The organism is Vibrio alfacsensis (genome assembly GCF_019670485.1).
Lineage (GTDB): Bacteria > Pseudomonadota > Gammaproteobacteria > Enterobacterales > Vibrionaceae > Vibrio > Vibrio alfacsensis.
The window spans coordinates 749730-865072 of record NZ_AP024165.1 but is presented as its reverse complement, the minus strand read 5'-3'; the positions used below and the strand labels follow the sequence as shown (position 1 = coordinate 865072).

Here is a 115343-nt window from a genome sequence, read left to right as displayed (position 1 = left end):
CTGTACTGATGATGACTTTTTTGCCACTCAGTAGAGCAGGCACAAGGTAAGCAAAAGTTTTGCCTGTCCCCGTTCCGGCTTCAACCACTAGCTGAGTTTGTTCCTTGATCGCTTGACTGACCGCTTCTGCCATATCAATTTGCGGCTGGCGAGCTTGAAAGCCCGGAATTGCTTTGCCCAAAGCGCCTTCAGAAGAAAATGTTTTTGCGACCATGCCTGAGATCTATTGAGAAAAATTGCCGTGAGTATATCAGACGTTTAAGAGTGACATCAGCCTGCAAACGACCCGAAGATGCCTCAACACTGATAATTTGTTGAAACCATAGCAAGAATAGATTATTTATGAAGTCAGATTGCAGTACGATTTATACAACCAAACTGAGTATGTATGTCGTAAGCGAATATATTAATGCAAGGAAGTATCTGACTTATGGAAAAGAAAACACTGTTAACCCACTGCAGCGATGCTCCGGGTTTGATCTCAAAAATTACCAATATTTGTTATAAACATCAGCTAAATATCGTTCACAACAGCGAGTTTGTTGATAATACCAGTGGGCACTTTTTCATGAGAACGGAGTTGGAGGGCTACTTCAACGATCAAACATTTCTTGCTGATTTAGACCAAGCCTTACCCCAAGGTGCTAAACGTCGCCTATTGGGTTCTCGTCGTAAACGTATTGTTATTCTCGTGACAAAAGAAGCACATTGTCTGGGTGACATTCTGATGAAGACCTATGACGGTAGCCTCGATGTGGAAATTGCAGCCGTTGTCGGTAACTACGATAAACTTCAAGGTCTTACTGAGCGCTTTGACATCCCATACCACTACGTAACACACGAAGATCTTTCTCGTGAAGAGCATGAACAGAAAATGATGGAAGTCATCAGTCAATATGAAGCAGACTACTTGGTATTGGCCAAATACATGCGTGTTCTAACCCCAACGTTTGTGGAAAAATATCGTCATAAAATCATCAATATTCACCACAGTTTCTTACCGGCATTCATTGGTGCGAAACCATATCAACAAGCCTATGATCGCGGCGTAAAGATCATCGGTGCAACGGCACATTTTGTCACTAACGACCTCGATGAGGGTCCGATCATTAAACAAGATGTTATTCCCGTTGATCACACATTCAGTGCTCAAGATATGGCGCAAGCAGGCCGAGACGTAGAGAAGAATGTATTGAGTAAAGCATTAAACAAAGTGCTCAATGACCATGTTTTTGTTTACGGAAACAAGACGGTTATTCTCTAAACATCTAACGTTTAAATACAAAAGGGTTGCAGTGCTCAGCAACCCTTTCTTCTATCTAGTCGTTCAAGAACTATCTAGTCGATCAAAAGCTCGCTTATTAAACCTGCTCAGACTCCACAATACGTTTGAGTGAATGCGGGTGTAACTTGATGCAAATACCTTGATACTTAAATGCAACCGTAGGGTTGTTTAAGCGCTCGCCCTCTCCTTTCGGACTCGATAGTTTGATCTTTACGCCCATCTCTTCCAACTGTTCATAGCGCTCACCAAATGCAGGGTAAGTGTGTTTCAGGTCAGCTAAAAAATCGTCTGCTGTTTCAGCATGGGATGGAATCACAAACTCCACATGTTCCCAACTCTCTGCTGGGTATGATTTACCCTCGGCAGGGTATGGAAGCTCTAAACACTCAATCTTCCAACCGCGGCTTTCCAATGCTTGTTCAAATGCAATAACAACAATTGGACGGCCATTGATTTTAGCTTGAGAAATCACTTTTCCATGTTGGCTCCAAGCTTGATGCGCTGCTTTTGCAGTCTCAGCATCATTAATACGAAGTGCAATATGATCCGCTTGAGCAAAACTTAGATCCAACCTCAGCATCGAAGCCAAGTTTTCTATCTTTGCCATAAAAGCATCGAGATCTTGAATCATTAATTCTGGTGTTAAACGTTTTTCAATAAGTTGAGTCGTCATCATGGCTCTCTATTAATAAGGCTGCTGTTTCTTTACTTTGCGCGCCATAGTAAACCTAAAATGGCCGATACCCAAACGACTTAAAACGAGTAGATTTGACGCATTGCCTTGGATTCTAGCGTGAACATTTCCATTCAATCGAAAAAGTCTAAAATTCCCCAATTCCTCTCTGTATGAAAAGCAAGAAAGTTGTTATCATTACCCCCATTTTTGTGAACTCCAACAGAACTCGGCACTTACTTTTCCGGGTTCTTCGTCCTTGAATTGAAGGAAACGCGTGTGAATATCCAAGCACTTATTAATGACAAAGTATCTCAGGCTCTTGAAGCCGCTGGCGCACCTGCAGGCAGCCCTGCAGCCGTTCGTCAATCAGCGAAGCCACAATTTGGTGACTACCAAGCAAACGGCGTAATGGGCGTTGCTAAAAAACTGGGTACTAACCCTCGAGAGTTTGCACAGAAAGTACTGGATGTTCTAGACCTAGATGGCATTGCGAGCAAAACAGAAATCGCAGGCCCTGGTTTCATCAACATTTTCCTAAGCGAAGAGTTCCTAGCAAAGCAAGCTGAAGCAGCACTTGCTGACTCGCGTCTTGGCGTAGCGGCAGAAGAAGCACAAACCATCGTTGCTGACTACTCTGCACCAAACGTTGCTAAAGAAATGCACGTGGGTCACCTACGCTCAACCATTATCGGTGATGCGGTAGTACGTACTCTTGAGTTCCTAGGTCACAAAGTGATCCGTGCGAACCACATCGGTGACTGGGGTACTCAGTTCGGTATGCTTATTGCGAACCTTGAACGTGTGCAACAAGAGTCTGGCGAAGTTTCTATGGAACTGGCTGATCTTGAAGGTTTCTACCGTGAATCGAAAAAGCTCTACGATGAAGACGAAGAGTTTGCAGTAAAAGCTCGCGGCTACGTAGTGAAGCTGCAAAGCGGTGACGAGTTCTGTGCAGAGATGTGGAAGAAGCTGGTAGACGTGACCATGATCCAAAACCAGCGTAACTACGATCGTCTAGACGTGTCTCTTACGCGTGATGACGTAATGGGCGAAAGCATGTACAACGACATGCTACCTAAAATCGTAGCAGATCTTAAAGCACAAGGTCTTGCAGTTGAAGATGACGGCGCACAAGTTGTTTTCCTAGAAGAATTCAAGAACAAAGACGGCGAAGCGATGGGCGTTATCGTTCAAAAACGCGACGGCGGCTTCCTATACACCACAACAGACATTGCTTGTGCGAAATACCGTTATGAAGAACTCGGCGCAGATCGTGTGCTTTACTTCATCGACTCTCGTCAGCACCAGCACCTAATGCAAGCTTGGACTATCGTTCGTAAAGCAGGTTACATCCCAGAATCTGTTTCTCTTGAACACCACGCGTTCGGCATGATGCTAGGTAAAGATGGTAAGCCATTCAAGACTCGTGCGGGCGGTACGGTTCGTCTAGCAGATCTTCTTGATGAAGCAGAAGTTCGTGCAGCGCAGCTGATCGAATCTAAGAACCCAGAACTGGCTGAAGACGAGAAGAAAGCGATCGCAAATACTGTTGCAATGGCAGCGGTTAAATACGCAGACCTTTCTAAGCACCGTACAACTGACTACGTGTTCGATTGGGACAACATGCTAGCGTTCGAGGGTAACACTGCTCCGTACATGCAATACGCTTACACTCGCGTAGCATCTATCTTCGCAAAAGCTGGCGTGTCTATGGATGAGCTACAAGGTGAAATCAAGATCACTGACGAGAAAGAAAAAGCGCTTATCGCAAAACTTATGCAGTTCGAAGAAGCGGTTCAATCTGTCGCTCGTGAAGGTCAACCACACATCATGTGTAGCTACCTATTCGAACTAGCAGGTCAATTCTCTAGCTTCTACGAAGCATGCCCGATCCTAGTTGCTGAAGACGAAGCAGTAAAACAAAGCCGCCTGAAACTTGCAGCACTAACAGCGAAGACCATCAAGCAAGGTCTGTCTCTACTAGGTATCAATACTCTAGAGCGCATGTAAGAAACGAATCAGAATTCGATATAATTAGAAAGGTTGACGTGAAAGCGTCAACCTTTTGTTTTATCTGACGTATACTGATTTCATCCAATTCAAACCGGACAATAATAATGAGTTTTGAACTGCACCCTCAATTAGCAAAAGATACCACTGTCATTGGTCACTTCCCGCTTTGTGTGGCCCTTCTGCATAAAGACAATGCCGTACCGTGGGTTATCTTGGTACCGAAACGTGCAAACCTAAAAGAGCTGCACCACTTGCCAATGCAAGAGCAACAGCAGTTTTTGCTCGAATCTCAAGCGGTAAGCCAAGCACTGGAAGCGACATTTCGTCCTGACAAGATAAACCTTGGTGCTCTAGGCAACATGGTGCCACAACTGCACATTCACCACATTGCTCGCTTTAAAGATGACATTGCATGGCCAGGGCCGGTTTGGGGCAACACCAAAGGTGAATTCCGTAAAGAAGAAGAGCAAAATGAAATGCTTGGCCGTATTAAAAACGTGCTGTCACTGAGTTCTATTTTCCAAAAGGCCTGAGTTACACCAATAGTTTTGAACATCTGTTCATTAGTACTAAAAACTGATCTTTAAGAGTACATAACTGGTCATTCTGACTTGTTATCACCAGAGCTCAAAAAAACAGCCAAAGAAAAGCCGCATCATTACTGATGCGGCTTTGTCGTTTTTACGTGATGACTTTTTACGTGACTAATTTTGATAGTCGCTACATGGTCACTGTCAGAGATAGACCATCTTGCTTGGTCACCGAGTAGCGTACTCGAGTCACGTCATGAGCTTTATTGGTGTCGACTAGACGGCTAATTTTACCCTTTTTAATCCACACACTTAGCATTGCGTCGGCACCATCTTCACTCATCCCAAACTGCTTAGCCAGATCTGACTGGGAGACGGTTCCTTTGTCTGCAATGTATTGATAAAGCTCTTTTAAAATCATACGACTTGCACCTCTAGTGCACCTTGTTGTTTCTTGCCAATTCGCTTAAATACGCGGTAAGTACCAAGGAAGATTGCCACGATCACCGCGATCCAAATACCACTGGTGATTGGACTATCTGCAAAATGCGTCAACTGGTTGTAAAACGTTGCACATAGGTACGCGAGGCCCATTGTCCATACCGCAATAAAGCGTGCGAACTTATGACCGAATTCACGTACGTAAGCCCCCATCGCCGCCACACATGGTGTGTACAATAGGATAAAGATCAAGTAAGCAAAAGCTGCATTGCCAGAAGCAAACTGAGATTTGATATTCCCGAAGATAGAAGCATCGACTTCTTGATCTTCCGCGACTGCGTTTGAGTCGGTTAGGTCACCCACTTCAATGCCCAATGGATCAGAGTAGCTCAAACCAGCAAGGTTTTCAGGGATACTCATTACCGCCTCCTCTAGGCTAGCCATTAGATCAAACTCCGCTTCTTCGCCATCACTTGGTGTGGTGTATAAGCTATTAAGCGTGCCGACTACCGCTTCTTTTGCGAAGATACCAGTAATGATACCAACAGTCGCAGGCCAATTGTCTTCTTGAACGCCGATTGGTGAGAATACAGGAGTAACGACTTGTGCTGCTTTAGAAAGCACAGAGTTTTCACTGTCTTCGTTGCCAAAGCTTCCATCCATGCCAAGAGAGTTTAAAAAGCTGAGGATCGCAACCACAACGACGATTGTTTTACCTGCGCCTAGCACAAAACGTTTCAGTTTTTGCCAAGTCTTGATCACAACGTTTTGCACTGTTGGTAGTTCGTAGTCTGGCATTTCCATCACTAGCGTATCACTGCTACCAGGGTAAAGCGTATGCTTAAGAAATAGACCAGTAAAGATCGCAGCGACGATGCCAAGCAAGTAAAGTGCAAATACGATGTTTTGACCAGATCCTGGGAAGAATGCCGCTGCGAACAGAGCGTATACAGGCAGACGTGCTCCACATGACATAAATGGCGCCATTGATGCAGCCAGTTTACGTTCACGCTCTTGGTCTAGAGTGCGAGTCGCCATGATTGACGGCACGTTACAACCAAAACCAAGAACTAGCGGTACAAATGCTTTGCCCGGTAGGCCGATTTTCTGCATCACTTTATCAAGCACGAATGCTGCGCGAGCCATGTAACCTGAACTTTCAAGCACGGCTAGGAACAAGTACAAACATGCGATCACCGGAATAAAGGTAGCAACCGTCTGGATACCACCACCGATACCATCAGCGATAATCGTCACTAACCAAACAGGTAGATGACCGTCTAAAAGATGGTGACCACCATCAACCAATAGAGCACCGACGCCAATATCGAAGAAATCAATGAACGCACTACCAATATTGATAGAGAACATGAACATCAAGTACATCACAACAAAGAAAAATGGGATGCCCACCCACTTATTCAAGATGAACTGGTCAAGTTTTTCAGTAACACTTCTACTTAGCTTGCCTTCACTACGACGAACTTTTTTGCACTCTTCATGAAGATGCGTGTATTTAGTATCAGCAACATGCAAATCGACATCAAGTTCAAGCCCAACAATCGCGTTTTCAACCACATTACGATCAGCATCGGACATACTATTTAGGACTAGAGCATCTTTCTCTAGTGCACGAATCGCCAAAGCACGATGAGAAACAGTTTGATCATTAAAAAGATTAGAGACGTTATCGATCGCCGCTTCCATCTGCTCGCCATAGTTCAATGACACATCTTTAAGAGCAACACCTTGAACGACAGATTTATGTAGCTTCTCTTTAAACTCAGCAACTTGTGCTTTGTTAGTTGCAGACAAACTCACCACTGGGCAGCCCAATGTCTTTTCTAGTTCTGCAATGTTGATGACTTGGCGTTCACGCTTAAGCGCATCCATTTTGTTCAACACAACAATCATCGGACGACCAAGCTCGCGCAGTTGTAGCGTCATATATAAGCTGCGCTCAAGGCTCGTGGCATCGACAACGTTGATGATCAGATCCGCTGGATGAGTCAGGACCGCTCGTGATGCGATAGACTCGTCAATACTATTGCTATCATTACCGCTATCTAGAGAGTAAATACCTGGAAGATCTGTCAGTAAAAAGTCATCACCTGCGTGCTTAAACTGACCCGTTTTCTTTTCTACCGTTACGCCAGCCCAGTTACCTACCTGCTGCTTAGCACCAGTCAGTCCATTGAATAATGTGGTTTTACCACTGTTTGGGTTACCGACTGTAAGAATTTGGTATTGCATTATGCGCGCTCCACTTCGATGTTTTGTGCAATAGCTTCACGCAGCGCAACTGAAACGCCACGCACTTCGACTTGCAGTGGGTCCCCCATTGGAGCTCGTCGAATAACTTTCACTTCAGTATTAGGAAGTAAACCCATTACCATCAGCTTTTTTCTAACATCGGAAGTCAAACCTTCCAAAAGTCGAATCGTTGCTGTTTCGCCAGGCTTAATCTCTGATAACTTCATAACGGCCTTCAATAGTAGTGAAAATGATAAATATTATTATTAAGAATAATATCCAATCTTACTCTTCCGTGCACTAATATTCATTGTGTGAAATCAAAGATTTTACGAATGATTTAGTAAAACAACTCGTCAAAATCGTAAATAAAAACCTCGTTACTTTTGTCAAAATTAACATTAAATCAAACTTTAACATCGAAAATGCAAAGATTAACCAATCAAGGATAAAAATAAACTCATTTAAAAACAACGCTTTAAGGCAATTTTGGCGTATTGTCGGATTAATCATATAATTATGTCGTTAATTTTATAAGAAAAATAAGTAAGTCCTCGTATAGTTAATCCATCGAGAGGGCAACCTCTCAATTGAATTCCAGAGGTGGCATGGAAACATGCCACTCCGGCAGCAAGCGAAGGTGTCATTGACACCCGTGGTATAGTCCCCCCGGCTATACCACGATATTTTTTTCTATCTCTTATCTCTTATCTCTTATCTCTTATCTCTTATCTCTTATCTCAAGAACTTTCCTAATACTTGCTATGCTATTCAATGCGCATTCTAGTACTCACTATTTAAACTTGCCCTACTTTCTCTCTAAACAAGCTAGCATCTAATATGCCCGTCAACGCAAAGCCCTCGCTAAAAGTCGCACACACATTTATATGAATTAATTTAAGATGTGAATGCGGCACCGAAGCTTAGGGGCCTTTAACAGTCACACTCGATGATGTCTCTTACAAAAATAAAAAGCCCAGCGACTAGGCTGGGCTAAACAAGAAATCTATGGCAGCATCTACACACTCGCTTGGCTATCTTGAGTCATTGCAAATTTTGATGGGGGCAAACCAAAGTGCAGTTTAAACTTCTGGCTAAAATACGATGGGTCATTAAAGCCGCAGTTGAATGCCACTTCGCTGATTTTCTCCCCCGCAAGCAATTGCTCACAAGCCGTTTCTAATCTTACCTCTGTCAGGTAATCTTTTAACGTTCTTGAAGAAGCCGATTTAAATCGTCGTTGAAGACTTCGTTCAGACATAAAGAGCATCTTGGCCGCTGATGCAGTTCCAAACTCGGCATCATGATAATGTTCATCGACTAACTGATAGACTTTTAACAGCCACTCTCTCTCCGCTGTCATGGTTTCTTCTTGCTGAGGTTCGTCAACAAATTCCGTTATGTTTTCCTCAACAGAAACCTGTTCTTGAGCTCGTGGCCAGAATATCTGAATCTTATTTTGCGCATCGGAGGTAAATATTGATAATTCACCGCCGCTAGCGTCGACTAAATCTTTCAGGTTATCAATGCTTAAATCACTGTTATTCATTAAGCGTGAATTCACCGCTTTATTCGACAATTGACTGCCATGGTCAATAAAACTCAGTGAAATGGTCTCATCGTTGTCTTCAATAATTACTTTAAGTGATTGCCCACGAAAAGAGCGCTTAATCACATTCGCGAATATACTGTTAAAAATGACATCAAGATTAAAGCTTACCAAGGCGATTCTGTGGGCTTTTTCTTCATCATGAAGATCGACACGAATGCCCACTTTATGGAAGTCTTCTTGCCATACATCAACAATAGATTGGGTAATTTGGCTCAAGTTATAGTTTTGGCTGTAGCCATTATTGCTCTCAGGTGCACGCTTCAATTCATTAAGCTGCCAATATGTCTTAGACAAATGGTCACTAGTGGCCGTATCAAGGTCGTTGAGTCTATTTTCCGCAATATAGTCAATACTCGCTTTAATCGAGAGTGCAACGTGATCAACCAATAAGTTTCTTACTTGAATTTGTTTCCTGAGTTGTTGATTGCTATTTAGTAGCACCCGGCTTTGATGCCTCAACTGATTTGTTTTTAACGTTACTTGCGCAGCCAGTTCTCGGTTTGCTTGTACAACATATCGAGAACGCCAATACACAACAACCACGACAAACAGCAATGAAGTTATCACAAACCCAATGATCGCTATCTTAGATAAATACCACGGTTTTAATACGGTAAACCGAGCTTCCAAGCCCACTTGATTATCTTTTCTCTGAGCATCATTACTCACTTGAAGGTGGTAATTCCCCGTATTCAAGTGTTCCAATGTCAACTGACGACCTTCAAGAACCTGCCAATTGTCTCCCTCATTCAATCGGTAATATATGTTTTGTCGGTCAGGATAAGGCATTACTCCGAATAAAAAACTCAACGACGATCCATAAGGCAATTCCATTCGCTCTAATTGTGCGCTTCCAACCTCTACAACGTTATCTTCAAATACGACCTGACTAACGATCAACTTTGACTCCGGAGTGTTTGAGACTAATAGCGTTGACGCGTCCGCCTTAACCAAACCATATTGAGAGCCAAAAAATAATGTTCTTTCACGTCCGTCTCCATGACGTATATCGCAGACTCCCATCAAAAATTCGTTATTAATCAAGCCCGATGATGACGGGTAATGCGTAAGCAATTGACCTGACAGTCGGTAATAACTCAAACCAACAGAAGATGATAACCAAACACCTTTTTCATCACTAACCATACAAGCAGGTCGAGAGTTCGGCACACTAAGTTCAACCACTTGTTTTAGCCTGCTCCCCGGAACCGTTTTGAATACACCGTAAGAAGAGGCAAACCACTGAGCACCATCAGCCGCGGTTACCATATCGACTGATTCACCATACTGCTGAGAAAAATCATTGAAGCGAATCCTTTCACCATCATATTCATACACACCGTGGTCAGTACCAATAAGTAGCGAGGAATCATAAGCATATAGCTGAGTAAGCTTGGCTGGTAAGTATCGACTTACAATCCAATCACTCCCCAAACTGTGCACCTTTTGTTTTTCAATATTGAGATTGAATAAATGGTAGCCACTTGAAAGCCAGATCTGCTGGGCATCATTAGAAACAATATGATCAATAGCTTTCTCTGAAAATTGGGATAAGAAAGGTAAGGTAACGAGGTTATAGTCCTCCATTCTCCTAAGTTCTAGGCCCTCAGATGTCGCTAACCAAAGATAGCCATCAAGCAAAGTAAACGCATTAATTCTCGATGGCACTTGAAGCACCTGATAGATCCCCGTAGGTGTCGAGCGGTACAACCTATGATCGTCTGAGAACCATAGCGAACCATCTGAACCGACTTCTGTTTGGCGAATTCGCCCTGAGAGTGACTGAGAGCCATGGCGACTAAAAACAATACGCTCAAACTGCTTACTGAACAGCGAATAATAACGAATGCCTTGATTGGTTGCGATCCACATCCCGCCCATGTTGTCATTGAGTAAGGCGTAAATCTTTGTATCGGCGAGTTCCAACTCTAAAAAACTTGCCGGTGCGACTTTAGTAATGTCACCGGTTAAAAACGAGTACAAATACAAGCCATGTTCCGTACCGATCCAATATTCCTTATTGCTTTCAGCAAACGTCAGCACATGCGATTCACCAATTCGAACCACTGGCTGACTCGGATCGTAAATATTAAAAACAAGTGCGCCTTTTAAGGTTCCGACTAATATTTCACGCCGAGCTGGTGAGTAATACACTTTTTCGATGTAATTCTTACCAGAACTCGTAACATGGTTAAACCGCTCACCATCTGACAAATAAACACCAGATGTTGTAGCAAGCACCCACTTAGTTTCTATAAAAATTGCGTCATTAATGTAAACATAGCTGTTGTTGCTGTGTTGATACAAGTGCAATAAAGAGGTCGATGTCAGCTCGTTAGTTGAAAGGTCATAAGTGTAGAAGTTCGCGCCATCGCTCACCCAAATGTAATTCCCTGAAGCACCAATTTTTCGAATTTGTGCACCTGGATTCAAACTAAAAATTAGCTGTCGTTCTTGATTTGGATAAGCTTGATAAACTTCATTTTCAACGAATGTCCAAAAGGAGCCTTTGTGAAAGGTTAGCTGTTCAGCTTGGTGATGCAGAAAACTACCGGACTTCGGCAGTGTATTTTGACCATCGTAAAAGAGCACCCGGCCATGGACATCGTGAATCCACAATCCCCCTTGGGCCCCAAGAAATAGCTGTTTTGCTGCAACGAACGTACCCTCTGCCTGGCTTGGTAGAGGATAAAATATGGAATTTGAACCATTCAAAGCAAAAACTGGGAATGAAAGTAAGAGCCCCAGTAAAACTTGGGACAAATAACGCAGCAAGATGAATATCCTTTATTCAATAATGATGAGCCGCTCTAGTACTCGTTAGACGTAAATCTAAAGGCCTATGTAGTTATTTTGAGCGGCTAATTATGAATAATAATATCTTAAATACTGCCGGATAAAAGTATCGCCTTAACTAAGGTTGCAATTCTTACTGTGAGATCACGATAAATACAGATTCAATTTAAGATGTAAGACGTATTACTGCTTACTCTGCAAGCACTGACTAAAGTTATTTGACAGCGTTTTGAGAAACACGAAGTAACTGCCAGGCTGCACTTCAATCTCGCTACCCAAAGGATCAAGCACACCAGTTCCTACATCACTCCCACGCATAACACTCTCAATCACTCCCGGGGTAAATTGAGGCTCTGAGAAAACACAAGCAACCTCACCAGATGCAAGCGTTTTACGAATATGAATCAGTGTTTTGGCTCCTGGTTTACGGTCTGGAGATACGGTGAAGTGCCCCAATTGATTTAATTGGTAACGCTCCTCAAAATATCCATAAGCATCATGGAAGACAAAATAGCCATTATTTTGGACAGGCGTAAGCTGCTGCTTAATCTCTGCATCTGTCGCTTTAAGCTGTTCTTTGAATTTTTGCAAATTTTTAGCATAGACATTCGCATTGCTTGGATCCACTTCCGCAAGTTTGTTGGCAATAACATTTGCCACTTGCTCAACTGGCGCAATTCCTAACCAAAAGTGCGGATCATGAGTACCGTGATGATGGCCATCATGGTCATGATTATGCTCACTACCAAACTCGCGTAACGACAAATCCGGGATTTGGCTCAATGTTAAAGTATTGTCTCTGTCAGTCACCACTTTTTCCAAAAACGGTTCAAGATCATGACCAAACCAAATAACGAGATCTGCTGATGCCACTTTCTTAACGTCGGACGGGCGCAGTGCATAATCGTGTGGCGAGGCATTATTCTGGAGTAAGACATCGGGAGTCGTAACACCATCCGTCAGCTCAGTTGTGATCATTTGAATCGGCTTAATACTGGTTAAAACCGTTACCGCATGAGCAGGCAAAGCTAACATTACTGAGACTGCAAGAATTATAGTTCTTTTCATAGTTTTACTTGGGGTATGGCGTTGAAAGTGCCATAATGTTACATTATAACACAATTGATTTGCAAATGAGTTTCATTCATGTCTTCACTAGTCCGTCTTGAACAACTGTGCGTCGAATTCGATGAGCGTAGAGTTCTCGACAATATCACCATGGAATTAGAAAAGGGCAAAATCACCACCCTAATTGGTCCCAACGGAGCGGGAAAATCGACATTAGTTAAAGTTATTTTAGGTCTACAAAAGCCAACCAGTGGCCAATTGACTAAAAAGCGCAAACTAAAAATTGGTTACGTTCCGCAAAAGCTGAAGCTTAATGACTCACTGCCGCTAAACGTTATCCGTTTTTTAAATTTGGCAGGAAAATACAGTAAACAAGAATGTATTGAAGCACTTAAACTTGTCGGAGCCGATCATCTGATTGGCAGCAATATGCATCGACTTTCTGGCGGTGAAAACCAACGTGTATTGTTAGCTAGAGCTTTATTGCAACGGCCAGAGCTTCTTGTGCTTGACGAACCTGCTCAAGGTGTTGATGTTCAAGGTCAAATTGATTTATATGACCTCATTGAAAGCATTCGCCATCGCTTTGATTGTGGCGTATTTATGGTATCCCATGACTTGCATTTAGTGATGGCAAAAACCGATGACGTCATTTGCCTCCACCATCATGTATGCTGCTCAGGCTCTCCTGCGACGATTACACAACATCCTTCCTACATTGCGCTATTCGGCAATGCAACACGAGAATCTTTGGCATTTTATCACCACGATCACGAACATCACCATCACGACTTATCCGGTTCACCGGTAAAAGGGGATGCGAACGCTTGCACTCACCATTCACACGGGCATCATCAACATGATTGAATTTCTATTACCCTCAATCCTGGCCGGTATTGGTATTGCAATTATCGCAGGTCCACTAGGTTCATTCGTGGTTTGGCGCAAAATGGCCTACTTTGGAGATACACTAGCACACGCTTCCTTAATGGGACTGGCGCTTGGTTTTCTGCTCAATATAAACCTATATCTCGCCTTATTAGTCTGCTGTTTAGCACTCGCTGTACTATTGGTGACTCTGCAAAAACAACAGCTCGTTGCTACCGACACCCTACTCGGTATTTTGGCCCATAGTGCGCTTTCGATCGGCTTAGTCTCAGTGAGTTTCTTAGACAATGTCCGTATTGATCTTATGAGCTACTTGTTTGGTGATTTACTTGCGGTATCTCCTCAAGATTTGATGTTCATCTATGCTGGTGTTGTTGCCGTTAGTGCATGCTTGTATATATTCTGGCGTCCTTTACTATCAAGTACTGTTAGCGAAGAATTAGCCGCTGTCGAGGGCGTAAATACTGACTTGGTTCGTTTAGTTCTAATGCTAATGGTGGGAGTAGTAATCGCAGTCGGCATGAAGTTTGTTGGTGCACTGATTATGACTTCCCTATTAATCATCCCAGCTGCAACCGCTCGTAAAGTATCATCATCACCGGAGCAAATGGCCTTTTTCGCTTCAATCATTGGTTCGATCGCCGTGCTCATGGGCTTAAGCCTTTCGTGGCACTTTGATACACCTGCAGGCCCATCCGTTGTGATTAGTGCGACAAGTTTGTTTATGTTAAGCCAGCTGATCCGACGCAAAGCTTAGATTATTAGAAAAAATTAAGCTATTGAAAATAAAAAACAAAAAAGCCTGCAACGTTGCAGGCTTTTTGTGTCTTGTTATTTGGTTTATCTTACCAACCCGTCACTTCACGCAGACCTTGACCAATCTCAGCTAGAGATTTTACAGTCTTAACGCCAGCTGCTTCTAGTGCTGCGAACTTGTCTTCTGCCGTACCTTTACCACCAGAGATGATTGCACCTGCGTGACCCATACGCTTACCAGGAGGAGCCGTAACACCCGCAATGTAAGAAACCACTGGCTTCGTTACGTTTTCTTTGATGTAAGCCGCAGCTTCCTCTTCCGCAGTACCACCGATCTCACCAATCATTACGATTGCTTCTGTTTCAGGGTCTTCTTGGAAAAGTTTCAGGATGTCGATGAAGTTTGAACCTGGAATTGGGTCACCACCGATACCAACACACGTAGATTGACCAAAGCCTTCGTCAGTCGTTTGCTTAACCGCTTCGTACGTTAGTGTACCTGAGCGAGAAACGATGCCCACTTTACCTTTCTTGTGGATATGACCAGGCATGATACCAATCTTACACTCATCAGGCGTGATAACACCCGGACAGTTAGGGCCAATCATGCGAACGCCAGTTTCCTCTAACTTCACTTTCACATCGATCATATCAATGGTTGGAATGCCTTCCGTAATTGTTACGATGAGCTCAATGCCAGCATCGATTGCTTCTAGGATTGCATCTTTACAGAATGGTGCTGGGACGTAGATTACTGTAGCCGTTGCGCCAGTCACTTCTACCGCTTCACGTACTGTGTTAAATACAGGAAGGCCAAGGTGAGTTTGACCACCTTTGCCTGGAGATACACCACCAACCATTTGTGTACCGTAAGCAATCGCCTGCTCTGAGTGGAAAGTACCTTGACCACCAGTGAAGCCCTGACAGATTACTTTAGTGTCTTTGTTAATTAGTACAGACATTATTTAGCCTCCGCAGCAGCAACAACTTTCTGAGCAGCATCTGTTAGCGACTCAGCAGCAATGATATCAACATCAGAATTAGCAAGAACTTCGCGACCTAGATCAGCATTAGTCCCTTCTAGACGAACAACAACAGGTACCGTTACACCGACTTCTTTCACGGCACCAATGATGCCTTCTGCGATCATGTCACAACGAACGATACCGCCGAAGATGTTTACTAGAACGGCTTTCACGTTGTCATCAGATAGGATGATCTTGAATGCTTCAGCTACGCGTTCTTTTGTTGCACCGCCACCTACGTCTAGGAAGTTCGCTGGCTTGCCACCGTGTAGGTTCACGATGTCCATTGTACCCATCGCTAGACCCGCGCCGTTAACCATACAGCCAACGTTACCATCTAGTGCTACGTAGTTCAGCTCCCACTGAGCTGCGTGCGCTTCACGCTCGTCTTCTTGTGAAGGATCGTGCATTTCACGAAGCTTAGGCTGACGATATAGTGCATTTGAGTCGATGTTGATCTTACCGTCAAGACACAGTAAGTTGCCTTCGCCAGTAATCACCAGTGGGTTGATCTCTAGTAGCGCTAGGTCGTACTGAGAGAACATAGTGCCAAGACCCATGAAGATCTTAACGAATTGTTTAATTTGGTCACCTTCAAGACCAAGTTTGAACGCTAGCTCACGACCTTGGTAAGCCTGAGGGCCTACTAATGGATCGATTGCTGCTTTGTGGATTAGCTCCGGCGTTTCTTCCGCAACTTTTTCAATTTCCACCCCACCTTCAGTCGAAGCCATGAAAACGATCTTACGAGTTGCACGGTCAACAACCGCACCAAGATAAAGTTCGTTGGCGATGTTAGACGCTTCTTCTACAAGGATTTTAGTAACAGGCTGACCATTTGCGTCTGTTTGGTAAGTCACCAAGTTCTTACCTAGCCATTTTTGTGCGAATTCTTTTACGCCATCTTTGGTGTCGTGTAGCTCAACGCCGCCCGCTTTACCGCGACCACCAGCGTGAACCTGACATTTTACAACTTTCTTTTCAGTAGTAATGCGACCCGCCGCTTCGAAAGCTTCTTGTGGCGTATCACATGCGTAGCCTTCCGGTACAGGCAAACCGAATTCTGCAAACAGCTGTTTGGCTTGGTATTCATGCAAATTCATTTTGATATTCCGTTTGTTTTTCCCTTAAGGGAATTATAATTTCCATAACACCGCTATGATTGCGGTACATCTGTAGGGTCTTCTCAAATCAACTGCTTATTGTATATCCGAGCAGTTCAAGTGAAGGCCAGACGCTGAGCCAGTCTAGCCTTAGCTACCGTAGACGTCGAGTCATCACAGGCAACTCGACGTTTTAGCGATATTAAACGTCTAATAGCAGACGTGCTGGATCTTCTAGTAACTCTTTAATCGTTACTAAGAAGCCCACTGATTCACGACCATCAATCAAACGGTGGTCGTAAGATAGGGCGAGATACATCATTGGCAAAATTTCTACTTTGCCATCCACCGCCATCGGACGCTCTTGAATTTTGTGCATACCCAAAATTGCAGATTGTGGTGGGTTGATGATCGGTGTCGACATCAATGAGCCAAATACACCACCGTTAGTAATAGTGAAGTTACCGCCCATTAGCTCATCCACCGTTAGCTTGCCGTCACGGCCTTTGATTGCTAACTCTTTAATGCCTTTTTCAACATCAGCAAAACCTAGGGTATCGCAGTCTTTTAGAACTGGCGTCACTAGGCCGCGTGGCGTTGATACCGCCATGCTGATGTCGAAGTAGTTGTGGTAAACAATGTCATCACCGTCAATTGACGCGTTTACTTCTGGGTAACGCTTCAGCGCTTCAGTTACAGCTTTCACGTAGAAAGACATGAAGCCTAAACGGATGCCATGACGCTCTTCGAATTGATCTTTGTATTGCTTACGAAGGTCCATGATTGGCTTCATGTTCACTTCGTTAAACGTGGTCAGCATTGCCGTGTTGTTTTTCGCTTCTAGAAGACGGTTTGCCACTGTCTTACGTAGACGCGTCATTGGAACACGTTTTTGACTGCGAGCCGCTGCTGGCGCTTCAACCGCCGCAGGTGTTTCTGCTTTCGGTGCGGCTTTTGCGTTAGCAAGATGCGCGTCAATGTCTTCACGAGTGATTCGACCACCAACCCCAGAACCTTTCACCTGGCTTGCCTCTAAGCCGTGTTCAGCAAGAAGGCGACGAACTGCAGGGCTTAACGCGTCATTAGTTTCTTCAGTCAATGTTGCTTTGTGACGTTTGTCAGGAGACGCTTGCGTATCTTCTGTCGTGTCTGCTGTTGGTTCGCCCGCAACTGCGCCCGGCTTAAGTCTTGCAATTAGCTGTTTAGAAAGGACTGTTGCGCCCTCTTCTTCAATGATTGCTTCTAGAACACCGGCTTCCGGAGCAGGAACTTCAAGCACCACTTTATCCGTTTCGATATCAACCAGAACTTCATCACGCTCTACTGCGTCGCCTGGTTTTTTGTGCCATGTCGCTACGGTTGCATCTGCAACTGATTCAGGTAAGTCTGGAACCAGAATTTCAATTGTCATAACTGTTTCTTCCTTTAACTTCTAGTTCTTAATTCGAAGTTGTTGAGTTCACATTCAGAGCGTCTTCAACCAACGCTTTTTGTTGTTTCAAGTGCACCGACATGTAGCCTACTGCTGGCGAAGCAGAAGCTGGGCGACCTGCGTATTTAAGATCTGCGCCTGCTGGAATAGCAGCACGGAAGTTATGTTGGCTACAGTACCAAGCGCCTTGGTTTTGAGGCTCTTCCTGACACCATACGAAATCTTCAACGTTCGTGTATTGTGCAATCGCCGCTTGTACTTCTTCCATCGGGAATGGGTACAGTTGTTCAATACGCACAATAGCTACATCATCTTGTTCGTTGTTGCGACGTTGCTCTAGCAGGTCGAAATACACTTTGCCAGAACAGAACACAACACGTTTCACTTTGCTTGCTTCCAGATTATCGATTTCCGGAATTGCAGGTTGGAATGTGCCATCAGACAATTCTTCCAATGTTGATGTACAAAGTGGATGACGCAGTAACGACTTAGGTGACATAACTATCAGTGGGCGACGCATCGGACGCACCACCTGACGACGGATCATGTGGTAAACCTGTGCTGGCGTAGATGGCACTACAACTTGCATGTTTTGTTCCGCACACAATTGCAAGTAACGCTCAAGACGCGCTGAGGAGTGCTCAGGGCCTTGACCCTCATAGCCATGTGGAAGAAGCATCGTCAAGCCACACAGACGAGCCCATTTTTGCTCACCGGACGAGATGAATTGGTCAATCACAACCTGTGCGCCGTTTGCGAAGTCTCCGAACTGTGCTTCCCAAATTGTTAGACCACTTGGCTCTGCCGTTGCGTAACCGTATTCAAATGCCAATACCGCTTCTTCAGACAACACTGAGTCAAAGACTTGGAATGGACCTTGTTTGTCATGAATATTAGCAAGCGGAATGTAGGTACTTGCGTCATTTTGGTTATGCAGCACCGAGTGACGGTGGAAGAAAGTACCACGGCCTGAATCCTGACCAGAGATACGAATACGCTTACCATCATCGACGATCGTCGCATAAGCTAACGTTTCTGCCATACCCCAATCGATCGCTTTTTCACCGCTAATCATGGCAGCACGATCGTTGTAAAGCTTGTTTACACGGCTTTGTAGCTTATGGCTATCCGGGTATTGAATGAGACGCTGACCAAGTTCTTTTAGACGTGTTTCATCGAACTTGCTTTCCCAGGCAACATCCCAGTCATGACCTAGATACGGAGACCAGTCAACCGAATGCAATGCCATTGGACGCCACTCTTTTACCACAACTTCACCTTTATCCAGTGCGTCACGGTATTCATTAACAAGCTGTGTAGCGACTTCAATGTCTGATTCGTTTTTGTCGATCAATACATCTGCGTATAGCTTACGAGGCGTTGGATGCTTCTTGATTTTCTGGTACATCAACGGCTGAGTCGCATTCGGCTCATCCGCTTCGTTATGACCATGACGACGGTAACAAACCAAATCAATCACAACATCACGCTTAAACTCGTTGCGGTAATCCAATGCGATACGTGTTACGAAAGCGACCGCTTCTGGATCGTCAGCATTAACGTGGAAAATAGGCGCCTGCACCATCTTCGCGATGTCAGTACAGTACATGGTCGAGCGTGTATCACGAGGGTTAGAGGTTGTAAAACCAACTTGGTTGTTTACAACAATACGCACTGTACCACCGACACAGAAACCACGCGCAAGAGACATGTTGAATGTCTCTGCTACCACACCTTGACCAGCAATCGCTGAGTCACCATGAATAGTGATTGGCAGCACGCGACTGCCCTCAAAATCACCTAAGCGATCTTGGCGAGCTCGCACAGAACCGATAACGACTGGGTTTACAATCTCAAGGTGAGATGGGTTAAAGGCTAACGCAAGGTGAACATCGCCACCTGGTGTCGCAAAGTCAGCAGAGAAACCTTGGTGGTACTTAACATCACCCGTACCCCATGTATCATCGTGTTTACCCGCAAACTCATCGAACAAATCTTGTGGCTTCTTACCAAGAACGTTGACCAGCATGTTCAAACGTCCACGGTGAGCCATACCGATAACCACTTCACGCATGCCACTCTTACCAGCATGACGAATCAGCTCTTTTGTCATCGGAATCAGTGCATCACCACCCTCTAGTGAAAAACGCTTTGCGCCTGGGAATTTAGCGCCCAAGTAACGCTCAAGACCTTCAGCAGCCGTTAGCTCCTCAAGGAATGTACGTTTTTCGTCTTTATCGAAAGATGGCTGACCTACGACAGACTCTAAACGTTGTTGAATCCAACGCTTTTGCTCTGTGTCAGTCATGTGCATGTATTCGGCACCGATAGAACCACAGTAAGTCTTCTTCAGTGCTGAGTAGATATCTTTCAACTGCATCGTCTCTTGGCCAACGGCAAAAGAACCTACGTTGAAAGTTTCTGCGAAGTCATCTTCGGTGAGATTGTGGAATGCAGGGTCCAGCTCCGCCACAGGTGGACGTTGCCATAGACCTAGAGGATCGAGCTCTGCAGCTTCATGACCGCGGAAGCGGTATGCGTTGATAAGCTGAAGAACTTTTACTTGCTTAGCGTCGACATCTGGATCACTAACTTGGACACTGTAATGCTTTGTTTCTTGAGCGAGTCGTCGGAAGTAGTCACGGACACGCGAATGTGGCTGTTCAACCACTTCTTCTGAGTTCTTAGGCAACTCATCAAATACGCGTTTCCACTCCTCACTTACCAGATCGGGATCACTTAGATACAGTTCGTAGAGGTCCTCTACATACGTTGCATTGGCGCCAGCCAAGTGTGAAGACTCGAGCCATGCCTTCATCACGCCGTTGTGCATATTTTCCCTTAACCAGTAGTTTTCACGTTTGCTTCGGTCTGCGCCGAGCTATTAAGAGCCGACCTAAGTAGGTCGGCAATTTTTGTTGTTAATTAAATCGAACGATTCACCAGCATCGACTTAATATGTCCGATAGCTTTCGTTGGATTTAGCCCCTTAGGACAAACACTTACACAATTCATGATGCCATGGCAACGAAAAACGCTAAATGCATCATCAAGATCGGACAAACGTTCATCAGTTGCCGTATCTCGGCTATCAATTAACCAACGATAGGCCGCGAGTAAACCAGCAGGGCCGATAAATTTGTCTGGATTCCACCAGAAAGATGGGCAAGAAGTCGTACAACATGCACACATGATACATTCGTACAATCCATCTAAATGTGCACGTTCATCTGGTGACTGTAAGTTTTCTCTTGATGGTGGCAACGCGCCGTCATCAATCAAGAAAGGCTTAACTTTTGCATAGTTATCATAGAACTGTGTCATGTCAACGATAAGATCGCGCACTACTGGTAGCCCTGGTAGCGGTCTGATGACAATCTGTTCGCCAGATAAAGCAGAAAGTGGAGTAATACACGCTAAGCCATTTTTGCCGTTCATGTTGAGGCCATCTGAACCACATACACCCTCACGACAAGAGCGACGAAATGCAATCGTTGGATCTTGCTCTTTTAGCAGAATAAGTGCATCCAGAACCATCATGTCTGAACCTTCATCCACTTCAAGGACATAGTCTTTCATGTATGGTTTTGTATCAACATCTGGATTGTAGCGATACAAAGAGAAGTTAAGTTTCATCGTCATTTCCTCCTCTTAGTATGTACGTACTTTTGGTGGGAACGCCTCACGGTGGGTCGGCGTCATATTTACATCACGCTTGGTCATCGCTTCTGTTTCCGGGTTGTAAATTGAGTGGCATAGCCAGTTCTCATCATCACGCTCTGGGAAGTCGAATCGGGCATGTGCACCACGGCTTTCTGTACGGTAGTTTGCTGCGACCGCTGTCGAGAAAGCCGTTTCCATCAAGTTATCCAATTCAAGACACTCAATACGCTGCGTGTTGAACTCTGAGGACTTATCAGCAAGATGTGCATTTTGTAGACGGTCTCGAATGACTTTCAATTCTTCTAGGCCGGTCGCCATTGCGTCCCCCTCTCGGAATACCGAGAAGCTATTTTGCATACAAGATTGTAAATCTTTGCGGATTTGAACTGGGTCTTCGCCGCCTTTACTGTTTTCCCAACGCATGGTACGTGCAAGAGACGCTTCAATATCAGATTCTGTTGCCGGGCGAGCCTCAGCTTGCGCTGCCAATGTTTCACCAAGGTGCAGGCCTGTTGCGCGGCCAAATACCACAAGGTCAAGCAGTGAGTTACCACCTAGACGGTTCGCACCATGTACCGATACTGATGCGATTTCACCACAAGCATACAAACCTTGAACTTCAACATCGCTGCCGTCAGCCATTTGTTTGATCGCTTGACCAGAAACCTGAGTCGGTACACCGCCCATCATGTAGTGACACGTAGGGATAACTGGAATTGGTTCTTTAACTGGGTCAACGTGAGCGAACGTGCGTGAAAGTTCACAGATGCCGGGTAGGCGTGACTCAAGAACATCTTTACCTAGGTGATCCAGTTTCAGCTTAATATGTGGTCCCCAAGGTCCATCACAACCACGACCTTCACGGATTTCAATCATCATTGAGCGCGCAACAACATCACGACCCGCAAGATCTTTCGCGTTTGGTGCGTAACGTTCCATAAAGCGTTCGCCGTCTTTGTTTAGAAGGTAACCACCTTCACCACGACAGCCCTCTGTTACTAGAACACCTGCGCCAGCAATGCCTGTTGGGTGGAACTGCCACATTTCCATGTCTTGCATCGGAACGCCAGCGCGCAGCGCCATACCAACGCCGTCACCGGTATTAATATGAGCATTGGTTGTAGACGCATAGATACGACCCGCACCACCTGTTGCTAGGATGGTTGCTTTCGATTTAAAGTAACAAATCTCGCCCGTTTCCATACAAATAGCCGTACAACCCATGATTGCGCCATCTTGGTTTTTCACCAAGTCTAGTGCGTACCATTCAGAGAAAATCGTGGTTTTGTGTTTTACGTTTTGCTGGTAGAGAGTATGAAGAAGCGCGTGACCAGTACGGTCCGCTGCCGCTGCCGTACGTGCAGCTTGCTCACCACCAAACTCTTTAGACTGGCCACCAAATGGGCGTTGGTAAATAGAGCCATCATCAAAACGAGAAAATGGTAAGCCCATCTTCTCTAGCTCAATAACAGACTCAGGGCCGTTCTTACACATGTACTCAATCGCATTCTGATCACCGATGTAATCTGAACCTTTTACTGTGTCGTACATATGCCATTGCCAATCATCCTTATGCGAGTTACCTAGCGCAACGGTAATACCACCTTGCGCCGAAACCGTATGAGAACGAGTTGGGAAAACTTTAGACAGCAAAGCACAAGATAGGCCTTGCTCTGAAATTTGCAGTGCAGCGCGCATGCCCGCACCACCAGCGCCGATTACTACGGCATCAAATTCACGAACTGGAATAGACACTTACGCACCCCACAAAATAAATAGACCAGAGAAGACATAACCGAATAGCACGGCAATTACACCAAGTTGTAGTGCGCCACGAAGTTTCGCGCACTTAATGTAATCCGTTAACACTTGCCACAGGCCAATCCATGCATGGATAAGAACGGAAACAAGGGCCAACATGGTGAAGACTTTAGTGAATGTACCACCAAAGAATTGGGTCCAAGATGCGTAAGAGATATCCGAGAAAGCACAAAAGCTCACCAGATAAATCGTATATAACGTCATAATGATGGCTGACGCGCGAATAAGTAGGAAATCGTGCACACCATTACGACCAAATGAAGATACGTGTTTTACCATACCAAGATCCCCGCCAATAGTGATAGCACTGCAGTTGCACCGAACGTAACTTTAGCGCTCATCGCGCCTGATTCGAGCTCTTCGAAATGACCTAAGTCCATCAATAGATGACGAACGCCACCAGCAATATGGTAGGCAAGTGCAGTTAGGATGCCCCATAGAATCAGTTTCACGAAGAAGCCATCAACAATGTCTGCGGCTTCCATAAAACCTATCGGGGATGACAGAGATATGGACAGTAACCAAAGTAATATACCCACCGCAACACACGTAATCACACCAGAGACACGGTGTAGGATTGACGCGATTGCTGTGATGGGAAAGCGGATGGTCTGTAAATCTAAATTAACAGGTCTTGACTTTCTTTCTTTCACGGGCTTGCTCACTCAGCTCCATTGAGCATTTATTGTTATAACCAATTTCAGCTTCCAAATGTGCAAAAGTTAACAATTGATTAACAAATAACCCCAACAATCCAAGAGATAATTGTAAATGAGTTGTTAACTGTCGAGTGCTATAAACAAACCTCACTTTTGTTTTTAGACCCGAACTTATAAGGATTTAACCAAAATTTTCTGAGCCAATATACGGCTAGCAACATTCTAATACAATTGATGTAACAAATTATGCTACATAGAACAGATTTTTAACGATTTTCATGAGAAAAATCATAACAAGTGCACACAAAGATGGAGAAAAATTGACTTTAAGCTTTAACAACAGTACAAAAATGGCACATAAACATCCTGGACGGATTAAATAATAAGCAAAGGAGATTGTTATGGCGGATAAGAAAGCGACCCTTCATGTTGAAGGTCATGCGCCAATCGAGCTACCAATTATGGATGGTACTATTGGTACGCCTGTAATTGACGTTCGTAAACTGGGAGCCAATGGTTACTTTACTTTTGACCCTGGTTTTCTTGCCACTGCATCTTGTGAATCATCAATCACTTATATCGATGGCGGCAAAGGTATTCTTTTGCACCGTGGTTATCCGATTGATCAATTAGCCAATAACGCAGACTACTTAGAAGTTTGTTATATCCTGCTATACGGTGAAGCCCCAACCCGTGACCAATATGAGCAATTCAAAACAACCGTAACTCGCCACACTATGGTGCATGAGCAAATCGCAAGCTTCTTCCATGGCTTCCGTCGTGATGCTCACCCAATGGCGGTGATGTGTGGTGTTGTTGGTGCACTAGCAGCGTTCTACCACGACTCACTAGACATCAATAATGATGAGCACCGTGAGATTGCCGCGTATCGACTCATCTCAAAAATGCCAACACTGGCGGCGATGTGTTACAAGTACTCTATCGGCCAACCATTTATCTACCCTCGTAATGATCTAAGTTACGCAGAAAACTACCTGCACATGATGTTTGCTAATCCATGTGAAGAGTACGAAGTGAACCCAGTTGTGGCTCGTGCGATGGATAAAATCTTTACGCTCCACGCAGACCACGAACAAAACGCTTCAACATCAACGGTTCGTCTATCAGGCTCATCTGGTGCAAACCCATTTGCCTGTATTGCCGCAGGTATTGCTTCTCTATGGGGCCCTGCTCACGGTGGTGCGAATGAAGCGTGTCTGAAGATGCTTGAAGAAATCGGCAGTGTCGATAACATTCCTGAATTTGTAGAGCGCGCAAAAGACAAAGACGACCCATTCCGTTTAATGGGCTTTGGTCACCGCGTATACAAAAACTACGACCCTCGTGCTACTGTGATGCGTGAAACCTGTCACGAAGTGCTAAAAGAGCTAAACATTAAAGATCCACTACTAGATGTAGCGATGGAGCTTGAACGTATTGCACTTTCTGACGAATATTTCGTATCTAAGAAGCTATACCCGAACGTAGACTTCTACTCAGGTATTATCCTAAAAGCGATCGGTATTCCAGTCTCGATGTTTACGGTAATCTTCGCGATTTCTCGTACTATCGGTTGGATTGCTCACTGGAACGAAATGCACAGCGACCCACTAAACCGTATTGGTCGTCCTCGTCAGCTATACATGGGTGAAAGTCAGCGCGATTTTGCTCCTCTGCATGAGCGCGAATAAGCTCTAAGATCTAAGCTCTAAGAAAAACAAAAAAGGGTTGCAATGTAAATCGCAACCCTTTCTGTTTGAACTTAAACGGGATTGTCAATATCGATAAACTCTACATCCAACCCATGTTCTGCTGCGAGCCACTCACCTAACGCTTTGATGCCATAACGCTCAGTTGCATGATGCCCTGCCGAAAAATAGTGAATATCCAACTCTCGAGCAGTGTAAGTTGTTCGCTCTGAAATCTCACCGGAGATGAAAGCGTCTAGACCATGCTGTGCAGCAAGCTCAATGTAATCTTGTCCGCCCCCTGTACACCAACCTACCGTCTCAATCAATTTGTCGGCATTGTTAGGCTCGATATGCAGAGGCTCACGGTTTAATACTCGTTGGATTTTTTTTGCGAACTCAGCACCAGTCATCGCTTGTTTCAAACGACCAAACATTGCCACAGACTGTGGGTGACCTTCTAGCCCACCTTCCACGTTAATATTCAACAAACGTGCAAGCTCAGCGTTATTGCCTAATTCTGGATGAATATCTAACGGTAAATGGTAACCGTAAAGATTAATATCATTTTTAATCAAGCTGCGAATACGCTTTCCTTTCATTCCTCGAATGGGCTCTGGTTCACCTTTCCAAAAGTATCCATGGTGAACAAGCAATGCATCAGCCTCTACCTCGATGGCTCTATCAATCAATGCTTGGGAAGCGGTTACGCCAGTTACGATACGTTTGATTTCTGATTTACCCTCAACTTGCATACCGTTAGGTGCATAATCTTTAATGAGTTGAGGGGATAATTTCTCGTTCAGGATCTTTTCTAGCTGTAAATTATTCATTATCACTTCCAATATTTTTAGCTTATTGGAAGTGTATATCGAACCACAATCAGGATGCTAGTTGTGGCATCCCCAACCTGAAAAAATTTCGATACAATACATTCAAGTAACTCAAAGAGACAAGATTCAGCGCTCGTCACTTAGCCAAACCTCTTAACGTCGCATAGGCAAATAAGTGCTTGGGTAAATAAGTGCTTTCCTCGTAATTACAAGGACAATGGATGAACTCACTACAACGCTTTTATCAATGGATTGCTAACACGCCTCCACTCTTCAAAGTCACTCCCCCTTTTATCACTGTTGATAATATCCCTACCTTACCCCTGTCAAGAGATGAAACCTATAATGGGAACTCTCGACTCGGCTTCTTATACCAACACCTTTGCACCAAACTCCTGACTGATTCATCACGGTATGAGTTCATTGCCGATGAAATTCAACTGAATGACTCAAAGGGTCGAACGATTGGGGCGGTTGATTTAATACTTAAAAATCTTGAAGACGAAGAATACGAACACTGGGAAGTTGCGATTAAGTTCTATTTGTTACATCAGGGGATTTGGTATGGGCCGAACGCTCACGACCAATTGCACAAAAAGTTAGATCGTATGTTGACTCATCAGCTCAAAATGAGCCAAAGGGAAGAGTTTCATCAACAATTGCTATTGGATAAAAACCCTGTTGAACGCTTACTGATACAAGGGCGGCTTTACATCAATCCTTTTAGTCGAGAAAACGTTCCTAAAGCTTGCTTAGGCTACGACTTAGATCCTAATCAGGTCACTGGCTATTGGTGCTATCAAAGCCAATGGGAGCAAATCGGCGAACCACTTTACGCCCTTTCCAAGCCACAATGGGTAATTGGTACCAATGAGTACTTAACGCCAATCGACAAACCATCAAATCGATTTATTCACGCTCAAACTCAAAACGGTCAATTTTGGTTCATCGTTGAAGATTCTTGGCCTAATCATGCCGATACAGGGAACACAGAAAAATAAATGTTTAGTACTTAGAGCCGAAAAAAAGGGCTGACACATGGTCAGCCCTTAAAGAAAATACCGTCTCGATTACAGGCCTGCGGCTGCAAATACTTGATTAACAATTTCTTGTGCTTCTGCTTCGATTTGTTTTAGGTGCTCTTCACCTTTAAAGCTTTCACAGTAAATTTTATAAATGTCTTCTGTGCCTGATGGGCGAGCAGCGAACCAACCATTAGCTGTCGTTACTTTAAGACCACCAATTGCAGCACCATTACCTGGAGCGTGCGTTAGACGTGCAGTGATTGCATCACCCGCTAGTGTTTCCGCTGCAACCATTTCTGGTGACAACTTCTTCAATACGTCTTTTTGTGGGCCATTCGCTACAGCTTGAATACGGTTGTACTTAGACTCGCCATGCTTAGCAGCCAACTCTTCATAGTAGTCTTGTGGGTTCTTACCTGTTACTGCCGTGATCTCTGCTGCTAGAAGACATAGCAAGATACCATCTTTGTCTGTTGACCAAGGCGTGCCATCTTTACGAAGGAAAGACGCACCCGCACTTTCTTCACCGCCAAAACCAAACTTACCAGTGTATAGGCCATCAACAAACCATTTGAAACCAACAGGTACTTCGCAAAGCTCGCGACCTAGATCAGCCACAACACGGTCAATCAGAGCACTTGATACTAGCGTTTTACCAACAGCAACGTCTTTACCCCACGCATCACGATGACGGTATAGGTAATCGATACACACTGCTAGAAAGTGGTTCGGGTTCATCAAACCTTTTGGCGTTACGATACCATGACGGTCATAGTCAGGGTCGTTACCAAATGCCAAGTCGTATTCGTCTTTAAGTGCCAATAAACCTGCCATTGCGTAAGGCGAAGAACAGTCCATACGCACTACGCCATCTTTGTCTAGAGACATGAATTGGAAAGATGGATCAATCGCTTCACTCACTAGTGTGAGGTCTAGGTTGTATGCCTTGCCAATTTGACGCCAGTAATCGATACCGCTGCCACCTAGTGGATCAACACCAATCTTAATATTTGCTTTCTGAATGGCTTCCATATCGATAACGTTCACTAGATCATCGATGTATGGTTTCACCAAGTCCATCTCGACAAATAGATCCGATGCTTTCGCTTCTGCTAATGGTAGGCGTTTAACGCCTTGCAAACCTTCAGCAATCAGAGCGTTCGCACGATCTTCGATCGCTTGAGTTAGTTCAGCCTCTGCTGGGCCACCATGCGTCGGGTTGTATTTGATACCGCCATCTTGTGGTGGGTTGTGAGATGGTGTAATTACGATACCATCTGCTTTGTCATCGTGCGTGATGTTGTAAGTTAATATCGCATGGGAAATACCCGGCGTTGGTGTGTAGCCATTGTCTTCCTGCACAATCACTTTCACGCCATTTGCAATCAGCACTTCAATCACACTAGAAAACGCAGGCTCCGACAACGCATGCGTGTCTTTACCCACAAACAGTGGACCCGTTGTACCTTGCTCAGCACGAACTTCCGCTACCGCTTGAGCAATCGCTAAAATGTGGCTTTCGTTAAAGGTGTGCTTATCTGCGGTGCCGCGGTGGCCAGAAGTGCCAAATTGAACTTTGTGTTCTGCATTCGCCGCATCTGGTTGAAGTAAGAAGTAGTTAGCAACGAGTGCTGGGATATTGTGAAGATCTTCCTGCTGCGCTTTTTGCCCAGCACGAGGGTGCATAGCCATGTTTGACATCCTTTCTAAAAATATACTTACAAAATCAAAAAAGCCTCATAATATCCGCTAAACGCTACACATTATGAGGCTTCTATCAGGTTTCTTAAATTGAACCTGTCACTTTTTCTATTAAGTCCGGTTGGAATTCCATATTAGCCATCACTTGTTCAACCATTTGTCGTTTACGACTGGTGTTGTTATTCGTGATTACCCAAAACGGTGTTCCTGGGATTGCTTTTGGTTTGGTAGTATTGCCATTCGCCAATAGCGTTTCTTCATTGTCAGCAAAGTAAACACGCTTGCGTCCTTTTACTTTGGTCGCCTGAGAGAAACCCTCTGGATTCAATTGATGTAAGGTTGATAGCACCAACATGAAGCGATCAATCGCTTTCTTTAATCCGGCAAATTCATCAGAAATCAGCAGAGAACGCATCTCTTTCACTAAGTCTACAGAATCTGTTTTACCCGCATCTTTACTTACTACAATACCTTGAGGCTGCTCGATAACAGGAGCAAGTTCTGCTTCCTGCAACTGGCCATCAAGGTTTAAAAGGCGTCGCAAAATATCCGAGGCGCTTTCACCGATATGCATAGTTTGACTTGCAATAAAACGGTATAGATCCTCATCAACCTCAATTGTTTTCATTCGCTTTTCACATTCTCAATGTTTAAACTCTGGGGGATTATAACGAGATCCTCACGGATACTCCACGTTAAACCCATCACGAATAAGATAAAATGTCAGCATTGCTCAACTATAAACAAGAAGGCCAAGGCCAAACGGTTGTTTTGATTCATGGATTGTTTGGAAGTTTCAGTAATCTTGGCTTACTGGCACGCGATCTTTCTCAAGATCATTCCGTGATCAGTATTGATCTGCGAAATCATGGTTTGTCATTTCACACCAATGTTCATGATTATCCTTCCATGGCGCAAGATGTCGTTGAGTTAATTACCCATTTAAACGTCCAATCTGCACTCGTGATAGGACACTCTATGGGAGGAAAAGTCGCCATGAAAGTCGCTGATATTGCTCCACAACTGGTCAAACAGCTTATGGTCTTGGATATCGCTCCAGTGGCATACGATACGAATCGCCATGAGAATGTGTTTAGTGGACTTCAAGCGGTAATCGCAGAGCAACCGACTAACCGACAACAGGCGATGACGATTCTCGCTCAACATATCGAGATCGATGGAGTTAGGCAGTTTTTATCTAAGTCACTATTTAATAATGACGGCAAAATGGATTGGCGTTTTAATGTAGGTAGCTTACTTAGAAATTACACCAACATTATCGGATGGGAAGAGATTACTCCAACTGATATCCCCACTCTGTTCATTAAAGGTGGCGATTCAGATTATCTCATGCCCGAGCATCAACCAGCAGTGAAGCGACAATTTAATAATGCAAAAGCACACATTATCGCCAATACTGGGCACTGGTTACATGCAGAAAAACCAGCTGAAGTTCTACGCGTGATCAGGAAACACATTTCAAGTTAACAAATTAGAAAAACAACGCCAGAATATTGAAATAACCCCTCTCGTAGTCCATTAACTTTACGGATTAACAGTGGTATAGTGCGGCCAAGAATTTTTGGCATAAAGGATGACTATGCTATACGACTATATGGATATGCTCGAGTCTATTGGGCTTGATCTTCTTTTTGCTGCTATCTTCTTTTTCATTGGGATGGCAATAAAAGATGTTCTGAAAGAAGGTAATGTACCGGTTTTCGGTCGTCGTATTGTGTGGTTAGTTCTTTTCCTTGGCTGTGCTGGTTTCATTGCTAAAGGCATTATTCAACTCAGCTGGGAAGGTTCGGGGCTAGGCTAATTACCGCTCCGCCATCGCCAGTAACAAAACAATGTAAAGGTATAGACTCTATGGCAAGTGTAGGTATCTTCTTCGGTAGCGACACAGGTAATACTGAAGCCGTTGCAAAGATGATTCAAAAGCAACTAGGTAAACAACTAGTTCACGTTCAAGACATCGCAAAAAGCAGCAAAGAAGACATTGATAACTTTGATCTTCTTCTTTTAGGTATCCCTACTTGGTACTACGGTGAAGCGCAATGTGATTGGGATGATTTCTTCCCAGAACTTGAGCAAATCGACTTCTCAACCAAGCTGGTTGCAATCTTTGGTTGTGGTGATCAAGAAGATTACGCAGAGTACTTCTGTGATGCTATGGGTACTGTACGCGACATCGTTGAAGCGAAAGGCGGCACTATCCTAGGCCACACTTCAACAGACAGTTACGAGTTCGAAGCATCGAAAGCGCTAGTTGAAGGCGACGACAGCCAATTTGTTGGTCTATGTATTGACGAAGATCGTCAACCAGAGCTAACAGAACAACGCGTTGAGAACTGGGTAAAACAAATCTACGAAGAAATGTGCCTAGCTGAACTCGAAGGTTAAGAATACATTCTGACATCAAAAGACCTCTATTTCGGAGGTCTTTTTTTTATGCAAAATATCGCAAGTATGGTAGTTATTTAGCCTCAACTTGATAGCTTTCGCAATTACTAGCAATTACGGTTAACAACTACTGCGCCTCTGTGGCGACCTCTTCTTCACGATACTGAGGCTTTTTCCTCACATACAACTTGCGCTGCACTTCAGAAACCACATTTCCGTTTTTATCTTTTACATGTGTGATGAACTCAGGGAAACACTTCTCACCATTTCGCGTCAATTGGTAGATTTCATCAAGCATACTGTCTGTGACTTCAAAATCGGCAAACAAGTCACTCTGCCCAGGCTTAATAAAATTGATGCTGGCTTCTTTATCCCATACGTAATATTCCTCACGTAAAATACCCATCAGCATTAATGAATAAATTGGGTCAGTCAGTGAAAAAATACTCCCCCCATACTGAGTCCGATTCGCATTTTTATTCCACCATCGAAGCTTCAGACGAACTTTAACCACTCTAAAATCATCAGAAATATGTAAGATTTTAATACCTGCCCCCCAAAATGGCGGCCAAATATTGAGCGAAAACTTAACTATCCCTGGCTTATATATTTTTTCAAGTCGCTTATTCATACCTATCCATAGTATTTTCGATTCAATGTTATCAATTTGTAACTGGTCTGATCTGTAATATAATCGACCCGTTTCCAATTTACAAAAAGAATCTATTAACCCTTTGAAGTTCGTGGTTTAATGTTCACGGTGCTTCGCCTATAATGGTAAGCATATTAAATTCTGTTAAATCGCTGCAGATGATCCAACGGGAAAGTATATGTCAGATAATAATCAGGCGCTGAAGGATGCGGGCTTAAAAGTAACCCTTCCAAGGCTAAAAATTCTAGAAGTACTTCAGCAGCCAGACTGCCAGCACATCAGTGCTGAAGATTTGTACAAAAAGTTGATTGATCTAGGTGAAGAGATAGGTCTTGCAACAGTTTATCGTGTACTCAACCAGTTTGATGATGCTGGTATTGTCACTCGTCACCACTTCGAAGGTGGTAAATCCGTATTTGAATTGTCAACTCAACATCATCATGACCACCTTGTGTGTCTTGATTGCGGTGAAGTTATTGAGTTTTCTGATGACGTGATTGAACAACGTCAACGCGAAATTGCGGCTAAATACAACGTGAAGCTAACAAACCACAGCCTTTACCTTTACGGTAAATGTGGTGACGGATCGTGTAAACAGAACCCTGACGCACACAAGCCAAACAAATAGAATCGAGAACGTTTCTAAAATAAATGTTTTAAACGCTGGCAATGGCCAGCGTTTTTTTTGATATAAAAAACGCCAGCGATTAAGCTGGCGTTTTTATAGCAATTATTTTTTCAGCAGTTAACTGAGATTATTGATTCTCAATTTTCGCCCATGTGTCACGTAGACCAACCGTACGGTTGAACACTAACTTCTCTGCTGAAGAATCTTTTGAATCTGCACAGAAATAGCCCATACGTTCAAACTGGAAGCCTTGCTCAGCTTCTGCAGCCACCAAACTTGGCTCAACAAAACCGTTAAGAACCACAAGTGATTCTGGGTTAATTGTCGCAGCAAAGTCATTTGCAGCCGCTGGGTTAGCAACAGTAAACAAACGATCGTATAAACGAATTTCAGCTGGTAAGCCTTTATCCGCAGATACCCAGTGAATAACACCTTTTACTTTACGGCCATCTGCAGGGTTTTTACCTAGCGTGTCCGCATCATAAGTACAGTAAATCGTTGTAATGTTACCCTCTGCATCTTTCTCGATACGTTCCGCTTGGATAACGTATGCGCCACGCAGACGAACTTCTTTACCTAGAACTAAACGCTTGTACTTCTTGTTCGCTTCTTCGCGGAAGTCTTCACGCTCAATCCAAACTTCGCGAGTAAATGGTACTTCACGCTCGCCCATTTCAGGCTTGTTTGGATGGTTAGCAACAGTCAGTGTTTCTACCGCACCTTCTTCGAAGTTTTCGATAACGATTTTTACTGGATCTAAAACCGCCATTGCACGTGGTGCATTTTCGTTTAGATCGTCACGAATACAAGATTCTAGTGAACCGAACTCAATCATGTTCTCTTGTTTCGTTACACCGATACGCTTACAGAATTCACGGATAGATGCAGGTGTGAAACCACGACGACGTAGACCAGAAACGGTTGGCATACGAGGGTCATCCCAACCATCAACTAATTTCTCAGTCACAAGTTGGTTTAGTTTACGTTTAGACATCACCGTGTATTCAAGGTTCAAACGGCTGAATTCGTACTGGTGTGGACGACAATCAATCGTAATGTTCTCAAGTACCCAATCGTACAAACGACGGTTGTCCATGAACTCTAGTGTACAAATCGAGTGCGTAATGCCCTCTAATGCGTCAGAGATACAGTGTGTGAAGTCGTACATTGGGTAAATGCACCACTTGTCACCCGTTTGGTGGTGAGTCGCAAAACGTACACGGTAGATCACTGGGTCACGCATTACCATGAATGACGAACCCATATCGATCTTCGCACGAAGACACGCTTTACCCTCTTCGAATTCACCTGCACGCATTTTTTCAAATAGCGCTAGGTTTTCTTCGATTGGGCGATCGCGGTAAGGGCTTGGTTTACCCGGCGCCGTTAGCGTACCACGGTATTCACGAATCTGCTCTGGACTTAGCTCATCAACATACGCTAAGCCTTTATTAATCAATTCAATTGCATATTCGTAAAGCTTATCGAAGTAGTTTGATGAGTAACATACTTCACCATCCCATTCGAAGCCCAACCAGTTTACATCTTTCTTGATAGACTCAACGTATTCGATGTCTTCTTTTTCAGGGTTTGTATCGTCGAAACGCAAGTTACATTGACCCTGGTAGTCCTGAGCAATACCGAAGTTCAAACAGATAGACTTAGCATGACCGATGTGCAGGTAGCCATTTGGCTCCGGCGGAAATCGAGTATGCACGCTAGTGTGTTTACCATCCGCTAGATCTTTATCAATGATCTGGCGAATAAAGTTTGATGGACGAGCATCAGTTTCACTCATCTATAGCACCTCAAAATATTAGTATTGTCAGAGAAAACGGAACTCTGCAGCCAAGGTTGGTTTTGCAGAGTGCATTGTTCCTAATGATCCACAATTCTTATCGATTAGACAACAAGAACCGTCCTTAAAACGACAATATTTCTCTACTTAGCTAAGCAATAACGTGGATTTCATTCATATAGACAAAAAAAGACCTCCCGAGGGAGGTCTTTATAGAGAGTCGTTAAGATGTAATTAAGGAAGTTTTACATCTGATAGGTCTTCACCTGCACCGATTGCTTTCATTTCACCAGCAACGATTTCAGCAAGAGGACCAAGGATTACTTGTAGGTTATTTTCACCTAGTTTAACCACACCTTTCGCGCCTAATTTCTTAAGTACTGCTTCGTCAGCAACAGAGCGGTCTTTCAGCGTTAGACGTAGACGAGTGATACACGCGTCAATTGAAGTTAGGTTATCGTGACCACCTAGTGCTTTTAGGTATTGACGTGCTAGGTCACCTTTTTTCGCATCACCTGCAGCTGGTGCCGCTGGCGCTTCATCGTCGTCTTCACGACCTGGCGATTTCAGGTTGAAAGCGCGGATTGCGAAGCTGAATGTGAAGAAGTATAGAGCACCGAAGCCTAGACCTACTGCGAACAATACTAGTGGCTTAGTTGCAAGGCCGTAGTTCAGTACGAAGTCGATTAGACCTGCAGAGAAACCAAAGCCGTGTAGCGTGCCAAGCATGTTTGCAATTACTAGAGATAGACCTGTAAATACTGCGTGGATTGCGTATAGAGCAGGCGCTAGGAATACGAACATGAACTCTAGAGGCTCAGTGATACCTGTTAGGAATGAACAGAATGCTACTGAGAATAGTGCACCACCAACTTGGCTACGTTTCTCAACTGGTGCAGCTAGGTACATAGCTAGCGCCGCACCTGGTAGACCGAACATCATTACAGGGAAGAAACCGTTCATGAATACACCAGCGCTCTTATCACCACCGAAGAAGCGGTGTAGGTCACCAGATTTCAGAGTTTCAGTTACTTCTTTAACTGTTGCTGTGATTTCTGGAGTTACAGAGTTAGCGAATTCGAATGTGTGAGTTTGACCAGCAACAAGAGTCTTAGCTAGAGCTGGGTCAACACAAAGTTGTTGTAGAGCAGGAAGAGCTTGACCAGCCGCTGTTGCGCCAGAAACTAGCACTTCTTGACACGTACCCATACCGAACCAGAAGTAAGAGTTTAGTACGTGGTGTAGACCTACAGGGATAAGTGCACGGTTAAGCGTACCGTATACAAACTGACCAATAGCACCAGAAGTAGAAACTGCGTGTGCTAGCGCGTCAAGACCACCTTGGATTGTTGGCCATACAACACCAGCAATTGCACCAGCTACTAGCGAGAATAGACCCGCCATGATTGGTACTAGACGTTTGCCAGAGAAGAATGCCAACCACTCTGGAAGACGAGTAGCGTGGAAAGCGTTGTAAGAGTGACCAGCGATGATACCTGCAATGATACCGCCGAAGAATGACATATTAACGCTTGCATCGATTGTCGCTGCAGTAGCGGTTAGTACGAAGTAAGCAACTGCACCAGCAAGACCAGCTGCACCTTGACCATCTTTAGAAAGACCGATCGCGATACCTAAACCGAATAATAGTGGTAGTTGACTAAAGATTGCGTTACCAGCAGATGCCATAAACGCGATATCTAACAGGTCAGGTTGACCCAAACGTAGTAAAAGCGCTGCAACTGGAAGCGTTGCGATAGGAAGCATAAGAGCTTTACCTAACTTCTGCGCGTATCCAAGAATATTCACCTTAAGTTCCCCCTATAGGATTTTATGTTTTGTCGAATGACTTATTTCAGTCGTTCAATTTAGTCGCTATCAGTTTATGATATTAATTTTGCTCCGCAAATTAAAACCTCATTGTTTGTGATCATAATCACCAGATTTTGCCCTCACCAAAGGTTTTTGCTAGCGAGATCATAAAACTTATTTTATTATACGAAAAAATGGCGTTTTAAAGATAATATTCTCGCACTTTATGCAAGAAAGAATCAGTGTTACTTTATGTATATTAAAGCTCGATCGCTGTAACTTCGCTCTGAGAAATAATCATAAAATCGAACTAAATTCCAACTTTTCAGATGGTTACAATGATAACAACATTGATAAAACGCGGCTTGCTGTATGTGGCCTGCTATCTAAATCAGTGATACAAACTAAGTAATCCATATGACTCACACAGTCATCACCTAGATAGCACGTCAGAAATTGAATTCTCATTTATAAGGATTAGCTGACTATGTACGCGCTAAGTAACTGTAAAATCTATACCGGTAGTGACGTTCTAACTAACCATGCGGTTATCATTGAAAACGGTCAAATCCAATCTGTGGTGCCAGAGGCCCAACTACCTAGCGGTATTGAAGTTAAAGACCTGAACGGTGCGAATCTGAGCCCAGGTTTTATTGACCTTCAACTTAATGGCTGTGGCGGAGTGATGTTAAATGACGAAATCACACCAGAAACCATGCAGATTATGCACCAAGCTAACCTTAAGTCTGGCTGTACAAGCTTCCTTCCTACCCTAATCACTTCTTCCGATGAAGACATGCAGGCAGCTCTAAGCGCTGCGCGTGAATACCATAATAAGTACCAAAACCAATCGTTAGGTTTACACCTTGAAGGTCCTTACCTTAATGTCGCGAAAAAAGGCATTCACAGCGTTGATTTTATCCGTCCATCAGACGACGGCATGATCGACCTCATCTGTGCAAATGCGGATATCGTTGCGAAAGTAACCCTTGCCCCTGAGCAAAATGATCCTGAACATATCGCACGTCTAAAAGCGGCGGGTATCGTGGTGTCAATTGGTCACACTAACGCAACCTACGCAGAAGCACGCGAGGGTTTTGAAGCGGGTATTACGTTCGCAACTCACCTATTTAATGCGATGACACCAATGGTTGGTCGTGAACCTGGCGTAGTCGGTGCAATCTATGACACTCCTGAAGTTTACGCTGGCATTATTGCTGACGGCTTCCACGTTGATTATGCAAACATCCGAATTGCCCACAAAATCAAAGGCGAAAAGCTTGTTTTGGTGACCGACGCCACAGCTCCAGCAGGTGCGGACATGGATCACTTTATTTTTGTTGGTAAGAAAGTATATTACAAGGATGGTAAGTGTGTTGATGAAAACGGCACACTAGGCGGCTCAGCCCTAACAATGATCGAAGCAGTTCAAAATTCGGTTGAGCACGCAGGCATCGCTTTAGATGAAGCTCTACGAATGGCTACGTTGTACCCAGCTACCGCAATCGGTGTTGAGGATCGTCTTGGCCGAGTTCGAAAAGGAATGGTGGCAAACCTGACTATTTTCGATCGTGACTTCAATGTAAAAGCGACGGTTGTTAACGGACAATACGAGCAAAATTAAGCATGAATGGCGGACAGATTGGTAACGTAGATTTAGTAAAACAATTAAACAGTGCTGCTGTTTATAGGTTGATTGACCAACAAGGTCCTATCTCCCGCATACAGGTGGCTGATGTAAGCCAGCTTGCACCTGCAAGTGTTACCAAAATAACCCGTCAATTACTTGAACGCGGCCTTATCAAAGAGGTCGCTCAACAAGCTTCAACCGGTGGTCGAAGAGCGATTTCTTTGACCACTGAAGACAAACCTTTCCACTCTATCGCCGTTCGACTGGGTCGCGACTACGTCCAATTCTGTTTATACGACCTAAGCGGCACCGCATTAGCGTCTGACCAACATGAGTTGCACTACACAAACCAAGCTGATCTTATCTCTGGTCTTATCGACTTACTTAAAGACTTCGAAAGTCGCTGCCAAGATAAGATCGAACAGCTGATTGCGATTGGTATTACCTTACCAGGCTTAGTAAACCCGACTACGGGTGTTGTTGAGTACATGCCAAATACGGATATCGACAATCTAGCATTGGGTGAAATCATCCGTGAGAAGTTCAATACCGCATGTTTTGTCGGTAACGATGTACGTGGCATGGCTTTAGCCGAACATTACTTCGGTGCGAGCCAAGATTGCCAAGACTCAATCTTAGTCAGCGTTCACCGTGGTACTGGTGCAGGCATCATCGTAAATGGACAAGTATTCTTAGGCTTTAACCGTAACGTTGGTGAGATTGGCCATATTCAAATCGATCCACTTGGAGAACAGTGCCAGTGTGGCAACTTTGGTTGTCTTGAGACCGTGGCAGCAAACCCAGCGATTGTGCAACGAGTAAGACAGCTCATCTCACAAGGCTACGAATCAAGCTTAACGGAACTTGAACACATTACTATCGAAGACGTGTGTAACCATGCCATAAACGGCGACGAACTGGCTAAACAAAGCTTAGTGCGTGTGGGTAATCAATTGGGTAAAGCCATTGCTATCACCATTAACTTATTTAACCCACAAAAAATCGTTATCGCCGGTGACATTACTGCGGCTGAAGAAATTGTTTTCCCTGCGATTAGACGCAACGTTGAAAATCAGTCTCTAAAAACATTCCATAACGAACTTCCTATCGTCGCATCTCATATTGATAAGCAACCAACCATGGGTGCATTTGCAATGATAAAACGCGCAATGTTAAACGGAGTTTTGTTACAAAAGTTACTAGAAGACTAAGTTTATACAACTAATTGAGTTACAATTCGGGCTGTGGTTTCACAGCCCGTTTTTGTTTATAAGGACTATCACTCAATAGTATGGAAATAATTCTGATAACAACCGCATTCTTTGCGGGCTTCGTTGCGCTTAAATGCAACCTTCCTCCTTTAGTCGGTTTTTTACTCGCAGGCTTTGGCTTGCATACTTTCGGCTTTCAAAGTAACGATGTCATCATCACACTTGCTGACCTTGGTGTAACACTTCTTCTCTTTACCATTGGTTTAAAACTGGATGTCAAAACTCTACTCTCTAAAGAAATTTGGGGAGGAGCCACTGCACACAATATTCTTTCTACTCTCTTTTTTGCGCTGGTTCTGATCGGTTTAAAACTATTAGGTTTATCTTCATTAGCAAGCATGGAGAACACCCAGATTCTACTATTGGCATTTGCCCTTTCTTTTTCTAGTACCGTTTTTGCCGTTAAGACGCTGCAAGACAAAGGTGAAATGAATGCCACATACGGCACGCTAGCCATTGGTATCCTCGTTATGCAGGATATTTTTGCCGTCGTCTTCCTTACCGCTTCAACAGGCAAAATTCCAGAATGGTACGCAATAGGATTGTTTGCGCTGCCGCTTGCACGTCCATTGTTTTACAAGTTGCTAGACAAAGTCGGTCACGGCGAGATGTTGGTGCTATTTGGCATCTTCTTTGCGTTAGTTGTTGGTGCTGGATTGTTTGAACTCGTAGGAATGAAACCAGATTTAGGTGCGCTGATCCTTGGAATGTTACTTGCCGGACACCGAAAAGCATCAGAGCTTTCCAAATCGCTGTTCAATATGAAAGAACTGTTCTTGGTTTGCTTCTTCCTGAATATCGGTTTGTCCGCATCGCTCAGTTTTACTGGTATTGGCTTAGCGCTATTATTTATCCTGCTTTTACCAATCAAAGGCCTACTCTACTTCCTCACCATTAATTACTTTAAATTCCGTGTACGCACGTCTTTGCTGACGTCGCTATCGCTGTTCAATTACAGTGAGTTTGGCTTAATAGTTGGTGGTTTGGCTTACAAGATGGGATGGATGCCTAACGATATGCTTGCCGCCATTGCGGTTGCGGTTTCTATTTCCTTTATCATCTCTGCGCCACTCAATCGACTAGGCCATCAGATTTACCAGCACTCAGGAAAGTGGTTGCAAGAAACCGCAGCAGAAAAACTCAATCAACGCGATCAGTTGATCAATCCCGGTCATGCACAAGTACTAATTTTAGGAATGGGACGAATTGGTACTGGTGCTTATGACGAACTACGCGCCCGCTATGGCAAGATTTCTCTTGGGGTCGAAGTTCGCGAAGATGCGGCGCACAAACATCGCTCAGAAGGTCGTAATGTTATTGCTGGCGATGCAACTGACCCTGATTTTTGGGAACGGATCTTAGACACCGGCAACGTGAAAATGGTGTTACTTGCAATGCCACACCATCAGGGTAACCAAACCGCCCTCGAACAATTGCACAGTCGGAACTACAAAGGCCAAATTGCCGCAATTGCCGAGTACCCCGACCAACTTGAGGGCTTACTCGAAAATGGCGTTGATGCCGCATTTAATATCTATAATGAGGCAGGTAGCGGTTTCGCTCGCCATGTTTGCGAACAGCTCCAACCTCAATTTAGTCCGATGAAATAACGCTATTCACTTGACCACTTATTGAGCCCTCTGACAATAAAGAGGGCTTTTTTGTACGCTTTTTATACCAAACCTTGATTTCATCCATTAAACAGGCCAATAAATTAAATAACATCTAACCAACAAGCCTTTTTATCATTTTTTTAATCACAAAACGTTGCTTTTTTTACTCAGAATGGCAAATTGAATCTATACCGATTAAATATTGTTTAGTTTAAAAAGGATGTTGTATGTGTTCAGTATTTGGCATTTTAGACATTAAAAGCGATGCCGCAGCATTGCGCCCTATCGCACTTGAGATGTCGAAAAAGCTTCGTCATCGTGGCCCAGATTGGTCTGGTATTTACTCATCAGATCGCGCAATTCTAGCGCATGAGCGTTTGGCGATTGTAGGTTTAAATAGTGGTGCGCAACCATTATACAGCCCTGATAAAAAACTCATCCTTGCTGTGAACGGTGAAATTTACAACCACAAAGAAATTCGCGCACGCTACGAGGGCAAATACGAATTCCAGACGGACTCCGACTGTGAGGTGATCTTGGCACTCTACCAAGACATGGGCGCTGACTTACTTGAAGAACTAAACGGTATTTTTGCATTCGTACTATACGATGAAGAAAAAGATGAATATCTAGTCGGCCGTGACCACATTGGTATCATTCCTCTTTACCAAGGTTATGATGAACATGGTAACTACTACGTCGCATCGGAAATGAAAGCGCTTGTGCCAGTATGTAAAACCGTGAGCGAGTTCCCTCCTGGCAGTCACTACAGTAGCTCAGATTCTGAACCACAACGTTATTACATTCGCGATTGGAATGAATACGCTGCGGTACAAGGCAATACCACAAGCAAAGAAGAACTCACTGAAGCGTTAGAAGCGGCAGTGAAACGCCAACTCATGACTGACGTACCTTATGGCGTGCTTCTTTCCGGTGGATTGGACTCTTCTATCACATCTGCGGTAGCAAAACGATTCGCAGCAATGCGTATTGAAGATGATGAAAAATCTGAAGCGTGGTGGCCTCAACTGCACTCATTTGCGATTGGTCTTGAGGGCGCACCAGATCTAAAAGCTGCACGTGAAGTTGCAGAGCAAATTGGTACCGTTCACCATGAAATGACTTACACCATTCAAGAAGGGTTGGATGCAATTCGTGATGTCATTTACCACATTGAAACTTACGATGTGACAACGATCCGAGCTTCGACACCAATGTTCCTACTTGGCCGTAAGATCAAAGCGATGGGTATTAAGATGGTGCTATCTGGTGAGGGCGCCGATGAAATCTTTGGTGGTTACCTCTATTTCCATAAAGCACCAAACGCGCAAGAATTCCATGAAGAAACCGTACGTAAACTGCTTGCCTTGAACATGTTCGATTGTGCCCGAGCAAACAAATCATTGGCAGCATGGGGCGTTGAAGGACGAGTCCCATTCCTAGATAAAGAATTTATTGACGTCGCAATGCGTCTAAACCCTGCTGACAAGATGTGTGGCAACGGCAAAATGGAGAAACACATTCTGCGCGAGTGCTTCGAGCACTATCTACCAGAGGCAATCGCATGGCGTCAGAAAGAACAGTTCTCTGATGGTGTCGGCTACAGTTGGATCGATACACTGAAAGAAGTCGCGGCGCAAAAAGTGACAGACCAACAAATGGAAACCGCACAATACCGTTTCCCTTACAACACACCAACCACAAAAGAAGGTTACGTATACCGTGAGATCTTTGAAGAGTTGTTCCCATTACCATCTGCGGCTGAATGTGTTCCTGGTGGGCCGTCTGTAGCGTGTTCTTCAGCGAAAGCAATTGAGTGGGATGAATCATTCCAAAACTGCGTGGACCCATCTGGTCGTGCCGTACAGACCGTTCACAACGATGCTTACTAGTTTTAAGTAATATCAATAAGGGTTGGTTCCGTTCCATCAACCCTTGAAAGAAAAACAAACAAAAAAGACAGACAAAATAGATACGATCAAAAAGAGGTGCTTTCGCACCTCTTTTTTTATGTTTGAATGAAATTATATCAATCTGGATATACACTATTTCAAATCTAAATCGCTGTTATCAATGCTCACTGGCACGCGTTTAGTGATCATTTGGACAAGCATAATGGATCGTTTTTCACCATCTTGCTCTTGGAAGATCGCATCAATACCAGCAAATTGACCGCTCTTAACGCGTATCTGATCTCCTGGTTGGGGAATATTCTCTGAGCTGGCGTGTTCATCAGTACACTTGTCCAACAGCCTCAACTCATAGATCAGGTCACCTTGGATCTCTTTTGGCTGCGCACCAAATCGAACAAAATCCACCACACCGCGAGTGGAACGTACCGTTGTAAAACTCAGCCCTTGCTCGTAGTCAAATCGAGCAAATATATAACACGGAAACAGCGGCTCTTCGACTTTCTGACGCTTGCCTCGCAAGATTTTCTCTACATCGACCGTTGGGTAGAAACACTCGACACCTTGATTTTCAAGGTGTTGCTTCGCTCTAATCTGCTCACCGCGCTTACAATATAATAAATACCAACGTTTCATATTCTTCTAGCCAATTCCTTTTTTCTCATCCTAGCATTAAGCCAAAGATGAGTCATGGGCATTAAAACAATCAATTACAAAACGGTCAACCATTGAACATTTAGATGATTGGTCTGATGTAAAAATCCCTCTCCGCGTCTATAGCCAAAAATGAAATGTAAGTTTGTAACACACCAAAGACACCGACAATTTACCCACAAAAACAACCTAAAACAGCGACTTAATAATATTTTTGAATCGACACGTGAAATTTTATTATTTGTCAGCACCAAATTTGCGATGTATACGTAGTTTCCGTTAAAAAATGTAATAACTACTATTAGAAGAGCTTATGTCAAACCAACATCAATACTTTGGCCACCCACGTGGCTTGTTCTTACTGTTCGGTACTGAACTGTGGGAACGCTTTTCTTACTACGCAATGCGAGCAATCCTCGTTCTGTACCTCACTGATGCAACAATGAACGGTGGCCTTGGCTGGTCGACTAAAGATGCTCTAGACCTTTACGGCATCTATACTGGACTAGTCTACATCACGCCTCTTATTGGTGGTTACCTTGCGGATAACTACTTAGGCCAACGCCGCTCTATCTTAATTGGTGGTGCATTAATGGCGATCGGTCAGTTTACCCTCGCACTACCAGCAGATGCACTTGGACTAGGCTCTCTACACTCATTTTACCTAGGTCTTGGGCTATTAATTGCAGGTAACGGTCTATTTAAGCCAAATATCTCTACTATGGTTGGTGACCTTTATAATGAAGGCGACAACCGTCGTGATGGCGCGTTCACTATCTTCTACATGGGTATTAATATTGGTGCGCTACTTGCTGGTGTGGTATCTGGTACAGTAACAAACGAATTCGGTTGGAAAGCAGGCTTTGTGGCAGCGGGTGTTGGTATGCTTATCAGCCTTGTAATGCAAATGACAATGGCTCAATCATGGCTTGGTGATATTGGCCGTGAACCAGCAGCTAAGCGCGATCTTGCGCTTAAAAAGTCAGCGAAAAAAGAACCGCTAACGAAAGAAGAAGTAGACCGCATTAAAGTTATCCTGGTAATGAGTTTATTCACTATCGTTTTCTGGGCTGGTTTTGAACAAGCTGGCGGTCTAATGAATATTTACACACAGCAGTACACTGACCGCATGATTGGTGGTTTCGAAGTACCTGCGGCGTGGTTCCAATCATTAAACCCATTCTTCATTATTACTCTTGCACCTGTATTAGCCGTTTTATGGGTGAAACTTGGTAAACGTGAGCCAAACTCACCTATGAAGTTTGCATTTGCAATGTTCTTCCTAGCACTAGGCTTCCTATGTATGGTTGGTGCAGTGATGGAACAGGGTGGCGACACTACTGCGAAAACATCAATGCTATGGCTAGTCGGCGCATTCTTCTTCCATACTCTTGGTGAACTGTGCCTATCCCCAATTGGCTTGTCTCTAGTAACAAAACTTGCTCCACTTCGTCTAGCTTCGTTGATGATGGGTGCGTGGTTTGGTTGTAATGCTATCGCAAACTACGTTGCTGGTTATGTTGGTTCACACGTTGGTGAACTTGGTGCCTTAGCTATCTTCAGTGGTATTGCAGTCACTGCGACCATTTCAGGCATTATTCTACTGCTATTTGCCAATACGCTAGTGCGTTGGATGCACGGTGCAGAGAACACACATAGCACAGCAGAACAAATTGAAGAGCAACAAACTCAAGTTGCTTAATGTGATTGGTATAAAGTACACATAAAATAAAGGGTCGCGATTGCGGCCCTTTTTCGTTTCTGTCACCCCAAACTACGTTGGAATTAATTCGGGATAGATTGATGTCAAACAAATTAGCGTCAAAGCTTAGAACGAACTAACTCGACCATCATCTCGATATGCTCATCGTTGTCATTCAAGCAAGGAATGTAGCTAAAGCTCTCACCACCAGCTTCTAAGTAGATCTCGCGGCACTCCTCCGAAATCTCCTCAAGCGTTTCAAGACAGTCTGCTGAAAAAGCCGGTGTAATCACGTTGAGCGTCTTCTTACCTTGGTTTGGTAACACTTCTAATGTCTTATCCGTGTATGGCTGTAGCCACTCTTCACGTCCAAAGCGTGACTGATAGGTCATCCCTATTTGGTCTGCATTCAAACCCAGCACCTCTCCCAACAAACGGGTCGTCTCTTCACAATGTTTAGGATAGATATCGCCGTTGTCTGCATAGCGCTTCGGAATACCGTGGTAGGAGCACAGCAAGTAATCACCTTGACCATTTGCATCCCAATGTTCACGCACTGACTGAGCTAATGCCGCAATGTACTTTGGATGGTTATGATAATCACGAATAAAGCTAAACTCAGGCATCACAGGCATCTTTTTGAATGCCTTAGTCATACCGTCGGATACTGCAGCGGTCGTTGTGCCCGAGTACTGTGGATACAATGGCAGGACAATCACATGCTCTACGCCTTGCGCTTGAAGTGCTTCAAAGCCCGACTGCAGACTTGGGTTACCGTAAGTCATACCAAGCTCAACTGGCATGTCTAAAGCCAATCGCAACTTCTCTGCTTGACGTTTTGAGTACACCATTAAAGGCGATCCCTCGTCCATCCATACCGATTGATATAGCTTGGCTACTTTTGGGGCTCGAACAGGTAAAATGATACCGTGAAGAATTGGGCACCAAAGCCAACGCGTCATGTCTACCACGCGATGATCGTGGAGAAACTGGCTCAGAAAGCGTTTTATCGCAGGGGCGGTTGGCTCATCAGGCGTTCCAAGATTCACCAATAACACGCCTTGTTTATTATTGTTTTTCATAACATCCTATTCATGGTAAACAGCGTTGTTTGTACGGAGCATTAAAGCAAATCGCTCACCACATCGACAAACAAAATAAAAAAGCGACCCTAAGGCCGCTTTCAAATATATCAAAATATCAAATTTTGCTGGTAGCAATTTATGCTAGTGCTTTCTCGATATCTGCACTTACTTCTGCAACTTGCTTAGTACCGTCAAATTTCAGGTACTTAGTGTTACCCGCTTCTGCTTCTTTACCGTAGTACTCGATAAGTGGTGCAGTTTGCTCGTGGTAAACACCTAGACGTGCACGAACTGTCTCTTCTTTGTCATCATCACGAACAACAAGATCTTCACCAGTTACGTCATCTTTGCCTTCCACTTTAGGTGGGTTGTAAACAACGTGGTAAGTACGACCTGATGGAAGGTGAGCACGACGACCAGCCATACGCTCAACGATCACGTTGTCAGCTACGTCAAATTCGATAACGTAATCTACGTCTACACCCATTTCTTTTAGGCCATCAGCCTGAGGGATAGTGCGTGGGAAACCATCTAGAAGGAAACCTTTAGCACAATCATCTTGAGCGATACGCTCTTTGATTAGGCCAAGGATGATTTCATCAGAAACTAGCTGACCAGCGTCGATAACAGCTTTAGCTTGTTTACCAAGCTCTGTACCTGCTTTGATAGCAGCACGAAGCATATCACCAGTAGAGATTTGTGGAATACCGTATTTATCCATGATGAAGTTTGCTTGTGTGCCTTTACCTGCACCTGGAGCACCTAGAAGAATGATGCGCATGATTTATCCTCTTTAATATTTAAGATTTATACCGAAGCTCACAACAGCTGGGCTTCTGCGACATCTTGCCTTGGAAGCACTTGCGACGATAAGTTTCGGTATAACGTATTGGCGAACAAAAATACACGCCTTATTAATCACATTCAAGTTTGAGATTCTAACACAGGTTTATCGAGCAATGAGCAGATTAAGACTAAAGAATGTTAGCGATGCCAGCTTTCCTATCGTATTGACTACTAACTCAACACATTGAGTGTGAATCTATGCGTTTACAGACAAAAAGCCCGCAGATCGCGAGCTTTTTGCCGATGTTTTACTATTAAACCTTAGTCAAAAGCTTGTTAATAGCACCAACAAATTGCGTTGGATCTTCCATCGAGCCTCGCTCAGCGAGCATTGCTTGACCTAACAATACTTCGACCCAGCGACCGAACGCTTCTTCATCCGATTCATCAGCCATACGCTTAACAAGTGCATGATCAGGGTTAATTTCAAAAATGTACTTCACTTCTGGTACTGCTTGACCTGCGGCTTCAAGCAGCTTCGCCATCTGCGTACCCATTTCAAAATCATCCGTCACAACAACAGCGGGTGTTGTAGCAAGTTTAAACGTTGTACGTACTTCTTTCACACGGTCGCCTAGGTAAGACTTAGTACGCTCGACCACAGACTTAAACTCTTCTTCAGTTTCTTTCTGTTTCTCTTTTTCTGCTTCGTCTTCAAACTTGCTGAGATCCAAGCCCGCTTTAGTGATGGATTGGAACTGCTTACCATCAAACTCCGTCAAGTAGTTCATCAACCACTCATCAATGCGGTCGAACATCAAAATCACTTCGATGCCTTTTGCTTTGAACTGCTCTAGGTGAGGACTGTTTTTCGCGGCTGCGTAGCTATCTGCTGTTAGATAGTAAATCTTATCTTGGCCTTCTTTCATGCGCTCGATGTAAGAAGTAAGGCTAATGGTTTGTTCTGCTGAATCGACTTCTGTTGAAGCAAAACGCAATAGACCAGCTACTTTTTCTTTGTTGGCCATGTCTTCTGCGACACCTTCTTTCATGACCAAGCCAAACTCTTTCCAGAATGATTGATACTTCTCTTCATCATTCTTCGCCATGCGCTCTAGCATAGTCAGCACACGCTTAGTACATGCGTTACGCAGTGATTGAGTAACCTTGTTATCTTGCAAAATTTCACGCGAGACATTCAGAGGTAGATCATTTGAGTCAATCAAGCCACGCACAAAGCGTAGGTAAGATGGCATGAATTGCTCTGCATCATCCATAATAAACACGCGTTGAACATACAGTTTCAAGCCTGATTTATGGTCACGATTCATCATATCCCATGGCGCTTTCGCTGGGATGTAAAGAAGACTTGTGTAGTCGTTCTTGCCCTCTACACGATTATGGCTCCACGTCAGCGGATCGGCAAAGTCATGCGAAACGTGTTTGTAAAATTCTTGGTATTCTTCATCAGAAATATCTGATTTGTTGCGCGTCCAAAGTGCCTGTGCTTTATTGATTTGCTCCCACTTTTTCTCACCCGTTTCTTTACCATCTTCGTCGCGAACTACCGTTTGGATAGAAACTGGGATACCGATATGGTCAGAGTATTTGCTGATCACATCACGTAGACGCCACTCATTGAGAAACTCTTTACCCTCTTCACGCATATGAAGCACGATGTCAGTGCCGCGAGAATCTTTTGTAATGTTCTCAATGGTGTACTCACCCTCGCCTGCAGAATGCCACTGAACCGCTTGGTCAGCCGCAAGGCCTGCTGCACGTGTGCGAACAGTAACCGCATCCGCCACGATAAACGCCGAGTAGAAACCAACACCGAACTGACCAATTAACTGAGAGTCTTTACTCTGCTCATCAGATAGTTTTGAGAAAAATTCTGCTGTTCCTGATTTGGCGATGGTCCCAAGGTGCTCAATGACATCTTCACGGCTCATACCGATACCATTGTCAGAGATGGTCAGCGTGTTTGCACTTTCATCAAACGCAAGCTTAACGCCAAGATCAGCGTTACCCGCATATAAATCTGGGTTTGATAGCGCTTGGAAACGAAGTTTATCTGATGCATCTGACGCGTTAGAAATCAATTCACGCAAGAAAATCTCTTTGTTTGAATAAAGAGAATGAATCATCAGGTGAAGTAACTGTTTTACCTCTGACTGAAAGCCACGAGTTTCTTTGTTTTGAGATACGGTTTCGCTCATGTTTACTCCATAACATCTAAACTAAGGGGGCTTAATTAACCTAGCCCGAACAGCAAAATTTAAATCAAATTGCTTAACTAAGATGTCATTAACATGCGGCTGACAAATGTAAATTCAAGGTCAATGTTAGCAAAAACAGTGTTTTTTTAGATATTTTTGATTATCCTACGGACCTAAAAGTATCTAAAACGAAAAGAGAGCCCATTGCGCTCCCCACCTTTGTGATGAGAATCACAATAAATCAAAACATCACCACCTAAGAAGAGCTAAATGACAAACATCGGCACCAAATTTCTACTTGCTCAAAGATTTGTCTTTGACCCAAATAGCAATTCGCTCGCAGATCAACAGAGTGGCGACGAAGTTGTACGACTAGGAAGTAACGAAAGCCGCATACTTCTCATGTTGACTGAGAGACCTAACGAAGTAATTAGCCGTAACGAACTGCACGAGTTCGTGTGGCGTGAGCAAGGTTTTGAAGTGGACGACTCAAGCCTCACTCAAGCGATCTCGACACTGCGCAAGATGTTAAAAGATTCGACAAAGTCACCTGAGTTTGTCAAAACGGTACCAAAGCGAGGCTACCAACTCATTTGTTCTGTCGAACGTTTAAATCTATTATCTTCGGATACATCACTCACCAACGATGACGAAGACATTGAAAATGACGCCGCTACTGCTGAGCTAGAGACTTCAAACCAATCAGATGCCTCTCTCGACGTTCCGGAGAGTGCCGACACGGTGTCCGTTGAAGCAAAACCAGCCCCATCTGAAATATCATCTAAAAAATGGGTAGCACGCATTCTCGTACTGTTTGCTCTTTTGCTACCTCTGTGCGTCATCCTATTTACCAATCCTGTCGAATCTAAATTCCGTCAACTTGGCGAATATCACAATGTGCCAATTATGACCCCCGTCAACCACCCTCAACTTAACGCTTGGCTCCCATCAATTGAGCAATGCATAAAAAGTTATGTTGAACACCACGTTGAAGACTCCTCACCAACGAAAGTGATCGCAACTGGAGGACAAAATAACCAGTTGATCCTCAACTATATCCACGGTAGTGAACACTCCTATGAGAATGTGACGCTGCGCATTTTTGCTAATCAAACTGACCCAGCAGACATCTGTAATTAGAGGAAGATGAGATGAAAATTAAAATTGCATCTGCGCTACTCGCAGTGTCCGTTCTTTTTAGCTGTTGGTTGTATTGGGGCAGCGACCTAAAACTGGAGCAAGTCCTAACATCCAATGAGTGGCAATCGAACATGGTGACATTGATTGTCGATGATGTTGCGTCTGATAGCGAAGTCGGCCCACTACGTCGTGTGAATGTAGAATCAAACGTTAAATACTTACCAAACGGTGATTATATCCGCGTGGCTAATATCAAATTATTTGCTCAGGATGGCGATACCGCTGACTCAACCATCAACATATCCGAACGTGGCCGATGGGAAATCAGTGACAATTACTTGTTGGTATCACCATCTGAGTTTAAGGACGTTTCAGCGTCTCAATCCAAAGATTTCTCAGAAGCACAACTACGTTTAATCACTCAAATATTCAAATTGGATGCAGAGCAAAGCCGTCGTATCGATGTAGTTAACGAAAAAACACTCCTACTGACTAGTTTGAACCACGGTTCTACGGTACTGTTTAGAAATTGATAATGATTCAATGAGAAAGGGGCGATGACGCCCCTTTTATTTTGCACATGGATTGGCTAAATACGCTTACACTCTTCTTCGGCTCTCTTGCTGCCAACACCCTCGCATCACTGTCTGGTGGTGGTGCTGGATTGTTGCAATTCCCACTTTTGATTTTTCTCGGCTTACCCTTTTCGGTCGCACTTGGTACGCACAAAGTTGCTTCCGTCGCCCTTGGATTAGGGGCCGCAAGTACGCACCTAAAAGCAGGCACCATAAAACTAAACACGGCACTTTATCTCATTTTCGTTGGCAGTATCGGCGTTATCATCGGCGCAAACATCATTGTTCAAATTTCAGATCATCTCGCTGAAAAAATGCTTGGTGCAATGATTCTTGCTCTTGGTATTTACTCCCGTTTCAAAAAGGACCTCGGACAAACTGAGCAGGCTACTCATCGCGATACTCTGGGTTATGTTTTTGGCGGCTTGGGCTTGATGATAATTGGAATAATCAACGGCTCCCTTACCGCAGGTTCAGGATTACTGGTCACCTTATTCCTTGTCCGTTGGTTCGGTTACGATTACAAACAAGCCGTCGCTTACACTATGATTTGTGTTGGTTTATTCTGGAATGGCATTGGTGGTATCGCTGTCGTACAAGCAGGCGCACCCATTCATTGGGCTTGGTTACCTGTATTGCTATTTAGTTCATTTTTAGGTGGCAGTTTAGGTGCTTGGGCAGCAATGAAATACAGCAATCGAATCATCAAGGTAGCGTTTGAGATCCTTACCTTTGCGGTCGGCTTTAAATTGCTTCTTTAACGATTGGCAAACCGCTGCAAGATTCAGATTTAAAGAGCAACAGACTCTAAATAAAGGAAAGAAATCATGGATAAAGCCATCATCGACATTTATTACTGCCGGCAGTGCAATTGGATGCTTCGATCAACCTGGTTATCACAAGAGCTACTGCATACTTTTAGTGAAGAGATTGAAACCGTCAGTCTGCACCCAGACACAGGAGGACGTTTTGAGATTTTTTGTAATGGCAATCAAATCTGGGAACGCAAGAAAGACGGCGGTTTCCCTGAAGCGAAGGTACTCAAGCAACGCGTAAGAGACCTCATTGATCCAGAACGTCATCTAGGACATTCAGATACAAAATAGGGAGCGCATTGCTCCCATTATTTTCGAACGATTAAACGATTCTCAAATCGTAGTCTGAGCCAAGACTTCACCATCCGGCGTTTTCACCGTGAGAGTATTCCCATCCAGCAAGCCATAGCTTCGTGGTAAACCATTACGAGGAAACGTCATTGAGCCTGGATTGAAAATCACGGCTTCCTCTTGCATTTCAGCGACCGGAACATGGGTGTGCCCGTGAGCAATAATATCACCGCTACGCAATGGTGGACGCTTAGCACTGTTGTACAAGTGTCCATGCGTTAAAAACATACGTTGCCCTGATTCAAGTAAGAGCCAAGCGTAATCTGCCATCATTGGAAAGTTCAATAGCATCTGATCCACTTCACTATCACAGTTACCACGAACAGAAATAATGCGCTCACTATACTGATTGAGTAACTCCGCGACTTGAGTTGGGTTGTAGCCCTCAGGGATCGGGTTTCTCGGGCCATGGTTTAATGTATCACCGAGCAAAATCAAGTGCTGCGCACCAGACGCTAAAAACAGCTGAATGGTTTCTTCTGTTGCTGGTAATGAACCATGCAAATCTGAGGCAAAAAAGAGTTTCACGACATCGTCTCCTCAAAAAGTTTGAGGGTATTCTACGGTATTCCTACAGAAGCTCAACTGGTCTCCCATACTACTTAGCCTCAACTCTGGACCACATTGCTGAATGGCTTATGGCACTTAGCTAATTATGACGCTTAATTACTTGTGCCACTTAATTACTTATGTCGAAGCATCTCCACCAGCATCGGTACAAGATAAAACCAGGCGATGTAAGCCGCTCCAACCAAAATAATTGTCCAAAAAATAAACGAAACAAACTTGGATTTCGCTAGATGATTAAGAGGGTCGGGTTCTCCGCAACCAGGGCAAGTATGAGCGCGTTTCGATATTTGCTTCTCACATACAGGGCACGCAACTAACGGCATGTTATGACATCCTTAATGATTCTTTGTTTATCAAAGAATAAGCCTCTGATTACGGATATGCAATGACACCTATAGCCAAATCACACGCACTCACAGTTAATTTCAATATCGTTTGTCCTTTGTCTCAAACAAAAGATCCCATCGCTCTTTGAGCTAAGTGCTTACCCAAACACAATATGAGCAAACTAAAGACTACATAATACGTTGTTATCTTCACTCAAATGGGAGCTTAAGTCCGATAAGCCCTGCTTTACGCTAAACCTTACTTTGCACTACCCCTTGTTTTGCACCAAACAAGCAAAAATTAGTAATAAAATCAACATCACAAGTCATTGAATTGATCACTTTTGATAGACAACAGCTATACTGTGAGCATAGTTTTTATGTTCAAAGGATAGATATGAAAATATTACTGACGGGAGGAACTGGCTTTATTGGGTCCGAATTATTAAAGCTTCTCACCACCCATAAAGTCATGTTGTTAACTCGCACCCCTGCACAAGCAAAGCAACGTCTACAGCATGCTGATGTCGGCAATATTGAATATTTAGATTCTCTTGACGCGATAGAAGATTTAAATGATGTTGATGCGGTCATCAACCTTGCTGGGGAACCCATCGCGGATAAACGTTGGACGCAAGAGCAAAAAGAAATCATTTGCAAGAGCCGTTGGAAAGTCACTGAGCGAATTGTTGAATTAATTCATGCCAGTACCGAGCCACCATCTGTTTTTATTAGCGGATCAGCTGTCGGTTATTATGGCGATCAACAAGACCACCCATTTGATGAATGCTTACACGTCAACAGCGATGCTTTTGCCCATTCCGTTTGTGCCCATTGGGAGCAAATAGCTAAACGTGCTGAATCAGATCAAACTCGCGTATGTATTCTCAGAACCGGTGTCGTACTTGGCTCCCATGGCGGCGCGCTAGCTAAAATGCTATTGCCCTACAAACTTGGATTAGGTGGACCTATCGGCAATGGCCAGCAATACATGCCTTGGATTCATATACTCGATATGGTCCGCGCCATTATGTACCTCCTCGAAACACCGCATGCTCATGGAGAATTCAATCTATGCGCACCTCACCCTGTTAGTAATCGTATTTTCAGTCGTACACTGGCAAAAACACTCAAACGCCCGCACATTCTGTTTACGCCAAAATGGGTAATGAGTATCGCAATGGGAGAATCTTCTTGCCTCTTGTTTGACAGCATACGCGCAAAACCCAAAAAACTGACCGAGCTCGGATTTAAATTCAGTTATTCGAGAGTAGAACCCGCACTTAAACACTTGCTTCAAGACCGAAGCTATTGAATGATAAGGCTCATTGCCCCTCAATGAGCCTTATCACATGAAAAAAACAGTTCTTATCACCGGATGCTCAACTGGCATTGGTTACGTGTGTGCCCATGCATTACAAAAGCATGGCTTCCATGTGATTGCGTCTTGTCGAAATAAACAAGACGTCGAACGCTTAAATCTTGAGGGATTAACCTGTATTCAGCTTGATCTCAATGATCCACAAAGTATTACCCATGGTGTCCGTCATGCGCTTGAACTGGCAAATGGTAACTTGTATGCGGTATTTAACAATGGTGCATACGGTCAACCGGGTGCACTCGAAGATCTTCCAACACAAGCATTGCAAGCGCAATTTCAAACCAATTTTTTTGGGTGGCACCAGCTTGCCAGAGAAGTTCTACCTCATATGCGAGCACAAGGGGAAGGTCGCATCATTCAGAACAGCTCTGTACTCGGCTTTGCCGCAATGAAATATAGAGGGGCTTATAATGCCTCTAAATTTGCCCTAGAGGGATGGACAGACACACTTCGCCTAGAACTCATGGATACCAACATTAAGGTTGCATTGATTGAACCCGGCCCAATTGAAACGCAATTCAGACAGAATGCATTAAAAGCCTTTGAGCAATGGATAGATGTGGAAAACAGCCCGCACAAAGCGGCTTATGATGGCCAAAAACGACGGTTAGACAATGATAAGTCAAACAACAAATTCGTCCTCCCTCCCGAGTCTTGTATCAAACCCGTTCTACATGCTTTAACCAGTGATAATCCTAAAATACGTTATCGTATCACCACCCCGACCAAAGTCTTTGCGGTACTAAAGCGACTGCTCCCGACTCGCATCCTTGATAAGATTTTGCGACAGGCAGCATAAATATTTTTTGTCATTATGTAATTTTAACGTAACAATGTGATGCCATTCTAAGCATGTAGGTTAAAAAACCTCATCATTCGAATCAATTTCTAGTTAGTGTTTACATCTACCGTTGCCTGAACATGATGTAGATACTCACTCTAGAGTTGGTATCGACACCCATTTCTGTTTTGTACATTTTCGAGACAACAATGACATTAAATCAGCTTAACTGGCTTAGTGTGGGTGTAGTGTTGACCATGTTCATCCTCTTTTGATACCACACTTAGCGAAAGGCAATAATTTTTCATTTCTTAGCATCTTCGCTTGCTATTAGGACAACGCTGCTTCGGCAGCGTTTTTCCTTTTTGCGTCTACTTTTTTGTGCCTAAATAACCTCTTTAATAGTGTGTGACGTTACGCGAAACATCTCACTTGAATTTCCCAAAGATCAACTCCATATCTACAATCAAAGATGAGAACAAAAGCAAGGATACTCTGATGCAATCCCCATTTATCGTTGAGTTAACAGAACAAAATTTCCGTGAAGTGCTCGAAGGATCAATGAACACTCCGGTAGTCGTTCACTTCTGGGCCAATGCTCAGCCTGAGAGCGCACAAATGATACCAGATCTACAAATGCTAGCTCAGCAATACAACGGCGCTTTTACACTTGCTTTACTTAACTGCGAACAGCAACCAGCGCTCGCCTCTCAGTTCGGTGTTCAAGTACTACCTACCGTTGCGATGTTCATTAATGGTCAGGCTGTTGATGGTTTAGGCGGACCACAACCTATCGACGCGATTTCCGCCATGCTTGCCAAACATCTTCCAAGCCAAGATGAAATGCAGTTAAAACAAGCAAGCGAGTTACTACAGCAGGGCGAACATGCTCAAGCACTAACGATTCTGCAAACTCTTTCAGAAGAACTTCAAAACCGTGGTGATGTGAAGCTAGCTACCGCAGATTGTTTATTAGAAACCAAACAGTTCGACTTAGCGCAAAACCTATTAGCGGCCATCCCTCTTGAATACCAAGACAACTATTACAAAGGCTTAATCGCAAAACTGGATTTGCATCTTCAAGCGGCAGATAGCCCAGAACTGCAGCGACTTGAACAAGAGCACACTGCTAACCCTAGCAACCTTGAATTAGCCTGTGAACTCGCAGTGCAATACAACCAAGTAGGCCGAGATGAAGAAGCGCTTGAACTGCTTTGGAACATTCTAAAAGCCAACCTAGGCGCGCAAGATGGAGAAGTAAAGAAAACCTTTATGGATATCCTGAGTGCTCTTGGTCAAGGCAATGCTTTAGCAAGTAAATATCGCCGTCAGCTCTACTCAATTCTTTACTGATGAGCGAAATGGCAGAGCGTAAAAACAACGAGTAATGTCGTACTAAGGCTGGATTATTCCGGCCTTTATTCTGTCTGGAATAAGCGCCAGTTCGCATTTCTTCGATTGTTTAATGATTCAATATGCGCAAAAATGAACCAAATTATATGCATTTAAGGGAATAAATTATGCCAGTTGACTCACTGATTACTATCGGTTTTCTCGTCGTCCTTGCCGTGATCATCCTTGCCTCTGCGGTAAAAACGGTTCCACAGGGCAATAATTGGACAGTAGAACGATTTGGTCGTTATACCCACACCTTGAAACCAGGCCTCAACCTCATTATCCCTTTTATTGACCGAGTCGGACAAAAAATCAACATGATGGAGCGAGTGCTTGATATTCCGGCACAAGAAGTCATCTCAAAAGACAACGCGAATGTCGTTATTGATGCCGTCGGCTTTGTTCAAGTCATCGACGCTGCTAAAGCAGCTTACGAAGTCAATGATTTAGAACACGCTATCCGAAACCTAACGCTCACCAATATTCGTACCGTTCTCGGCTCTATGGAGCTCGATGAAATGCTGAGTCAACGTGACATGATCAATACCAAGCTGCTCACTATCGTAGACCAAGCAACTAACCCTTGGGGCGTCAAAGTGACTCGCATAGAAATCAAAGACGTACAACCACCAGCGGATCTGACTGCTGCGATGAATGCCCAGATGAAAGCCGAACGTAACAAGCGGGCAGAAATTCTAGAGGCCGAAGGTGTGCGTCAAGCAGAAATCTTGCGCGCCGAAGGTCAAAAACAATCAGAGATCTTAAAAGCGGAAGGTGAAAAACAGTCTGCAATCTTACATGCTGAAGCACGAGAACGTGCAGCACAGGCAGAGGCAAAAGCAACACAAATGGTGTCTGATGCCATTGCACAAGGCGACATGCAAGCGGTTAACTACTTTATTGCGCAAGGCTATACCGAGGCATTAAAAAGTATAGGACAAGCAGAAAACGGGAAGATCATTATGCTGCCAATAGAAGCGACTGGGTTAATGGGTTCAATAGCCGGTGTCGCAGAAATGTTTAAACAAGGCAAAGAATAATGGATTTGTTTAGCGTATTAGAAAGCATCAGTTATTGGCATTGGATCGCATTTGGTTTGGCCCTGCTTGCAATTGAGTTACTTGGCACAGCCGGATACTTCCTTTGGCTAGGAGTTTCGGCGTTAATTGTCGGGGTGATTCTTTCACTATTACCGATTGGTTGGCAGGTTCAGTGGTCTTCTTTTGCTGCTTTTAGCTTACTCACCACTTGGCTGTGGTGGCGCAGGCAATGGTCCAATGACAAAAAACACGATGAACAAAGAAATCTTAATCAAAAACATAAGCAACTCATTGGCACTACCATCATCCTAGAAGAAGATTTTCAAGCCGGAATCAATCGTCTTAAAATTGGTGACAGTACCTGGTCGGCATACACTGAACATCCCATACCTGCAGGAGAAAAAGTAGAAATCATCGACATTGACGGCATCACTTTATTAATTAAACCAAAATAATGGCCAGTACGGCCAAGTTAAAAAAGTTTATTCAAATTTATGCCAAATCATAGGAAGCAATAATCTCAAAAAAACCACAACGCATCCAATTCAATATATATTAATATTTTATTTAATTGCCAACGATAATTAAGTAATAAAAATATTAATAATTACTATCCTGCCCTACGTTATCGCTTTAACCTACAAACGAAAAATCAATAACCTACCTAGTTGTCACATAGAATAATATGTAACTAATTTAATTTAAAAAATTTATTATTATTGAATTAATTTTTGATCTTTCCGGGTCTGAATACATACTTACAGCATGAGAACTCATTGACACAACGTGCTTTAAGCCTGTAGTCATTCTCCTTAAAAACACGCTTGCATCGCTCTTTTCTCACTAAGAGCACACGTATCTCTGACACGAATTCAGCAAGTTCGATTAAGAGGAGCGTTAACGGCAAATAGTTATTATTTTTACAGAAATGTAATTGTTGATGACGTTGATCTGCTAATGACTTAAAAATATTAGGAATGATATTTAGAATAAAAAAGGATGAATGAATAATTTTACGAAGGTAGTGCTAGGCCAATTTCTATGAAAGAGGACTTATCATGAAAAAGGTTATATCTTTAATCATCGCTTGTTTCATTTTTGCGGCTCCAATTTCTTTTGCTCAAAGTGGCGGCGGTCATGCTTTTGGTGCGGGGATTGATTGCACTTTCAGTGACGGTACAGTGAAGCATCTCCCAAGAGAACTATGCACCATTTATGGTGGTAAATATAAATAGTTATTGCCTTAAAGAAAGTTTATCTGTTGGTAGAAACTACCATTAGATAAACTTTCTTTTTAATGTAGTGGATTCAGTCAGTCTGATTAACGCCTATAGAAGTCGGCCCCTATAAACGCATCCCATCCTCTTTGCCACTCAGCCTTGATCATAACTTCCTCTGGTTGACCAACACATTGATCGGTATATCGAATGCCTTGAATACCCTTTTCGAATGCTTTAAATGGGTCACAGTATTCTGCTTTTCCAGATTCATAACCTTGCTTATATGAGGCTTCATCAAAAGGTGTCTTCTCTTTTAAATTTGCCAAAACATGATTGTCATATTGGTACCCATTTGCGCCAAACCGCTCACCTTGAGAAAACCAGTATTCTTCTGGAGTTTGAGGGGTACTGCTGCATGCTTGGAGGGTTAGTAATACAAAAGGAATAACTAGAAATTTCTTCATTGTGTTCCCCTACTTTTGAAAATAAAAAAAGCTGAGCGATTGCTCAGCTTTTTAGACACTATTTTACGCTTTCAGTTCAATTATTTAACTGAGAAAGGAATAGCAAGGATTAACTTGAAATCTTCCTCGTCTTGGAACAAGTTAGTGTAACCAGTCCAGTTTGGAGCATTTGTGTCGTTGTAGTAGTTAGTGTAGTAGAAGCTAATGTTAGCATCTTCTAGAGCACCAGCTTGGATTGCGTAGTTTGCAAATAGGCTGTATGCGTATTCTGATAGATCATCGTAACCTTGTGCAGATGAGCCGAAGCCGTATGCAGCACTTAGACCTGCGCTAAAGCCTTTGCCACCGATGTCAGAGAAATCGCGAGATACAGAACCAAATACCGCTAGTTCTTCATCATGGTTAAAGTCTGAACGGTTGTTCCACCAGATTTCGTAAGCACCGTTTGAGCCGCCGTATTGGCTAGTTAGGCGGTAAGACATGTTACCAACCACTTTCGGGTCACCTGAATCTGCGCCCGTGTACGTTGCTTCAGCACGGTATGAGTACTGACCAGAAGAGAAGCTTGTTAAAAGAGCTAGCTGGAATGCTGTGCTATCGTACTGTTCGCTGTCATCAACAATGTATAGTTGTGGAGACCAGTATAGGCCACCCTCGGTTGTACCTTTAACTTTGAAGTGAGCGTTCCAACGGTCACCATCAGAAAGACCACCGTACGCTGCATCTAGAGAAATGCCGTTATCTAGAGTGTAGCGACCACCAACAGAGTATAGAGTACCTGCGTCTTCACCTTTCGTAGTTTGGAACTCGTAAGTTTCTTTGAACCAAGGAGCTTTATATTCTGTCGCAACAACCAAACCTAAATCAAAGCCACCGATGTTACCGCCGATTTCACCACCTAGGTAAGTACCAGGTGCGAATGACCAGTTAACGCCCAACGAGCTAGGAACCGATGGTTGGAAGTAACCCAATTTAGCAGTACCTGATTCACCGAACTTGAACTTAGCCGCTACAGTCGCGAATGAAACACCGTTGTCAGAACAGTTTTTGTTCCACTTTGAGTTTACTTCGATTACTTGACCAGGGTTTTTAGGATCTTCTTGTAGTTCCTTACATTCACCTACAACACCGTCACCGTATGGAGAGCTTACATCCCAAAAGTTCATCTCGTGGTCTGGGCTTCCGTTTTGCCACATATCAAATGTGCTGTAGATAACAACATCAAGACCTGCAACATCACCAACGTAACCAGAATTAAAACCAAGGTTCGCAAAAATAGAACCGTGATCTAAGTTTGTTACCTTTGAAGTGTCATTACCATTTGCATCAACATTGCCACGATCACGAGAACGCATCCAAAAGTTAAGGTTACCGCTGATTGTAGACTCAGAGAAAAACTCTGACACTTCTGCTGCATAAGCAGGACCCACTGGGTCTTCTGCCATTGCTGGAGCAGTGGCAACTGCGCCCATCATTGCAGCAGTAATAGCAGATACTTTAAAAAATTTGTCCATGGAAAAACTCCTAAAAATGGATATAGCTGTATTTTTCTTTCTCACCTTTAGTTGGCCGCCGAAGGGGAGAAGTAAATTCCTGTGTGAACCTCATCATTTCTAAATCGGTTCTATTTTTAGTTCCTGCATACACACCGTGTATCCATGTGTCTAAGACTAACTTCGTAACTAAAAACATCCAAATGGAACTTATTTTTTTTCTAAAAAAATATGAGCCACGCCAAAGTTCCATATAACTTGTTGATCTAGATCTTATTTTTAATATTTGATTCACATAAAAATCAAAATTCATTTAAATCAAATACTTAAATACAAGCAGGCATGTTAATTTTGAAGCTGATCGCAGAGTGATATTTCAGAGTTAACAATAATTGATTGAGAGATCCTGATCACTGAAAAGAAATTAACAAATTTTTTGATGTAAAAATGGGGACTTTTTAATCGCAAATAAAAAGCCCCAAGTGACTAGCACGTGGGGCTTTAATGACGATTTAGAAATCGAATTTATGGGTTATTTCATCAAATTGAGCAAGTCTTGTTCCGTTTGAATCTCAATCCCCAACTCTTGAGCTTTCGCAAGTTTCGAACCGGCATTCTCACCAGCAAACAGAATATCCGTTTTTTTCGAGACGCTACCTGTCACTTTCGCGCCTAAGTTTTGCAATGCCTCTTTTGCTTCGCTACGGCCAAGCTGAGAAAGCGTGCCCGTCAACACAACCGTTTTGCCCTCCAATGGCAGTTCGATCCCCGCTTGAGGAGCCGAGATTTCTGGCCAATGAATACCTTGGGACAATAGGTCGCTCACCACTGCTTGGTTTTTCTCTTCACCGAAGAAAGTCGTAATGTGCTTTGCCACAACCACACCGATGTCTTGCACTTCAATAAGCTGTTCTTCTGTTGCTTGTTGAATGACATCGAGTTTCTTAAAGTGCTGAGCTAAATTTGCTGCCGTTGCTTCCCCTACTTCACGAATACCTAGTGAGTATAAAAAGCGTGGCAGAGTCGTCAGCTTTGACTTTTCAAGCGCATTGACGATGTTGGTCGCAGACTTTGGCCCCATTCGCTCTAAAACCGTTAGTACGCCCGCAGACAGTTTAAACAGGTCTGCAGGTGTTTCCACCATTTCGCGATCGACTAACTGCTCTATGACTTTCTCACCTAACCCATCTACGTCTAAAGCCTTACGAGACACAAAGTGTTTTAACGCTTCTTTACGTTGAGCCTGACACACCAAGCCACCGGTACAACGTGTTACTGCTTCACCCTCGATACGCTCTACATGCGAACCACAAACAGGACAAAGACTTGGGAAAATAATTTCGCGGGCGTTGTCAGGCCGACGTTCTTTAATGACTGACACGACTTGTGGAATCACATCACCAGCTCGACGGATCACCACTTGGTCACCCACCATCACTTGCAGGCGCGCAATTTCATCAGCATTGTGTAACGTTGCATTGCTGACCGTTACGCCGCCAACAAATACGGGTTCGAGTTTCGCTACTGGCGTGATCGCACCAGTACGCCCAACCTGAAATTCAACCTCATTCAGTGTTGTGATTTCTTCTTGAGCTGGGAATTTGTAAGCAATAGCCCAGCGTGGGGCACGGGCAACAAAACCAAGACGCTCTTGAATGGCAATATCATCAACTTTGATCACTACGCCATCAATTTCATACGCCAACGCTTCACGACGCGCAAGAATGTCTTGATAGTACGCTTTTACTTCTTCCAAGCTATCTACGCGCTTGGTTTCTGGGCACATTGGCAAGCCCCAAGATTTGATTTGTAGAAAACGCTCATAGTGGCTAGTTGCAAGCGTCGCGCCCTCTACCACACCTACGCTGTATGCATAAAAGCTCAGTGGGCGCGAAGCGGTAATCCGCGAATCTAATTGACGTAGGCTGCCTGCTGCTGCATTACGAGGGTTAACAAAGACTTTTTCGCCTTTCTTACGGGCTATCTCGTTAAGCTTTTCAAACCCCGCTTTTGGCATAAATACTTCACCACGAACTTCCAAACGCGTTGGCCAATCATTACCTTGCAGTTTTAACGGAATAGCACTGATGGTTCGAACGTTCTCCGTGATGTTCTCCCCTGTAGTACCGTCACCACGTGTTGCTGCCTGAACAAGTACACCATTTTCATACAACAAGCTAACAGCAAGACCATCCAACTTGGGTTCGCAGCAATATTGTTTAATAGTTTGTCCAACGACTCGATCTTGCGCTCGCTTCTGAAAACCATTCAACTCTTCATCATCAAAGGCATTGTCCAACGACAGCATTGGCACTTCGTGGGTCACTTGACTGAACTCAGACAACGGCTTTCCACCGACACGCTGGCTAGGAGAATCCACGCTAATCAATTCTGGATGTTCAGCTTCAATATCCAATAGTTCGCGCATCATACGATCGTATTCAGCATCTGGGATCTCTGGGTTATCTTCCACGTAATAACGAACTGCGTGGTAGTGCAGCGACTCTTTTAGCTCTTCTAGTCGCTGAAGTACTGATTCAGACATATTAAAGCCCTGTGTATGGTCATCAATGAGGATGTTAATCTAAGAAAAAGGGCCCCTAACGGAGCCCTATCATTATTTGGTGTTAAGGTTATGCCTTAGCGGCGTTAAACTCAACAATTTGACGACGATATAATGCCAATCGATCTGGTGTCATCAAGTTTCGCTGATCATCAAGCACGTTACCGCCCATATCATCAGCTATCTGCTGGGCAATGCGCAGCATGAGGTTAAAATTCTGCTCTGCTTGGCCGTAACATGGCAGAGTCATAAAGAATGAAATGCCTTTTGTAGAAAAGTCTGCAGGGTCATCGTGTTCCAATGTACCTGGGTGCATCATATTCGCCACACTAAAGAGAACTTTTCCATTCCCCTCCCAATCTTCATGGCGATGGAAAATGTTCATTTCACCATAGATCAGTCCATTTTGCTGCATACTGTCAAAAAGCTTCGTGCCAACAAATGCTTCCTCACCGGCACAATGCACGTTCAATACAATCACTTGCATTTCCGGCTCCGGCTTAGGCTCTTCAACCGCTTCAACTGATGCTACAGCAGCTGGCGTTTCGATACTTCCCGGTGACTCTTTAATCTCCGGCACCTCTACCGTTTCGCGCGTGGCAAACACCGGCTCAACTTTTTCATCTTCGACAAAAGGTTTAACAGGCTCGGTCATCAATGGTTCTGAAGCTAACGGTTCTGCAATTAACGGCTCTACATCATCAACCGATTTTGTTGCGATGAATGCTGGAATGGCTTCTTCTTCTCGAGGTTTCTCTTTTGCCTCAAGAACATCGTCAATAAGCGGGTCAGCAACGAACTTATTGTCGAATACATTGTCGTTATCAACACCAAAATCTGGTTCTTTACGGTCTTTGCGAATGATTTCAAAATCGTCTTCTGGACCACGAGCAAAATCACGCTCTTGCTCTTCCTTATCAATCTGGTCAACGTCCAACTTGCCTAATGGCTTGTTACCAAATTTTGCTTTGCCTTCTTTCTTGCTTGTCCACAAGCCATGAAATAGCAATGCGGCGATGGCTAGTGCGCCAACAACAATGAGTACGAATCGCAATTCCTGCATTATTTACTCTCAATCTACTTGTTCTAACCACTTATACATCCTCAAGTGGTCACTCAAGTGTAATAAATCCGAATGATGCTTTTACTTTACCAAAACTATATGTAGGTTTAGAACAACTTAATGCAAGAAGTTCCATTTTTTGTTGTGATTCTTGCCACGATTCCACTTTACAAGGCATCTTTTGTTAGAGCATTGAAAGAATTACTGGCTTAAGTACAATGAATTTTCACTTACAAAGAACAAAACCAATATGACTCTAAACAATCAATCAAGAACCGGGTTCGGTTATTTTCTGTATGGAATACAGATTGCACTCTCACCAGAGATCCGACGCTTTGTCATGTTGCCCCTATTAGCCAATATTTTGCTCGTGGGTGGTGCGATCTTCTACCTATTCTCGCATCTCGACGTGTGGATTGATGGTTGGGTCGGACAACTACCAGAATTCTTATCTTGGTTAACTTATCTCTTGTGGCCGATTTTGGTACTGACTATTCTTGCCACTTTCTCGTACTTTTTCAGTACATTAGCAAACTTCATTGCCGCGCCTTTTAATGGGTTGTTGGCAGAGAAAGTAGAAGAGTCCCTCACAGGACAAAAAGTCAATGACGACGGCTTTGCAGCACTCATCAAGGATGTACCTCGCGTGATGGCCCGTGAATGGCGCAAACTACTTTATGTATTACCAAAAGCAATTGGTCTGTTTTTGCTATTACTGATCCCTGCACTAGGTCAGACAGTCGGCCCATTCTTGTGGTTTATTTTCACGGCTTGGATGTTAGCTATTCAATACTGCGATTACCCATTCGATAATCACAAAGTTTCATTTAATGATATGCGTTACAAATTGAAACAGAAACAAGGCAAAGCCTATGGATTCGGTGTATTGGTCTCGATATTTACCACCATTCCTATTCTTAACCTCATTGTTATGCCTGTGGCTGTCTGTGGTGCAACAGCGATGTGGGTGGCTGAGTTTAAACATCAGCGATAGACAGTTTTTCTAAAAATACGGGGAGTGATAATGCACTCCCCCGTTATTTTGTATGTTTCTCGACCAACCTCATAAGATATAACTTTTTAATCCTTTTCCCATGTTTTCATACGGCATATTCTTCTAATCATATTCACAAATCGTGTAATGAAGGAACATCACTATGAGCAAGATCTACGAAGACAACTCTCTTACTATTGGTAATACCCCTCTCGTTCGCCTAAACAAAGTGAGCAAAGGTAAAGTTCTCGCAAAAATCGAAGCACGTAACCCTAGCTTCAGCGTTAAGTGCCGCATCGGTGCGAACATGATTTGGGAAGCAGAAAAGGCTGGCACACTTAAGCCAGGTGTAGAGCTCGTTGAACCGACCAGTGGTAACACAGGTGTTGCACTTGCATTCGTAGCAGCAGCTCGCGGTTATAAACTAACACTGACGATGCCTGAGTCCATGAGCCTTGAGCGTCGTAAACTTCTGAAAGCACTAGGTGCAAACCTTGAACTTACTGAAGCCGCAAAAGGTATGAAAGGTGCGATTGAAAAAGCGGAAGAAATTGTCGCAAGCAACCCTGAAAAATATCTGCTTCTTCAGCAATTCAACAACCCAGCGAACCCAGAAATTCATGAAAAAACGACGGGGCCTGAAATTTGGGAAGCAACCGATGGTGAAATCGACGTATTTGTCGCAGGTGTAGGTACAGGCGGTACTATCACTGGTACAAGCCGTTACATCAAAGGCGAAAAAGGCAAAGCGATTACCTCTGTTGCGGTAGAGCCAGCAGAATCTCCAGTTATTGCGCAAGCACTAGCAGGTGAAGAAATCCAACCAGCACCACACAAAATCCAAGGTATCGGTGCCGGCTTCATCCCTGGTAACTTAGATTTAGAGCTTATCGACCGTGTAGAGCAAGTGACTTCAGAAGAAGCCATTGAGATGGCTCGACGTCTAATGGAAGAAGAAGGCATCCTTGCAGGCATCTCCTCTGGTGCAGCTGTCGTTGCCGCAAATCGCCTCGCGGAACTACCTGAATTTGCAGGAAAAACAATTGTCACCGTGCTTCCAAGTTCTGGTGAACGTTACCTAAGTACCGCGCTTTTTGCAGGCATATTTACTGAGAAAGAGAACCAACAGTAATATGTGGTCAAATCAATTTTTCGTTTAAAAAAGCCCCGGTCAGGGGCTTTTTTGTTGATCCTTGCCTCACCTTTGGTAATATCGGGGTGTTTTATTTTAAGGTTCAAAATAAAGAATCTAACAAAAAAGGTTTCAGTGTGGTCACGCACGCAAACAGTTGCGTAATCACCAAACTTTTGACTAGTATCAGTTCTGAAACGCTTTGAACTCTCCCGTGCTAGCGCACAAGATATAAAGCGGTTAAGCTAAAACTTAGTCACAACTAACAAAAAAATACATTTATTGGGGTATATCACATGTACGAGAAGCAAGTAGAAATCACAGCAGAAAACGGTCTTCACACTCGTCCAGCTGCACAGTTCGTTAAAGAAGCTAAAGCATTCGACGCGGACATCACTGTGACTTCTAACGGTAAAAGCGCTAGCGCTAAGAGCCTATTCAAGCTACAAACACTAGGCCTAGTAAAAGGTACTCTAGTTACTATTTCAGCTGAAGGCCCTCAAGCTCAACAAGCTGTTGACCACCTAGTTGCTCTAATGGATGAGCTACACTAATACGGTCTCCTATTTTCAGAAGCCATTTTGTGAAAGCAAAATGGCTTTGTTGGAAATAGACTCAAAATTAAGCTAAGACTATTTGTTAGCGCACCATTATTCTCCCGTTTTATAAAGTTGACCAAACTTAAGGTAAAGCTATGATTTCAGGCATCCTAGCATCTCCTGGTATTGCAATCGGTAAAGCACTACTACTTCAAGAAGATGAAATTGTCCTAAACACAAACACTATTTCTGACGACCAAGTAGAAGCTGAAGTTGCGCGTTTCTTCGACGCTCGTAACAAATCTTCTGCTCAACTAGAAACCATCAAGCAAAAAGCGCTTGAAACGTTCGGTGAAGAAAAAGAAGCGATCTTTGAAGGTCACATCATGCTTCTTGAAGATGAAGAGCTAGAAGAGGAAATCCTAGCACTTATCAAAAATGACAAGATGACTGCGGATCACGCTATCCATACAGTTATCGAAGAGCAAGCTTGTGCTCTTGAGTCTCTTGATGACGAATACCTAAAAGAACGTGCAACTGACATCCGTGATATCGGTTCTCGCTTTGTTAAAAATGCACTAGGCATCAACATCGTTTCGCTAAGCGATATCGATCAAGAAGTTATCCTAGTAGCTTACGATCTAACGCCATCAGAAACAGCACAAATCAACCTAGATTACGTGCTTGGTTTTGCTTGTGACATCGGCGGTCGTACTTCTCACACTTCAATCATGGCTCGTTCACTAGAACTTCCAGCGATCGTTGGTACTAACGACATCACTAAGCAAGTTAAGAACGGCGACATGCTGATTCTTGATGCGATGAACAACAAGATTGTTGTAAACCCATCAGATGCAGAAGTAGAAGAAGCAAAAGCGGTTAAAGCTGCATTCCTTGCTGAAAAAGAAGAGCTAGCGAAGCTAAAAGACCTACACGCAGAAACAACTGACGGTCACCGCGTAGAAGTTTGCGGTAACATCGGTACGGTTAAAGACTGTGACGGCATCATCCGTAACGGCGGTGAAGGCGTTGGTCTGTACCGTACAGAATTCCTGTTTATGGACCGTGATGCACTTCCGACTGAAGAAGAGCAATACCACGCTTACAAAGAAGTTGCAGAAGCAATGAACGGTCAAGCTGTGATCATCCGTACTATGGATATCGGCGGCGACAAAGATCTACCATACATGGATCTTCCAAAAGAGATGAACCCGTTCCTAGGCTGGCGTGCAGTGCGTATCAGCTTGGATCGTCGTGAAATCCTACGTGACCAACTACGTGGTATTCTACGTGCATCTGCACACGGTAAGCTACGCATCATGTTCCCAATGATCATCTCTGTTGAAGAAATTCGTGAGCTTAAGAAAGCAATCGAAGAGTACAAAGCAGAACTACGCGCTGAAGGCCACGCATTCGACGAAGAAATCGAAATCGGTGTCATGGTTGAAACGCCAGCAGCAGCAGCGATCGCACACCACCTAGCGAAAGAAGTTGCGTTCTTCTCTATCGGTACAAACGACCTAACTCAGTACACACTAGCGGTTGACCGTGGTAACGAGATGATCTCTCACCTATACAACCCACTATCACCGGCAGTACTTACTGTGATCAAGCAAGTTATCGACGCTTCTCACGCTGAAGGTAAGTGGACTGGTATGTGTGGTGAGCTTGCAGGTGATGAACGTGCAACGCTTCTACTTCTAGGTATGGGCCTAGATGAGTTCTCTATGAGCGGTATCTCTATCCCTGCAGTGAAGAAAGTTATCCGTAACTCTAACTTTGCAGAAGTGAAAGCAATGGCTGAAGAAGCTCTTGCACTACCTACAGCGGCGGAAATCGAAGCAGTAGTAGAGAAGTTCATCGCAGAGAAAACTCAATAATCAACGAATTCCAATGAGATAGGCGGTTAAAAAAAGTCGTCTATCTCGTAAGATTGGTATACTATAATTCGACAGAATTAAATAAAACGTTAGGAGCATGACACAATGGGTCTGTTTGACAAACTTAAGAAGCTAGTATCTGACGACAGCGCTGACGCAGGTGCAATCGAAATCATCGCACCACTGTCTGGTGAGATCGTGAATATCGAAGATGTGCCAGATGTTGTTTTCGCTGAGAAAATCGTTGGTGACGGTATTGCTATCAAACCTGCTGGTAACAAAATGGTAGCTCCTGTAAACGGTACTATCGGTAAGATCTTCGAAACGAACCACGCGTTCTCTATCGAGTCTGACGACGGTGTTGAGCTTTTCGTTCACTTCGGTATCGATACTGTTGAACTAAAAGGCGAAGGCTTCAAGCGTATCGCTGAAGAAGGTCAAACTGTAAAAGCTGGCGACACTGTAATTGAATTCGATCTTGCTCTTCTAGAAGAGAAAGCGAAGTCAACGCTAACTCCAGTTGTTATCTCTAACATGGACGAAATCAAAGAGCTGAACAAGCTTTCTGGTTCTGTAACTGTTGGTGAAACTCCAGTTCTACGTGTAACTAAGTAATTTTTTACTTCGTCGAACACGAAAAACGCTGCCATTGGCAGCGTTTTTTTTATGAGTGAAAAAATGCCACCCTACCTGATTATGAAAACATCGTTTCAATTCAGATAACATACCCAAGTGTTTTCAAGGTGCAGGATTCAGAGCATAAAAAAGCCAAGCATTGTGCTTGGCTTGGCTTCGCTTTATATCGTCGATGATCTTTAAGGCTTAACCTAACAAACTTAGCGCTGAGTTTGGCGCTTGTTTCGCTTGCGCAAGGATTGAGCTTGACGCTTGCGATAGAATTTGTGACTTGGTCATTTGAGTCGTTTCTTTCGCGAAGTCGGTATCTTTAATACGGCTCTTCGACGCGTTCACGTTCTCATTGATGTTGTCTAGGTTGTTGATTGCGTGATCGAAACGGTTTTGGAAAGCACCTAGCTCTGCGCGGTGGCTGTCTACGTATTTTAGTGCCGCATCAATGATAGCTACAGATTCCTGCGCACCACCCACTGAGGTTACGTCAATCGTATCTACCGTTACGTTCTTCGCTTCACCGAAGCCCAACTCACCAGATAGACCGCCAGAGAAAGACACTTCGCCGTCAACTTTGTTGTTACCTGCAAAGATTTGCAGTTTACCATCTTGGTCTACTGATGCTTTTACTAGGTCTGTTTGACCGTTGATGTAAGTTGCTAGCTCTTCGATGTCATCGCCCGCTTTCGCGTTAATGCTGATTTCTTGCTCTTGACCAAAACTGTCTTTTAGGCTGATTTTAAGGTCGTTTTTACCCTCAGCGACATTCCAGTTTTTGTCTTTGCCATTTTCTGCTTGGTAGCTCAAGCCACCCATCATTTTGTTGTCTGAGCGCATGTCTTTTAGCTCAAGCATCACTGCTTCGCCGTTGTCTGCACCGATTTGGAAAGATTTAGAGCCGTGCGTACCGTTTAGTAGCTTGTTGCCACCAAAAGAGGTCGTTTCAGCGATACGGTTTAGCTCGTCGTTTAGCGCGGTCACTTCTTCTTGAATCGCAACACGCTCTGCTTTTGAGTTTGAGCCGTTTGCCGATTGTAGAGAAAGATCACGCATGCGTTGCAGAATGTTGGTTGTCTCATTCATTGCACCTTCAGCTGTTTGTGCAATAGAGATACCATCGTTCGCGTTACGAACTGCCACATCAAGACCACGACTTTGCACGTTCAAGCGGTTCGAAATTTGAAGACCCGCAGCGTCATCTTTTGCGCTGTTGATTTTTGAACCTGAAGACAAACGTTCCATTGACGTTTGTTGTGCTGAGTTTGCGCTATTTAGGTAACGCTGAGCGGTCATTGCTGATACGTTTGTGTTTACATTCACTGCCATGGTGATTTCTCCAATTGATTTTCCGATGTAGCGGTTTCCGACGTCTCGGAAAACCAAGTAGTTCTCTCAAAGTTACTTTTATTAACGACTCGTATATCAGAAGCTTTAGGAAAAAATCGAAAAAAGTGGATTAGTGAGATTTAGCTAGAAAAATGGGAGAAAAGTAGAAAAAATCGCTCAAGTTTCTCAGATGTACGCCAAGTGGTGGCTTGTGCAAAAAACAAACAAAACCAGCAGCCGCAGTTAGTTAGGCAGCAGTTAGTTGGAGCAACCATTAGTTAGGGAACATCATTAATGAAATTTGCAGGTTAGATCGTTAGGTAGAGCGATAGGAAAGAAAAAGCCCCTTTTCCTTTGAGAGAACTGGGGCTAGGTTGGTCGCCAGAGCCTATGTGGAGATCAAGAGAAATAAACACATTTCCGGCACACCGAGTGCAACCTTACATTGAAAATGATTGGCAGGTGAGAGATGAGAGAGCCGCACATTCTATTATAACGTTGCTTGCCATAAGCCTGTATTCTTAACCACGTCTGGAAAAATTGAATGCAGGCTAGGTAAACTACTGCAATAGTGACATCGCAGAGTTTGGCAATTGTTTTGCTTGAGCAAGAATCGACGTTCCTGCTTGTTGCAATATTTGAGCTTTAGTCATTTGCGTTGTTTCTTTCGCAAAATCAGTATCTTTAATTCGGCTATTTGATGCATCAACGTTCTCTTGGATGTTTGCCAAGTTATTGATGCTATGACTCAAACGGTTTTGCTTCGCACCCAGATCTGCACGTTGTGAATCCACATATTTCAGCGCAGAATCCAAAACCGCAACCGCATTTTGAGAACCTTGAACGGTAGTCATATCGATATCTTGAACGGTGGTATCAATAGGTACACCTTTGAAACCTAACTCAGATGCAAGACCTCCAGAGATATCAATTGCGCCTTTTACATTTGGTTCTGCAACAAAAATCTGCAGCTTACCATCACCACTTACTGAGGCATTGATCAAATCACTTTGACCATTAATGTAAGTCGCCAGTTCTTCAATATCATCACCCGCTTTCGCGTTAATGTTAATGGTCAAATCCTGAACGTTGCCGTCTTCATCTTCGCCCATATCTGGCAAAGTAATCGTAAGATCAGATTTATCTGCAGGCACACCCCAATCTTTACCCTTGCCTAGGTCACTTAGGAATGTTGTGCCACCCATACGAGAGTCATCAGCACGGATGCTGGTCAATCCCATGATCATAGCTTCACCTGAGTTGGAGCCAATCTGGAATGCGGCTTCACCAAATGAGCCATTTAACAAGCGACGGCCACCAAATGACGTCGTTTCTGCAATACGGTTGAGTTCATCAATCAGAGCCATTGACTCTTCATTGATCGCTTGGCGTTCTGCAGGAGAGTTCGTACCATTCGCAGATTGAAGTGCCAAGTCACGCATGCGCTGCATCACTGAGGTTGCTTCGTTCATCGCACCTTCAGCAGTTTGTGCAATTGAGATGCCGTCGTTCGCGTTACGCATTGCTACATCAAGACCACGAGATTGTGCGGTTAGACGGTTAGAAATCTGCAGACCTGCAGCATCGTCTTTCGCGCTGTTAATTTTGTGACCTGATGATAGACGTTCCATTGAGGTATTGAGCTCATTGGTCGCCTTATTTAAGTAACGCTGCGCGGTCATCGCGGAGACGTTGGTACTAACTGTTACAGCCATTTTACTCTCCTGTTGAGTTCGCAAGCTTATGCGAAGCGGCCAGCCTTGCTTTCACTCTATTTGATAAGCGCTAGCCGAAAATTTCTTACTAAAACTCTGCCTAAATGCAGGAATTAGAATCTAGTAAATCGGTTCTTACATGGTAAATACAATTAGCGTGCCAGTTTATACAAACCACCAAACAAAAACGTAAAACCAACTAAAAACAACAAGTTAAAACAAACAGAAAACCTTGCATTCGATGTTCATCTTGCTAGATACACTCAAATCGTCGCGCGCGATTCAGTTTTTTCTCTTGCCACTGAATTTGCCACTTTTCCGATTGCCGCTTTCGGTAAAAACATGCCGCGTCAAAACTCAACGATTGTTGATGAATCATCACTTCGCACTTAAGGCATCGCACATAAGGCATGGAATGAAAACTCGAAATCATCAAGAGTACTAACGCAATGAGCGTTACTCTTTACTTGTGTATATATGTCTTTGAATTTATAACAATTGAATTTGGAAATAATTAAACTTAGATATAATTAAATTTAGATATAGTTAAACAAGGTAAGATCTTTCGTTTTACCAAACGCTTGCTGAGACGCCTGTAACGCTCTAGAGTTTTCACTAAATTCAATCACGGCTTTTGAGTAATCCAAATCTTCAAAGTTACTTTTGGCTTTCGCTAAAGACAAATTGAAGTCTTCATGGTTTTGCTCTTGGATATCTAGCGTGCTTAACTTTGCACCAATATCCGTGCGCACTTTGTTCATATGAATGAATGCTGCTTGAAACTCATCTGTCATTTGATGCAATTTTGCCGTCGCCGACGCATCCGAAACGGAGCTATCTGACCATGTCATGGCTTCTTTAAACGAATCAAAAACGCTGAATGTTTTTCTTGGCTCAAGCGTAATACTATCTCCAGCCGTCACTTGTCCTTTAAGCTGAATATTAACGCCCTCATATTGAATGCCATCAATAGGTGAATAATCATCCACTTGAACCACGTCGCCGTTTTTCTCTAGCTGATAACCAAACTTACCATTGCTCATATCAACGAATGTGACCTTATAATTGGCTTCATCACGTGAACGTGTGTTCGCTTGAGCAAGCAACAGCTCCGAACCATCTTTCAAATCATACTGAGGTTCAAAATCACCAAATGGGTTTGGTATTTCAGTAAACAAGTGATTGCCTGGGTAGTTAATTCCCAGCTCTATGTTACTCGCAACTTTCATTTTTCGTTGATAGTCATCACCGGTGTAAACCACTGTGCCATCATAATCACGGAAGAATGGCTGACTTTTTGGTTTAGTACCCGCAAACACGTAATTTCCGGTTTCGTCCTGTGTATTCACCAGCGCCAAAAAGTTATTCGCTAACTCTTCAAGTTCACGCTTTTTCGCCGCGCGATCTTCAGCAGAGTACGCACCGTTAATCATTTCCATCGAAATACGCTTAGATTCATCGGTAAATTGCTCAGCATTAGCAATAACGACTTCTTGGTTTTCTAAACGGTTACGGACTAATACAATCGCATCTAGGTACTGTTTTAACTGTTCTTCTTGTTGCCCAATGCTTTGGATGTAGTGAGTCGCTAACGGATCATCACTTGGCTTGGTCAGCTGTTTACCCGAGGCAAGTTGCGCTTGGTTATGATGAACCTTGTTTTCTTGACGACGCAGGTCATTTTGAACCGATTGGTAATTATGGAAGCTAGAAATTCGCGTTAACATCTACAGCCTCCTTTATCGCAACTGCAAAATGGTATTAAAGGTGTCGTTTGCAGCTTGCATCACTCGTGATGAGGCCATATAGGCTTGCTGAAACTTCATCATATTTGCCGCTTCCTCATCCAGGTTTACCCCTGAAATCGACGCAACACGCTCTTGCGCGGCTTCATTCTCAAGTCGAGCAACATCAGACAAACGGGTCGCCGTAGACGCTTTCAAACCAACATCAGTATTGAGGTTAAAGTACACACTCAGCATTGTTGACTCGTTGCCGTTCATCTTTTTATCTGTTTGAATGTTTAGCATTTTTCGCAAGTTACCGTTATCACCCTCAGATGGGACTAAGTTGGCGGTAAACTTATCGTTTGCCAATGCACCACCCGTCAATTCAAATACGGTTGCAGCACCACTTTTATAATTTGGGTGTGAGCTTGGTAGTGACACGGAAACTGGCTCCGTCGGTGGGTATGGTTGGGGCGCCAACACCACATTCCCTTGAGTATCCGTAACGGCAAATTGATCGCCCGTTGGAGACACAACAACTTCAAATTCACGTAAATCACCAGCATCGATGATCTCAAATTTGGCCTTACCTTGAGCAAACGTGGTGGACGCTTCGTAACTTTGTGCGGCAATCGCCTTTGGATCTGTCGTTTCTATTTTCATTTGCGCAGCACCGCTTCGCGTAGGACGAAGAAGCACTTGCTCACCCACTTTAGGCTCATTGCGCACTTCTACACGCATCCCATCGAGATAAAAAGCATTCCCCGATGAATCAGTATCCACTTTGACTGTTTCACCATTTGGCTTGGTCACGCTATAACGATCACCATCGTAACGTAATGAATATTCACCGCCTTTCAGCGCGCTAATATCATCAATATAAACCGCCATATCTGCTGTCGATTGTGGTCCAGTAATCACGCGTGAGGTTGCTAATCGCTCTGAGTTTACGTCGGTAAACAATGGATCCCCAACATTGCCGTAGTGATCTAAACCTTGCGATTGCAAATGATTCACTTCACTAGAGAATGCTGTCGCTAGGCGTCCTAGTTCATCCATAATCTGAGGGATGTGCTCATCTCGCATTCTTAGAGTGGCACCAATCTTGCCATCAATGTCATCCGCTTTGATCGCCTTAATACCACCGCCCTCAGCCATCGCAAGACGACGCTGATGAACATCTGGCGAGCCATCAATCATTTTTAACTGGCTGGCTTCTGTACCAGAAACCAACGTATGACCATTACCAATGTGCACATTGAACCCTTCCGCATTCTTGCGTGGCGTTACAGTGACCTTGGTGTATTCCGACAGCTCTTTGATCAGCTTTTCATGTTGGTCCATTAAGTCATTATGTGGACCAGGATTACGCATCATCAAACGATGCATATCACGAATTTCAATCGCCAGTTGGTTCACTCGTTCAATCCCCATATCTAAGGACTTGTTGGCAATGTCTGATTGCTGACGAACGGTTTCATGAAACTCATTAAGTGTGTCACTAAGCAGACCCGCTTTTTCCAACACCACTTTTCGTGCACCCATATCATTTGGCGTGTCAGCCATGGTTTTGACTGCATTGAACCATTCGTTTAAATTTTCTGGGATTTTCTTTGATGATACGGATGACAGCATACCCGACAGCAAATCAAGGTTCTTTTCGTTATCAAGTTTATTGGCGTACTCTGTGGTAGAAAGGTTCAACTCTTTAACGGCAAACTCATCCCAAGAGCGGCGAACATTTTCCACATGCACGCCCATACCATAAGTCGAACCACCAAACTGGCGCGGGTCATTAGAAGCTTGAATAACAGACTGACGGCTGTAACCCTCTGTATTAGCATTAGAAATGTTATGACCAGTTGTATTCAACTGTCGCTGAGCAGTAAGCACACTTTGTGTACCCACATTCAACAAATCTGACGCCATACATGCCTCCAAAAACGAAATAAAATCGGTATTGACCGATCACCTAGTTAGCAATTAGCAAAAGGTGTGCCAGTTTAAGTGCGGGCGAGAAAGCGTACAAAAAGAAAGGCTTGCACTGTGGCAAGCCTTCTCAAAAAGTATTTAAGCATCCAAGATCGGATTGAATTACATACTCTCAATTTTCTGCTTCACTTGCAGTACTTTATTTGAGTAATCGGGGTCCGTTGCGTACCCCGCATTATGGATACCACGGATGAAAGACTCTGAATTACCACGTTGCTGGAGAGCCGTTTCGTAACGCGGGTTCTCATTCAAGAAGCGAACATAGTCGTTAAAGCTGTCTTGGTAATTCGAGTAAGAACGGAACGCGGCGGTCTCTTTTACAGGTGTATTGTCGTGGAACTCAAGTGTTTGAGTGGTCACTTTATCACCTTGCCAGCTACGATCCGCTTTGATGTTAAATAGATTGTTGCTGCTGCCACGCGCGTTCTTCACCACTTTTTGTCCCCAACCGGTTTCTAGCGCAGCTTGAGCAAGCAATAGTGACGGTTCAACACCCAAAGCTTTAGCTGCACGTTCTGCGTATGGCTTCATTGAATGAACAAAAGATTCTGGTGTATCAAATCGTGAGGGTTCAGATCCTGCTCGCGTTGTTTCTGACGTTGAGCGATTTAGCTGACCCGATTCAATCAAGCGTTGCTCTATCTCACGTGCTTTCTTAGTGTCCACTCGACGATACTCTACCGCAGTATTTGCCGCATCACGCATCGTCGTTTCGCTCTTGTCATCGCCCTGGCCTACGCTCAATTGGGCAACAATCATATCAGCTAAACCCATTGAGCCGGAAGCACTCAAATTACTCGCCATTTGGTCATCTAACATCTGGCGGTAAAATTTTTCGTTTTGGCTGCTCATGAAGTTTGATTCAAAACCTTCATTTGCCTCACGCATCGATTTCAACATCATCGAGGTAAAAATGGATTCAAACTGACGCGCCGCTGCACGTAGCGCTTCTTGTTCTCCCTCTTTGCCCTCTTTCACCGCCTTTTGGCGCAAGGTATCCAGAGAGCTGATATCATGAATAAAACCGATATCGTTAGGATTGTTAACCATAGTTTGCCTCCTAATCGATTAGATGATAATCAACTGGCCTTCAATGGCACCTGCTTGTTTCAACGCTTGCAGGATAGCCATCAAATCCGACGGTGCTGCGCCAACTTCATTGACGGCACGTACCAAATCATCAAGCGTCAAGCCCGGTTCGAACTTAAACATCTTGCCTTTCTCTTCATTCACTTCGATATCTGAGTCAGGCACAACAACCGTTTGACCACCCGAGAAGCCGTTTGGTTGGCTTACATTGAGATTTTCTTTGATTGCCACTGTCATACCACCATGCGTCACCGCAGCAGGTTTCAGACGGACATGCTTACCAACAACGATCGTGCCAGTACGAGAATTAACGATAATCTTTGCTGCGCCATCTGCGGGATCAAATTCTAGGTTTTCGATAGCCGACAAGAAAGCCACACGTTGGCTAACGTCACGCGGAGCTCGCACACGCACAGAAGTGGCATCAACGGCACTTGCCATTTGTGGACCAAGAAAATTATTTACCGCATCTGCCAATCGCTGCGCGGTGGTGAAATCAGAATCTAGTAAGTTAAAGGTGATGTAATCACCTCTACCGAATGGGTTGGGAATTTCACGCTCTACCGTTGCCCCACTAGAAATAAGACCGACGGTTGGGTTATTGCCGACGATCTTAGAACCGTCCGCGCCCTCAGCACTGAAACCGCTTACCACCAAGTTGCCTTGTGCGACCGCATAGACTTGGCCGTCGAGACCTTTTAGAAAAGTTTGTAGCAAGGTGCCACCACGCAGGCTTTTTGCACTGCCGATAGAAGAAACCGTCACATCGACTTGCTGGCCCGGCTTTGAAAACGGAGGCAACTCAGCTGTTACCATAACTGCGGCAACGTTCTTGATTTTCGGTTTTGTGCCAGGCGGCATTTGAATGCCGAAGTTTTGCAGCATTGCCGCAAAGCTTTGCTCTGTAAACGGGTTAGATTCTCCCGTTCCCGGTAAGCCAGAAACCAAGCCATAGCCCACAAGTTGGTTGCTACGCACACCTGCCACTTGCGCGACGTCTTTAATACGTGCGGCTTGGGCTGTGGTTGCAAATAGCGCAACGCTCAACAGTGCTAATAGGACTCTCTTCATGTTACTTAATCTCTTGCTGTCAAATTGCCGTCGATGCGGTGTCTTACAAGGCTACATTAAAGAATCGTGCCAAGAATCCCGGCTCTTGCATATCTTGTGGTAGACCAGTGCCAGAGTATTGAATTCTTGCATTAGAGACGCGATTTGACGCTATCGTATTATCAAAGCTGATGTCATCTGGGCGAATGGTGCCACTTAGACGAATGTACTCATCGCCAGTATTCAGTGTCATCCACTTCTCACCACGGATCACAAGGTTGCCGTTTGCCAGTACTTCAATGACTTCTACTGTGATGTAACCGCTAATGCTGTTGCTCTGTTTCGCAGAAGAGTCGCCCGCAAAGGTGTTGGTGTTGTTTAGATCGTAGGAAAAGTTGTATTTGCCGCCAATTTGCAGCTCTTGACCACCGACAGACAAAGGCTCCATCTTCGCATCGTTGGTTTTAGAAAGATCAGCATTCGCACTTTTCGTCGCACGCGTGGTTTCATCTAACGTGACGGTAATAATGTCACCCACACCGCGTGGCTTGGAGTCATCATAAAGGTCGGTGATATGCTCAGCGCTAAATAGCGAGCCTGTCGCAGCAGCATAGTGCTCTGGTTTTTCTTTTGGGTGAATTGGTGCCCAAGCAGGATCGCCAGCCAGCGGATCGGTCCTACCGCGCAAAGTGTCAATGATGCCACTGTTCTCTTCTTTCGACTTATCACCCTCAACGGCATCCACCACTGTGGTCGCTTGAGTCACCTCATCGGTTTCAATCGGTTCTAGCATCGCACAACCCGACATTGTGACAATAAGTGCAAGTAGAGAAAAACGCTTCATCATTGGCTCCTTAAATCCTAGTCATTACAGTTGTTGGTTCACGAAGCTCATCATCTTGTCGACAGATGAGATCACTTTTGAGTTCATTTCGTAAACGCGCTGCGCTTCGATCATGTTGACCAGTTCTTCCGTTACGTTCACATTTGAAGCTTCAAGCATGGATTGGCGAATCTCACCCAAACCATCTAGACCAGGAACGCCTTCTTGTGGGTCACCACTCGCGCCCGTTGGTAGGTAAAGGTTCTGGCCGATTGGCTCAAGACCACCGGGGTTTACGAAGTCGGTAATCGTTAACTGACCCACAACCACGTTGTTTTGTTCACCACGAATACGAACAGATACTTCACCGTCGGTACCAACCGTAATAGAAATCGCATCTTCTGGGATCACGATCTCAGGCTCAACTGCGTAGCCAGAGCCAGCCGTTACTAATGTACCCTCGCCGTTTAGCGTGAACTGACCATTACGGGTATAACCAATATTGCCGTCTGGCAACGTCACCTGGAAGAAACCATCACCTTCCACCATCATGTCGAGCGCGTTAGTGGTGGTTTGTGCGTTACCGTGCGTGTGTACTTTTTGCGTCGCGACCACTTTAGAGCCCGCACCCAGCATCAAACCACTTGGAAGCTCAGTATTCTGAGAAGACTGACCACCTGGTTGGTTGATGTTCTGATAAAACAAATCTTCAAATACCGCTCGGCTCTTTTTGTAACCGACGGTTGAGGCGTTCGCTAAGTTATTTGAAATCGTTGCGATATTGGTTTGCTGGGCATCTAAACCCGTTTTACTTACCCATAGTGCTGGATGCATTGTGAACCTCTAACTCTGTTAACTCATACGAAGCAATGAATCTGAAGATTTATCCATCTCTTCAGCGGTGCTCATCATTTTTACCTGCATTTCAAACTGACGTTGTAGGTCAATCAGAGCGGTCATTTCACCTACGGCATTGACGTTACTGCCCTCAATCGCACCCGTTTGGATACCGATAGAGCCGTCTGCTTCGTAAGGCTGGTTTGGAGTTTTATGGCGGAATAAGCCATTGGTATCTTTAAACAAATTTTGATCGTCTGTGCGCACAAGCTTAATACGATCAACCACTTCCAGTTCTTCAGCCGGCGCACCTTGAGGCAGTACAGAGATGGTGCCGTCACGACCGATTTCGATTTTGGATACAGGGATTGGCAGGGTGATTGGCGCATCATTTTCACCCAAAATCACATGACCGCTCGCGTTAGTTAGCAAGCCATTTTGATCGACTTTTAAATTACCGTTACGCGTTAAACCCTCTTTGCCGGTTTGGTCCATAACAGAAATCCAACCATTGCCCTCAACCGTAATATCAAGATCGCGACCGGTTGTGATCACACTGCCTTGAGCAAAGTTGTGCCCCGGACGTTCTGTCATGCTGAATACGCGTGACGGTAAGCCATCACCATAAGCTTGCATCGAACGAGCTTGCGCTAAATCAGCACGAAAGCCAGTTGTACTCACGTTTGCCAAGTTGTTGGCACGCAATTGTAGGGCTTGCATATTTTGCTTAGCGCCACTCATTGCGAGAAACAGTGCGCGATCCATAAATTACTCCAAAAGTCTCTGTACAAGGAGTAAAAAAGCAAGAGTTATGCCAATATTAAAATAACGTTATTAATCAAAAACTTGACTGCAAGAAGATACGTTTGAGAAAAAATAAAGAGGGATAAATCGCAGGAGAGGCAAAACTTTGATCCACAAAGCGGCAATTGCGGCAAGTGAGAGATCAAAACATGCTCAACCCGAAGTGAGGTTTGTTCAGGTTGAGCATCAGATGAATGTCATGATGTTATCAAGCAATAACGGCAACAACTCGTCTCGCTTGATCAAACAGATTATCGGGCTAGCGTACTAGCGAATCTGTAGGATATTTTGTTGCAGCTGATTATGAACTTCTAACGCACGTGAGTTTGCTTGGAAGTTACGCTGAGCAGAGATCAGGTCCACCAGCTCTTGAGTCATATCAATGTTTGACTGCTCTAACATACCGTTGTTGATCGTACCGAAAGAACCTTTGTTTGATTCACCCCAGATCTTATCACCTGAGAACTGCGTTGAATCCCACTGAGTGCCGCCTTTCTTATCTAGACCTTGCTCATTAGGAACACGTACTAGTGCTACACGGCCTAATGTTACGTTTTCACCGTTTGAGTACGTACCCAATACGCTGCCGTTTTCGTCAAAATCGATCTTCGTTAAGAAGCCTGTTGTTGCACCGTCTTCATCAAATTTAGTCAGTTCGAATGGCGCAGCAAATTGCGTTGCCGAATCCAAACCTAAGTTCAATGTTTGCATTGCGTCTGCACCATTTAAATCAATTGGCGCAGGGTTACTTGCAGGATCGCCCAATGCTACCGAAGTAATCGGTTGGCCATTATTCAAGCTTGCCAACGTACCATCGTTGTTAAACTTCATAGTGTGGCCAACATGCCCCGTAGGTGTTGCTGCGTCACCGTTAGCAATATTGAGTGGCTTTTCACCCGCTTTATCTGTCACGGTATAGTACGTTTGCCAAGTGTTTGGCTGAGTTTGGTCTTTCAAGTAGTACGTCGTTAACTTGTAAGACTGACCCATCGAGTCATAAATGGTCGAAGAAGTCGAACGGTTGTATGTATCTGGGTCTGAAAAATCAAACTGTGTAGGATCTTTCAAATCGCCATTTGCAGGAAGGTTCACCCCCACTTCAATATTCGCCGTCTGTTTTGGTTTACCAAATTCAGCTGGAATTTTTAGTGGTTGAGGCTCATAAGATGTCACTTCACCAGTGTCTTTATTTACTTGATAACCGAGCAAAAACTCATCATTTGCTGTCACCATGTAGTTGTCTTTGTTTAAATGAAATGCACCGTTACGCGTCATTTCATTTTGTTGCGGCACCATTCGGTCTTTCGCGACGGCAAAGAAGCCAGAACCCGCAACACGCAAATCCATTGGGTTGTTCGTATAAATGCTCGATCCCTCATGGAACTGCTGCGCAACTTGGTTCGCTTGCGCACCACCACCTGGGGTAGTTTTTGAGTTGGTAAACAAAGAGTTTGAGTACACATCGCTAAACTCTGCACGCGACTCTTTAAAGCCGTATGTGTTGGCGTTCGCAATGTTATTACTGGTGGTGTTCAAATCCAATTGAGCGGAGGACAACCCGCTTAAAGATACATATGACATTCTAAATTCTCCTAATCTGGGCGGCTATCGATTACGCTTTGCCAACTTCCAAAACTTCTGCAAGTCGAACTGGCGATTCAAAACCAGCCAAATTGAGTAATACGTTTCCGTCGCCTTTCCCTAGCAATACACTATTTACATTGGCGTAAGTAGAAACAGGGAACTCTTGCGATGCGCCCTCTACCAATCCCGATGCTTTCACATTGTATTTACCAGCAGGCATTGGATTTCCGCTTTCATCTTTTCCGTCCCAAAGCACTCGAGTGTCACCAGCGGGTTTCGCACCTACCTCAAAAGTACGAACCAATTGGCCAGCTTCGTTTTCCACACGAACAAACAAGTTGTCGATAGGTTGCGTTAGCTTAACCATTGCCGCCATCGTGGCGTTATCTTGCTTCACACCCGCCGCGCCAGGAACCAATACGTCACGTCCTACCAAAGAAGAAGCTTGTAACGCTTGGTTTGATGTCATTGATGAGTTCAAACTCTCAAACTGAGAATTCATCTTGCCAATGCCATCAACGGTCGCAAATGATGCCATTTGGGCAATCATTTGGTCGTTACTTACCGGCTTAAAAGGGTCCTGTTGAGACAATTGCTTGGTGAGCAAAGATAGGAAGTCTTCCTGTTTTAGGTCCTGCTTACCTGTGCTCTCTTCAGTTTTCTTGTTCTCTTGTAAACTTTTAAGCTGGTCGAGATAGGACAAGCCGCTTTGACCAACGTTATTAATTCCGGCCATACGCTACCCCCTTATCCTTATTGACCCATCTGCAGCGTACGCAGCAGCATTTGTTTACTTGAATCGGCCACTTGCACATTGGTTTGGTATGCACGAGAAGCTGAAATCATGTTTGCCATTTCTTCCATCACATTAACGTTAGGTTTATAAATGTAACCCTCTTCGTTCGCGAGTGGGTGATCTGGGTTGTACTCCGCACTTAGCGGTTTATCGCTTTCCACAATACCTAACACTTTCACTGGCACCGTATCACCGCCACGCATGGCGTTACTTAACTCAGCACCAAAGACAGCATGGCGCGCTTTGTACGTGTCTTTCGCAGAGCTGCTGACACTATCCGCATTCGCCAAGTTGCTTGAGGTCGTATTCAGACGAACAGACTCAGCGCTCATTGCAGAACCAGTCACATTAAAAACGTTAAATAAGCTCATCTAAATTATTGTCCCTTGATTGCCTTGGTTAAGTTCTTGAATTTGCCACCTAAAAAGTCGAGTGATGCTTGGTGTCTAATTTGGTTCTGCATAAACAAATTACGCTCTAAATCCAAATCAACGGTGTTGCCATCACCCGTATCAGGTTGTGTTGGAAGGCGATATAACTTATCCCCAGTCAACGTTGCAGTGGCAGGAATATGCCGACCATCTGTACGGCTAAGACCAATACTTGCCCCAGATGTTGCCGCCTGTAATTCCTTAGCAAAGTCTAAACCTCTTGATTTATAACCCGGTGTGTTCGCTTGTGCGATGTTGGTGGAAATCACCTCCGCATTACGCTCACGTACACCCACTGTGTGTTGATGGATGCCCAGTGCATTGTCAAAAGATATAGCCATTTGCGCCTCTACATTAAGAACTGACCGTTACTAACAATTAAATAGCAAGTAGCGTGCCAAAAACTGAAGCTAAAGCTAAAGCTAAAGTTAAAGCTAAAACAACGCCCCTGCTGCTGGTCCATTACTTCAACTCGCTTTGCTTTTAAGTCGTTACTTAGCAAGTAAAAAACCAAGCAAGTAAAAAGCCAAGCGAGTAATAAGCCAAGCGAGTAACAAGCCAGACTGATTAATAGAATGTCATATCAAATCGAGTAATCAGCTCAATCCTTTCAAAATATACACCCTATTGTTTGAATTGGGTAAAAACGTGTTGAATGATGAGATAAGGAAATTAAGAAGCGAAGTAATAAAAAGAAAAGAGAAAACAAAGAAAAAGCCTGGCGCAAGGTCAGGCTTTGTGAGCAAAATGAATAATCCGCTATTTAGGGGGCGATTATTTTAATTTATAAATAATGCCTGGATTGCAGCGCACCATTTCAAATCGGTCCGTCAAACCTGTCAGTGATTCTGATGCCCCAAGTAGTAAGTAACCACCCGGGTTGAGGCTGTTTGCCATTTGGTTAAGCACTTTTGACTTCATCTCTGGTGAGAAGTAAATCAGCACATTACGGCAAAAAATAATATCGAACTTGCCCAATAGAGCATAGCTGTCCATTAGGTTTTGCGGGCGGAAGTTCACCAACCGTTTCACATTGTCTTTCACTTTCATGCGGCCATCGCCAGCATCTTCAAAGAACATACGGCGACGCTCAGGCGAAAGACCGCGTCCTAATGCGAGGTTGTCGTATACACCCGCGCGACACATATCTAACATGCTTGCAGAAATATCCGTTGCCGTGATCGACACGCTTGGCAATAACCCTGGCTTACGTTGCTGCGTTTCCAGAATCGTCATTGCCATCGAATATGGCTCTTGCCCGGAAGAGCTAGCAGCAGACCAAATTTTGATTGGACGTTTACTTGCAGCCACTTCAGGTAAAAGTTTGTCAGCTAAAACCGTGAACGGATAAGTATCTCGGAACCACAGTGTTTCGTTCGTCGTCATGGCATCCACCGCAGCAATGCGTAACTCTCGATTGCGTCCGGTGACAACATCGCGCAGTAAGTCAGATAAAGAACCTAAATTGAACTTTGATACTAACGGGCTCAGACGACTGCGTACAAGGTATTGCTTGCTGTCGCCAAGCACGATGCCACACTGTGATTCCAGAAAACGACTAAAGTCACGATACTCTTGATCACTGATTGTAATAGCAGTCATTAATGTCTCTTTTATTGTGTTAATGCAGATTTAACCGCGTTACCCAATTCATCTGGGTTAAATTTTGCAATGAAGCTGTTAGCTCCTACGCGTTCAACCATTGCTTGGTTGAAAACACCACTCAATGAGGAGTGGAGAATAACATAAAGATCTTTCAACTCCGCATTTCTGCGAATTTCGGCCGTCAATGTATATCCATCCATTTCAGGCATTTCTATGTCAGAAATAACCAATGAAATTTGATCGTAAATACTGCCTTGTTGAGCCATTTCGAGGAGCTTATTGTACGCTTCTTTGCCGTCTTTCACAGAGACAACTTCAAAACCAATTGAAGTAATAGCACGTTCAACTTGCTTACGAGCAACGGTGGAGTCATCCGCAATTAAAATGCGTCTTACGATTGGCTTCGCTTGTTCTGCTACGGCGATCTCTTCACCAATGCTCGAATCCATGGTTTCATCAACTGGTGCAATTTCAGCTAAGATTTTTTCTACATCGAGAATCTCAACCAATTCATTGTCGATATTCGTCACTGCCGTTAGGTAATGAGCTTTGCCTGCACCATCTGGTGGTGGCAAAATTGCTTCCCAATGCATATTAATAATACGCTCTACCGAAGACACTAAAAATGCTTGAATAGTGCGGTTGAACTCCGCAATCACAACAAAACATTTGTCAATATCCGTCGTTGGGCGACCGCCGATAGCCAAGCTCAAGTCAATAACAGATACGGTATGGCCACGGATGTGAGCAATACCTTTCACCAATCGGTGAAGATTTGGCATCATGGTCAACTTAGGGCACTGCAACACTTCTTTTACTTTGAATACGTTGATACCGTAGCGCTGTCGTCCCATCAGCCGAAAAGTCAATAGCTCCAATCGGTTCTGGCCGACGAGTTGCGTACGCTGATTCACCGAATCAAGAATCCCCGTCATATGCTCAACTCCATCTCAAACTTTTTGTTTTTAAATGATACTCTACCACTGGCAGGCATAATACCAAGGAAACAGTATGGCGCACCATAATATAATGTCGACACCATTAACCATGACAATATGTAGAGCGGTCTTTATAAAGTACGCTAAGTCTATCGGCATTATGCTCAGTATGTTTAGCTTTTTTGTTCATTCAGCAACGGAAAGCCAACTTGACCAAATTAAAACCGCTGCAGAACAGCACATTCTTAGCACGCTAGAGCAACCAGCGGGAGGAGAATTATCAGCCAATGCGGCAAATATTGATCCACGTATCAAAGCCACCGATTGCCCTGAACCACTTGAAACTTCGGCATCATCAACCAGTAGCACAAGAAGTAACATTAATGTTCTCGTTGAGTGTGTTGCCGATAATTGGAAAGTGTATGTCCCTGTCAGGATCTCAGCATCCGTACCCATGATCGTTTCTACTCGACAACTTGGTCGAGGCGAGATCATCAGCGCCTCCGATGTCACTACCTCCATGATAGAACTGCAACGTTTTCGTAAAGACGGCTTTACAAACTACGAACAAGTCGTGGGCTCAAAACTTAAGCGCAACGTGCGCTTGGGTGACGTAGTCGAACGTAATGACGTCTGTGTCGTGTGCCGCAATGAAAAAGTGACGATAAAAGCCATAAAATCAGGCATGACGATCACAACACAAGGCACAGCCCTTCAAGACGGATCATCCGGTGATCAAGTAAGAGTGAAAAATGATAAGTCTCAACGTATAATAGAGGGAATAGTAACCGGTATTGCAGAAATTACGGTGACTTTTTAACTGCTTTAATTCGTATGGCTTAGCGTCTCTAATCAAAGTGCAAAAAACCAATTAAAATGCAAAAAAACACTAAAGTTCTTTTGCTCACCGTCGATAATCTGGATACCAGTGTTACGATTCAAGTATAAGGTTGAAATATGGCAGGTATAGACAACATACGCTCAGGACAAATGATGACGACGACCAGTCGTGCGCCTGCGCGTAACGATTCTTCGGCATCTAGCGCGACAGAATCAAAAAGAGCGCCAGCTCAACAAGATGCGGTATCACTAAGCCAACAAGGTAAAGCCGTCAGTAAACTCCAACAGGATATGGCAGCTTCACCAGCGTATGACACCGCTAAAGTCGCAGCAATAAAAGAAGCCATTGCGAACGGTTCTTACAAAGTTGATCCAGAGAAACTGGCTGACAACATCATCAAGTTTGAAAACGAACTGCACAGCGACAGCTAACTGACTTAGGCTCAAGGTAAGTATTTATGGCAGCATTAGTCGATCTGGTGAACTTTCAATTAGAAAATGCTAAGGCACTTTCTGATGTTTTGCGCCAAGAAACACAAGCGATCACCGCACGTGTCTCTGCTGAGATTGAAAAGCTGGCTAAAGAAAAAATGACGCTCATTGATCAACTGCGAACCACTGATCAGCGAATCGCCTCTCACCCGCATGTCAATCAACTTACCGAAGATGAAAACCTAAGTCAGGTTGTCGCGAAGATTCAATCGATCGTTTTGGATTGCCAACAAGTCAATCAATCAAATGGTGAATCGCTTAATCGCGCGCAATTGAGCTTCAATAAACTCAACAACATGCTTCAACACACTCATGGCAAAATCGGCATGACGTACAACGCTGGTGGAAAAACACACACCATCTCTACTTTAGGCACCAACATCAAAGCGTAATGCTTTCCGTTACCCCCACGACTTAACGATCTATCAAAACCTATCGAAACCACCTTTCAGCCAGTAAACGCTAATCTCTAGCCAATAACCTATAACCAAAAAGCCAAAAGCCAAAAGCATCGAACATGCACAAAATGCACCGAGCACAAAAAAAAAGTACCGCGCATAAAAAAGCGACCGATTGTTGCCAACCTGCCGCTCAAATAGATTATCTGTTTGTGAAGTAGTAGTAGAACGAAGCGGTACTAGAACGAAATTGTTGTAGAACGAAATAGTACTAGAACAAAGTCTGCTGACGCTTCTCAGGCACTTGTTGCACTTCTCCATAGTCGCGAAGTTTATCCATTTTACGGATATCTAAGCGCAGTTCTGTAACATAACTGTCTTCGACTAAGTAACTGCGCACCACTTCCGCGCCACGAATCACACCATCCACGGCACCAGTCGTACTTTCTTCACCCAAACGCTGATCGGCAAGTTCCGCACGGCCACTGACTCGCATACCATACACCTGCTCAGCAAGTTCTCGGTAAGCATCGATCTTTGATGCACGCATTGCGCGAACACGTTTTTCTTCAACCGTACGGCCCGTTTGTTCGCTGACGCTTGCGTAGCCCACCGCCACTAAAATTTCATCTTGTCGCATCTGTTGCAGTGGCTGACAACCCACTAGCACCAATGTCGCTACTATAAATAATAACTTTTTCATGTTGTTTTCCTACGGGCGGAGAATCACGGTATACGGTTGACGGATCGTTGGATCAGAGCGAATAAGTACGCCATCTTGAGTGCGAATACTGTTGAGTGTATCTAAATCACGGCCAATACGATCGGCAGGCAGGAAGCCCTGTGCTGTTGCCACCACAATCCGGCTTTGCATACCCACAACTCGTGCATTCACCAAAACCCCGCCCTCTTGGCGCAGCATTGTGCCTGTCAGAACGTATTGAACTTGCTGTTCTTGAGCAAGATCTTGCCAATCACGACTTAAGGCAAAGTCACCTTGTTGTGTCACTTGGATTGAACCCGTCGTTTTAAAATCAACCACCTTAAAACCACGGCGTTGAAACTGGTGAATAAATCCCTCAGACACCGAATTACCTAACCAGTTGGTAGCATCCATATTTTGCAGATCAACAAAAGAAGTGATCGCAATCGGCGTGCGCGATGAAACAGCAACATTCGATACCATCAGCTCTTCGGTCATGCTTTCAATAAAGAAGTCCATCGTATGGCGAGGACTGTCCATCAGCATAAATTGGCTGCCGGAATACGGTTCTTTACCATTGTAAATCGGTGAGTACGCACACGATGTTAATAGCGTCATCATCGATGCGGCAACAAGCCATCTTTTCATGGTTTGATTCTCCAGATAATCTTAGGTGTGACTGCTATTTCATTGCATCTCTACTGAAGAAACGTAATCTTGGAACAGTCTTTGCTTTTCTTCTTGCAATCAAACAGACAACAAGCCACCAAACTTCATTGAAATTGGTAAAGCAATATCTATACCCAAACGGTCATAAACCATGAAAAAATTATTTTTGAGCACCATTTCAATTGCTTTGATACTTCTTCTGCCCTTTCGTGCGGCTGCCTCTTGGTATGAAGTGACCGGCGTTGCCACAATTGTATCTTCTGATGAGGCGGCAAGATTACACGCTTTAGAAGATGCACTATTTAAAGCGGTTAACTTTTCAGGTGCAGATATTGGCAGTATCAGTAACTTAATGCCCTTACTTGAAGAGAACCGCAAAGAATACTTATTTACCAACCATGAAGTCCGCTACATTCTTGTCGAATCAGAACGAAAACGCAGCGGCAAAATGGAGTTAAGGATTCGTGTGGACATTTACCCATCGGCAACGGGTTGCCACGTGAATCAGTACAAGAAAACGGTTCTCGTTGGAAACATCGATGTCATTTCGCCTCAGCAGGCCGTGATGGGACAAATCTATCGTGTAGGAGATGATTTCAGTAAAGTCATCAATCGTCAGTTAGACCAAACATCGCGAAGCTTTGTATCCGTCGGTACCACCGATTACTCGATCAATAGTCGCCATCCAGAACGCACTACTATGATCGCACAAGATAATGGGGCCCAGTACATTATTGGCGGTGAAATCACCGACCTAACGGCAACCATTGATGCAAAATTACTGAAAGACGATGTGATCAATCGCCAATTTGCTTTGGAAATGAAAGTCTACGATGGCAAGACTGGTCATGAGGTGTACCACAAAAATTACCGTGAAGTCGCGCGTTGGCCATTTGCAAAAACCAGCCAAGTTGATACCAGCAGTGCTCGCTTTTGGGCTTCTACCTATGGGGAAATGATGCTCCGCGTTAGCCGTAACATCATGTTGGATTTAGAATCCGAACTCTCTTGCAAAATCACCCTTCCAGAGGTGGTTGCGGTGTTTGGTAACACAGTCACTATCGATCTTGGTCGCATGCACGGGGTAAAAGATGGTGATAAACTCCAACTTTGGCACACCGCATCGTTTATCGACCAAAGTGGACTGCCACGCAATAAAGTCTCTCAAAGCGAAATTACAATGACGGTTTCACGCGTCTATGAACACGAAGCGGAGCTCACTATTGATCAACCAAATCTCGCATCAAGTGTTCAAATTGGCGATGTGTTGAATAAGATTATTGAGTAAAACTCATCGCTCGTTGTCTTGGGCCTGTTTTTTTACCGGTTAATGGTCTAGTGACTTAAGTTTTATTAATCTCGGTTTTTAACAACTCTGTTTTTTTTACTGCGATGTTTTTAACTGCGTAGTTTTTAACTGCTTAGTTTTTAATAACATTGCTTTTTAATAAGATAGATTTTTAATATCATAGACATTAAATTTCGCGCCCCCATGGCACAGCTGGATAGCGCAGTCCCCTCCTAAGGGACAGGTCGTAGGTTCGAATCCTACTGGGGGCGCCACTCACATATTAGCAAAATTAATATTTTTCTATCCCTAAATAGTCTCAGGGGCGTACCACTGAATCCTGTACCTTGACGCCACTTGGATATATAACTTGAAGCCCCCTTTTCTTTGTAAGTGAAAGGGCTTTGTAAGTGCGGTTTTCTTTAGAAGTACGGTTTTCTCTGCAAGTGAGCTTTTTCACTTTCTCGCCCCAAAAAGAATTCGCGCCCACACTATTTACAGTTTTATGTTTTATTACTTTAATTATCTATGAGTTTTGCTTACCCTTTCAGCTATTAATAGAAGTATTAGTTAGCATTATGTCTAAGAGCAATTTAATTACAAATACGGGTCACCGTTTTATATCTAAAGGCAAGACTGCCTATAAGATTCATATTCACACACCTGAAGATACCGTCTTGCATCGTTCAGTCGGCTTTGTGCGTATTGGTGAAAAAAAAGGACTCAAAAAAGCCATCAAACTGCGCAATGAATTAGGCAGCGAAATGTGGGGAAAATTTTGGCGTCGACTATTAAAAGATCCATACTTAATGACTCGCCTACCGCACAGCGTTGAACCAAAGATCGTCCATAAACCCAATCCTACGCTCGAAAACCCAGACAACCGTGACACGTGTTATATCGCGAAATGGCGTGAGTTTGATGAAGCTGGCGAATACAAATACAAAACGGTTGTTCGTTCCATCAACAAGTACGGAAAATTAGCGGCATACATGCAGACGAAGAAAGCGCTGCTTGATGCACACAAAGATAACTTAGAAATATTAACCTTTATGGGACGGCTGAGCAGCATAGATCTAAAATAATGCCATAATCTTACCTACTACAACCGCCTACTTCTCTTAAACTGACAGGTAGGTGAGTTGATAAGATTAACTGCAACAAAAAGCCCCAAAGTGCGAACACTTTGGGGCGAAAATATTTCTGTCAATGATTCGCTAATAAATACGTTTATTGGCGATAACCATACTCTTACTGTTGAACTTGGTAATCAAACTCAGGGACTACGATTTCAACACGACGGTTTTGCTCACGACCTTCACGAGTATCGTTAGAAGCGATTGGGTTGTTTTCACCCTCACCACGAGCGTGGATACGTGAAGCATCAATGCCTTTCGCTACTAGAGCATGAGCCACTGACTCAGCACGCTTCTCTGATACTTTTTGGTTGTATGCCGCTGAACCAGACGTATCTGTGTAACCAATCACATCAACATTTGCTTGTGGGTATTCATTTAGGAATGCAACAAGATCGTTCAGTTTATCAGCGCTGTTTGCGCTAAGCTCTGTACTGTTTAAAGCAAAGCTATCAGTGCCAACTGTTTGAGTTTCGAAAGTTTTAGTTACAACAACTGGCGCAACAACCACTTCTTCAACGACTTCTGCTACCACTGGCTCTTCTTCAACGACAACTTCATCGTTACCGCCGAACTTGAATGATACGCCTAGTGTTGCTGTGTTGCCCGCAGCTTTAACCACATCGTTGTTGATGTCTGTGATTGTTTGGTATTCCGCACGTGCTGTTACGTTATGGCTAACGTTAAATTCAACACCTGCTGCGCCTAGGTAAGAGTAATCGTTTTTACCCTCAGTCATTAGGTAGGCACCACCAACTTTACCGTAAAGTGCGATATCTTCAGTAATTGGTAGGCTGAATTTTGGTGCAAGTGTAATCGCTTCAACATGGCCACCAAAACCAGTTTGGTCGAAATCACCTAAGTTTTCGAAACCAGTTTCTACAGACAAGTAGTCATTCATTTCGTAACCAACAAAAGCGCCTAGCGTAGAACCATCTTTGTCACATGCATGACCAGCAACACAAGCGTCGTCCATCCATGATTTACCCATTTTACCACCCACGTACACTTCTGCGTGTGCTGCAGATGCCATAAGTAGTGTCGCTGAAATTACCGCTGCTAGTTTTTTCATTATTGATTCCTCTAAAAGAAGTTCTTTTTGTTCGTTAACGAAATGCGTCGCCTAACTGACGTTGTATTTCTATTTTTTATTCAGTTCCTTTGAGTGTGATACCGAAGTAACTTCCTTTCGTATTGTTAAAAGTTACTTGGGTATGTCTCACTGACGCCGAGCACTATAACTCCAAGAAATCCCAAGACAAATCCCAACTCTGTCAATTTAATGTCATCGAAAAACCACTTTTTATGTGATCCATGCCACACCAAACCTAGCAACCACAACAGGGCAAACGTTTGCCTAAAAATTCAAAATAGATGACGTAAAGCAAATTTATTTCTCATTAATGAGACGATAACTATGGAACTTTTAGAATTATTTTTAATTTCAGAAAGATAGCGCGAATGAAAGTGGGGATTAAACATTTAGGAGGGTTATATATTGATTAGAAAAACTAATTCAATTTTGTTCAATATTAAGGTCTGTTGAACTTTTATGGTTAAATTTTGTTCGAGATAAAATCGTTTTAGGCACAAAAAAACCGCGGAAGTTACCGCGGTTTTTCATAATAGATGGGTAATTATGCGTTTGCTTCACGCTCAGCAATGAATGCAAGTGCCATCTTAATACGAGCGATACAACGCTCTTGACCAACAAGCTGCATTACTGCATCAACTGATGGAGATTGACCGCCACCTGTTACTGCTACACGTAGTGGCATACCGATCTTACCCATACCAATTTCAAGTTCAGCACATACGTCTGCAATCATTTGGTGTAGGTTTTCTGTTGTCCACTCAGTGATAGCTTCAACTTTCGCTAGTGCCGCTTCTAGAGGTTCTTTTGCAACACCACGTAGGTGTTTCTTCGCTGCACCCGCTTCAAACTCAGAGAAATCTTCGTAGAAGTAACGAATTTGCTCAGCAAGTTCTACCAGTGTGTTACAACGCTCACCCACAAGCTTGATCACTTCTGTGATAGCAGGGCCATTAGCTACATCCAGTTTTTGCTCATCTAGGTGCCATTGCAGATGTTCTGCTACGTACGCTGGATCAGAGTTTTTAATGTAATGGTTGTTCAACCATAGTAGTTTATCAGTGTTAAATGCAGATGCAGATTTAGAGATTGCATTTAGGCTGAAGAATTCAATCATCTCTTCTTGAGAGAAGATCTCTTGGTCACCGTGAGACCAACCAAGACGCACTAGGTAGTTGTTCAATGCCGCTGGTAGGTAACCCATATCACGGTATTGCATAACTGATACCGCACCATGACGCTTAGACAGTTTTGCACCATCATCACCTAGGATCATTGCACAGTGAGCAAATGTTGGTACTGGTGCACCAAGTGCTTCATAAATGTTGATCTGACGAGGCGTATTGTTGATATGGTCTTCACCACGAATAACGTGAGTAATACCCATATCCCAGTCATCAACCACTACACAGAAGTTGTACGTTGGTGAGCCATCAGTACGACGGATGATCAGATCATCCATTTGCGTGTTGCTGATCTCAATACGACCACGGATTTGATCATCAAATACCACACTGCCGTCTTTTGGATTGCGGAAACGAATTACGCATGGATCACCATCTTTCGCTGCATCATTTGCCGCTTTGATCTTTGGATGGTTAGCATCGTAACGAGCCATCTCTTTGTTTGCTTCTTGCTCAGCACGTACTTCATCTAGTAATTCTTTAGATGCGTAACATTTGTAGGCTTTGTCTTCAGCAAGTAGCTTATCAACCATCTCGTTGTAACGGTCAAAACGTTGAGTTTGGAAGTAAGGACCTTCGTTCCACTCAAGACCTAGCCATTCCATACCCTCAATGATCGCGTCAACCGCTTCTTGAGAGTTACGCTCTAAGTCCGTGTCTTCAATACGTAGTACGAATTCACCGCCATTGTTTTTAGCGAATAGCCAAGAGTATAGTGCTGTGCGAGCACCACCAACGTGAAGGTAGCCAGTTGGGCTAGGAGCAAAACGAGTTTTAACCGTCATTTGAGTTCCTTAGGATTATGATCAACAAGCCTGCGCTCGTTGTTATGTCAAGGATAAAAGTGGCGACATTTTACCACCGTAAGTCAATTCTACAATCATTCAGTGCCGATTGGCGGTAGAAATACCAATAAGTCTGAGCCTTTGTCCCCCTCCCTGATAACAATCATAGGTTTGCAGCGATGGATGAACCTTAACCAAACAGCATTGCACTCCCAACATGGCACTTGACCTTACCCTTGAGGTAAGGTTTATGCTCACCACATTCGTATTAATGAGGACAAATTATGTATCAGTTCGTTGTACCTATGTCAGGGCTCAACTGCATGGGTTGTGCAAGAAAAGTGGAGAACGCTTTACATGCCAACCATAGTGTGGAGATCATTAATTTGTCCCCAACAATGGTTGAACTAAAAACCGACGCGGCACTTTCTTCCATTGTTGAATCGATCGAATCTCTGGGTTATCACGCTGGACATCAATACCAAATGCACCTCAGTGGATTGAGTTGCGGCGGCTGTGTAAAAAAACTGTCTTCGTTATTAGAATCGAACCAAGACGTGATCGCGTTTCAAGCTTCGACAACCCAACTCGATATCACAACACTACTCTCAGAGCAGCAAGTGATCGATCTCGTGGCAACACTCGGCTATACCGCCAGCCTTGATTCGATTGAAGTAGAAGAAAAAAACTCACCAAAAACTGAGCCGGTAGAAAAGCAAAGCAACATTGATGATGTTCAGGTGCCACCAGCAAGTATTCAATTGCAAATGCTGATTCAAGGCATGACATGTGCAAGCTGCGTCTCTTCCGTAGAGAAAGCACTCACTAACGTCACAGGCATTGAAAAAGCGCAAGTGAACCTTGCAGAGCAAAGCGCACTCGTCTTTGCCGTTGAAGATTCTGAGGCGCTTCAACAAACGATTATGGATGCTGTAAAACAAGCAGGTTACCAAGCAGAAATTCTACAAGACGCTGCAACTCAACAAGAAAAGCAAACGGCTCAACAACTTGCGCAGCAAAAACGCTTTAAGCTTGATGCGATTGCTGGCTTGGTAGTAGGTGCACCACTGATGTTGTGGGGGCTATTCGGCGGTAATATGATGATTCGTAATACCAATGATCAACTGACATGGGGCATCATTGGTGTGCTATGTCTATTGTTACTCGCGACAGCAGGTAAACACTTTTTTACTAACGCATGGTTAGCGGCCACTCACAAACGCGCCACTATGGACACACTCGTGGCTTTAGGTACGGGTGCGGCATGGTTTTACTCTATGCTCGTCGTCGTTTTTCCTGACTGGTTCCCACTTGCTTCACGTCATGTGTACTTTGAAGCCAGTGCCATGATCATTGGTTTGATTTCACTTGGCCACTATATAGAAGCCAAAGCAAAGGCAAATACAACACGCTCACTGCAGGCACTGATTAACCTGCAACCTCAACAAGCTACCGTGATTACCGAAAGTGGCGATCAACAAATCGCGGTTGAACAAATCACATTAGGCATGAAACTGCGCATTAAGCCCGGCGAGAAAGTGCCCGTTGATGGTGTCGTTGTTCAAGGCGAGTCTTACTTGGATGAGTCCATGCTGACTGGTGAACCTATCCCTGTTTTAAAAGTGCAAGATACCCCAGTTTCTGCAGGCACATTAAATACTGACGGCGCACTAATCATTGAGGCGACAGGCATTGGAGCTAATACCATGCTGGCTCGCATCATTCGCATGGTTCGTACAGCACAAAGCAGTAAGCCAGCCATTGCCAAACTAGCAGACCAGATTTCAGCGGTGTTTGTTCCTGTCGTAGTCGGCATTGCGATTCTTGCCGCTTTGGTTTGGTTCGCTGTAGGTCCAGAGCCTAAAGCCAGCTACATGCTTGTGGTCACTACCACCGTGCTAATTATCGCCTGCCCTTGTGCGCTAGGCTTGGCAACACCGCTGTCAGTCACCGTTGGTGTCGGTAAAGCCGCAGAACTAGGCATTTTGATTAAAGACGCCGATGCACTGCAACTGGCGAGCAAAATCGACACCGTCGTATTCGATAAAACGGGGACGCTGACTCAAGGTAAACCGAGTGTGCAGCAAGTGTTTACTCACGCCACCAGCCAAGAGCACTTACTGGCTCTGGCATACGCAGCAGAGCGTCAATCGGAGCACCCGTTGGCAAAAGCTGTGTGTGATTACGCTAAGCAACACAATACAGAAAGTATTGAGTTAAGCGCATTCGAGAACATTCGTGGCCGTGGCATCACTGCTCATTATCAAGCACAACCGCTATTCATTGGCTCATTGCAATTTATGCAGGCACAACAGATTGATACCACCCTAATGGAACAAGCGATTGAAGATTGTGCTAATAACGCGTGGACACCTGTAGCTGTCGCGCTTAATAACGAATTGATTGGTTTAATAGCCATCGCTGATCCGATTAAACCTGACGCTAAACAAGCGGTGTCTGCATTAAAATCGCAGGGCATTAAAACCGTCATGCTCACTGGCGACAACCAACATGTTGCCAACGCCATCGGCAAGGAACTCGGCATTGATGAAGTCATTGCTCAAGTGATGCCCGACGAGAAAGCACAACACATCAAATTGTTGCAATCTCAAGGCCGTACGGTTGCAATGATCGGTGATGGCATCAATGACGCACCAGCCCTTGCGTTGGCTGATCTTGGCGTCGCAATGGGAAGTGGCAGTGATGTAGCAATCGAAAGCTCACAAATGACCATTCTTAATACATCACCAATGGCCGTCGTACATGCGATTGAACTCTCTCGCGCTACACTTAAGAACATGAAGCAAAATTTGTTCGGCGCCTTTGTTTATAACTCGTTGGGTATCCCTATCGCTGCAGGCGTACTTTACCCAGCGTTTGGATTTTTGCTCAGTCCTGTCGTTGCCGGCGCAGCGATGGCACTGTCTTCAATCACGGTCGTCAGTAACGCAAATCGACTACGACTGTTTACCATTAAGTAAGCGACACTTCTTCTCGAGGATACTATGAAGTTGAAACTATTGACCTTTACAATGCTTGCTGTCACATCGGCGAACGTATTAGCTGCTGATGTCATCAACCACAAATCGCCATACTGTGGCTGCTGTGGCGAATGGACAAAACACATGGAAGAGAACGGCTTTACTGTAGAAGAAAAGCTGCATGATGATATGAATGCGATCAAACGCGATTTAGGCATCAAGAACGAACAGCTTTACTCTTGCCACACCGCAGAAATTGATGGCTATGTATTTGAAGGTCATATTCCTGCCGACGATATTAAAGCGTTTTTGGAAAACCCACCTAAAAATGCGAAAGGTCTTGCGGTTCCAGGAATGCCAATGGGATCTCCTGGCATGGAATATGGTGATAAAAAAGACAGTTACGCTGTATACGCCTACAACGAAAAAGGTCAAGTGTACGAATACCGCTACCACAAAGGGAACGACCAGTAATTTACATACCCAAGTAACCTCAAGTTGTTTGGGTATAGTAAGATCACGATTATTGTGAAAGTTTCTTACAGCAAGGTGTGGTTGTGTGACTGACTCTCCTGATTTATTGCGCATAACACCATAAAATGGATATGCACCCCGTGCAATAAAAAGGAAAATTTATGAAAGCACTTATTTATGACACGCTTGTTAGCCTTGCTAATCAGGAACCAGAACAACACGCCAAGATTCGACAAAACTTATATGATCAACTGAATTTGCCTTTTGACAAACAGTTGGCGTTATTTGCTTGTGCTCTTGGCCCTGCGGGTTCTGGAAAGCTAGACAGCAATGAAGTGATCAATAACGCGGTAGACAGAGCCATTCAGTTGCTAGAAACACCAATGCGTTAACGCGCCTCTTTTAGATTATGGCTCGCAACTCCCCTTAGCGGGCCATTTTCCCTAACTGCGTTGATCTAATCTAGTTAAGCCTTTCCATCAACACGTCGTTAAATTATCGAGTTAATGAATCACCACTCCGCTGCATCCCCAAGCCAGTAAATCATTAAGGCGATCCTTTCTTCATTTCACAAAATGAAAAAAGCGACCTCTATCGTATCAAGGTCGCTCGTAAAGCTAATAGCATTTGCTCAGCTTATAATGTGTTCATTAACTATGAACAACTAGGACTCATTAGAAACCGTAAGACGCACCAAATACGAACGCGTTGTTAGTGAAGTCCGTACCATTACCTTGGTTGCGGTACTCGAAGTAAGGTTGAACACCGCTGCGTGTCCACGTTGCACGTAGCTCGTGGTCCATCGAGTTGTCAGCGTTGTCTGTACGTACATAAACGTTGTTGTAGCTTAATGCGAGCTCTTCATTCACTGCGTAACCAATACGGTTATCAAAACGTAGTTGATCATTGCCATCTTTTACGTCGTGGTAACGAGTGCGGTTGCTGATAGCAATACCGTTATCGAAGTTATAGCCAATTTTAACCAGCGGACGGTATTGTACAGTCTCGCCATTGTTTAGTAAGTGGTGGTAACCAACAGCAACCCATAGGTTGTCATTAAAAGAGTAGCTCTGCTCGATACCTAATGTGATGTATGGTGAGTTGCCAAGGCCTGAGTCTTGAATTGCTTTATTGTCGTACTTACCAAGAGAAATACCGTCAAACTCAGTTAGGATTGTTGTGCCTGTATCGAAAGTGTGGCCAGCTTCCAAAGTAGATGTCGCATTAGGTTGTAGATCAGAGTGGAACTGAACATTACCCGTTACGTAAGAAGAACCAGCGAAAGCGCTAGAAGCGAAAACAAGAGATAGTGCACTTAGTGCGAAAACGTTTTTCATAATTACTGCCTTTATTTGTTCACGTTATGCGGTTGTATAATGGGGTATCACTTCCCTCCCACCGCAAACTTTGGGATGTGCCTCCCTGACGCCGGCAATACTGCTAGAATTAATTCGCATTGAAAAATAAATCACTTGGAACAGTGATCTGTTTCAAATTCATATTTTTTTATTCAAAATAAAACCTTTATATACAGCAACTTATGCATTTACCTAAAAATGCATCAAAAATAAAAGTGTGATGACGATCGGGATAAGTTGTTTATTTGCACGTTAAATCAAAACCAAGATCACAATAAATATCAGGTTCTAAACGAGTGACTTATTTATTGATGGAAAATAACAAGACATTGATCACACTTATTTTCCTACTCAAAATAAATAAAGCCCCCAACATAAGTTGAGGGCTTTGAGTAAAGAACAATGAATTTAGTGAATGATTAAGGTCTGTTGACCTTAACAACATTACTTCACGCTAGTCACGCGGCTTGTTTTCTCACCTGTCGCAGATACCGAGCGGATGAAGACTTCACCAGTCACATTTGGACGAGCATTGTCTGCATAAGTTAGCCAGTTCTCACCATCCAGAGAGTATTGAAGTGTTACGCCTGGGAATTGAACGTTCATTGCTAGCTTACCATCTTCCACTTTCGCACCTGGTACAGGTAGGCGGTAGTCAATACCAGATTTTTCTAGCTTAGCCAGTTCACGTTGACCAAGTACGTTCGCAAAGCGGTTGTAATCTTGGTTTAGCGCTGCTTTGTCTACAAGGTTAGAGTTTTGCGAATATTCAACACCCACTTTGTAGTCGTTTTCCCAATCAGCACGGTGCCATGCACGCTCAGCCGCTGCGAGTACGCGAGGGAATACCATGTACTCGTATTGCTCGTCGTTACGTACTGTCTCTGACCAAAGCTGTGCTGATAGACCGTAGAAAGGTTTCGCTTCGATTTCACCTTTGCCCGTAAAGCCGTTGCCATCGCGATCTACAGACGTTTCTGCGTTCTGAGGCATGTTCTCTGGTGCAAAGCCAAACATTTTACGAGTGTCTGTTGCACGCGTTGCCCAGTAGTAACCACGCTCTTTCGGGTCAACTTCGTATGGCATGTCCATGTACACGTAATCTGGGTTAGAAACGATCACGTCGTAACCTTTCTTAGACCACTCGTACACTGATGAAGTGCCGCCCCAGTAAAGAACGTCCCAGAAGTTAACACGCGTGTTTTCTGTCGCGAATGCTTTCTCACCTTCGCTGTACTTAAGGCCGTCTTGCCAAGCTTGGAAATTTGGAATGCCCTTCTCTGCCACAATCTTAGAGACTTGTTCTGCAAAGTGGCTTGGTAGGTGACCAAAGTCGCTTACTGTGCCGTCTGTAATTAGCGTCTGACATTGCGGAGACTGTGCAAATGGCTTGTCTTGTTTAGACAGATCAATCGTGCCTTTCCAGCTTACTTTGTCTTCTGCGTTAACGTCTTGGAAGCCCGCTCCTAGCTTGATGTTCTTCGCTTCATCGCCACCGAAGTGCCATGTCGTTAATGGCGCGCCCGCTTCTTGGTGCATTGCTGCTACTTCTGAAATCACTTTATCAACAAAGCGAGTTGAAGATTCCATACATGGGTTGATGAAGCTTTGCTTGTTGTAGAACTGAACCGTCGTGACGTTCGATGTATCTTGAGGATCCATCAGGCGGTATTCGTTCGCTTCTGCTTCTTTACCTTCTTCCATGAGACGGTCGTAACGCGCTTCCATTGATACTACCGCTGCACGAGCGTGCGCTGGCATATCGATTTCTGGAATCACTTCAATGTTACGTGCTTTCGCATATTTTAGGATGTCCACGTAGTCTGCTTTGCTGAAGTAGCCAGAGCCAAAGTTGTCTGTCGTTGGACCAGAGCCTAGCTGAGGCAGTAAACAGCTTTTCTCTTCCAAATCGAAACAACGGTTAGCGCCCACTTCTGTCAGCTCAGGCAGACCCGGGATTTCTAAACGCCAGCCTTCATCATCGGTTAGGTGAAGGTGAAGTTTGTTCATCTTGTACGCTGCCATTTGGTCAAGCGTTGCAAGAATTGCGTCTTTAGAGTGGAAGTTACGAGCGACATCCACCATCACACCACGGTAATCAAAACGAGGTGCATCTTGAATCGACAGTAGTGGTAGAGAATCAGCATTTTGGCTATCTATCAGGCCAAAGATAGATTGTACTGCGTAAAACGCACCTGCTTGGTCAAACGCCTTAATCACAATACCATTGCCGTTGATGCTCATATCATAAGCACCAGATTTTGCCAATTCACCGGTGAAGTCTGCAGGAACTAGCGTGATGCTAACAGGAACATCACCACGAACATCCACACCTACCACTTCTGCACGATCTTGAATTGCTGCATATTGAGCCGCATCGAATGCGTCTTTAGGCAGCGCAATACCACCTGCGATGTCTACTGTGCCTTGGCCCGCTTTCACGTGCATTGGCGTTGGTAGTAACGTCGTAGATACATCTTGTTTTGCTAGATCTTCGTTCTTCTCAAAACGAGAGACAGCATTTGCCATGATGTTGTTGTCATCCGGAGTACGTTTTAGGTTGTTACCGTCAAGACCAGTCACGAAAGATGCCACATCTTCTGTGTTCAGTGACGCAATCATCTTAGGTTCAGCGTTTGGCGCTGCAACAAATGCACCCGGCATAAAATCAGTTTCAAATAACTGCCAGTATTCAGCGACAAGAGGAAGAACCACTTCTTCACCAGCAGCGAAACCATCAAACTTGTCTGTTGGTTCTAGCTTGTGTAGATCGCCCGTTACACGAGAGATTTTAAATTGTTCGTTATCAACATCCAGAATCAGACGGATGCTGTGGAAGTAGATAGCCCAATCTTTAGACTCAACCGCTTCGCCTTGGTTAACCAATGTCATGTTTACTTTATTGCAAGACGCCCACTCTGCACCCATGTCTTGACATGCAAGACCTTCGTTAGCACCGTGGTTAGTTAATACTTCATATTGAATATCAAGGTTGTCAGCCAGAGAGTTTACAACTTGTTGCTCAGAATTCTGTAGTGAAGAGCAACCTGCCAATGTAGCAATAACAGAAGCAGCAATCAGACTATGTTTCAACATCTTACTTTCCCCAAAAAGTCAGTGGTTCAAAACGACATTTATCAAAATTTATGTGCACCCAAATACGAGGTGCTTAACAGTTGTATTCAACATACAAGCAGTTATTTCTAAGCGTAAAATTAATAAAATTAAGAAGTGATCCAGGTCAAACTTGACTAATGGCATAAAAACATAAAACAAATAAATTCAACAACTTAACAAAAACGTCAAAAACGAATATATTTTTTTGACGAGTTTGTTGCGAGAAATGTCACAAATTTCTTTGTGTGAACATGTGTTTTATAAGATTTTGATCACGAACTGCCACTTGGTGCTTCATTTACAACAAACTCAATTGGAGCGCTTTTGTGAATTGACTCTCATTTCCTTATCGTCAAAACTCGTCAATATTTTTAAAAATGACGTTTTTGCCGAAGCATGATATAGATAAGATGCATATTGAATTCGAGGAGCAAAATATGTTTCGACTCTTGTCAGTTATCTCATCTCTCTTTGTATTTTTGTCATCTCATGGCGCTCATGCAGAACCTCAGCATTGGTTAGCAAAAAAAGGGGAGATTGAATACATGATCATTGGGTCGGTTCATGTGGGCGATAGCAGCATGTACCCACTGCCAAAAGCCGTAACCCAGTTTCTTGATAACAGTGATGGCTTGATTATCGAAGCGAATATCCATGATGCAAAAAACGTCATTTATCCAGCACCGACCATTTATGCCAAAGACGTACTAAGCAAAAAAGAACGAATGCATTTAGCGGCAATTGCAACCGAGCTCGGTTTTCAAGAAAGACAATTGCTTGATGCGCCGCCCTGGGCCTCCGCCCTCACTATTCAAATGTCGCTGATGAATCAGCTTGGCTATAAGCCAGATCAAGGGGTCGATATGCACCTCATAGACCTTGCGGAAACGAAACATATCGACGTTATTCCTTTAGAATCATTGCAATTTCAAATCGACCTCTTAACCAGCCAACCCGATGGTGGGAAAGAGTTACTGCTGGCGTCGATTGATGAGTTCGACGGTGGTGAAAAACTTGTGCAATGTTTAATTGATAGTTGGAAAAACGGGGATGGACAGTCACTTGAACAAGTCGCTATGAGTGAGGAATCAAGTGACGCGTTTAACGAAGCATTTCTGTATGCACGTAACCGCGATTGGGCAGAAAAGTTAACCACAGGATCCGTACTGCCTAAAAAAATGGGGCGCTATACGATTGTAGTCGGGAGTTTACACTTGCTAGGGAAAGACAATTTGATCGAACTGCTCGAAAAGCAAGGTTTTGATATCGAGCCATTAGGAAAAACTCACAAAATTCATTGTGATATATAATAGTGATTGAGTCATAGCATGGACGTGCACTAGAGATTCGACTCGCTTTGGCCTTCAGAGGACTAAGCTTCCATCGGACTGGCGCACCAGACCCCGACTCTCTGGTCCCAAACAAATATCACCAAAAACGAAAAAGGCTCTACATTTCTGTAGAGCCTCAGATTGATGACGAACCCCGCTTTTTAAGCGGGGTTCTTTTTTGGAAGCGACCGTAGGTCGCGATCGCGATATTTTTTGTTATATCGTGCGCAGAAGTTTCCATTCATTACATAGGCATACAGAAGCAAGTATTTGCCTTATTTCTGCCATGTTTAAGCCCATTTTTCGTAGATAACTCATCACCAACGCTATCTTCTTGATGTTTTGAGCTGCTGCTGCCAACCAACATTGCATTTGCACATTGGCTAGACCTCGAAAGCGAGCATAACGATGACCATGATGTTGCTTGGCGTCTGCGAAGCTCCGTTCTACGGTTTCACTTCGACGTCGATAAGTCTTTTTTCCGTAGGAAGAGAGCCGCATTTGATTTGCTCTCTCTACTGCATCGCTATAGATATGCCGAGCAATCACTTTCTTCATGTTTTTGCTTTGAGTGCAGTCATTCCTCATTGGACAGAACGCACACTCTTTGGGGTCTGAATGGTATTCTCGGTAGGCATCACGTGATGTGGTTTTATAAAGCAACTCCTGACCATTCGGGCATTGGTAGCTGTCTCTTTGTGCGTCGTAAGTAAAGTGTTTCTTTTTGAATGTATTTTTCGTTCTCGATGGGCGTCGATAACCGAACACGCCAAGAATACCTCGACGTTCAAGTGACTCCGCCACTGGGGCGGTAAAGTAGCCTGCATCCAGTCCAACAGCTATCGGGTTCAATTGGAATGTGGCAAGCGTGTAATCTAAGCGTTGAACGTAAGGTTGTGAGTCATTGATGTTACCTGCAGTGGTATAGGTATCGAGGATAATTCCGTGTTGACCATCAACGGTTCTATGGTCGAGATAGAAGAAGCCTTGTGGCTTATTATCACGAGTCATGAAGCCACTCTCTGGGTCAGTAGTACTGGTTTTAGTATTCTTTGTTTTTGACTCTGATCCGCGAGCCTTAAGCGGCTTCTTGCCCGCTATTTCTCGGTCTAACGTGACGTCTTCATCCAGCATATCAAGATAGGCACTCGCGCGAACCGCCGTGACTTTATTGGTGTGTTTATTCTTGTTGGCGTTCGCTTTGAGATGAGTACTGTCCGTAAAGAGCTCTTGACCCGCGACCAAACCTTTCGATATGGCTTGCTCTACGATATTAATAAAAATACGTTCGAATACATCCGTGCCATTAAAGCGACGAATGCGGTTTTGGCTGAGAGTAGATGCGTGAATGACTTTCTCTGTTAATGACATCCGTAAGAACCAACGGTAAGCGACATTCACTTCAATTTCTTTAACGAGCTGACGCTCACTTTTTATGCCAAAGATGTAGCCAAGTAAGATGATTTTGAAGAGACGAACAGGGTCAACAGGTGGACGCCCATTATCTTTACAATAAAGATGAGCGACTTCATCACGAATGAATTCAAAGTCGATAGCATTATCGATTTTACGCACTAAATGGTCTTTAGGAACCAACTGTTCCATCGTTACCATTTCCAGTTCGTATTGTTGCGGAGTCGGTTCTTGAAGCATGTCGGAGTATCCATATTTCGATACCCCTATTAGATCAAAGGTCTAGCTTGAAAGCTAGACCTTTGTCAGCAGTCTGAGGCTCTACATTTCTGTAGAGCCTTTTTCTCAATATGTGTCGGTGAAGAGCCATGTTCTAACTTCAGGCGAACCCCATTTGGTTCGATACTATCAAAGTTACATTTGCAACCGCTAAAACGACGAAAGCCTGCTCATTGAGCAGGCTTTCTAAAAGTGGTCGGTGAAGAGGGATTCGAACCCCCGACCCTCTGGTCCCAAACCAGATGCGCTACCAAGCTGCGCTATTCACCGAGTTGTTTAACTGAGGACTTATCCCCGTCAACGGATGCGTATATTACGGATTATCCTGAGAGACGCAAGTGCTTTTTACAAAAAAAAGTAACCCTCAGGTTTGTTTGGTTAATTACTAAACACTAGCACGTAAAATGTGACTAAGAACTCACAATAAAACACAGCTTATTAACCTTGGTAACATTATTGATCCAGATCAGTGTATAAAAAAACACCAACAATTACCTTGAGTCTTGTCGGAACAATCTTGGAGGAAACACATGGACTTTTGGCTCGATCTCCTATTTGGTAATGCGGTTGGACTGTCATCAATGGTAGTCATCTTTGGGGCATTTAGTCTGATGTTGTTTTACGGCGGTTTCTTCATCTACAAGGTTATGAACGACAAATCTCCTCACTAGATCTCGCTTAGCTCTAGATACGCTTTGCACCGGAGTTGGCCACTTGCCTACTCCGGTTTTTTATTGATCCAATCACACTCGTCCTTGATATAATTACCTCTACTTATCCTAATCTTTATGAGATTGCCGTTATGTCTCAAGACGACGATTTTGATCTGTTTCAACAGATGATGGGCGACGTGAAGCCAATCAACCACGATACCGCTGAACATAAAAAAGTGCACCAAGTCACTGATGCTCACCTTGCAAAGCGTGAAGCTGCAATTTGGTTGACAGAAGACGACCCCGAATACCTGTCTATCGATCATGCTGACATGCTCAAACCCGATGACTTCATCGAGTTTAAGCGTGATGGTGTACAAGATGGTGTGTACCGCAAACTACGCCTTGGTAAGTACCCAATTCAAGCTCGCCTTGATCTGCACCGTAAGACATTAAAAGAAGCACGCGATGAAATTGTAAAATTCCTCAAGCAGTGCATTGAGATGGACATTCGCACCGTCACAATAGTACATGGCCGCGGTGAGCGCTCTAATCCACCAGCATTGATGAAAAGCTTTGTAAGTAGTTGGTTGCAACAGATACGAGAAGTGCAATGTGTGCATACCGCACAAAAGTTTCATGGTGGTAGTGGTGCCGTTTACGTGCTTTTAAGAAAAAGTGCTGAGAAGAAGATGGAAACCCGAGAGCGCCATCAAAAACGGTTAGGTTAACCAGATGCTCAATGCTAGAATGCCCGACCTTATTCTGCTTGACCTGCATGACAGAGCAAGCAACTTCGATTAACCGCCGTTGTGAAACGTTAGGAGTACAACATGTCCCAAGACAACGCAAAACGCTTAAATAAATACATCAGTGAAACTGGGTTCTGCTCACGTCGTGAAGCGGACCGTTTGATCGAGCAAGGCCGAGTGACTATTAATGGTCAGCAACCTGAAATGGGAACGAAAGTTCTGCCAGGTGATGATGTTTGTGTCGATGGCAAACCAGTGGCGACAAAAGAGAAGCCTATTTACATTGCATTGAACAAACCAACGGGCATAACTTGTACCACTGAGCGTGATATTCCCGGAAACATCGTGGACTTTATCGGCCACAAAAAACGCATTTTCCCTATTGGTCGCTTAGATAAACCATCAGACGGTTTGATTTTTCTGACCAACGATGGCGATATCGTCAATAAAATCCTTCGCGCAGGGAATAACCACGAAAAAGAATATGTGGTTCGTGTCGATAAACCGATTACTGGCGAATTCCTCAAGCAGATGTCCAGTGGCGTTAACATTCTTGATACCGTCACTTTGCCATGTAAGGTCACAAAAGAGACAAAATTCTCTTTCCGTATTGTTTTAACGCAAGGATTGAACCGTCAGATTCGCCGAATGTGTGAAGCGCTGGGTTATGAAGTATTCAAGCTACGCCGCGTGCGCATCATGAATATCTCAATTGATGGCATTCCAAATGGTAAATGGCGTTACCTAACTGATGACGAAGTCTCTGAGATACTTGCAATGTGCGAGGGTTCGGTCGGTACAGAAGAAGCCTCAAAAAATGACGCTAAAGGTCGTCACATACGCAAAGCAACAGATGCAAAGCTGTTTGATAGCCGTGAAGAAAACCAAAGCTCTACAGCACGTCGTAACCAAAAAACACGTACATTCCGTGGTAACAATGCTGATGAGTTCCGCCACGCACCTAGCTCGAAAAAAGGCCAACAACGTCGTCAGCATGATAATGAAAGTGGACGCCCAGCAAGAGAGCATTACTCTCCGAAACCTCAAGGCGAACATCGCAAAGCGAAAGACGATCACGGCAAACCACACACACCGAGTAAGCCTAAGCAGCATTACATGAACCCAAATTCAACTAAGCCAAGTAAGCCGACAAAACGCTCAGGCGGAACATTGAGTTTGAAAAAATAACTCAGATGCTCAAAAATCAACAAGGACGCTAAATCGCGTCCTTTTTCTTTATCTTTCCGTCAATTACAAACACAAAGGTGCAAATTGACCACGAGTTAAAAGCAACAAATCGTTCGGGGCTAACTCAATTTCTAACCCGCGTTTACCTGCACTCACACAGATTGTGTCTTGCTCTGTTGCGCTTTCGTGCAAAAAAGTCGGTAGTGCTTTCTTCTGCCCCAATGGACTGATCCCACCAACTACATACCCCGTGGTCTTTTGCGCGATTTCCGGATCGGCCATATCAGCCTTTTTGCCCTTCGCCGCTTTCGCTGCCAATTTTAGGTTTAGCTTTTGATCAACCGGGATAATCGCAACCGCAAGGTTCTTTGGCTCACCGTTCAAACAGAACAATAAGGTTTTAAAAACTTTCTTCGGATCTTGTCCCAATACCTCTGCCGCTTCTAATCCATAGCTGTCTGCTCTTGGATCGTGCTCATATTGGTGAATGGTGTGTGACACTTTTTTCTTTTTCGCAAGATTAATGGCCGGAGTCATCAAGATTCTCCTTATAAAACAAAAAACGCTGCTCCTCGTTGGAAACAGCGCTTTAAGTTAATGGGATCAACAAGTTTGAGTCAATCGCTTTTTACATCAACTCACTCGATTACTTATATATCATCTCACCAGACGGTGCGTATTCATTTACGTCAATTGGGCTGTGTGACTCTAAGTACTCTTTCAATACCTCTGCATCGGTAAAACCCGTGTTTACGTAACCTGGATGAGTATTAATTTTCGGATAACCATCACCGCCAGAAGCGTTATAACTTGGTACCGTAAAGCGGTACTCACCATCGAGACGAAGTGGCTTACCACCGATCAATACGTTCGATACTTTGCCGTTTTCTACTGTCATTGAAATACCAGCAAACTGAACATACGCGCCAGAGTCAGCCGGTTTCGTTGCGACAACATTCAGATACTCACGCACTTCTTTACCCGTCATGTCGACATAAGAAACCATATTGCCAAATGGCTGAACCGTCAGCACGTCTTTGTAGGTGATATCCCCCGCTTCAATCGAATCACGTACACCGCCTGAGTTCATTACCGCAAAGTCTGCTTTAGCGCGCTCCATGTGGGCAGTGGCAATCAAACGACCAAGGTTGGTTTGTTGGAAACGAACAACGTTGCGGTCACCTTCCAGCTTGCCATTAGATTCGGCAATTTTTACATTCAACTGACCCTGACCTTTTTCTTGGTAAGGGCGAAGAAAATCCAGCATTGCCGAGTCTTGTGCAATTTCATCTTGAACCAAGACACGTTGAGATTCACCATTCACTTTGATTTTCTTCTTCAAGTTCACGGGAATCAGGTCATAGCTCACCATCGACAACTCGCCGTTGCGGAACTCGTAATCTGCACGACCCACATACTTACCCCACTCGTACGCTTGCACGATGTAAGTACCGTTTTGCTCATCTGGCTTACATTCGTCACCCGGCTTAAAGTTCTTCTGAATGACGTTTGGCCCTTCCATACATACAGGCTCTTGTGAGTGACCACCCACAATCATGTCCAAATCGCCTTCATTTAGGTAACGCGCCAACGCCACGTCACCGGGAGCATTTACACCACGGTTGCCATTTTCGTAGTGACCCATGTGTGTCACTGCAAAGATAAGGTCTGGCTTTTCAGTTTGCTTCAGTTCAGCAATCAGCTTCTTCGCTTCTTCTTTCGGATCACGGAAGTCAACTTGACCAATGTACTCTGGGTTACCTAGCTTTGCAGTGTCTTCTGTCGTAAGGCCGATCACGGCAATCTTGATGCCTTGCTTGTTGAACATGGCATAAGGTTGGAACAATCGCTCGCCGGTTTCTTTGTCGTAAATATTGGCAGACAGCATTGGGAAGTTTGCCCACTCTTGCTGTTTGAACAGTACTTCCAGTGGGTTATCGAATTCGTGGTTACCCAGCGCCATCGCATCGTAGCCAATTTTACTCATGCCTTTGAAGTCAGGCTCAGCATCTTGTAAGTCAGACTCAGGAACACCTGTGTTGATATCACCACCTGATAGTAGAAGCACGCCACCGCCTTCGGCTTGAATCTCTGCACGCAGTTCATCAATCAGCGTCTTACGCGCCGCCATGCCGTACTCACCATACTTGTTTTGCCAAAAGCGACCGTGGTGGTCATTGGTGTGCAGTACTGTCAGTTTGTAAGTTGTGTCTTCATTCCATTCATGTGCTGGTTGCGTGGCACATCCGGCAAGAGTTGCCAAGATAGCGGCACTTAAAGCGGTTTTTACAATCAGGCGTTGCTTCATTGTTTTACCTTTTTATCGTCTGGGGTCCACTGCATTACGCGATCAGCAATCAAGAAACGGGGTTCTCATTGTGCTAAAACACGCAAACTTGGCGCTAGTGTAAATCACTAAGGTATTGATTTCATGTTTCTGCGACGCACTTTGCTCATAGCGAACCAGTTCGCCGCAAATCTAAGCAAATTATAGACATAATCAAAATGGTGTAAGGAAGCGAGAAGCGAGAAGCGAGAAGCGAGAAAAGGATAGTGAGGCAGAATGAATGTGTCGATACAAAAATGGCCAGCACACAGGCTGACCATTTCATTTAAACATTCACAACAACCGACTATTTGATATCGATGTCTGCAAAGCTCTTGATTAGATCGTCTAGTGATTTCATTTGTGCTAGGAACGGTTCTAGTTTGTCTAGCGGCAGCGCAGATGGACCATCACAACGCGCTTGATCTGGATTTGGGTGCGCTTCAATAAATAGACCTGCAATACCAGTTGCTAGACCTGCTTTCGCAAGTTCAACTGTTTGCTCACGACGACCGCCAGACGCAGCGCCAGATGGATCACGCATTTGTAGTGAGTGCGTTACGTCAAAGATGATTGGGCTGCCTTTCGATGCGTTTTTCATCACACCAAAACCAAGCATATCAACCACTAGGTTGTCGTAGCCGTGACAAGAACCGCGCTCACAAAGAATGATGTTTTCATTTCCACACTCTGCGAACTTCTCAACAATGTTACCCACTTGACCTGGGCTCATAAATTGAGGTTTCTTCACGTTGATCACTGCGCCTGTTTTCGCCATTGCTTCAACAAGGTCAGTTTGGCGAGCAAGGAATGCTGGAAGCTGGATTACGTCAACCACATCAGCAACTGGCTGTGCTTGCGCTTCAGTATGAACGTCTGTGATGATCTTCACACCGAAAGTATCTTTCAACTCTTGGAAGATTTTCATACCTTCTTCTAGGCCAGGACCACGGTATGAATGAACAGAACTGCGGTTAGCTTTATCAAACGACGCTTTAAATACGTATGGGATACCTAGCTTATCTGTCACTTTCACGTAGTGTTCACAGATCTGCATAGCAAGATCGCGTGATTCAAGCACGTTCATACCTGCGAATAGGGTAAACGGCTTATCGTTAGCAACTTGAATGTCACCAATATTAACGATTTTCTGTTCCATTTTGATTCTCTTTGTTCTGTCCTCGACACGCTGATTATTTAGCACATCGATAAAATTAGTGAAGTGTGACTGCCTTTTCGCTCATCACATTAACTTGTGATTTTAGTAGCTCTGAAGACGGATCATCTGGGCATTGGTCAATAAAGTACTGAAAATCAGAAACCGCAATTTGGTGGCACTCGAGTTGCTGAAAAATAAAGCCACGGTCTCGAATTTCGTACGGGTCATCAGGTACAAACGTCAATGCCAAATTCGTACAGCGCAGAGCCAGCGTATATCGCTCTTCTCTGAGTAAAGCACTTTTAATCAACGCCAACCAGCGACCAATAACCGTCGGGTTATCCGCTTCTTCAAAGTGCTCCGGTTTTAAAATTGCAAGAGGTCCCTCTTGACCAATCAACCAAGCTTGAAGAATTCGTTCTCCGACATACTCACCGTTAAACGGGTTAATATAGTCCGGAGATTTGTGCATCCAATCAACTTTCAATAAGAACTGGGTAGGAAAAGTCACACCCTTTACTGGAAAGCCCAAGCGATTACCCAAGTATAGTAAGATAGCCCCTAAACTGACCGGAATGCCTTTTTTGCGCTCTAGCACTTTATCGATAAAGCTATTATCAGAGATGAAGTATTCCTGTTCATCCCCTTTAAAGCCCCACTCATAGAAGAACAGGCGTAAGAAAGAATCAAAACGTTGTTCTTCATCACTTTCATGAACGAGGATAGCTTCTGCTTCTTGGTAAAGGCGTTCCAATTCTAGTTTCGCCCAGTGCACATTGGTATCTGGGTTAATGGAACGGTTTAGTTCCAACGCTCCCTCAACCAGTGCCATGTTGTCAAAATCTTCGTCAAAAAACTCAAGCATGAAGATTACCCAAATAAGTTTGGATTTTTAGATACTGCAATATTGGCAGCCATGACTAGCCAACCTAGCGCACCGAAAAAGGCAAAAATTCTTAATAATTTGTTTTTAGCCATCTTAAGTGCAAAGAACCCAAGAGCAATGTACGCAAGCACACACGTGATTTTATTGGTTAGCCAAGGCGCGGTATCCGTAAACGGAATAAACCCTGTCACCATGATCAAGCCAATACCAGACAGCAATAATGCCGTATCCACGATGTGTGGAAAAACTTTCAGGAAGCGATTATTGCGTTTTGGAGAGTCCATCATCAACAACGCGAATCGAAGCGATAGCAACGTCGCACTCAATGCGATCGTGACTAGGTGAATGTGTTTTAGAGCTACGTACATTTCATTTCTCTTTTATAAGTGACTGCTGACTTGCTCGTTATGATTTTGGCTGATAGCAACCAAGTGTCACTCGATCATTGTCGCCATAGTCTTTTTCTGTCACGACTTGGTCAAAGCCGAAATCAACCATAATCTCACGAACGGCTTCACCTTGATCATAACCATGTTCAAAGGCGAGCCACCCACCCTCTTCCAAATATTGACGAGCAAGATCAGAGATATGACGAATATCCGCTAAGCCATTTTCATCCGCAACTAATGCCGATTTTGGCTCAAAACGAACATCACCTTGAGACAAATGCGGATCTTGTTCATCGATGTACGGTGGGTTGGAGACAATTAAAGCAAACTTTGTTCCAGAGGCAATAGGTTCAAACCAACTACCTTGAGCAAACGTCACATTTTTAATATTCAGTTGCGCTGCATTTAACTGGGCAAGCTCTTTCGCTTCTTGCTTTAGGTCTACCCCCATCACTTGACGATCCGGTAACTCTGAAGCTAACGCTAAAGCAATCGCCCCTGTACCCGTGCCTAGATCTAAGATAGGCCCAGATTGTTGGTACGTTTTGTCCAGTGCCAGCTCAACTAAACGTTCGGTATCTGGCCTTGGGATTAACGTCGATGGTGACACTTTTAACGGGAGAGACCAGAATTCACGCTCGCCGATGATGTAAGCCACTGGCTCACCAGCAATGCGTCTTTCTAACAGAGCTTCAAATTGAGCTTGTTGCTCTGATTCCAATAATTTTTCTGGCCAAGTCATGAGATACGATCGTGGCTTAGCCAGAACATGACAAAGAAGTACAGCAGCATCAAGAGAAGGCGACTCCTTGCCGCCTTCTGTCAACGTTGCCGTCGCACTTTTCAGTGCTTGCTCAATAGATTGAACTGGGCTCATCGATTAGCCGTGCTCTGCTAGCGCCGCTAACTGATCCGCTTGGTGCTCTTGAATCACAGGTTCAATCAAGCTAGCAAGATCCCCTTCCATCACTTCATTCAAACGGTATACCGTTAAGTTGATACGGTGATCAGAAACGCGACCTTGTGGGTAGTTGTATGTGCGGATACGGTCGCTGCGGTCACCAGAACCAAGTAGATTGCGTCGAGTATCAGATACTTCAGCTGCGCGACGAGCTTCTTCAGCTTGTACGATACGAGCGGCGAGCACCTGCATCGCTTTCGCTTTGTTTTTATGCTGTGAACGTTCGTCTTGACACTCTACAACGGTACCCGTTGGTAAGTGGGTAATACGGATTGCAGAATCCGTGGTGTTAACGTGCTGACCACCCGCGCCTGAAGCACGGAATGTATCGATTTTCAGATCAGCCGCTTTAATTTCTGGTAACTCAGCTTCTGGGATTTCAGCCATCACTGCAACGGTACAAGCAGAGGTATGCACACGGCCTTGAGATTCCGTTTCAGGTACACGTTGTACACGATGACCGCCCGACTCAAACTTCAGCACGCCGTATGCGCCGTCACCACTCACTTTCGCGATCATCTCTTTGTAGCCGCCTTGCTCAGACTCGTTGCAGCTCATGACTTCAACGCGCCAGCCTTTTTTCTCCGCAAATTTTGAGTACATACGGAATAGGTTGCCCGCAAAAATACCTGCTTCATCACCACCCGCACCTGCGCGAATTTCTAAGAAACAGTTACGATCATCGTTTGGATCTTTAGGAAGAAGTAGAATTTGCAGCTCATCAGTCAGACGTTCAATCGCCGCTTTCGCGTCTTTGATCTCTTCTTGCGCCATTTCACGCATTTCTTCGTCGTCTTCTTTTGCCATCTCTTCAGCGGCTAGAAGGTCATCTTGAGCTTGTTGGTAAGCTTGGAAGCATTTGGTGACTTCCTCAAGTTGAGAGTACTCTTTTGATAGAGCTCGGAATTTGTTCTGATCACCAATTACATCAGGATCACCAAGAAGGTGTTGAACTTCTTCGTAGCGTTCTACTAGCGATTCTAGC

103 protein-coding genes and 2 tRNA genes (2 of these 105 cut by a window edge) are annotated in these 115343 nt (G+C 44.1%); 44 read left to right on the top strand and 61 right to left on the bottom strand.

All coding sequences use genetic code 11. The features are described from left to right. Positions 1-214: the 5' end (the start) of a DNA repair helicase YoaA gene (locus VA249_RS04045; RefSeq protein ID WP_221069045.1), read on the bottom strand. 1712 nt of this gene lie to the left of the window's left edge; 214 of the gene's 1926 nt are visible here — the first part of the coding sequence; the start codon lies at positions 212-214; the stop codon falls past the left edge of the window. 216 nt (positions 215-430) lie between these two features. Here VA249_RS04045 and purU point away from each other — a divergent pair, with 216 nt between their 5' ends. Continuing rightward, complete coding sequence (gene purU / locus VA249_RS04040; RefSeq protein WP_128811344.1) at positions 431-1264, top strand: formyltetrahydrofolate deformylase; 834 nt, start codon at positions 431-433, stop codon at positions 1262-1264. A 97-nt stretch (positions 1265-1361) separates the two neighbouring features. Here the strand turns inward: purU and VA249_RS04035 are convergent, their stop codons facing one another. Further along, complete coding sequence (locus VA249_RS04035) at positions 1362-1958, bottom strand: VOC family protein (RefSeq protein ID WP_221069801.1); 597 nt, start codon at positions 1956-1958, stop codon at positions 1362-1364. A 279-nt stretch (positions 1959-2237) separates the two neighbouring features. On the opposite strand from VA249_RS04035, the gene argS reads away from it, so the two are divergent. Both argS and VA249_RS04025 read left to right on the top strand, forming a co-directional pair. Then, positions 2238-3971 carry an arginine--tRNA ligase gene (gene argS / locus VA249_RS04030; RefSeq protein ID WP_128811345.1) on the top strand — a complete coding sequence of 578 codons (1734 nt, stop codon included), beginning with the start codon at positions 2238-2240 and terminating at the stop codon, positions 3969-3971. Between the two features lie 107 nt (positions 3972-4078). Beyond that, positions 4079-4507: an HIT family protein gene (locus VA249_RS04025; RefSeq protein WP_221069044.1), complete on the top strand. Its 429-nt coding sequence runs from the start codon at positions 4079-4081 to the stop codon at positions 4505-4507. Positions 4508-4694: 187 nt separating this feature from the next. On the opposite strand, the gene VA249_RS04020 is transcribed toward VA249_RS04025, so the two are convergent. From VA249_RS04020 to znuA, 5 genes are all read right to left on the bottom strand, one after another. Then, positions 4695-4925, bottom strand: coding sequence for a FeoC-like transcriptional regulator (locus VA249_RS04020; RefSeq protein ID WP_005426709.1), 231 nt, complete (start codon positions 4923-4925; stop codon positions 4695-4697). Beyond that, the gene (gene feoB, locus VA249_RS04015) at positions 4922-7198 is read right to left on the bottom strand and encodes a Fe(2+) transporter permease subunit FeoB (RefSeq protein ID WP_221069043.1); all 2277 of its coding nucleotides are present in this window, start codon (positions 7196-7198) and stop codon (positions 4922-4924) included. The genes VA249_RS04020 and feoB overlap by 4 nt, the downstream gene beginning before the upstream one ends. After that, complete coding sequence (locus VA249_RS04010) at positions 7198-7425, bottom strand: FeoA family protein (protein WP_128811348.1); 228 nt, start codon at positions 7423-7425, stop codon at positions 7198-7200. Before VA249_RS04010 ends, feoB begins: the two co-directional genes overlap by 1 nt. A gap of 791 nt (positions 7426-8216) precedes the next feature. Then, positions 8217-11585: an AraC family transcriptional regulator gene (locus VA249_RS04005; protein ID WP_221069042.1), complete on the bottom strand. Its 3369-nt coding sequence runs from the start codon at positions 11583-11585 to the stop codon at positions 8217-8219. A 204-nt stretch (positions 11586-11789) separates the two neighbouring features. Beyond that, the gene (gene znuA / locus VA249_RS04000; RefSeq protein WP_221069041.1) at positions 11790-12674 is read right to left on the bottom strand and encodes a zinc ABC transporter substrate-binding protein ZnuA; all 885 of its coding nucleotides are present in this window, start codon (positions 12672-12674) and stop codon (positions 11790-11792) included. 78 nt (positions 12675-12752) lie between these two features. Between znuA and znuC the strand changes: the two genes are divergently transcribed. Next, positions 12753-13541, top strand: a complete 789-nt coding sequence (gene znuC, locus VA249_RS03995) for a zinc ABC transporter ATP-binding protein ZnuC (protein WP_221069040.1) — start codon at positions 12753-12755, stop codon at positions 13539-13541. Next, a complete protein-coding gene (znuB, locus tag VA249_RS03990; protein WP_221069799.1) occupies positions 13534-14319 on the top strand; it encodes a zinc ABC transporter permease subunit ZnuB in 786 nt (261 codons plus the stop codon). The genes znuC and znuB overlap by 8 nt, the downstream gene beginning before the upstream one ends. 88 nt (positions 14320-14407) lie before the next feature. Here znuB and sucD read toward each other — a convergent pair whose 3' ends face one another. The 8 genes from sucD to sdhC all read right to left on the bottom strand — a co-directional run bounded on the left by sucD (position 14408) and on the right by sdhC (position 24027). Next, complete coding sequence (gene sucD / locus VA249_RS03985) at positions 14408-15280, bottom strand: succinate--CoA ligase subunit alpha (RefSeq protein ID WP_099079337.1); 873 nt, start codon at positions 15278-15280, stop codon at positions 14408-14410. Beyond that, complete coding sequence (sucC, locus tag VA249_RS03980) at positions 15280-16446, bottom strand: ADP-forming succinate--CoA ligase subunit beta (protein WP_005426700.1); 1167 nt, start codon at positions 16444-16446, stop codon at positions 15280-15282. Before sucC ends, sucD begins: the two co-directional genes overlap by 1 nt. Before the next feature lie 202 nt (positions 16447-16648). Continuing rightward, a complete protein-coding gene (gene odhB, locus VA249_RS03975) occupies positions 16649-17857 on the bottom strand; it encodes a 2-oxoglutarate dehydrogenase complex dihydrolipoyllysine-residue succinyltransferase (protein WP_221069039.1) in 1209 nt (402 codons plus the stop codon). A gap of 28 nt (positions 17858-17885) precedes the next feature. Further along, positions 17886-20711 (bottom strand): 2-oxoglutarate dehydrogenase E1 component, encoded by a 2826-nt coding sequence (gene sucA / locus VA249_RS03970; protein ID WP_128811353.1) that lies wholly within the window; start codon positions 20709-20711, stop codon positions 17886-17888. Positions 20712-20803: 92 nt separating this feature from the next. After that, positions 20804-21514, bottom strand: a complete 711-nt coding sequence (locus VA249_RS03965) for a succinate dehydrogenase iron-sulfur subunit (protein WP_128812326.1) — start codon at positions 21512-21514, stop codon at positions 20804-20806. A 15-nt stretch (positions 21515-21529) separates the two neighbouring features. Next, positions 21530-23296, bottom strand: coding sequence for a succinate dehydrogenase flavoprotein subunit (sdhA, locus tag VA249_RS03960; protein ID WP_221069038.1), 1767 nt, complete (start codon positions 23294-23296; stop codon positions 21530-21532). Further along, on the bottom strand, positions 23297-23641 hold the full coding sequence (sdhD, locus tag VA249_RS03955; RefSeq protein WP_128811355.1) for a succinate dehydrogenase, hydrophobic membrane anchor protein: 345 nt from the start codon (positions 23639-23641) through the stop codon (positions 23297-23299). After that, positions 23635-24027, bottom strand: coding sequence for a succinate dehydrogenase cytochrome b556 subunit (sdhC, locus tag VA249_RS03950; protein WP_221069037.1), 393 nt, complete (start codon positions 24025-24027; stop codon positions 23635-23637). The genes sdhD and sdhC overlap by 7 nt, the downstream gene beginning before the upstream one ends. Positions 24028-24422: 395 nt before the next feature. Between sdhC and VA249_RS03945 the strand changes: the two genes are divergently transcribed. Continuing rightward, a complete protein-coding gene (locus VA249_RS03945) occupies positions 24423-25712 on the top strand; it encodes a citrate synthase (protein ID WP_211919793.1) in 1290 nt (429 codons plus the stop codon). Between the two features lie 71 nt (positions 25713-25783). On the opposite strand, the gene VA249_RS03940 is transcribed toward VA249_RS03945, so the two are convergent. After that, positions 25784-26542, bottom strand: coding sequence for a Nif3-like dinuclear metal center hexameric protein (locus VA249_RS03940; RefSeq protein ID WP_221069036.1), 759 nt, complete (start codon positions 26540-26542; stop codon positions 25784-25786). A 221-nt stretch (positions 26543-26763) separates the two neighbouring features. Here VA249_RS03940 and VA249_RS03935 point away from each other — a divergent pair, with 221 nt between their 5' ends. Beyond that, positions 26764-27543, top strand: a complete 780-nt coding sequence (locus VA249_RS03935) for a DUF1853 family protein (RefSeq protein WP_221069035.1) — start codon at positions 26764-26766, stop codon at positions 27541-27543. A 69-nt stretch (positions 27544-27612) separates the two neighbouring features. Here the strand turns inward: VA249_RS03935 and pgm are convergent, their stop codons facing one another. Together pgm and seqA are read right to left on the bottom strand one after the other, a co-directional pair. Beyond that, positions 27613-29259 (bottom strand): phosphoglucomutase (alpha-D-glucose-1,6-bisphosphate-dependent), encoded by a 1647-nt coding sequence (gene pgm, locus VA249_RS03930; RefSeq protein ID WP_221069034.1) that lies wholly within the window; start codon positions 29257-29259, stop codon positions 27613-27615. 94 nt (positions 29260-29353) lie between these two features. Beyond that, the gene (gene seqA, locus VA249_RS03925) at positions 29354-29896 is read right to left on the bottom strand and encodes a replication initiation negative regulator SeqA (protein ID WP_128811361.1); all 543 of its coding nucleotides are present in this window, start codon (positions 29894-29896) and stop codon (positions 29354-29356) included. Between the two features lie 92 nt (positions 29897-29988). Here seqA and VA249_RS03920 point away from each other — a divergent pair, with 92 nt between their 5' ends. The 3 genes from VA249_RS03920 (at position 29989) to fldA (ending at position 31674) form a co-directional block, all read left to right on the top strand. After that, on the top strand, positions 29989-30756 hold the full coding sequence (locus tag VA249_RS03920) for an alpha/beta fold hydrolase (protein ID WP_221069032.1): 768 nt from the start codon (positions 29989-29991) through the stop codon (positions 30754-30756). Positions 30757-30868: 112 nt separating this feature from the next. Further along, on the top strand, positions 30869-31090 hold the full coding sequence (locus VA249_RS03915) for a DUF2788 domain-containing protein (RefSeq protein ID WP_128812327.1): 222 nt from the start codon (positions 30869-30871) through the stop codon (positions 31088-31090). Positions 31091-31140: 50 nt separating this feature from the next. After that, positions 31141-31674 carry a flavodoxin FldA gene (gene fldA, locus VA249_RS03910; protein WP_128811362.1) on the top strand — a complete coding sequence of 178 codons (534 nt, stop codon included), beginning with the start codon at positions 31141-31143 and terminating at the stop codon, positions 31672-31674. Between the two features lie 127 nt (positions 31675-31801). Here fldA and VA249_RS03905 read toward each other — a convergent pair whose 3' ends face one another. Then, positions 31802-32305 (bottom strand): DUF4442 domain-containing protein, encoded by a 504-nt coding sequence (locus VA249_RS03905; protein WP_211919799.1) that lies wholly within the window; start codon positions 32303-32305, stop codon positions 31802-31804. A 199-nt stretch (positions 32306-32504) separates the two neighbouring features. Between VA249_RS03905 and fcrX the strand changes: the two genes are divergently transcribed. Next, positions 32505-32954 (top strand): ferric iron uptake transcriptional regulator FcrX, encoded by a 450-nt coding sequence (fcrX, locus tag VA249_RS03900; protein WP_128811363.1) that lies wholly within the window; start codon positions 32505-32507, stop codon positions 32952-32954. A 127-nt stretch (positions 32955-33081) separates the two neighbouring features. Here fcrX and glnS read toward each other — a convergent pair whose 3' ends face one another. Both glnS and nagE read right to left on the bottom strand, forming a co-directional pair. After that, positions 33082-34752, bottom strand: a complete 1671-nt coding sequence (gene glnS, locus VA249_RS03895; protein WP_128811364.1) for a glutamine--tRNA ligase — start codon at positions 34750-34752, stop codon at positions 33082-33084. 234 nt (positions 34753-34986) lie between these two features. Further along, the gene (gene nagE / locus VA249_RS03890; RefSeq protein ID WP_128811365.1) at positions 34987-36561 is read right to left on the bottom strand and encodes an N-acetylglucosamine-specific PTS transporter subunit IIBC; all 1575 of its coding nucleotides are present in this window, start codon (positions 36559-36561) and stop codon (positions 34987-34989) included. 490 nt (positions 36562-37051) lie between these two features. On the opposite strand from nagE, the gene nagA reads away from it, so the two are divergent. The 4 genes from nagA (at position 37052) to asnB (ending at position 42970) form a co-directional block, all read left to right on the top strand. Beyond that, positions 37052-38188: an N-acetylglucosamine-6-phosphate deacetylase gene (gene nagA / locus VA249_RS03885; protein ID WP_221069030.1), complete on the top strand. Its 1137-nt coding sequence runs from the start codon at positions 37052-37054 to the stop codon at positions 38186-38188. Between the two features lie 2 nt (positions 38189-38190). Beyond that, positions 38191-39405, top strand: a complete 1215-nt coding sequence (nagC, locus tag VA249_RS03880) for a DNA-binding transcriptional regulator NagC (protein ID WP_221069028.1) — start codon at positions 38191-38193, stop codon at positions 39403-39405. Positions 39406-39485: 80 nt separating this feature from the next. Then, a complete protein-coding gene (locus tag VA249_RS03875; RefSeq protein ID WP_221069026.1) occupies positions 39486-41075 on the top strand; it encodes a cation:proton antiporter family protein in 1590 nt (529 codons plus the stop codon). Positions 41076-41305: 230 nt separating this feature from the next. Beyond that, entirely contained in the window at positions 41306-42970 is a 1665-nt protein-coding gene (asnB, locus tag VA249_RS03870; protein WP_221069024.1) for an asparagine synthase B, read from the top strand. A gap of 153 nt (positions 42971-43123) precedes the next feature. On the opposite strand, the gene rfaH is transcribed toward asnB, so the two are convergent. Beyond that, positions 43124-43624 carry a transcription/translation regulatory transformer protein RfaH gene (gene rfaH / locus VA249_RS03865; protein WP_221069021.1) on the bottom strand — a complete coding sequence of 167 codons (501 nt, stop codon included), beginning with the start codon at positions 43622-43624 and terminating at the stop codon, positions 43124-43126. A gap of 331 nt (positions 43625-43955) precedes the next feature. Here rfaH and VA249_RS03860 point away from each other — a divergent pair, with 331 nt between their 5' ends. Further along, on the top strand, positions 43956-45344 hold the full coding sequence (locus VA249_RS03860) for a peptide MFS transporter (protein ID WP_221069019.1): 1389 nt from the start codon (positions 43956-43958) through the stop codon (positions 45342-45344). A 119-nt stretch (positions 45345-45463) separates the two neighbouring features. On the opposite strand, the gene hemH is transcribed toward VA249_RS03860, so the two are convergent. The 3 genes from hemH to htpG form a co-directional block, all read right to left on the bottom strand. After that, positions 45464-46426: a ferrochelatase gene (gene hemH / locus VA249_RS03855; RefSeq protein ID WP_221069017.1), complete on the bottom strand. Its 963-nt coding sequence runs from the start codon at positions 46424-46426 to the stop codon at positions 45464-45466. Between the two features lie 139 nt (positions 46427-46565). Continuing rightward, complete coding sequence (gene adk, locus VA249_RS03850) at positions 46566-47210, bottom strand: adenylate kinase (protein ID WP_128811372.1); 645 nt, start codon at positions 47208-47210, stop codon at positions 46566-46568. Between the two features lie 319 nt (positions 47211-47529). Next, positions 47530-49434: a molecular chaperone HtpG gene (gene htpG / locus VA249_RS03845; protein WP_221069015.1), complete on the bottom strand. Its 1905-nt coding sequence runs from the start codon at positions 49432-49434 to the stop codon at positions 47530-47532. A 270-nt stretch (positions 49435-49704) separates the two neighbouring features. On the opposite strand from htpG, the gene VA249_RS03840 reads away from it, so the two are divergent. The 4 genes from VA249_RS03840 (at position 49705) to VA249_RS03825 (ending at position 52255) form a co-directional block, all read left to right on the top strand. Next, positions 49705-50574, top strand: coding sequence for a winged helix-turn-helix domain-containing protein (locus VA249_RS03840; RefSeq protein WP_221069013.1), 870 nt, complete (start codon positions 49705-49707; stop codon positions 50572-50574). A gap of 11 nt (positions 50575-50585) precedes the next feature. Next, on the top strand, positions 50586-51107 hold the full coding sequence (locus VA249_RS03835) for a regulatory protein ToxS (RefSeq protein WP_128811375.1): 522 nt from the start codon (positions 50586-50588) through the stop codon (positions 51105-51107). A gap of 47 nt (positions 51108-51154) precedes the next feature. Continuing rightward, on the top strand, positions 51155-51910 hold the full coding sequence (locus VA249_RS03830; protein WP_221069011.1) for a sulfite exporter TauE/SafE family protein: 756 nt from the start codon (positions 51155-51157) through the stop codon (positions 51908-51910). Between the two features lie 66 nt (positions 51911-51976). After that, a complete protein-coding gene (locus tag VA249_RS03825) occupies positions 51977-52255 on the top strand; it encodes an Rdx family protein (RefSeq protein WP_211919810.1) in 279 nt (92 codons plus the stop codon). Positions 52256-52297: 42 nt separating this feature from the next. Here the strand turns inward: VA249_RS03825 and yfcE are convergent, their stop codons facing one another. Together yfcE and VA249_RS24020 are read right to left on the bottom strand one after the other, a co-directional pair. After that, a complete protein-coding gene (yfcE, locus tag VA249_RS03820) occupies positions 52298-52843 on the bottom strand; it encodes a phosphodiesterase (protein ID WP_221069010.1) in 546 nt (181 codons plus the stop codon). Between the two features lie 155 nt (positions 52844-52998). Then, positions 52999-53208 (bottom strand): hypothetical protein, encoded by a 210-nt coding sequence (locus VA249_RS24020; protein WP_225927099.1) that lies wholly within the window; start codon positions 53206-53208, stop codon positions 52999-53001. Positions 53209-53608: 400 nt separating this feature from the next. Between VA249_RS24020 and VA249_RS03815 the strand changes: the two genes are divergently transcribed. The 6 genes from VA249_RS03815 to VA249_RS03790 all read left to right on the top strand — a co-directional run bounded on the left by VA249_RS03815 (position 53609) and on the right by VA249_RS03790 (position 59043). Continuing rightward, positions 53609-54526 (top strand): TIGR01777 family oxidoreductase, encoded by a 918-nt coding sequence (locus tag VA249_RS03815; protein WP_221069009.1) that lies wholly within the window; start codon positions 53609-53611, stop codon positions 54524-54526. A gap of 37 nt (positions 54527-54563) precedes the next feature. Continuing rightward, positions 54564-55391, top strand: a complete 828-nt coding sequence (locus VA249_RS03810; protein WP_221069008.1) for an SDR family oxidoreductase — start codon at positions 54564-54566, stop codon at positions 55389-55391. Between the two features lie 480 nt (positions 55392-55871). Then, positions 55872-56726: a thioredoxin family protein gene (locus tag VA249_RS03805; RefSeq protein WP_221069007.1), complete on the top strand. Its 855-nt coding sequence runs from the start codon at positions 55872-55874 to the stop codon at positions 56724-56726. A gap of 167 nt (positions 56727-56893) precedes the next feature. Continuing rightward, positions 56894-57808: an SPFH domain-containing protein gene (locus VA249_RS03800; protein ID WP_221069006.1), complete on the top strand. Its 915-nt coding sequence runs from the start codon at positions 56894-56896 to the stop codon at positions 57806-57808. Next, on the top strand, positions 57808-58263 hold the full coding sequence (locus tag VA249_RS03795) for an NfeD family protein (RefSeq protein WP_221069005.1): 456 nt from the start codon (positions 57808-57810) through the stop codon (positions 58261-58263). The genes VA249_RS03800 and VA249_RS03795 overlap by 1 nt, the downstream gene beginning before the upstream one ends. A gap of 603 nt (positions 58264-58866) precedes the next feature. Further along, a complete protein-coding gene (locus VA249_RS03790; RefSeq protein WP_221069004.1) occupies positions 58867-59043 on the top strand; it encodes a hypothetical protein in 177 nt (58 codons plus the stop codon). A gap of 86 nt (positions 59044-59129) precedes the next feature. Here the strand turns inward: VA249_RS03790 and VA249_RS03785 are convergent, their stop codons facing one another. The 4 genes from VA249_RS03785 to zipA all read right to left on the bottom strand — a co-directional run bounded on the left by VA249_RS03785 (position 59130) and on the right by zipA (position 64611). Beyond that, positions 59130-59492 carry a DUF2799 domain-containing protein gene (locus VA249_RS03785; RefSeq protein WP_221069002.1) on the bottom strand — a complete coding sequence of 121 codons (363 nt, stop codon included), beginning with the start codon at positions 59490-59492 and terminating at the stop codon, positions 59130-59132. A gap of 80 nt (positions 59493-59572) precedes the next feature. Next, on the bottom strand, positions 59573-61006 hold the full coding sequence (locus VA249_RS03780; RefSeq protein WP_221069001.1) for a multidrug transporter: 1434 nt from the start codon (positions 61004-61006) through the stop codon (positions 59573-59575). Between the two features lie 511 nt (positions 61007-61517). Next, positions 61518-63530 carry an NAD-dependent DNA ligase LigA gene (ligA, locus tag VA249_RS03775; RefSeq protein WP_221068999.1) on the bottom strand — a complete coding sequence of 671 codons (2013 nt, stop codon included), beginning with the start codon at positions 63528-63530 and terminating at the stop codon, positions 61518-61520. An 88-nt stretch (positions 63531-63618) separates the two neighbouring features. Beyond that, complete coding sequence (zipA, locus tag VA249_RS03770; protein WP_221068997.1) at positions 63619-64611, bottom strand: cell division protein ZipA; 993 nt, start codon at positions 64609-64611, stop codon at positions 63619-63621. A gap of 250 nt (positions 64612-64861) precedes the next feature. Here zipA and cysZ point away from each other — a divergent pair, with 250 nt between their 5' ends. The 5 genes from cysZ (at position 64862) to crr (ending at position 69771) form a co-directional block, all read left to right on the top strand. Beyond that, positions 64862-65605, top strand: a complete 744-nt coding sequence (cysZ, locus tag VA249_RS03765) for a sulfate transporter CysZ (protein ID WP_221068995.1) — start codon at positions 64862-64864, stop codon at positions 65603-65605. A 163-nt stretch (positions 65606-65768) separates the two neighbouring features. After that, positions 65769-66737: a cysteine synthase A gene (gene cysK, locus VA249_RS03760; protein WP_221068986.1), complete on the top strand. Its 969-nt coding sequence runs from the start codon at positions 65769-65771 to the stop codon at positions 66735-66737. Positions 66738-67033: 296 nt separating this feature from the next. Further along, positions 67034-67291, top strand: coding sequence for an HPr family phosphocarrier protein (locus tag VA249_RS03755; protein WP_099079289.1), 258 nt, complete (start codon positions 67034-67036; stop codon positions 67289-67291). A 140-nt stretch (positions 67292-67431) separates the two neighbouring features. Beyond that, a complete protein-coding gene (ptsI, locus tag VA249_RS03750) occupies positions 67432-69156 on the top strand; it encodes a phosphoenolpyruvate-protein phosphotransferase PtsI (RefSeq protein WP_221068984.1) in 1725 nt (574 codons plus the stop codon). A gap of 105 nt (positions 69157-69261) precedes the next feature. Continuing rightward, positions 69262-69771, top strand: coding sequence for a PTS glucose transporter subunit IIA (crr, locus tag VA249_RS03745; RefSeq protein ID WP_005425608.1), 510 nt, complete (start codon positions 69262-69264; stop codon positions 69769-69771). Positions 69772-69978: 207 nt separating this feature from the next. Here the strand turns inward: crr and VA249_RS03740 are convergent, their stop codons facing one another. The 15 genes from VA249_RS03740 to VA249_RS03670 all read right to left on the bottom strand — a co-directional run bounded on the left by VA249_RS03740 (position 69979) and on the right by VA249_RS03670 (position 86500). Continuing rightward, complete coding sequence (locus VA249_RS03740; protein WP_128810423.1) at positions 69979-71112, bottom strand: flagellin; 1134 nt, start codon at positions 71110-71112, stop codon at positions 69979-69981. Between the two features lie 560 nt (positions 71113-71672). Next, positions 71673-72827, bottom strand: coding sequence for a flagellin (locus VA249_RS03735; protein WP_211919823.1), 1155 nt, complete (start codon positions 72825-72827; stop codon positions 71673-71675). 536 nt (positions 72828-73363) lie between these two features. Continuing rightward, positions 73364-74554 carry a flagellar hook-associated protein FlgL gene (gene flgL, locus VA249_RS03730; protein ID WP_211919824.1) on the bottom strand — a complete coding sequence of 397 codons (1191 nt, stop codon included), beginning with the start codon at positions 74552-74554 and terminating at the stop codon, positions 73364-73366. Between the two features lie 12 nt (positions 74555-74566). Further along, positions 74567-76483, bottom strand: a complete 1917-nt coding sequence (flgK, locus tag VA249_RS03725; RefSeq protein ID WP_221068983.1) for a flagellar hook-associated protein FlgK — start codon at positions 76481-76483, stop codon at positions 74567-74569. A 165-nt stretch (positions 76484-76648) separates the two neighbouring features. Continuing rightward, on the bottom strand, positions 76649-77596 hold the full coding sequence (gene flgJ, locus VA249_RS03720) for a flagellar assembly peptidoglycan hydrolase FlgJ (RefSeq protein ID WP_221068973.1): 948 nt from the start codon (positions 77594-77596) through the stop codon (positions 76649-76651). Positions 77597-77614: 18 nt separating this feature from the next. Next, positions 77615-78706 (bottom strand): flagellar basal body P-ring protein FlgI, encoded by a 1092-nt coding sequence (locus tag VA249_RS03715; protein WP_221068971.1) that lies wholly within the window; start codon positions 78704-78706, stop codon positions 77615-77617. Between the two features lie 43 nt (positions 78707-78749). Next, positions 78750-79529, bottom strand: a complete 780-nt coding sequence (gene flgH / locus VA249_RS03710; protein ID WP_221069797.1) for a flagellar basal body L-ring protein FlgH — start codon at positions 79527-79529, stop codon at positions 78750-78752. Positions 79530-79553: 24 nt separating this feature from the next. Further along, positions 79554-80342, bottom strand: a complete 789-nt coding sequence (gene flgG / locus VA249_RS03705; RefSeq protein ID WP_211919828.1) for a flagellar basal-body rod protein FlgG — start codon at positions 80340-80342, stop codon at positions 79554-79556. Positions 80343-80360: 18 nt separating this feature from the next. After that, positions 80361-81110 carry a flagellar basal body rod protein FlgF gene (locus tag VA249_RS03700; RefSeq protein WP_128811398.1) on the bottom strand — a complete coding sequence of 250 codons (750 nt, stop codon included), beginning with the start codon at positions 81108-81110 and terminating at the stop codon, positions 80361-80363. 306 nt (positions 81111-81416) lie between these two features. Further along, positions 81417-82730 (bottom strand): flagellar hook protein FlgE, encoded by a 1314-nt coding sequence (gene flgE, locus VA249_RS03695; RefSeq protein WP_221068969.1) that lies wholly within the window; start codon positions 82728-82730, stop codon positions 81417-81419. Positions 82731-82761: 31 nt separating this feature from the next. Then, on the bottom strand, positions 82762-83469 hold the full coding sequence (gene flgD / locus VA249_RS03690) for a flagellar hook assembly protein FlgD (protein WP_128811400.1): 708 nt from the start codon (positions 83467-83469) through the stop codon (positions 82762-82764). A 17-nt stretch (positions 83470-83486) separates the two neighbouring features. Further along, on the bottom strand, positions 83487-83900 hold the full coding sequence (gene flgC / locus VA249_RS03685; RefSeq protein WP_128811401.1) for a flagellar basal body rod protein FlgC: 414 nt from the start codon (positions 83898-83900) through the stop codon (positions 83487-83489). 5 nt (positions 83901-83905) lie between these two features. Beyond that, entirely contained in the window at positions 83906-84301 is a 396-nt protein-coding gene (flgB, locus tag VA249_RS03680) for a flagellar basal body rod protein FlgB (protein ID WP_128811402.1), read from the bottom strand. A 433-nt stretch (positions 84302-84734) separates the two neighbouring features. Further along, positions 84735-85562 (bottom strand): protein-glutamate O-methyltransferase, encoded by an 828-nt coding sequence (locus VA249_RS03675; RefSeq protein ID WP_221068967.1) that lies wholly within the window; start codon positions 85560-85562, stop codon positions 84735-84737. 11 nt (positions 85563-85573) lie between these two features. Continuing rightward, a complete protein-coding gene (locus tag VA249_RS03670) occupies positions 85574-86500 on the bottom strand; it encodes a chemotaxis protein CheV (RefSeq protein WP_221068966.1) in 927 nt (308 codons plus the stop codon). A gap of 76 nt (positions 86501-86576) precedes the next feature. Here VA249_RS03670 and flgA point away from each other — a divergent pair, with 76 nt between their 5' ends. The 3 genes from flgA (at position 86577) to VA249_RS03655 (ending at position 88227) form a co-directional block, all read left to right on the top strand. Next, a complete protein-coding gene (gene flgA, locus VA249_RS03665; RefSeq protein WP_221068964.1) occupies positions 86577-87323 on the top strand; it encodes a flagellar basal body P-ring formation chaperone FlgA in 747 nt (248 codons plus the stop codon). 137 nt (positions 87324-87460) lie between these two features. After that, complete coding sequence (flgM, locus tag VA249_RS03660; RefSeq protein WP_221068962.1) at positions 87461-87775, top strand: flagellar biosynthesis anti-sigma factor FlgM; 315 nt, start codon at positions 87461-87463, stop codon at positions 87773-87775. A 26-nt stretch (positions 87776-87801) separates the two neighbouring features. Beyond that, a complete protein-coding gene (locus VA249_RS03655) occupies positions 87802-88227 on the top strand; it encodes a flagella synthesis protein FlgN (RefSeq protein WP_128811407.1) in 426 nt (141 codons plus the stop codon). Positions 88228-88504: 277 nt separating this feature from the next. Here VA249_RS03655 and flgP read toward each other — a convergent pair whose 3' ends face one another. Both flgP and VA249_RS03645 read right to left on the bottom strand, forming a co-directional pair. Beyond that, complete coding sequence (gene flgP, locus VA249_RS03650) at positions 88505-88936, bottom strand: flagellar assembly lipoprotein FlgP (protein ID WP_128811408.1); 432 nt, start codon at positions 88934-88936, stop codon at positions 88505-88507. A gap of 9 nt (positions 88937-88945) precedes the next feature. Continuing rightward, the gene (locus VA249_RS03645) at positions 88946-89584 is read right to left on the bottom strand and encodes a FlgO family outer membrane protein (RefSeq protein WP_128811409.1); all 639 of its coding nucleotides are present in this window, start codon (positions 89582-89584) and stop codon (positions 88946-88948) included. A gap of 172 nt (positions 89585-89756) precedes the next feature. On the opposite strand from VA249_RS03645, the gene VA249_RS03640 reads away from it, so the two are divergent. The 3 genes from VA249_RS03640 to VA249_RS03630 all read left to right on the top strand — a co-directional run bounded on the left by VA249_RS03640 (position 89757) and on the right by VA249_RS03630 (position 91978). Continuing rightward, a complete protein-coding gene (locus VA249_RS03640) occupies positions 89757-90893 on the top strand; it encodes a flagellar assembly protein FlgT (protein ID WP_221068951.1) in 1137 nt (378 codons plus the stop codon). 198 nt (positions 90894-91091) lie between these two features. After that, positions 91092-91168: transfer RNA gene (locus VA249_RS03635), tRNA-Arg, on the top strand. Between the two features lie 303 nt (positions 91169-91471). Beyond that, positions 91472-91978, top strand: coding sequence for a Fe3+-citrate ABC transporter substrate-binding protein (locus tag VA249_RS03630; RefSeq protein WP_164837212.1), 507 nt, complete (start codon positions 91472-91474; stop codon positions 91976-91978). Between the two features lie 166 nt (positions 91979-92144). Here the strand turns inward: VA249_RS03630 and VA249_RS03625 are convergent, their stop codons facing one another. Both VA249_RS03625 and gltX read right to left on the bottom strand, forming a co-directional pair. Beyond that, positions 92145-93101: an OmpA family protein gene (locus VA249_RS03625; RefSeq protein ID WP_221068949.1), complete on the bottom strand. Its 957-nt coding sequence runs from the start codon at positions 93099-93101 to the stop codon at positions 92145-92147. 565 nt (positions 93102-93666) lie between these two features. Continuing rightward, a complete protein-coding gene (gltX, locus tag VA249_RS03620) occupies positions 93667-95091 on the bottom strand; it encodes a glutamate--tRNA ligase (protein WP_128811412.1) in 1425 nt (474 codons plus the stop codon). A 284-nt stretch (positions 95092-95375) separates the two neighbouring features. On the opposite strand from gltX, the gene VA249_RS03615 reads away from it, so the two are divergent. The 3 genes from VA249_RS03615 to VA249_RS03605 all read left to right on the top strand — a co-directional run bounded on the left by VA249_RS03615 (position 95376) and on the right by VA249_RS03605 (position 98938). Then, entirely contained in the window at positions 95376-98072 is a 2697-nt protein-coding gene (locus VA249_RS03615) for a heavy metal translocating P-type ATPase (RefSeq protein ID WP_221068947.1), read from the top strand. 24 nt (positions 98073-98096) lie between these two features. Beyond that, the gene (locus tag VA249_RS03610) at positions 98097-98546 is read left to right on the top strand and encodes a DUF411 domain-containing protein (RefSeq protein ID WP_128811413.1); all 450 of its coding nucleotides are present in this window, start codon (positions 98097-98099) and stop codon (positions 98544-98546) included. A gap of 161 nt (positions 98547-98707) precedes the next feature. Then, positions 98708-98938, top strand: a complete 231-nt coding sequence (locus VA249_RS03605) for a PAS factor family protein (protein ID WP_128811414.1) — start codon at positions 98708-98710, stop codon at positions 98936-98938. 282 nt (positions 98939-99220) lie between these two features. Here the strand turns inward: VA249_RS03605 and VA249_RS03600 are convergent, their stop codons facing one another. Further along, complete coding sequence (locus VA249_RS03600; protein ID WP_211919841.1) at positions 99221-99883, bottom strand: oligogalacturonate-specific porin KdgM family protein; 663 nt, start codon at positions 99881-99883, stop codon at positions 99221-99223. A gap of 465 nt (positions 99884-100348) precedes the next feature. Beyond that, positions 100349-103000, bottom strand: coding sequence for a beta-N-acetylhexosaminidase (locus VA249_RS03595; RefSeq protein WP_221068944.1), 2652 nt, complete (start codon positions 102998-103000; stop codon positions 100349-100351). A gap of 458 nt (positions 103001-103458) precedes the next feature. Between VA249_RS03595 and VA249_RS03590 the strand changes: the two genes are divergently transcribed. Next, entirely contained in the window at positions 103459-104331 is an 873-nt protein-coding gene (locus tag VA249_RS03590; RefSeq protein WP_221068941.1) for a TraB/GumN family protein, read from the top strand. Positions 104332-104568: 237 nt separating this feature from the next. Here VA249_RS03590 and VA249_RS03585 read toward each other — a convergent pair whose 3' ends face one another. Both VA249_RS03585 and VA249_RS03580 read right to left on the bottom strand, forming a co-directional pair. Continuing rightward, positions 104569-106005, bottom strand: coding sequence for an IS1182 family transposase (locus VA249_RS03585; protein WP_221067583.1), 1437 nt, complete (start codon positions 106003-106005; stop codon positions 104569-104571). A 232-nt stretch (positions 106006-106237) separates the two neighbouring features. Continuing rightward, positions 106238-106314 (bottom strand) — tRNA-Pro (locus VA249_RS03580). A 260-nt stretch (positions 106315-106574) separates the two neighbouring features. Here VA249_RS03580 and VA249_RS03575 point away from each other — a divergent pair. The 3 genes from VA249_RS03575 (at position 106575) to rluF (ending at position 108637) form a co-directional block, all read left to right on the top strand. Continuing rightward, complete coding sequence (locus VA249_RS03575) at positions 106575-106715, top strand: DUF3149 domain-containing protein (RefSeq protein WP_128811417.1); 141 nt, start codon at positions 106575-106577, stop codon at positions 106713-106715. Between the two features lie 131 nt (positions 106716-106846). Further along, positions 106847-107428 carry a DNA endonuclease SmrA gene (gene smrA, locus VA249_RS03570; protein WP_221068940.1) on the top strand — a complete coding sequence of 194 codons (582 nt, stop codon included), beginning with the start codon at positions 106847-106849 and terminating at the stop codon, positions 107426-107428. A 102-nt stretch (positions 107429-107530) separates the two neighbouring features. Then, positions 107531-108637 (top strand): 23S rRNA pseudouridine(2604) synthase RluF, encoded by a 1107-nt coding sequence (gene rluF, locus VA249_RS03565; RefSeq protein ID WP_221068939.1) that lies wholly within the window; start codon positions 107531-107533, stop codon positions 108635-108637. A 63-nt stretch (positions 108638-108700) separates the two neighbouring features. On the opposite strand, the gene ybaK is transcribed toward rluF, so the two are convergent. From ybaK to prfA, 7 genes are all read right to left on the bottom strand, one after another. After that, positions 108701-109174, bottom strand: a complete 474-nt coding sequence (gene ybaK, locus VA249_RS03560; protein ID WP_221068937.1) for a Cys-tRNA(Pro) deacylase — start codon at positions 109172-109174, stop codon at positions 108701-108703. A 109-nt stretch (positions 109175-109283) separates the two neighbouring features. Then, positions 109284-110945, bottom strand: a complete 1662-nt coding sequence (gene ushA, locus VA249_RS03555) for a bifunctional UDP-sugar hydrolase/5'-nucleotidase UshA (RefSeq protein ID WP_221068935.1) — start codon at positions 110943-110945, stop codon at positions 109284-109286. A gap of 325 nt (positions 110946-111270) precedes the next feature. Then, positions 111271-112122, bottom strand: coding sequence for a 3-deoxy-8-phosphooctulonate synthase (gene kdsA / locus VA249_RS03550; RefSeq protein ID WP_005438608.1), 852 nt, complete (start codon positions 112120-112122; stop codon positions 111271-111273). 55 nt (positions 112123-112177) lie between these two features. Beyond that, on the bottom strand, positions 112178-112987 hold the full coding sequence (locus VA249_RS03545) for a SirB1 family protein (RefSeq protein ID WP_128811422.1): 810 nt from the start codon (positions 112985-112987) through the stop codon (positions 112178-112180). A gap of 5 nt (positions 112988-112992) precedes the next feature. Next, entirely contained in the window at positions 112993-113376 is a 384-nt protein-coding gene (locus VA249_RS03540) for a SirB2 family protein (RefSeq protein WP_221068933.1), read from the bottom strand. A 37-nt stretch (positions 113377-113413) separates the two neighbouring features. Continuing rightward, complete coding sequence (gene prmC, locus VA249_RS03535) at positions 113414-114274, bottom strand: peptide chain release factor N(5)-glutamine methyltransferase (RefSeq protein WP_211919847.1); 861 nt, start codon at positions 114272-114274, stop codon at positions 113414-113416. 3 nt (positions 114275-114277) lie between these two features. Further along, positions 114278-115343, bottom strand: partial view of a peptide chain release factor 1 gene (prfA, locus tag VA249_RS03530; RefSeq protein ID WP_211919848.1) — the 3' portion only. The gene runs 23 nt beyond the window's last position; only the last 1066 of its 1089 coding nucleotides appear in the window; its start codon lies beyond the right edge, outside the window; it ends in the stop codon at positions 114278-114280.

Bases quoted from the DNA above. Each gene is read 5' to 3' on its own strand.
- flgG (WP_211919828.1), bottom strand. From the start codon at position 80,342: ATGCATCCAGCACTATGGGTAAGTAAAACGGGTTTAGATGCCCAGCAA.
- adk (WP_128811372.1), bottom strand. From the start codon at position 47,210: ATGCGCATCATTCTTCTAGGTGCTCCAGGTGCAGGTAAAGGCACACAA.
- VA249_RS03920 (WP_221069032.1), top strand. From the start codon at position 29,989: ATGTCAGCATTGCTCAACTATAAACAAGAAGGCCAAGGCCAAACGGTT.
- VA249_RS03815 (WP_221069009.1), top strand. From the start codon at position 53,609: ATGAAAATATTACTGACGGGAGGAACTGGCTTTATTGGGTCCGAATTA.
- ligA (WP_221068999.1), bottom strand. From the start codon at position 63,530: ATGTCTGAATCAGTACTTCAGCGACTAGAAGAGCTAAAAGAGTCGCTG.
- flgD (WP_128811400.1), bottom strand. From the start codon at position 83,469: ATGGCCGGAATTAATAACGTTGGTCAAAGCGGCTTGTCCTATCTCGAC.
- VA249_RS03755 (WP_099079289.1), top strand. From the start codon at position 67,034: ATGTACGAGAAGCAAGTAGAAATCACAGCAGAAAACGGTCTTCACACT.
- pgm (WP_221069034.1), bottom strand. From the start codon at position 29,259: ATGGCTATGCACCCTCGTGCTGGGCAAAAAGCGCAGCAGGAAGATCTT.
- VA249_RS03805 (WP_221069007.1), top strand. From the start codon at position 55,872: ATGCAATCCCCATTTATCGTTGAGTTAACAGAACAAAATTTCCGTGAA.
- VA249_RS03940 (WP_221069036.1), bottom strand. From the start codon at position 26,542: ATGAATAATTTACAGCTAGAAAAGATCCTGAACGAGAAATTATCCCCT.
- znuC (WP_221069040.1), top strand. From the start codon at position 12,753: ATGTCTTCACTAGTCCGTCTTGAACAACTGTGCGTCGAATTCGATGAG.
- ybaK (WP_221068937.1), bottom strand. From the start codon at position 109,174: ATGACTCCGGCCATTAATCTTGCGAAAAAGAAAAAAGTGTCACACACC.
- VA249_RS03935 (WP_221069035.1), top strand. From the start codon at position 26,764: ATGAACTCACTACAACGCTTTTATCAATGGATTGCTAACACGCCTCCA.
- flgJ (WP_221068973.1), bottom strand. From the start codon at position 77,596: ATGGTTAACAATCCTAACGATATCGGTTTTATTCATGATATCAGCTCT.
- purU (WP_128811344.1), top strand. From the start codon at position 431: ATGGAAAAGAAAACACTGTTAACCCACTGCAGCGATGCTCCGGGTTTG.
- VA249_RS03835 (WP_128811375.1), top strand. From the start codon at position 50,586: ATGAAAATTAAAATTGCATCTGCGCTACTCGCAGTGTCCGTTCTTTTT.
- VA249_RS03860 (WP_221069019.1), top strand. From the start codon at position 43,956: ATGTCAAACCAACATCAATACTTTGGCCACCCACGTGGCTTGTTCTTA.
- zipA (WP_221068997.1), bottom strand. From the start codon at position 64,611: ATGCAGGAATTGCGATTCGTACTCATTGTTGTTGGCGCACTAGCCATC.
- odhB (WP_221069039.1), bottom strand. From the start codon at position 17,857: ATGACAATTGAAATTCTGGTTCCAGACTTACCTGAATCAGTTGCAGAT.
- nagC (WP_221069028.1), top strand. From the start codon at position 38,191: ATGAATGGCGGACAGATTGGTAACGTAGATTTAGTAAAACAATTAAAC.
- gltX (WP_128811412.1), bottom strand. From the start codon at position 95,091: ATGACGGTTAAAACTCGTTTTGCTCCTAGCCCAACTGGCTACCTTCAC.
- VA249_RS04020 (WP_005426709.1), bottom strand. From the start codon at position 4,925: ATGATTTTAAAAGAGCTTTATCAATACATTGCAGACAAAGGAACCGTC.
- VA249_RS03575 (WP_128811417.1), top strand. From the start codon at position 106,575: ATGGACTTTTGGCTCGATCTCCTATTTGGTAATGCGGTTGGACTGTCA.
- VA249_RS03830 (WP_221069011.1), top strand. From the start codon at position 51,155: ATGGATTGGCTAAATACGCTTACACTCTTCTTCGGCTCTCTTGCTGCC.
- VA249_RS03545 (WP_128811422.1), bottom strand. From the start codon at position 112,987: ATGCTTGAGTTTTTTGACGAAGATTTTGACAACATGGCACTGGTTGAG.
- VA249_RS04035 (WP_221069801.1), bottom strand. From the start codon at position 1,958: ATGACGACTCAACTTATTGAAAAACGTTTAACACCAGAATTAATGATT.
- VA249_RS03740 (WP_128810423.1), bottom strand. From the start codon at position 71,112: ATGGCAGTGAATGTAAACACAAACGTATCAGCAATGACCGCTCAGCGT.
- znuA (WP_221069041.1), bottom strand. From the start codon at position 12,674: ATGAAAAGAACTATAATTCTTGCAGTCTCAGTAATGTTAGCTTTGCCT.
- flgB (WP_128811402.1), bottom strand. From the start codon at position 84,301: ATGGCTATATCTTTTGACAATGCACTGGGCATCCATCAACACACAGTG.
- VA249_RS03590 (WP_221068941.1), top strand. From the start codon at position 103,459: ATGTTTCGACTCTTGTCAGTTATCTCATCTCTCTTTGTATTTTTGTCA.
- feoB (WP_221069043.1), bottom strand. From the start codon at position 7,198: ATGCAATACCAAATTCTTACAGTCGGTAACCCAAACAGTGGTAAAACC.
- ptsI (WP_221068984.1), top strand. From the start codon at position 67,432: ATGATTTCAGGCATCCTAGCATCTCCTGGTATTGCAATCGGTAAAGCA.
- asnB (WP_221069024.1), top strand. From the start codon at position 41,306: ATGTGTTCAGTATTTGGCATTTTAGACATTAAAAGCGATGCCGCAGCA.
- VA249_RS03795 (WP_221069005.1), top strand. From the start codon at position 57,808: ATGGATTTGTTTAGCGTATTAGAAAGCATCAGTTATTGGCATTGGATC.
- VA249_RS04010 (WP_128811348.1), bottom strand. From the start codon at position 7,425: ATGAAGTTATCAGAGATTAAGCCTGGCGAAACAGCAACGATTCGACTT.
- sdhD (WP_128811355.1), bottom strand. From the start codon at position 23,641: ATGGTAAAACACGTATCTTCATTTGGTCGTAATGGTGTGCACGATTTC.
- hemH (WP_221069017.1), bottom strand. From the start codon at position 46,426: ATGAAAAACAATAATAAACAAGGCGTGTTATTGGTGAATCTTGGAACG.
- VA249_RS03615 (WP_221068947.1), top strand. From the start codon at position 95,376: ATGTATCAGTTCGTTGTACCTATGTCAGGGCTCAACTGCATGGGTTGT.
- VA249_RS03800 (WP_221069006.1), top strand. From the start codon at position 56,894: ATGCCAGTTGACTCACTGATTACTATCGGTTTTCTCGTCGTCCTTGCC.
- VA249_RS03670 (WP_221068966.1), bottom strand. From the start codon at position 86,500: ATGACGGGGATTCTTGATTCGGTGAATCAGCGTACGCAACTCGTCGGC.
- VA249_RS03645 (WP_128811409.1), bottom strand. From the start codon at position 89,584: ATGAAAAGATGGCTTGTTGCCGCATCGATGATGACGCTATTAACATCG.
- VA249_RS03610 (WP_128811413.1), top strand. From the start codon at position 98,097: ATGAAGTTGAAACTATTGACCTTTACAATGCTTGCTGTCACATCGGCG.
- kdsA (WP_005438608.1), bottom strand. From the start codon at position 112,122: ATGGAACAGAAAATCGTTAATATTGGTGACATTCAAGTTGCTAACGAT.
- flgC (WP_128811401.1), bottom strand. From the start codon at position 83,900: ATGAGCTTATTTAACGTTTTTAATGTGACTGGTTCTGCAATGAGCGCT.
- smrA (WP_221068940.1), top strand. From the start codon at position 106,847: ATGTCTCAAGACGACGATTTTGATCTGTTTCAACAGATGATGGGCGAC.
- VA249_RS03655 (WP_128811407.1), top strand. From the start codon at position 87,802: ATGGCAGCATTAGTCGATCTGGTGAACTTTCAATTAGAAAATGCTAAG.
- VA249_RS03675 (WP_221068967.1), bottom strand. From the start codon at position 85,562: ATGACTGCTATTACAATCAGTGATCAAGAGTATCGTGACTTTAGTCGT.
- nagA (WP_221069030.1), top strand. From the start codon at position 37,052: ATGTACGCGCTAAGTAACTGTAAAATCTATACCGGTAGTGACGTTCTA.
- flgK (WP_221068983.1), bottom strand. From the start codon at position 76,483: ATGGCGTCAGATTTGTTGAATGTGGGTACACAAAGTGTGCTTACTGCT.
- fldA (WP_128811362.1), top strand. From the start codon at position 31,141: ATGGCAAGTGTAGGTATCTTCTTCGGTAGCGACACAGGTAATACTGAA.
- flgL (WP_211919824.1), bottom strand. From the start codon at position 74,554: ATGTTAACGCGAATTTCTAGCTTCCATAATTACCAATCGGTTCAAAAT.
- sucD (WP_099079337.1), bottom strand. From the start codon at position 15,280: ATGTCTGTACTAATTAACAAAGACACTAAAGTAATCTGTCAGGGCTTC.
- crr (WP_005425608.1), top strand. From the start codon at position 69,262: ATGGGTCTGTTTGACAAACTTAAGAAGCTAGTATCTGACGACAGCGCT.
- VA249_RS03810 (WP_221069008.1), top strand. From the start codon at position 54,564: ATGAAAAAAACAGTTCTTATCACCGGATGCTCAACTGGCATTGGTTAC.
- flgM (WP_221068962.1), top strand. From the start codon at position 87,461: ATGGCAGGTATAGACAACATACGCTCAGGACAAATGATGACGACGACC.
- flgA (WP_221068964.1), top strand. From the start codon at position 86,577: ATGGCGCACCATAATATAATGTCGACACCATTAACCATGACAATATGT.
- VA249_RS03605 (WP_128811414.1), top strand. From the start codon at position 98,708: ATGAAAGCACTTATTTATGACACGCTTGTTAGCCTTGCTAATCAGGAA.
- VA249_RS03640 (WP_221068951.1), top strand. From the start codon at position 89,757: ATGAAAAAATTATTTTTGAGCACCATTTCAATTGCTTTGATACTTCTT.
- VA249_RS03825 (WP_211919810.1), top strand. From the start codon at position 51,977: ATGGATAAAGCCATCATCGACATTTATTACTGCCGGCAGTGCAATTGG.
- VA249_RS03945 (WP_211919793.1), top strand. From the start codon at position 24,423: ATGGCGGATAAGAAAGCGACCCTTCATGTTGAAGGTCATGCGCCAATC.
- VA249_RS03600 (WP_211919841.1), bottom strand. From the start codon at position 99,883: ATGAAAAACGTTTTCGCACTAAGTGCACTATCTCTTGTTTTCGCTTCT.
- VA249_RS03540 (WP_221068933.1), bottom strand. From the start codon at position 113,376: ATGTACGTAGCTCTAAAACACATTCACCTAGTCACGATCGCATTGAGT.
- VA249_RS03790 (WP_221069004.1), top strand. From the start codon at position 58,867: ATGAAAAAGGTTATATCTTTAATCATCGCTTGTTTCATTTTTGCGGCT.
- VA249_RS24020 (WP_225927099.1), bottom strand. From the start codon at position 53,208: ATGCCGTTAGTTGCGTGCCCTGTATGTGAGAAGCAAATATCGAAACGC.
- VA249_RS03700 (WP_128811398.1), bottom strand. From the start codon at position 81,110: ATGGATCGCGCACTGTTTCTCGCAATGAGTGGCGCTAAGCAAAATATG.
- VA249_RS04025 (WP_221069044.1), top strand. From the start codon at position 4,079: ATGAGTTTTGAACTGCACCCTCAATTAGCAAAAGATACCACTGTCATT.
- VA249_RS03875 (WP_221069026.1), top strand. From the start codon at position 39,486: ATGGAAATAATTCTGATAACAACCGCATTCTTTGCGGGCTTCGTTGCG.
- rfaH (WP_221069021.1), bottom strand. From the start codon at position 43,624: ATGAAACGTTGGTATTTATTATATTGTAAGCGCGGTGAGCAGATTAGA.
- VA249_RS03780 (WP_221069001.1), bottom strand. From the start codon at position 61,006: ATGGACAAATTTTTTAAAGTATCTGCTATTACTGCTGCAATGATGGGC.
- VA249_RS03965 (WP_128812326.1), bottom strand. From the start codon at position 21,514: ATGAAACTTAACTTCTCTTTGTATCGCTACAATCCAGATGTTGATACA.
- prmC (WP_211919847.1), bottom strand. From the start codon at position 114,274: ATGAGCCCAGTTCAATCTATTGAGCAAGCACTGAAAAGTGCGACGGCA.
- cysZ (WP_221068995.1), top strand. From the start codon at position 64,862: ATGACTCTAAACAATCAATCAAGAACCGGGTTCGGTTATTTTCTGTAT.
- glnS (WP_128811364.1), bottom strand. From the start codon at position 34,752: ATGAGTGAAACTGATGCTCGTCCATCAAACTTTATTCGCCAGATCATT.
- VA249_RS03625 (WP_221068949.1), bottom strand. From the start codon at position 93,101: ATGAAAAAACTAGCAGCGGTAATTTCAGCGACACTACTTATGGCATCT.
- flgP (WP_128811408.1), bottom strand. From the start codon at position 88,936: ATGAAAAAGTTATTATTTATAGTAGCGACATTGGTGCTAGTGGGTTGT.
- fcrX (WP_128811363.1), top strand. From the start codon at position 32,505: ATGTCAGATAATAATCAGGCGCTGAAGGATGCGGGCTTAAAAGTAACC.
- znuB (WP_221069799.1), top strand. From the start codon at position 13,534: ATGATTGAATTTCTATTACCCTCAATCCTGGCCGGTATTGGTATTGCA.
- VA249_RS03630 (WP_164837212.1), top strand. From the start codon at position 91,472: ATGTCTAAGAGCAATTTAATTACAAATACGGGTCACCGTTTTATATCT.
- VA249_RS03585 (WP_221067583.1), bottom strand. From the start codon at position 106,005: ATGCTTCAAGAACCGACTCCGCAACAATACGAACTGGAAATGGTAACG.
- ushA (WP_221068935.1), bottom strand. From the start codon at position 110,945: ATGAAGCAACGCCTGATTGTAAAAACCGCTTTAAGTGCCGCTATCTTG.
- sucC (WP_005426700.1), bottom strand. From the start codon at position 16,446: ATGAATTTGCATGAATACCAAGCCAAACAGCTGTTTGCAGAATTCGGT.
- VA249_RS03840 (WP_221069013.1), top strand. From the start codon at position 49,705: ATGACAAACATCGGCACCAAATTTCTACTTGCTCAAAGATTTGTCTTT.
- VA249_RS03715 (WP_221068971.1), bottom strand. From the start codon at position 78,706: ATGAAGAGAGTCCTATTAGCACTGTTGAGCGTTGCGCTATTTGCAACC.
- sucA (WP_128811353.1), bottom strand. From the start codon at position 20,711: ATGCACAACGGCGTGATGAAGGCATGGCTCGAGTCTTCACACTTGGCT.
- VA249_RS03735 (WP_211919823.1), bottom strand. From the start codon at position 72,827: ATGGCTGTAACAGTTAGTACCAACGTCTCCGCGATGACCGCGCAGCGT.
- VA249_RS03595 (WP_221068944.1), bottom strand. From the start codon at position 103,000: ATGTTGAAACATAGTCTGATTGCTGCTTCTGTTATTGCTACATTGGCA.
- rluF (WP_221068939.1), top strand. From the start codon at position 107,531: ATGTCCCAAGACAACGCAAAACGCTTAAATAAATACATCAGTGAAACT.
- flgE (WP_221068969.1), bottom strand. From the start codon at position 82,730: ATGTCATATGTATCTTTAAGCGGGTTGTCCTCCGCTCAATTGGATTTG.
- htpG (WP_221069015.1), bottom strand. From the start codon at position 49,434: ATGAGCGAAACCGTATCTCAAAACAAAGAAACTCGTGGCTTTCAGTCA.
- VA249_RS03785 (WP_221069002.1), bottom strand. From the start codon at position 59,492: ATGAAGAAATTTCTAGTTATTCCTTTTGTATTACTAACCCTCCAAGCA.
- cysK (WP_221068986.1), top strand. From the start codon at position 65,769: ATGAGCAAGATCTACGAAGACAACTCTCTTACTATTGGTAATACCCCT.
- flgH (WP_221069797.1), bottom strand. From the start codon at position 79,529: ATGAAGCGTTTTTCTCTACTTGCACTTATTGTCACAATGTCGGGTTGT.
- VA249_RS03915 (WP_128812327.1), top strand. From the start codon at position 30,869: ATGCTATACGACTATATGGATATGCTCGAGTCTATTGGGCTTGATCTT.
- seqA (WP_128811361.1), bottom strand. From the start codon at position 29,896: ATGAAAACAATTGAGGTTGATGAGGATCTATACCGTTTTATTGCAAGT.
- VA249_RS03905 (WP_211919799.1), bottom strand. From the start codon at position 32,305: ATGAATAAGCGACTTGAAAAAATATATAAGCCAGGGATAGTTAAGTTT.